At 70.2% G+C, this 102,965-nt stretch carries 86 protein-coding genes, 2 tRNA genes and 1 pseudogene (1 of these 89 running past the window's edge); 53 read left to right on the forward strand and 36 right to left on the reverse strand.

The annotated features are described in order from the left end of the window. From AB0N02_RS31990 to AB0N02_RS32015, 6 genes are all read right to left on the reverse strand, one after another. Positions 1-763: the 5' portion of a carbohydrate ABC transporter permease gene (locus AB0N02_RS31990; protein WP_363954009.1), read on the reverse strand. The gene continues 68 nt to the left of window position 1, outside the view; only the first 763 of its 831 coding nucleotides appear in the window; the start codon lies at positions 761-763; its stop codon lies off the left edge, out of view. A gap of 1 nt (position 764) precedes the next feature. Beyond that, positions 765-1,670, reverse strand: a complete 906-nt coding sequence (locus AB0N02_RS31995; RefSeq protein WP_363954011.1) for a sugar ABC transporter permease — start codon at positions 1,668-1,670, stop codon at positions 765-767. A 3-nt stretch (positions 1,671-1,673) separates the two neighbouring features. After that, the gene (gene ngcE / locus AB0N02_RS32000; protein ID WP_363954013.1) at positions 1,674-3,089 is read right to left on the reverse strand and encodes an N-acetylglucosamine/diacetylchitobiose ABC transporter substrate-binding protein; all 1,416 of its coding nucleotides are present in this window, start codon (positions 3,087-3,089) and stop codon (positions 1,674-1,676) included. A 133-nt stretch (positions 3,090-3,222) separates the two neighbouring features. Beyond that, positions 3,223-4,173, reverse strand: coding sequence for a BadF/BadG/BcrA/BcrD ATPase family protein (locus tag AB0N02_RS32005; RefSeq protein WP_363954015.1), 951 nt, complete (start codon positions 4,171-4,173; stop codon positions 3,223-3,225). Further along, positions 4,167-5,426, reverse strand: a complete 1,260-nt coding sequence (locus AB0N02_RS32010; RefSeq protein WP_363954017.1) for a 6-phospho-beta-glucosidase — start codon at positions 5,424-5,426, stop codon at positions 4,167-4,169. Before AB0N02_RS32010 ends, AB0N02_RS32005 begins: the two co-directional genes overlap by 7 nt. Before the next feature lie 544 nt (positions 5,427-5,970). Next, positions 5,971-7,620 (reverse strand): tetratricopeptide repeat-containing protein, encoded by a 1,650-nt coding sequence (locus AB0N02_RS32015; RefSeq protein ID WP_363954019.1) that lies wholly within the window; start codon positions 7,618-7,620, stop codon positions 5,971-5,973. Positions 7,621-8,933: 1,313 nt separating this feature from the next. On the opposite strand from AB0N02_RS32015, the gene AB0N02_RS32020 reads away from it, so the two are divergent. Further along, positions 8,934-9,857, forward strand: a complete 924-nt coding sequence (locus tag AB0N02_RS32020) for a hypothetical protein (RefSeq protein WP_363954021.1) — start codon at positions 8,934-8,936, stop codon at positions 9,855-9,857. A gap of 157 nt (positions 9,858-10,014) precedes the next feature. Here the strand turns inward: AB0N02_RS32020 and AB0N02_RS32025 are convergent, their stop codons facing one another. Continuing rightward, positions 10,015-10,800, reverse strand: coding sequence for an alpha/beta hydrolase (locus AB0N02_RS32025; protein WP_363954023.1), 786 nt, complete (start codon positions 10,798-10,800; stop codon positions 10,015-10,017). Between the two features lie 314 nt (positions 10,801-11,114). On the opposite strand from AB0N02_RS32025, the gene selD reads away from it, so the two are divergent. Beyond that, positions 11,115-12,104 carry a selenide, water dikinase SelD gene (gene selD / locus AB0N02_RS32030; protein ID WP_363954025.1) on the forward strand — a complete coding sequence of 330 codons (990 nt, stop codon included), beginning with the start codon at positions 11,115-11,117 and terminating at the stop codon, positions 12,102-12,104. Between the two features lie 89 nt (positions 12,105-12,193). On the opposite strand, the gene AB0N02_RS32035 is transcribed toward selD, so the two are convergent. Genes AB0N02_RS32035 through AB0N02_RS32045 form a run of 3 tightly spaced genes read right to left on the reverse strand, consistent with a single transcriptional unit; the run spans position 12,194 to position 13,922 of the window. Then, positions 12,194-12,481, reverse strand: coding sequence for a DUF2283 domain-containing protein (locus AB0N02_RS32035; RefSeq protein ID WP_363954027.1), 288 nt, complete (start codon positions 12,479-12,481; stop codon positions 12,194-12,196). 27 nt (positions 12,482-12,508) lie between these two features. Continuing rightward, positions 12,509-13,519 carry a hypothetical protein gene (locus AB0N02_RS32040; protein WP_363954029.1) on the reverse strand — a complete coding sequence of 337 codons (1,011 nt, stop codon included), beginning with the start codon at positions 13,517-13,519 and terminating at the stop codon, positions 12,509-12,511. A gap of 1 nt (position 13,520) precedes the next feature. After that, the gene (locus tag AB0N02_RS32045; protein WP_363954031.1) at positions 13,521-13,922 is read right to left on the reverse strand and encodes a hypothetical protein; all 402 of its coding nucleotides are present in this window, start codon (positions 13,920-13,922) and stop codon (positions 13,521-13,523) included. Between the two features lie 136 nt (positions 13,923-14,058). Here AB0N02_RS32045 and AB0N02_RS32050 point away from each other — a divergent pair, with 136 nt between their 5' ends. From AB0N02_RS32050 to AB0N02_RS32060, 3 genes are all read left to right on the forward strand, one after another. Beyond that, positions 14,059-14,451: a YbaB/EbfC family nucleoid-associated protein gene (locus AB0N02_RS32050; protein ID WP_363954033.1), complete on the forward strand. Its 393-nt coding sequence runs from the start codon at positions 14,059-14,061 to the stop codon at positions 14,449-14,451. Between the two features lie 12 nt (positions 14,452-14,463). Further along, positions 14,464-14,847, forward strand: a complete 384-nt coding sequence (locus AB0N02_RS32055; protein WP_363954035.1) for a YbaB/EbfC family nucleoid-associated protein — start codon at positions 14,464-14,466, stop codon at positions 14,845-14,847. 339 nt (positions 14,848-15,186) lie between these two features. Next, on the forward strand, positions 15,187-15,945 hold the full coding sequence (locus AB0N02_RS32060; protein WP_363954037.1) for a hypothetical protein: 759 nt from the start codon (positions 15,187-15,189) through the stop codon (positions 15,943-15,945). Between the two features lie 105 nt (positions 15,946-16,050). On the opposite strand, the gene AB0N02_RS32065 is transcribed toward AB0N02_RS32060, so the two are convergent. After that, entirely contained in the window at positions 16,051-16,362 is a 312-nt protein-coding gene (locus AB0N02_RS32065; protein WP_363954039.1) for a hypothetical protein, read from the reverse strand. Between the two features lie 211 nt (positions 16,363-16,573). Next, positions 16,574-17,215 (reverse strand): hemerythrin domain-containing protein, encoded by a 642-nt coding sequence (locus AB0N02_RS32070; protein WP_363954041.1) that lies wholly within the window; start codon positions 17,213-17,215, stop codon positions 16,574-16,576. A 498-nt stretch (positions 17,216-17,713) separates the two neighbouring features. Between AB0N02_RS32070 and AB0N02_RS32075 the strand changes: the two genes are divergently transcribed. From AB0N02_RS32075 to AB0N02_RS32115, 9 genes are all read left to right on the forward strand, one after another. After that, positions 17,714-17,786 (forward strand) — tRNA-Thr (locus AB0N02_RS32075). 200 nt (positions 17,787-17,986) lie between these two features. Then, positions 17,987-18,060, forward strand: a tRNA-Met gene (locus AB0N02_RS32080). 72 nt (positions 18,061-18,132) lie between these two features. Continuing rightward, positions 18,133-18,297, forward strand: a complete 165-nt coding sequence (gene rpmG, locus AB0N02_RS32085; RefSeq protein WP_036325591.1) for a 50S ribosomal protein L33 — start codon at positions 18,133-18,135, stop codon at positions 18,295-18,297. 260 nt (positions 18,298-18,557) lie between these two features. Beyond that, positions 18,558-19,004 carry a MaoC family dehydratase N-terminal domain-containing protein gene (locus AB0N02_RS32090; protein ID WP_363954043.1) on the forward strand — a complete coding sequence of 149 codons (447 nt, stop codon included), beginning with the start codon at positions 18,558-18,560 and terminating at the stop codon, positions 19,002-19,004. A 1-nt stretch (position 19,005) separates the two neighbouring features. Further along, complete coding sequence (locus AB0N02_RS32095) at positions 19,006-19,434, forward strand: MaoC family dehydratase (RefSeq protein ID WP_363954045.1); 429 nt, start codon at positions 19,006-19,008, stop codon at positions 19,432-19,434. A 200-nt stretch (positions 19,435-19,634) separates the two neighbouring features. After that, positions 19,635-19,781, forward strand: coding sequence for a hypothetical protein (locus tag AB0N02_RS32100; RefSeq protein WP_363954047.1), 147 nt, complete (start codon positions 19,635-19,637; stop codon positions 19,779-19,781). 200 nt (positions 19,782-19,981) lie between these two features. Then, the gene (locus tag AB0N02_RS32105; protein WP_363954048.1) at positions 19,982-21,562 is read left to right on the forward strand and encodes a hypothetical protein; all 1,581 of its coding nucleotides are present in this window, start codon (positions 19,982-19,984) and stop codon (positions 21,560-21,562) included. Positions 21,563-21,599: 37 nt separating this feature from the next. Next, entirely contained in the window at positions 21,600-22,637 is a 1,038-nt protein-coding gene (locus tag AB0N02_RS32110) for a UDP-N-acetylmuramate dehydrogenase (RefSeq protein ID WP_363954050.1), read from the forward strand. A 464-nt stretch (positions 22,638-23,101) separates the two neighbouring features. Continuing rightward, positions 23,102-23,671, forward strand: coding sequence for a TMEM165/GDT1 family protein (locus tag AB0N02_RS32115; RefSeq protein WP_363954052.1), 570 nt, complete (start codon positions 23,102-23,104; stop codon positions 23,669-23,671). A gap of 337 nt (positions 23,672-24,008) precedes the next feature. Here AB0N02_RS32115 and AB0N02_RS32120 read toward each other — a convergent pair whose 3' ends face one another. After that, entirely contained in the window at positions 24,009-24,245 is a 237-nt protein-coding gene (locus AB0N02_RS32120) for a glutaredoxin domain-containing protein (protein WP_363954054.1), read from the reverse strand. Between the two features lie 129 nt (positions 24,246-24,374). Here AB0N02_RS32120 and AB0N02_RS32125 point away from each other — a divergent pair, with 129 nt between their 5' ends. The 5 genes from AB0N02_RS32125 to AB0N02_RS32145 are packed head-to-tail and all read left to right on the forward strand — an operon-like array spanning position 24,375 to position 31,875. Continuing rightward, complete coding sequence (locus tag AB0N02_RS32125; RefSeq protein WP_363954056.1) at positions 24,375-26,021, forward strand: ABC transporter substrate-binding protein; 1,647 nt, start codon at positions 24,375-24,377, stop codon at positions 26,019-26,021. After that, complete coding sequence (locus AB0N02_RS32130) at positions 26,018-28,237, forward strand: S9 family peptidase (RefSeq protein WP_363954058.1); 2,220 nt, start codon at positions 26,018-26,020, stop codon at positions 28,235-28,237. Before AB0N02_RS32125 ends, AB0N02_RS32130 begins: the two co-directional genes overlap by 4 nt. After that, positions 28,237-29,199: an ABC transporter permease gene (locus tag AB0N02_RS32135; RefSeq protein WP_363954060.1), complete on the forward strand. Its 963-nt coding sequence runs from the start codon at positions 28,237-28,239 to the stop codon at positions 29,197-29,199. Before AB0N02_RS32130 ends, AB0N02_RS32135 begins: the two co-directional genes overlap by 1 nt. Continuing rightward, positions 29,196-30,041, forward strand: a complete 846-nt coding sequence (locus AB0N02_RS32140; RefSeq protein WP_363954062.1) for an ABC transporter permease — start codon at positions 29,196-29,198, stop codon at positions 30,039-30,041. Before AB0N02_RS32135 ends, AB0N02_RS32140 begins: the two co-directional genes overlap by 4 nt. Position 30,042: 1 nt before the next feature. Continuing rightward, the gene (locus AB0N02_RS32145; RefSeq protein WP_363954064.1) at positions 30,043-31,875 is read left to right on the forward strand and encodes an ABC transporter ATP-binding protein; all 1,833 of its coding nucleotides are present in this window, start codon (positions 30,043-30,045) and stop codon (positions 31,873-31,875) included. A gap of 569 nt (positions 31,876-32,444) precedes the next feature. On the opposite strand, the gene AB0N02_RS32150 is transcribed toward AB0N02_RS32145, so the two are convergent. Together AB0N02_RS32150 and AB0N02_RS32155 are read right to left on the reverse strand one after the other, a co-directional pair. Next, positions 32,445-32,831 (reverse strand): RNHCP domain-containing protein, encoded by a 387-nt coding sequence (locus AB0N02_RS32150; protein WP_363954174.1) that lies wholly within the window; start codon positions 32,829-32,831, stop codon positions 32,445-32,447. Positions 32,832-33,036: 205 nt separating this feature from the next. After that, positions 33,037-34,014 carry a helix-turn-helix domain-containing protein gene (locus tag AB0N02_RS32155; protein ID WP_363954066.1) on the reverse strand — a complete coding sequence of 326 codons (978 nt, stop codon included), beginning with the start codon at positions 34,012-34,014 and terminating at the stop codon, positions 33,037-33,039. Between the two features lie 71 nt (positions 34,015-34,085). Here AB0N02_RS32155 and AB0N02_RS32160 point away from each other — a divergent pair, with 71 nt between their 5' ends. After that, positions 34,086-35,366, forward strand: a complete 1,281-nt coding sequence (locus AB0N02_RS32160) for an MFS transporter (protein ID WP_363954068.1) — start codon at positions 34,086-34,088, stop codon at positions 35,364-35,366. An 18-nt stretch (positions 35,367-35,384) separates the two neighbouring features. On the opposite strand, the gene AB0N02_RS32165 is transcribed toward AB0N02_RS32160, so the two are convergent. Further along, positions 35,385-35,957 carry a hypothetical protein gene (locus tag AB0N02_RS32165; RefSeq protein ID WP_363954070.1) on the reverse strand — a complete coding sequence of 191 codons (573 nt, stop codon included), beginning with the start codon at positions 35,955-35,957 and terminating at the stop codon, positions 35,385-35,387. Positions 35,958-36,575: 618 nt separating this feature from the next. Between AB0N02_RS32165 and AB0N02_RS32170 the strand changes: the two genes are divergently transcribed. Then, the gene (locus AB0N02_RS32170; RefSeq protein WP_363954072.1) at positions 36,576-37,250 is read left to right on the forward strand and encodes a helix-turn-helix domain-containing protein; all 675 of its coding nucleotides are present in this window, start codon (positions 36,576-36,578) and stop codon (positions 37,248-37,250) included. Between the two features lie 88 nt (positions 37,251-37,338). Here AB0N02_RS32170 and AB0N02_RS32175 read toward each other — a convergent pair whose 3' ends face one another. The 3 genes from AB0N02_RS32175 to AB0N02_RS32185 all read right to left on the reverse strand — a co-directional run bounded on the left by AB0N02_RS32175 (position 37,339) and on the right by AB0N02_RS32185 (position 39,907). Then, on the reverse strand, positions 37,339-37,560 hold the full coding sequence (locus tag AB0N02_RS32175) for a helix-turn-helix transcriptional regulator (RefSeq protein ID WP_363954074.1): 222 nt from the start codon (positions 37,558-37,560) through the stop codon (positions 37,339-37,341). Continuing rightward, positions 37,560-38,051 carry a DUF2975 domain-containing protein gene (locus AB0N02_RS32180; RefSeq protein WP_363954076.1) on the reverse strand — a complete coding sequence of 164 codons (492 nt, stop codon included), beginning with the start codon at positions 38,049-38,051 and terminating at the stop codon, positions 37,560-37,562. The genes AB0N02_RS32175 and AB0N02_RS32180 overlap by 1 nt, the downstream gene beginning before the upstream one ends. Positions 38,052-38,359: 308 nt before the next feature. Beyond that, complete coding sequence (locus tag AB0N02_RS32185; protein WP_363954078.1) at positions 38,360-39,907, reverse strand: alpha/beta hydrolase; 1,548 nt, start codon at positions 39,905-39,907, stop codon at positions 38,360-38,362. A 1,511-nt stretch (positions 39,908-41,418) separates the two neighbouring features. On the opposite strand from AB0N02_RS32185, the gene AB0N02_RS32190 reads away from it, so the two are divergent. Further along, positions 41,419-41,823, forward strand: coding sequence for a RidA family protein (locus AB0N02_RS32190; RefSeq protein WP_363954080.1), 405 nt, complete (start codon positions 41,419-41,421; stop codon positions 41,821-41,823). A 93-nt stretch (positions 41,824-41,916) separates the two neighbouring features. On the opposite strand, the gene AB0N02_RS32195 is transcribed toward AB0N02_RS32190, so the two are convergent. Further along, on the reverse strand, positions 41,917-42,432 hold the full coding sequence (locus AB0N02_RS32195) for an SMI1/KNR4 family protein (protein WP_363954082.1): 516 nt from the start codon (positions 42,430-42,432) through the stop codon (positions 41,917-41,919). A 277-nt stretch (positions 42,433-42,709) separates the two neighbouring features. Between AB0N02_RS32195 and AB0N02_RS32200 the strand changes: the two genes are divergently transcribed. The 5 genes from AB0N02_RS32200 to AB0N02_RS32220 are packed head-to-tail and all read left to right on the forward strand — an operon-like array spanning position 42,710 to position 48,846. Then, positions 42,710-44,140: an amidase family protein gene (locus AB0N02_RS32200; protein WP_363954084.1), complete on the forward strand. Its 1,431-nt coding sequence runs from the start codon at positions 42,710-42,712 to the stop codon at positions 44,138-44,140. A 14-nt stretch (positions 44,141-44,154) separates the two neighbouring features. Then, a complete protein-coding gene (locus AB0N02_RS32205) occupies positions 44,155-46,602 on the forward strand; it encodes a molybdopterin cofactor-binding domain-containing protein (RefSeq protein ID WP_363954086.1) in 2,448 nt (815 codons plus the stop codon). Then, positions 46,599-47,531 (forward strand): FAD binding domain-containing protein, encoded by a 933-nt coding sequence (locus tag AB0N02_RS32210; RefSeq protein ID WP_363954088.1) that lies wholly within the window; start codon positions 46,599-46,601, stop codon positions 47,529-47,531. Before AB0N02_RS32205 ends, AB0N02_RS32210 begins: the two co-directional genes overlap by 4 nt. Beyond that, positions 47,528-48,031 (forward strand): (2Fe-2S)-binding protein, encoded by a 504-nt coding sequence (locus AB0N02_RS32215; protein ID WP_363954089.1) that lies wholly within the window; start codon positions 47,528-47,530, stop codon positions 48,029-48,031. Before AB0N02_RS32210 ends, AB0N02_RS32215 begins: the two co-directional genes overlap by 4 nt. Then, on the forward strand, positions 48,028-48,846 hold the full coding sequence (locus tag AB0N02_RS32220) for an SRPBCC family protein (RefSeq protein WP_363954091.1): 819 nt from the start codon (positions 48,028-48,030) through the stop codon (positions 48,844-48,846). The genes AB0N02_RS32215 and AB0N02_RS32220 overlap by 4 nt, the downstream gene beginning before the upstream one ends. Before the next feature lie 321 nt (positions 48,847-49,167). Here the strand turns inward: AB0N02_RS32220 and AB0N02_RS32225 are convergent, their stop codons facing one another. Both AB0N02_RS32225 and AB0N02_RS32230 read right to left on the reverse strand, forming a co-directional pair. After that, positions 49,168-49,644 (reverse strand): nuclear transport factor 2 family protein, encoded by a 477-nt coding sequence (locus tag AB0N02_RS32225; RefSeq protein ID WP_363954093.1) that lies wholly within the window; start codon positions 49,642-49,644, stop codon positions 49,168-49,170. A gap of 114 nt (positions 49,645-49,758) precedes the next feature. Further along, entirely contained in the window at positions 49,759-51,192 is a 1,434-nt protein-coding gene (locus AB0N02_RS32230) for a PLP-dependent aminotransferase family protein (protein ID WP_363954095.1), read from the reverse strand. A 173-nt stretch (positions 51,193-51,365) separates the two neighbouring features. Between AB0N02_RS32230 and AB0N02_RS32235 the strand changes: the two genes are divergently transcribed. Genes AB0N02_RS32235 through AB0N02_RS32245 form a run of 3 tightly spaced genes read left to right on the forward strand, consistent with a single transcriptional unit; the run spans position 51,366 to position 55,122 of the window. After that, a complete protein-coding gene (locus AB0N02_RS32235) occupies positions 51,366-52,403 on the forward strand; it encodes an LLM class flavin-dependent oxidoreductase (RefSeq protein ID WP_363954097.1) in 1,038 nt (345 codons plus the stop codon). Continuing rightward, positions 52,400-53,653 carry a CoA transferase gene (locus AB0N02_RS32240; RefSeq protein WP_363954099.1) on the forward strand — a complete coding sequence of 418 codons (1,254 nt, stop codon included), beginning with the start codon at positions 52,400-52,402 and terminating at the stop codon, positions 53,651-53,653. The genes AB0N02_RS32235 and AB0N02_RS32240 overlap by 4 nt, the downstream gene beginning before the upstream one ends. Further along, on the forward strand, positions 53,650-55,122 hold the full coding sequence (locus AB0N02_RS32245) for a carboxyl transferase domain-containing protein (RefSeq protein WP_363954101.1): 1,473 nt from the start codon (positions 53,650-53,652) through the stop codon (positions 55,120-55,122). Before AB0N02_RS32240 ends, AB0N02_RS32245 begins: the two co-directional genes overlap by 4 nt. A gap of 477 nt (positions 55,123-55,599) precedes the next feature. Here AB0N02_RS32245 and AB0N02_RS32250 read toward each other — a convergent pair whose 3' ends face one another. After that, positions 55,600-56,808, reverse strand: a complete 1,209-nt coding sequence (locus AB0N02_RS32250) for a TetR/AcrR family transcriptional regulator (protein ID WP_363954103.1) — start codon at positions 56,806-56,808, stop codon at positions 55,600-55,602. 201 nt (positions 56,809-57,009) lie between these two features. Here AB0N02_RS32250 and AB0N02_RS32255 point away from each other — a divergent pair, with 201 nt between their 5' ends. The 3 genes from AB0N02_RS32255 to AB0N02_RS32265 all read left to right on the forward strand — a co-directional run bounded on the left by AB0N02_RS32255 (position 57,010) and on the right by AB0N02_RS32265 (position 62,169). Further along, complete coding sequence (locus AB0N02_RS32255) at positions 57,010-58,149, forward strand: NAD(P)/FAD-dependent oxidoreductase (RefSeq protein ID WP_363954105.1); 1,140 nt, start codon at positions 57,010-57,012, stop codon at positions 58,147-58,149. A gap of 46 nt (positions 58,150-58,195) precedes the next feature. Beyond that, on the forward strand, positions 58,196-58,759 hold the full coding sequence (locus AB0N02_RS32260) for an NAD(P)H-dependent oxidoreductase (protein ID WP_363954107.1): 564 nt from the start codon (positions 58,196-58,198) through the stop codon (positions 58,757-58,759). Between the two features lie 446 nt (positions 58,760-59,205). Next, positions 59,206-62,169, forward strand: coding sequence for an FG-GAP-like repeat-containing protein (locus tag AB0N02_RS32265; protein WP_363954109.1), 2,964 nt, complete (start codon positions 59,206-59,208; stop codon positions 62,167-62,169). Between the two features lie 166 nt (positions 62,170-62,335). On the opposite strand, the gene AB0N02_RS32270 is transcribed toward AB0N02_RS32265, so the two are convergent. Continuing rightward, positions 62,336-62,515 (reverse strand): hypothetical protein, encoded by a 180-nt coding sequence (locus AB0N02_RS32270; protein WP_363954111.1) that lies wholly within the window; start codon positions 62,513-62,515, stop codon positions 62,336-62,338. Positions 62,516-62,900: 385 nt separating this feature from the next. Between AB0N02_RS32270 and AB0N02_RS32275 the strand changes: the two genes are divergently transcribed. The 5 genes and pseudogenes from AB0N02_RS32275 (at position 62,901) to AB0N02_RS32295 (ending at position 72,333) form a co-directional block, all read left to right on the forward strand. Beyond that, positions 62,901-65,810: a M36 family metallopeptidase gene (locus AB0N02_RS32275; RefSeq protein ID WP_363954113.1), complete on the forward strand. Its 2,910-nt coding sequence runs from the start codon at positions 62,901-62,903 to the stop codon at positions 65,808-65,810. Positions 65,811-67,170: 1,360 nt separating this feature from the next. Then, positions 67,171-70,221: pseudogene (locus AB0N02_RS32280) on the forward strand (SNF2-related protein); the annotation flags it as partial. A gap of 36 nt (positions 70,222-70,257) precedes the next feature. Beyond that, positions 70,258-70,821 carry a C-terminal helicase domain-containing protein gene (locus tag AB0N02_RS32285; protein ID WP_363954176.1) on the forward strand — a complete coding sequence of 188 codons (564 nt, stop codon included), beginning with the start codon at positions 70,258-70,260 and terminating at the stop codon, positions 70,819-70,821. Continuing rightward, a complete protein-coding gene (locus AB0N02_RS32290; protein WP_363954115.1) occupies positions 70,818-72,038 on the forward strand; it encodes a hypothetical protein in 1,221 nt (406 codons plus the stop codon). The genes AB0N02_RS32285 and AB0N02_RS32290 overlap by 4 nt, the downstream gene beginning before the upstream one ends. Then, positions 72,010-72,333: a zinc ribbon domain-containing protein gene (locus tag AB0N02_RS32295; RefSeq protein ID WP_363954178.1), complete on the forward strand. Its 324-nt coding sequence runs from the start codon at positions 72,010-72,012 to the stop codon at positions 72,331-72,333. Before AB0N02_RS32290 ends, AB0N02_RS32295 begins: the two co-directional genes overlap by 29 nt. A 266-nt stretch (positions 72,334-72,599) precedes the next feature. On the opposite strand, the gene AB0N02_RS32300 is transcribed toward AB0N02_RS32295, so the two are convergent. Beyond that, on the reverse strand, positions 72,600-72,824 hold the full coding sequence (locus tag AB0N02_RS32300; RefSeq protein ID WP_363954117.1) for a DUF397 domain-containing protein: 225 nt from the start codon (positions 72,822-72,824) through the stop codon (positions 72,600-72,602). Between the two features lie 28 nt (positions 72,825-72,852). Beyond that, on the reverse strand, positions 72,853-73,713 hold the full coding sequence (locus tag AB0N02_RS32305) for a helix-turn-helix transcriptional regulator (protein ID WP_363954119.1): 861 nt from the start codon (positions 73,711-73,713) through the stop codon (positions 72,853-72,855). A 269-nt stretch (positions 73,714-73,982) separates the two neighbouring features. On the opposite strand from AB0N02_RS32305, the gene AB0N02_RS32310 reads away from it, so the two are divergent. Both AB0N02_RS32310 and AB0N02_RS32315 read left to right on the forward strand, forming a co-directional pair. Further along, on the forward strand, positions 73,983-74,270 hold the full coding sequence (locus AB0N02_RS32310) for a hypothetical protein (RefSeq protein ID WP_363954121.1): 288 nt from the start codon (positions 73,983-73,985) through the stop codon (positions 74,268-74,270). A gap of 59 nt (positions 74,271-74,329) precedes the next feature. Further along, entirely contained in the window at positions 74,330-74,860 is a 531-nt protein-coding gene (locus tag AB0N02_RS32315; protein WP_363954123.1) for an ATP-binding protein, read from the forward strand. 770 nt (positions 74,861-75,630) lie between these two features. On the opposite strand, the gene AB0N02_RS32320 is transcribed toward AB0N02_RS32315, so the two are convergent. The 3 genes from AB0N02_RS32320 to AB0N02_RS32330 form a co-directional block, all read right to left on the reverse strand. Beyond that, the gene (locus AB0N02_RS32320) at positions 75,631-76,254 is read right to left on the reverse strand and encodes an XRE family transcriptional regulator (protein ID WP_363954125.1); all 624 of its coding nucleotides are present in this window, start codon (positions 76,252-76,254) and stop codon (positions 75,631-75,633) included. Positions 76,255-76,365: 111 nt separating this feature from the next. Continuing rightward, entirely contained in the window at positions 76,366-79,242 is a 2,877-nt protein-coding gene (locus AB0N02_RS32325) for an AAA family ATPase (RefSeq protein ID WP_363954127.1), read from the reverse strand. A gap of 185 nt (positions 79,243-79,427) precedes the next feature. Next, positions 79,428-79,604 (reverse strand): hypothetical protein, encoded by a 177-nt coding sequence (locus AB0N02_RS32330; RefSeq protein ID WP_363954129.1) that lies wholly within the window; start codon positions 79,602-79,604, stop codon positions 79,428-79,430. 430 nt (positions 79,605-80,034) lie between these two features. Here AB0N02_RS32330 and AB0N02_RS32335 point away from each other — a divergent pair, with 430 nt between their 5' ends. The 5 genes from AB0N02_RS32335 (at position 80,035) to AB0N02_RS32355 (ending at position 85,613) form a co-directional block, all read left to right on the forward strand. Beyond that, positions 80,035-81,687 carry a M4 family metallopeptidase gene (locus AB0N02_RS32335; RefSeq protein ID WP_363954131.1) on the forward strand — a complete coding sequence of 551 codons (1,653 nt, stop codon included), beginning with the start codon at positions 80,035-80,037 and terminating at the stop codon, positions 81,685-81,687. Between the two features lie 444 nt (positions 81,688-82,131). Further along, positions 82,132-83,082: a deoxyribose-phosphate aldolase gene (gene deoC, locus AB0N02_RS32340; protein WP_363954133.1), complete on the forward strand. Its 951-nt coding sequence runs from the start codon at positions 82,132-82,134 to the stop codon at positions 83,080-83,082. A 3-nt stretch (positions 83,083-83,085) separates the two neighbouring features. Further along, on the forward strand, positions 83,086-84,513 hold the full coding sequence (locus AB0N02_RS32345) for an aldehyde dehydrogenase family protein (RefSeq protein WP_363954135.1): 1,428 nt from the start codon (positions 83,086-83,088) through the stop codon (positions 84,511-84,513). Further along, positions 84,506-84,703 carry a hypothetical protein gene (locus tag AB0N02_RS32350; protein ID WP_363954137.1) on the forward strand — a complete coding sequence of 66 codons (198 nt, stop codon included), beginning with the start codon at positions 84,506-84,508 and terminating at the stop codon, positions 84,701-84,703. The genes AB0N02_RS32345 and AB0N02_RS32350 overlap by 8 nt, the downstream gene beginning before the upstream one ends. Further along, positions 84,696-85,613, forward strand: a complete 918-nt coding sequence (locus AB0N02_RS32355) for an aldehyde dehydrogenase family protein (RefSeq protein ID WP_363954139.1) — start codon at positions 84,696-84,698, stop codon at positions 85,611-85,613. The genes AB0N02_RS32350 and AB0N02_RS32355 overlap by 8 nt, the downstream gene beginning before the upstream one ends. 78 nt (positions 85,614-85,691) lie before the next feature. On the opposite strand, the gene AB0N02_RS32360 is transcribed toward AB0N02_RS32355, so the two are convergent. From AB0N02_RS32360 to AB0N02_RS32370, 3 genes are all read right to left on the reverse strand, one after another. Continuing rightward, positions 85,692-86,999, reverse strand: a complete 1,308-nt coding sequence (locus AB0N02_RS32360; protein ID WP_363954141.1) for an amidase family protein — start codon at positions 86,997-86,999, stop codon at positions 85,692-85,694. Between the two features lie 90 nt (positions 87,000-87,089). Next, entirely contained in the window at positions 87,090-87,287 is a 198-nt protein-coding gene (locus AB0N02_RS32365; protein ID WP_363954143.1) for a hypothetical protein, read from the reverse strand. Beyond that, a complete protein-coding gene (locus AB0N02_RS32370) occupies positions 87,280-88,131 on the reverse strand; it encodes an SPFH domain-containing protein (RefSeq protein ID WP_363954145.1) in 852 nt (283 codons plus the stop codon). Before AB0N02_RS32370 ends, AB0N02_RS32365 begins: the two co-directional genes overlap by 8 nt. Before the next feature lie 102 nt (positions 88,132-88,233). Here AB0N02_RS32370 and AB0N02_RS32375 point away from each other — a divergent pair, with 102 nt between their 5' ends. Further along, positions 88,234-89,022 carry a hypothetical protein gene (locus AB0N02_RS32375; RefSeq protein ID WP_363954147.1) on the forward strand — a complete coding sequence of 263 codons (789 nt, stop codon included), beginning with the start codon at positions 88,234-88,236 and terminating at the stop codon, positions 89,020-89,022. 327 nt (positions 89,023-89,349) lie between these two features. Here AB0N02_RS32375 and hrpB read toward each other — a convergent pair whose 3' ends face one another. Then, a complete protein-coding gene (hrpB, locus tag AB0N02_RS32380) occupies positions 89,350-91,998 on the reverse strand; it encodes an ATP-dependent helicase HrpB (protein WP_363954149.1) in 2,649 nt (882 codons plus the stop codon). Positions 91,999-92,277: 279 nt separating this feature from the next. On the opposite strand from hrpB, the gene AB0N02_RS32385 reads away from it, so the two are divergent. Continuing rightward, positions 92,278-92,463, forward strand: a complete 186-nt coding sequence (locus tag AB0N02_RS32385; RefSeq protein WP_363954151.1) for a hypothetical protein — start codon at positions 92,278-92,280, stop codon at positions 92,461-92,463. Between the two features lie 254 nt (positions 92,464-92,717). Here the strand turns inward: AB0N02_RS32385 and AB0N02_RS32390 are convergent, their stop codons facing one another. Then, complete coding sequence (locus AB0N02_RS32390; RefSeq protein ID WP_363954153.1) at positions 92,718-93,560, reverse strand: undecaprenyl-diphosphate phosphatase; 843 nt, start codon at positions 93,558-93,560, stop codon at positions 92,718-92,720. Between the two features lie 146 nt (positions 93,561-93,706). Between AB0N02_RS32390 and AB0N02_RS32395 the strand changes: the two genes are divergently transcribed. From AB0N02_RS32395 to lipB, 4 genes are all read left to right on the forward strand, one after another. Then, positions 93,707-94,198, forward strand: a complete 492-nt coding sequence (locus AB0N02_RS32395) for a SigE family RNA polymerase sigma factor (RefSeq protein ID WP_363954155.1) — start codon at positions 93,707-93,709, stop codon at positions 94,196-94,198. Then, entirely contained in the window at positions 94,195-95,367 is a 1,173-nt protein-coding gene (locus AB0N02_RS32400) for a hypothetical protein (protein ID WP_363954157.1), read from the forward strand. The genes AB0N02_RS32395 and AB0N02_RS32400 overlap by 4 nt, the downstream gene beginning before the upstream one ends. Before the next feature lie 167 nt (positions 95,368-95,534). After that, positions 95,535-95,720 (forward strand): PspC domain-containing protein, encoded by a 186-nt coding sequence (locus AB0N02_RS32405; RefSeq protein ID WP_363954159.1) that lies wholly within the window; start codon positions 95,535-95,537, stop codon positions 95,718-95,720. A 22-nt stretch (positions 95,721-95,742) separates the two neighbouring features. Then, positions 95,743-96,381, forward strand: a complete 639-nt coding sequence (gene lipB, locus AB0N02_RS32410) for a lipoyl(octanoyl) transferase LipB (protein WP_363954161.1) — start codon at positions 95,743-95,745, stop codon at positions 96,379-96,381. A gap of 189 nt (positions 96,382-96,570) precedes the next feature. Here the strand turns inward: lipB and AB0N02_RS32415 are convergent, their stop codons facing one another. After that, complete coding sequence (locus AB0N02_RS32415) at positions 96,571-98,112, reverse strand: amino acid permease (RefSeq protein ID WP_363954163.1); 1,542 nt, start codon at positions 98,110-98,112, stop codon at positions 96,571-96,573. Further along, positions 98,066-99,067: a phosphotransferase gene (locus AB0N02_RS32420; RefSeq protein ID WP_363954165.1), complete on the reverse strand. Its 1,002-nt coding sequence runs from the start codon at positions 99,065-99,067 to the stop codon at positions 98,066-98,068. Before AB0N02_RS32420 ends, AB0N02_RS32415 begins: the two co-directional genes overlap by 47 nt. A 76-nt stretch (positions 99,068-99,143) precedes the next feature. Between AB0N02_RS32420 and AB0N02_RS32425 the strand changes: the two genes are divergently transcribed. Both AB0N02_RS32425 and AB0N02_RS32430 read left to right on the forward strand, forming a co-directional pair. Then, positions 99,144-101,816 (forward strand): FAD-dependent oxidoreductase, encoded by a 2,673-nt coding sequence (locus tag AB0N02_RS32425; protein WP_363954167.1) that lies wholly within the window; start codon positions 99,144-99,146, stop codon positions 101,814-101,816. A 172-nt stretch (positions 101,817-101,988) separates the two neighbouring features. Further along, the coding region (locus AB0N02_RS32430) for a cation transporter (RefSeq protein WP_363954180.1) at positions 101,989-102,965 on the forward strand (977 nt) is incomplete at its 3' end.

Here is a 102,965-nt window from a genome sequence, read left to right on the forward strand (position 1 = left end):
CCGGCAGGACCGTCATGCTGAGCGCCGCGAACAACGCCGGCCAGTCCGCCTCATATCCGGCGATGGTTGAGATGTCGGCGATGCCCTGAGTGATGACCCACTTGCTCTTGTCTCCGGGCAGCAGTACCAGGGGCAGCAGGTACTGGTTCCACTGGCCGAGCACGTTGAAGATGGTCAGGCTGACCAGCCCGGGCTTGGCCATCGGCAGCATGACCTGGAAGAAGGTCCGTGTGTACGAGGCTCCGTCGATCATCGCCGCCTCGGCGACCGCGTCAGGCAACCCCCGGAAGAAGGAGGTGAGGAAGAAGACGGTGAAGGGCAGCGAGTAGGCGATGTAGACCAGGATCAGCCCGATGTGCGTGTTGAGCAGTCCGAGCCCGTCGACCACGAAGAAGAGCGGCACCAGGGCGAGGAAGACCGGGAAGGCCATGCCCGACACGAACAGGAAGTAGATCAGCCGGTTGCCGGGGAATTTGAAACGGGCCAGCACGTAGGCGGCCATGGAGCTGAGCAGCATGGTGCCCGCGACGCCGAAGAAGACGACGATCGTCGTGTTGAGCAGGTACCGGCCGACGTTGGCACGCTCCCAGGCCCGCACCCAGTTGTCCCAGCGCAACTCGCCCGGCAGTTGCAGGGCGTCGCCGAAGATCTCGCCGTTGCTCTTGAAGGAGGCCAGCAGCGTCCAGATCAGCGGGGCGATGATGAGCAGCGCCCATACGGCCAGGATGGCCTGGGAAAAGCCCCCGAAGACTTTGCGGCCCATGTCAGTAGACGATCCTCTCGCGCCTGGTGACCCGCATCGTCAGAGCGGCGAAGGTGAGGGTCAGGAAGAACAGCGCCACGCCGAGCGCCGAGGCGTAGCCGAACCGCGAGTAGCCGAAGGCGTTCTTGTAGATCTCCGTGGCCAGCACCGTGGTCGCGCCGTCGGGTCCGCCCTGTTCCATGGACAGCACGTTGACCAGGGCGAAGCCGTCGAAGGCCGCGATGCCGAGGTAGATCCAGCCGACCTGGACGGTGTCCCAGAGCAGCGGCAGGGTGACGGAGAAGAACATCCGCGCACGGCCCGCGCCGTCCAGGGAGGCCGCTTCGAAGACGTCCTTCGGGATGGCGGCCATTCCCGCGGAGAAGAGCACGACGTAGAAACCGACCGCCTGCCAGACCATGACGGCGATGATCGACCAGAGCGCGAGCCTCTGGTCGGTCAGCCACCCGACCGGTTCCATTCCCAGCTTGACGAGAGCGCCGTTGATCACGCCGCTGGCGTCGGGGCGGTAGACGGCTTTGAACAGCACGCCGACCACCGCCACCGCGAGCACCTGGGGCAGGAAGAAGACGACCCGGTAGAAGCCGGAGCCCTTGACCCCGGTCATTCTGCCGCCGCGTGAGCCGCCTGCCGCGTTCAGCAGATAGGCGAACAGCAGCGCGAGAGAGACGGTGACCAGCGGCATGGCGACGAGCAGGACAAGGTGGTTGCGGATCGCCTGCCAGAAGGTCTCGTTGCCGAACATCCGCCGGAAGTTGTCCAGCCCGACGAAGTCGAGCTTGGCCGAGACTCCGCGCCAGTCGGTCAGCGCGATCTGGAACGCCTGCACGTACGGGCTGATCACGAAGACGACGTAGAGGATGACGGGGAGAAGCAGGAACCCCGCGACGAAGCCGTGCCGCCTCACCGGTCAGACGCTCCGGGTCTGCTTGGCGATGGAGGAGTCGGCCTTGAGCTCGTCCGCCTTCTTCTGCATGTTCGCGCAGAACTGGTCGGGAGTGATGCGACCGGCCATGACCGAGTTGGTCTGGGTCTGCCCGTAGTCGAACAGCTCCTTGTACCAGGTCTCGAAGCGGGCGTCGGTGATGGTGTTCTTCCCGGCGGCCTCCTGGGCCTTGGCGGCGCTGTTGACCGCCGAGGTGAGCTTCAGGCCGTCCACCAGGCCGTTGACGACGGTGAGGTTCTTGGTCATCTCGGTGTAGCCGCGCGCGCCCTCCTTTGAGAGCATGATGCGCAGGTACTCCAGGCCACCCTGCGGGTTCTTGCCCTTGGCGGCGACGAAGAAGGCCTCGGAGACCCCGATCATGATCGCTTCGTACGGCAGGACGTCCGCGGAGGTGATGCTGGGCACCGGTGCGATGGCGTACTCGAAGGTGTCCGGCTTGTCCTTGGCCATCTCGTTCTCCAGCCAGGAGCCGCACGGGTAGAACAGGACCTTGTCCTGCAGGTGCTTGACCTGGGTCTGCGTGTGGTCGAGACCGAAGTAGGCCTTGTCTCCGTAGTCCTTCTGGATCTGCGCCCAGGCGGCGACGGCCTGCCGGACCGGCTCGGCGGTCCAGGCGCCGTCGGCCAGGTTGTCGATGTCGATGATGACCTTGTTGCCACCGACCTTGGCGGCGCTGTAGACGAGGTTCCACAACTGGTAGAACGGGCCGACCTGGCCGGGGTAGGCGAACAGGGCGATCCCCGCCTTCTTCGCCTCCTCGCCGAGGGCGTTGAACTCCGCCCAGGTCCTGGGGACCGACCAGCCCTTGGCCTCGAAGAGTTTGGCGTTGTACCAGAGGGCGCGATGGGCGACGGTGTACTGCAGGACCCGCGGCACGCCGTCGATCAACGAGTTCTCGTAGGCGCCGCCGACGAGGGTGTCCTTGACCTTCTTGTCGGGGAAGGCCAGGGAGGGCGCCTCGAAGAGCGGGGTGAGGTCGGCCAGGTGTCCCTCCTGGACCAGTGACTGCAGGTCGAGCGCCTCCGGCCCGGAGTTGTTGACCACGTCGGGCACGTCACCGGCGATGAAGCGGGGGCGCAGCTGGGTGCCGACCTTCTGCGTGGCGACGTGCTTGATCTCGGCCTTCGGGTAGGCCTTGCGGTAGGCGGCCTCGTGCAGGTCCACGGCGTACTTGTCGCCGTTGCCGCCGCTGAAGATGACGACCTCCAGCTGCCGGGCGGCGTCCACCCCGAGCGGGTTGTTCGCGGAGGTCGCGGCGGCGGAGGCCGTGGGGCCCGCGGCAGGGGCGGCGTCGCGGCCGGCGGTGGCACAGGCGGCGAGAGGGGTGGCGAGCGCGGCGAGACCGAGCCCGCGCAGGACGTCGCGGCGGGTAGGGGACATGCTTCCTCCTGGACGCTAACCGTCTGGATACGTTCCAGACGGTTAGCGGCCGACTATAGGTCGCGGTTCCGTTACCCGTCAAGGACGCGTCGGGCCAGGGATCGCCGGAGCTCAGAACCGTCCGCGCAGCAGCTCAGAACCGTCCGCGCAGCCGGGCTTTCGCGTCCTCGCCTGCGCCGATGTGGTCCAGGGCGCTCAGCGCCGCGCCCGCGATGGGCGGCAGTTCGGCGACGACTCGCTCGGCCAGCGGCGCGCGGGCCGCGAACCGCTCGTCGAGCAGTGCGGTCAGCAGCGGATCACGGGCCCGCAGAACGCCCCCGCCCAGAACCACCTCGGTCGGCGTGCCGAGCAGGTCGAGACGGGCGAGACAGACCTGGGCCATCGTGACGATCTCGTCGGCCATCCGCGAGACCAGCCCGAGCGCGATCTCATCGCCGCCGGCGGCCACCTTGAACAGCCCCGGCGTCAACTCCAGCAGCCGTTCCCGCTCCAGAGCGCCGAGATGCACATCGACCACCACCTGCTCGACCGTGTCCGCGCCGAAATGCGATTTGACCAGCTCGGCCAGCTCGGTCGGGGCGCCCCTGCCGTCCTCGGCGCGGACGGCGTACCAGAGCGTATCGGCCGACAGGCCGATACCGCCGCCCCAGTCGCCGCTGATCGCCCCCAGGGACAGGAAGCGAGCGATCCGCCCCGTCGGGGAGACGCCGACCGCGTTGATCCCCGCGCCGCAGACCACAGCGACGCCCCACGGGCCGGACGCCCCCGACCGGAGGAGAGCGAAGGTGTCGTTCCGCACCACGACGTCGCGGGCCAGCGCGCGTCCCGAGAGCTCGGCCTCGATCGCCTGTTCCTCCTCCGGCAGGTCCGCCCCGGCCAGAAAGGCGACCAGGTGATCGGCCTGGCCGGTGAAACCGACCGCCTGCCGCACCACGCTCTCGATGACGTCGGTGGCGGGCCCGACTCCCTCGCTCTGCGGCGCGAAGGGTCCGCCGCGGCCACGGGCGAGGATCTCTCCCAGCTCGTTCAGCAGCACCACGTCGGTCTTGCTGTTGCCTCCGTCGACGGCCAGCACGCTCACCACGACAGGTACCCGCTGTTCTTCTCCAGCAGAAGCGTGGTCAGCTCGGCGGCGATCGCCTCCTGGCCCACCAGCGGGTGCGCCAGGAGGGCGTTGCGCACCCGGTCCGCTCCGCCGTACAGCGCCGCCTGGAGGGCCAGCTCCTCGTAGGCGGAGACGCCCGCGATCAGGCCGGCGTAGAGCGGCTCGACCGGCTCGACCGGCAGCGGTGCGGCTCCCGCCTTGGTGATCTTCGAGGGCACCTCGATGACCGCGTCGTCGGCGAGGAAGGGCAGCGTGCCGTTGTTGCGGGTGTTGACCACCTGCACGTCACCACGGTCACCGAGCAGTGAGGCGATGAGCGCCACGGCCGCCTCGGAGTAGAACGCTCCACCGCGCTTGGACAGCTGCTCGGGTTTGGTGTCCACGCCGGGATCGGCGTACAGCTTGAGCAGTTGCTCCTCCAGCGCCGCGACCTCGGCGGCCCGGGAGGGCAGGGTCTTCTGCTCCTCGACCACGAGGTCGTGGGCGTAGAAGTAGCGCAGGTAGTAGGAGGGCACGACCTGGAGACGCTCGATCAGCTCCAGCGGCAGGTGCAGGTCGTCGGCGATGGCCCGCCCGTGCTCGGCGATCAGCTTGGGCAGCACGTTCTCGCCGTTCACGTAGGCCGCGCGCTCCCAGGTCAGGTGGTTGAGGCCGACGTGACCCAGTTGGAGCTGTTCGGGGGCCAGGCCGAGGTGGCCGGCGAACCGGCGCTGGAAACCGATCGCCACGTTGCACAGCCCGATGGCGCGGTGTCCGGCGTCCAGCAGTGCCCTGGTCACGATGCCGACGGGGTTGGTGAAGTCGACGATCCAGGCCTCGGGCGCGTGCTCCCTGACCTGGGCCGCCAGGTCGAGCACGAGCGGTACCGTGCGCAGGGCCTTGGCCAGGCCTCCGGCGCCGGTGGTCTCCTGTCCGACGCAGCCGCACGCCAGCGGGAACGTCTCGTCGACGTTACGTGCCGCCTGGCCGCCCACTCTGAGCTGGAAGAGCACCGCCTGCGCACCTTCGACGCCCTGCCGGACATCGGCGGTGGCGACGACCTTGGCCTGATGCCCGGCCCGGGCCAGCATGCGGCGGGAGACCCCCGCCACCAGCTCCAGGCGGGAGGCATCGGGATCGACGAGTGCGATCTCGGTCAGCGGGAGCTCGTCGCGCAGGCGGGCGAACCCGTCGATCAGCTCCGGTGTGTAGGTCGAACCGCCTCCGACAACGGCGAGTTTCACTCTGAACATCCTTCCTGCTTTGAAGTTAGGCCTGCTTTGAAGTTAGGAAACCTTCCTAACTTTTTCTTCAATTTAGGAAGATGGGGAGCAATCAGTCAACCCGGGACATCGGTGGCCGAGTGGTCCGGCGGAGGGTATGGGATGCGGAAGCTCGATCGCTCGGGTGGCCCTGAACCACCGGCCCGGGTCGCCGGGTCGCCGGGCATCCCGTTGACGGTGTCGTGGACCCAGCCCCTGGACGCGCCTGTCGAGAGGTCGCGGAAGCCGGGGACGTTTCCCGCCTGATCCACTCCAGGTGGTCGGCCGTACCGGCCGCCAAGGGGGCCGCGACGATCTGCGGGACCTCGGAGGAGTGCGGCTGCCGACGGCGACACGAACCTCCGTTCGATCCCTCCGCTCAATCCGAAGCGTTCTCGATCAGTCGTTTCGGTGTCACCGGTCGCGGATGGGTGAGCTCACCGGCCTGTTCCGTGCATGTCTGCCCTGTCGTGCGGATGCGGCGGCCCGAGCCGAACACGATCGGTGATCTGAGATTCCGCCCCCGGGCTCGGGATCAATGGGAGCCCCTTGCCGCGGCCAGATTGTCGCGTACGGTCGCGATAAGCGGATGACTGGCGCTCAGAACGCGAACACAGTCATTGAGAGTCTGCTCGTACAGGGGGATGGCGCGGGCGAGATCCCCGGCCGACGCATAGGCGTGGGCGAGTTTGTTGCAGCTGTGCAGGGTGTAAGGGTGATCGGCCCCCAGGATGCGGGTGCGGTCGGCGAGAGTCCGTTCGTACAGGGGGATGGCGCGGGCGAAGTCACCGGCCGACTCGTAGGCGTGGGCGAGATTGTTTCGTCCGGTCAAGGTGTCAGGATGGTAGGCCCCCAGGACACGGATGCTGTCGGCCAGGTTCTGTTCGTACCAGGAGATGGCGCGATCTAGATTTCCGCTCAGGTGGTAGGCGTTGGCGAGGTTGTTTCGTGTGGTCAAAGTGGCAGGATGGTCGGTTCCCAGGACACGGCTGCTGTCGGCGAGATTCCGCTCGTGCAGTGGGATGGCGCGAGTGAGATCTCCAAGTAACTCATAGGATCGGGCGAGATTGCCGACGCTGTCCAGGGTCAGAGGGTGATCTGGCCCCAGCACGCGAACGCGGCCGTCGAGAGTCTGTTTGCACAGAAGGGTTGACTGGAGGAAATTACCCGTGTCCTTATAGACGAAAGCTGTGCGTTCGCTGCTTTCCAAGGTGTCAGGATGATCGGCTCCCAGTATGCGGGCCCGATCGCTGAGAGTCCGCTCATGTAAAGCAAGTGCACGATCCAGATCTCCGGACTCCTGCAGATAATCTCCAGCGCGTTCTTGTAGATGCAAGACCTTCCGGATGGCCTCTATATCGGCGGTGGCGCCGTTCTTGACGGCTCGCCGATGCAGTGTGGCGGCCTGGTCGATGAAGGCGTCGCGGTCCGAGCGATCCAGGATCACCCGCTCCAGAGGAGGGCCGCACTGTTCCAGCCATCCGGTCATGGTGATCAACAAACTGTCCAGACGGCTCTTGCCGCTGATGGAATCACCGATGACCCGCTGGATGAAACGGTGCATGCCGACTGAGGATCCATCGGCGCTCACCACGATCAATGAGGCGTCGGCCAGCACACCGATCGCCGCGTCCACCCGGGTCGCGCCGTCCCCTTTGACTTTCCCCGCCAACTCGGGGTGGGCCGTGATCCGGTGCAGCCAGGAGCGCGGCACTCCCGCGGGAGACAACAGGGCAAGCACTTCAAGCAGAGATCGTTCCAGGCGTACTCTGCCGCCTGATCCGATTTGGGCCAATGACAACAACACCGCCTGCGCGGCTCCGTGTGGATACCCTTCGGCCGGGACCGGCGGCAACATCTCGGCAAGGGAGAGAGAACGCAGCCGGTGTAAATATGTTTGATAGTCGAGATGCTGGCGGCGAATCAGCCAGGCTGCCTGAGCGAGTGCCAGCGGTAACCGGCCGACCTCCTCGGCCAGTGACAGCGCCCCGGCTTCGTCCACCCGTCCCGACCGTTGCTGGAGGAACGCCACCGCCTCCTGCGGGGTGAACACCTCCACTTCGACTGTTTCCCCCAGGCTGTGCGCCTGCCGGTGATTGCTGGAGATGATCACCTGTGCCGCGCCGAACGCCGGTAGCCATACGGCCACCAGATCGGCGTCTATGACGTTGTCCAGAACCAGCAAACACCTTTCCTTCTGTGCGTTCAGCCATTCTTTGAGTCGCTGTGCTCCCCGCTCGGCCCCCTCTCCTGGCACGGCTATCCCCAGGGCTGTGGCGACAGCGTCCAACCCGGACAGGAGTCGGCCGTGACTCCCGGCGTTCACCCAGGCCACCAGCGGCCACCCTTCGTGCGCGCGCTGCCGGGAATAGGCTGCTGCGATTTGACTTTTGCCCACTCCGCGCGCTCCGACGAGCACACACGTCACAGCGATTTGGTCCGCATCCGCCGCCCGCCTCAGCGCCTCCATCACCTCTGCCCGAGGCTGAAACGCCCGAGGCCGTCGCGGTATGTTTCCCACCACCAGTGACGAGGAGGCTTCTCGTTCCGGAGGAGAGAGGGCGGGCGGTCTTTCCGCGGTGCCGGCGGGAGCGGTGGAGATCTCCGTCCGACCATGAGCGTCGGAGGGCATCTCCAGAGTGGCGAAAGGCAGCTCCCACGGGGAGACTTTGTGGAACAGCCGGGAACCGATCCCTATGCAGATCATCGCTGCTGCGAACCAGCACGCCTGGGCCCACAGCGGGCCGTCCACCCGATTGGTGGCCACTCCACCGGCCACTGTCGCGATCAAGCCTGTTCCCGTGAGGGTCCAACGCCTGCCTCGGTTGATCCTCATGCGTCCGGCCAACCCCACTCGCATCTCAACTGGCTTCAGGTTCGAGGTCACGGTTTGGGTGGATCTCGAAGGAAGGGGTATCGCTGGTTGGATGAAAAGTTCAGTTGTGCACAGATGGCCACAAACGGGTCGTAGTGGATCGCGCGCCTTGTGACCTGTATTAAATCGCGTAAAACAGATTAGGCCGATTGTATAGCCCGCGGCACTGGAGTGGCGGGGTGGAGGGTGACGATCATGAATGGGTTTCCGAAGGGGCCTATTCCTGGTTTCGATCTCGAGTGGACCGTCGATTCAAGGTGATCCAAATAGGCCGGACGGAGCGGTGGAGATAAGGATTATCAGTACGGCTTTGTCGATCTCGCAGCGCCATCGTGCATATATCGTCCTGCAGTCGACTCGCGGTGGATGATCGCGGTACAGGGCTGGGGGCGATCGACGGTCCGGGTTTCGTTCCCGAACTCCATCCCGGCGGGGTGACCGAGTGGCCGTGTGATCGGATCGCCGCGTTGGAGGCTCCGGCATGGTTGATTCGCCGGCCCGTACCTGTGCGAGCTCCGGGCTGTTCCGGTTGTCATTCGACGGACGAAAAGGGCCAATGGTGTCAACCGGATGCTTCTGTGCCTCGTCTCTCCTGTGCCCCATCCGCCACAACAGGAGTCGTCTTGCGCATCCGCTCGCTTTTCCCGGTCATCGCCCTGGTCGGCGGCCTCGCCCTGCTCTGCCAGCCGGCGCGCGCCGCCGTTCCCGACGCGCGGCAGGACGCGGTCGTTCTCACCGACATCGTCGAGTACCGATGCGGCGTGACAGGGGAGACCGGGGAGACCGAGAAACAGGACATCAGGGTCAAGGTCGAGCTGACGATGCCGGCCGACGCCGTGGTCGGCAGGCAGACGACCATCGGCTGGCACGGCGTCTATGCCGATGACACCGCAGTCCTGAGAGTGCCTGAAACGGGGCTGGCCGACGGCACCAAGCTGTACGCGTACGCTTCCATCAGCGGACTCTCAGGCCTGAACTCCGCCACCGGAGTGGGCGAACTCGCCGCACTCGATCCGGGTCAGGTCGTTTCCCTGCCGACGACCGCGGTCTCACTGAAGACCACCGCCTCCAAGGCGGCGGGCACCGCGACGGTACGGCCGGCCGCCATCAACTTCGGGACCGGGTCCACCGGACCGTCGATTCGCTGTGAGGTGCTGAACACCGGCGCCCTGACGACCTACGCCCTCACCGTCGCCTCCGCGGACGGACGGCCGATCGACTCGGCCCCGGTGACGCCGGTCCCACAGCCGACCTCCACCGTCACCGCGGCTCCCACCGTCACCGCGACCGCGACCGTCACCGCTCAGATGGCCGACGCCGGGGCGGTGACGCCGAGTTCGCAGCGGGCCCGGGCCCTCACGACGACCGTGGTCGGCTCCTCGACCGGCGGAAACGGCAAAGTGATCGAGACCCCGTCGGGAGGGGCCTCGACCGGAGGAGGCGGTGAGGCCGGTCCCGACGGCCGGATGTTCATATCGACCGGTTTCCTGCTGATCCTCGCCGCCGCCACCGGACTCTGGTTACGCCGTCGGGGTCTTCCCGGGTGACGAACGGCCGACGGTCGCCTTCGGTGTGCCGTACATGCCGGCGATCAGGGCCGCCGACGCGGAGGGAAACGCGGGGACAGGGAGCGCCGGTTCTTCGAGGAGTGACCGCTCCTCGAAGAACCGGCGTGATCAGGCAGGGGGCGCCGCGACGGTCGGCTCAGCGGAGGAACTCCAGGAGCACCGGCGCCAGGGCTTCGGGGGCGGGTCCGTGGCCCTGGCCCGGCAGGACGCGACGCGTCGCGCCGGGCAGGGCCGCCGCCACCGCGTCAGCGGCCTCGGGCATGCCGGGGAAGGTCTGGTCACCTGAGTACACGATCGCCGGGACGGTGATCGAGGCCCAACGGCCGGCCCAGTCGGGATCGACGTTGATCTCATGGACGGCCGCGAGGTCGTAGACGAGCGTCGGGGCGACGGCGACCATGTCGGCCCATCCGGGCCCCTGAGCCATCCCGTCGACGACCTCGGACGGGACCCCGATCACCGCCGTCAGGTTGTAACGCATCGCTTCGTCGTTCTTACCGGCGGCCGACAAGGAGCGCAGCGTGGCCAGGCGCTCGGCGTGATCGGCACCGGCGAACAGCGGCGGCTCGTAGAGCGCCAGCCCCGTGACACCGACGCCGGCGTCCGCGGCGGCCAGAGCCACCGTCGCCCCCGACGAACTGCTGTAGAGGGTCGTGGTCCCTCCGACGGCCTTGATCAGCGAGGCGAGGTCCTCGACCTCTCGCTCCAGAGCCCACGGCGCGGTGTCACCGGATCGCCCGCGGCCGCGCCGGTCGTAGTCGATCGCCGTGAAGCCCTCGGCGGCCAGTCGCCGCGCGATCTGCCCGGTGCTCTGGTCGATGGCGCGGTACTGGGTGGCGCCACCGATGAAGATGACGGCAGGCCCGTCACCGTAGCGGTCATAGTCGATGACCGTGCCGTCCTGCGAGGTGACTGTGCTCAAGATCCTGCCTCAATTCGTGGAGACGGTGGGGACCGCCGGGTATGAACAGCGGGACACACCCTGTCCGCACCCCGTGCGGCTGCCGTTACGGCTCACGGTATGGGCGGGGACCGACATTTTCCGGCCCGGGATTCGTCGGCTCGCAGGCGCCCGGCGTCGTCTCCTGGACCAGGGCGGCGTCGTCTCCCGGACCGGGGAGCGGGGCGGGGCTGTCTCCCGGACCGGGGCGGAACGAACGTCGCGGGGTTCCCGGCCGCGTCCGGGAGCCCGTTCGTACGGTCCGCACGTCACGTTTTCAACGAACGGGAGGAGGCATGATGCGACTGACGCAGTACGCCCAGGGAGGCGGGTGTGCCTGCAAGATCCCGCCGGGAGAACTGGAGGAGGTGCTCGCCGGGCTGGGCGCCCTCGCCCCCGAACGGGCGGCCGGTGAGCTGCTGGTGGGCATGGAGACCGGTGACGACGCGGCCGTGGTGCGGATCGAGAACGGCGCGGCCGTGGTGAGCACCGTCGACTTCTTCACCCCCGTGGTGGACGATCCCTACGACTGGGGGCGGATCGCGGCGGCCAACGCGCTGTCCGACGTGTACGCGATGGGCGGGCGGCCGTTGATCGGCGTCAACCTGCTCTGCTGGCCCAGGGACGTCCTGCCGTACGAGATCGCCCGTGAGGTCCTGCGCGGGGGTGCGGTGGTCGCGGCCGAGGCCGGGTGCCATGTGGCGGGCGGGCACAGTGTGAACGACCCCGAACCCAAGTACGGCATGGCCGTGACCGGGATCGCCGATCCGGAGCGGCTGCTGCGCAACGACCGGGGACGGGCCGGGCAGCCGCTGACGCTCACCAAGCCGCTCGGCCTGGGGGTGTTGAACAACCGGCACAAGGCGACGGGTGAGGTGTTCGAGGAGGCCGTCGAGGTGATGACCCGGCTGAACGCCGAGACGAGCCGGGCCGCCGTCGAGGCGGGTGTCCGGTGCGCGACCGACGTCACCGGGTTCGGGCTGCTCGGCCACCTGTACAAGATGGCGAGGGCGTCCGGGGTGTCGGCGGTGATCGACGTGGCGGCGGTGCCGTACCTGGCCGGGGCCCGCGAGGCCGTACGCGACGGGTATGTGCCGGGAGGCAGCCGGCGCAACCTCGAGTGGGTCGCGCCGTACGCCGACTTCGGCCGGGCGGGTGAGGAGGCCCGGTTGCTGCTCGCCGACGCGCAGACCTCGGGCGGGCTGCTGCTGGCGGGGGAGATCCCGGGGGCGCCCGTGATCGGAGAGCTCGTGCCGAAGGCGGACGGCGTGCTCCTCCTCCGCTGACGTTCACCGGCGGCGGACCGGTGGCGCCGGTTCGCCGCTCGGCCGGTCCGGGCGGTCAACCGGGGGCGTGCCCGCCGGTGCGGGCGGGTTCAGCGAGGTGGACGGTGGTACGGCGACGCGTCGTCCGCGTCGTCCTCCTCGTCGGGCTCTTCCTCGTCCAGGGACGCGGCGAGGGTCTCCGGGCGCAGCACGTCGGACGCGCCGATGATCTCGATGCCCAGCAGGGAACCCCGGTCGTCGAGGTCGAGGATCACCTCGCCGGGCATTTCCGGGGCCTCGACCAGAACCTGGGTTTTGGCCTCGCCGGAGGCGATCTCGTCCACCAGGTAGATGTACGCGACGTCGTTTTCCCTGTCGTATTCGATCCGCAAGGTCACCCTCTCGCGCTTTCGCGGGGACTTTTCCTACCTGCGCCACATGGCCGAGACCACTTTTCCGGCGCTGTTCACCACCACACGGACGCGCTGGCTTTCGTGGACTTTCGTGCCTTTGGTGTTGCCGGGTTTCCCGGGTGACCGCATGGCCTGTTCGATCATATCGTCGCTGATGCCGCGCTGAACCTGACGGATTTCGGCATGCCCCGACCTGGTCTCGTCACCGCTGTTCCGGCGACCACCGCCGCCACCGCCGCCGCCACCGCCGCCGCCACCGCCGCCGCCGCCACCGCTGCCGCTGCCGCCGCCACCGCGCCGGCCGCCGCCCCCTCCTCTGCGGCCGTTGCCGCCGGCTCTGGCGTTGTTGTTGCTGCGGCTCATCAGGGCGATGCCGTCGTGGGCCGGGCGGGAGCCGGACGCCGCCCTCGGTCCGACGGTGCGGATCGGGACGCGACCGCCGGGACCGGCGAGCGCGAGGGGCGGGCCGCCGGGGGGACGGAGATTGTCGAGGATGTGGCGGAACCGCTCGGTGACCCGGCGGTTGAGCGCCGGAGCCAGCACCCTGCCCGCGCCCTCGGCTCCCTCGCGCTGGATGCGGCCGATCACGGCGCGCGTGCGGTACATCTCCGCCGCGGCCGTGGCCCCGCCGAACGGGCCGCCCGCGAGGAACGCCCTGGCCACCCGCACGGTCGCGTAGACGGCGGCCGTCCCCACGGCGAGTTTCACGCCCGTGGTGAGCCAGGCGGTGTTGTCGAGGACCACCGGGGCCGATCTGGCGGCGACGGCGGCCTGGCTCAGGTACCCCCCGTTTCCGCCGGTCTCGCCCCAGTAGCTCGCCAGGGCGGTGGCGGAGTCGCCGTGATAGTTCTGCCGTGCCCGCCGGATCGTCGCGTCGGCCTCGGCCGCGGCGGGGTCGGCGTTCGCCAGTACGGTCCGCCAGGCGTCGGCGTCCTTGCGGATCTCGTCCTCGTCGACGTTCGGCCAGGGAACGCCGAGCAGGCCGAGCATCGTGTCGACCTGCGGCGGCACCGTCACGCCCATGTCAGGCCCGTCTCCCGTCGTACGGGCCGTACGGGTCCCGTGCGTCGCCGTACGGGTCCCGCGCGCCGTACAGGCCGTTCGACTGCTCGATGCTCGCGGCCTCGGCGGCGTCCGTGTTGGCGAGCACGGTGTTCATGGTCTCGCCGGTGCCGTCGATCACTCCGGAAAGGCCGGTCATGGCCTCCAGGCCGAGCGTGCTGGCCTCGGCGTACGGTCCGACGAGCATGGACAGCAGGCCGTCGTCTCCCCATGACGCGCCGCCGGATCCACGTTCCCTGAGCCGCCGCACCGCCGCGGCGTAGTCCTCGCCGTGAATCCGCATTCGCGAGGCTTCCTGCCCCATCGCCTCCCGGGCGATCTCAAACCCCGACCCCATGCCGAAGACCATAGCTCGAAGATCCACCTAATAAGCGATATTTGATGATCTGTGTCTCTATGGAGCTGTCGGTTACCTTATTCGCCGACTGTCGCCCGACTAGGGACATGCGGTTTTTGTTCTAGAGTTGATGGCTTATCAGCGCCTCACGGCTGGAGCCGACATGCCGACGACCCCCTCGCCCGACGACGACGTCGAGCGTCTGGAGCAGGTCCTGCTCCAGGGGCGCAGGATGATGGAGCGGCTCCAGGAGGCGCGGGCGGGGATCCGCGACCTGGCCGGACGGGCCGAGAGCGCCGACGGCCTGCTGAGGGCCGTGTCGAACGGGCAGGGCGACATCGTGGAGCTCCACTTCGACCCGCGCGTCATGCGCCTCGGCCACGAGGCCCTCGGCGGGCAGGTGACCAGGGTGCTCCAGGCGGCTCAGGACGACGCGGCGGAGCAGGCCCAGGTGATCGTCGACGACGCTCTCGCCGCCACCGCGGACCTGCCGGAACCGCTGGACGAGCACTTCATCCGAGACAGGGTCGACCAGGTGGCCCGCAATCTGCTCTGACCGGAGGCACGCGTGTACGGCTCCCGCATCAACCCTGCCGACATCCGGGAGGAAGATCTCGTCCGGGCCGACGCTCAGGCGGACAGGACACTGGCCTGGATCGAGGAGGCGCAGGCCGACCTCGACAAGGTCGTCGGTGTCGGCGAGGGGGCGTCCGGGCAGGTCAGGGTGGAGGTGACGGCCGACGGACGGGTGCTGGGCGTCGTGTTCGAGCCCCGTGCCATGCGGCTCGACAGCCGTACTCTGGCCGAAGAGGTGCTGTCGGCGGTCGCGCGGGCCAGGGGCGACGCGGCGGGTCAGGTGGACCGGCTGATGCGTGAAGGACTGCCCGGCTTCGATCCGGCCGAGGCCGCCGCGCAGTTCGAGCGCCTGCTGGACACCTCCTGGCGCCGGTAGGGCGTCGGCTCCCGGTGCCGCCGGACGCCGGGCGTCGGTGCCGTCGGTGCCGCCGGACGCCGGGCGTCGGTGCCGCCGGTACCGCCGGTACCGTCGGTGCCGCCGGTGCGGAGGGTCCCGGCATGGCCGTACGGAGAGCTGCCGGGCAACCTTGAAGATGGTTCATCGCCATATATCTTGATTTAAGCCATATTCCGCTTGTATTGGGCGCTGACGGGTTTCTCGTGTCCAATACGGGACAGCCAATCGGCGGACACGGGATTCATCGGGGCGGGGGCCCTTTTTGAATGTCATAGTCACGGCAGGTCCGAGGTGGAAAGCGGGTTTCACATGGACGATGTGACGCGGATCGTAGGGCAGGTCCGGGACGAGCTCTCGGTGGAGCTGCGGGAGCGGGTGCGGGCCCGGCTCCATGACCAGCCCGTCGACTGGCTGGTCGAACAGTTGCTGACGCTGGTCCTGCCGGAGGAGCGGAGGGCGATCCCCACGTCACGGTGGCGTTCCTCCCCGGTTCGGGCGGTTGAGGAGATCGGGGAGAACCGGGCCGCGAGAATGGCCCGTCTGCGCGAGCTGGATCTGGACGAGGATTCCCTGCCCTGTTTCATGGAGCGATACAGGTGTCTGAATCGTTCTGTTCTGGAGGCCGGTGGATATCTCGTCGATCCGCCGCTCAATGGAACCGGGCTCATTTCCGCGGAATGCCGCTCACCGCAGGGGGAGGCGTTGCTGTGCGAGGTCAAGGACGTGCTGTACGGCCTGCTGTTCGGCGGAGAGGAGGAGGGGGTCCTGCTGGGGCGGGTGAAGAGAGAGCTGCTCACGTTGACCGTTCCCCGCGCCAAGGCCCACACCCTCGCCTTCCTGTTCCGCGCGGCCACCGAGGTCGGCGCCGAGGGAACCTGGTGCGATCCCCGGCCGGCCGCCACCGACGACCGGGCGCCCAACACGATCTTCCAGATCGAGTACGGCGAGGTCGCGGGGGAGCTCGTCGGCGGCACCCTCTCCATGGCCCTCAAGCTGATCAACGATCTGGAGATCAACGAGCGGGTCCTCCACGGCCGGACGGAGAGCATCGAGGAGAGCACCCTGATCGACGGGTGAGACGGCGAGGCGGGCAGAGCGTCCCACACCCGGTGCCCGGTGCTTGGCGTCCGGCGGTTCGGCCTCCAGCGGTCCGGCGTCCGTGAGGAGGCCGAACGGAGGTCCTCATCCGTCGAGCGCGTTCCACAGGGAGAGGAACTCCTCGGCGGTCAGCCGGTGCAGGCCGAAGTCGTCGGGATAGAGCGGGCCCTCGGCGAGGAAGCCGTGCTCGTCCTCGATGTGATCCCACGAATACCGGCGGGCGAGACCGTCCGAGCCCAGCTCGGCGTGCCTGACGGCCCAGTGCTCACCGCCGTCGTCGATGACGGTCTCGAACAGCCAGATATGGCCGTCGCCGTCTTTTCCGTACCAGTACCAGTGCGGCCTGTCGCTCTCGTCGAGTGCCCGGATCGCTTCCTTGCGCCTGTCCTGAAGCATCGTGTTCCTTCGCGTCGCTCCGACGTCTCCACCGATCGTCCCCACCGATCGTTTCATCGACGACCTCCGCCGGGCGCGTCCCCACCCCGTCCCGGGGAGTCCCCCGCCTCGCCGGGCGCGTCCCCCGGCCGCCCGCGGACCGGTCGCGCGCGTCCTGGGCGTCTCCTGGAGGATCTCGCGGGCCTCCTCCGGCGGCGAGGACACGGGAGGGTCAGACGCCGGCGAGAGAGCCGAAGACGAGCCGCCGGCGGCGTCGGTGGCCGCCCCGGAGCAGGGGGAACAGCAGCGTCGGCACGGGGCCGGCCAGTTTGCGCAGCCGGGCGAACTCCTCGGGCCCGGCGTACTCCTCGATGCTCGGCAGATCGGCCTTGACGCCGCCGCCCCGGCAGGCGGCGCCCTCCGCCCTCTTCCAGTCGGAGAGGGAGACGTACTTCGAGATGATCGGGAAGAGCAGCCGCTCCTTCTTCTCGATGTGCTCGTCAAGCATGTCGGCGAGCCTGGTGAGCGACGTCGTGAGCGCGGAGGCGTCCCTGGTCAGGACGAACACGATCGCCTGGCCGTTGGTCTCGGCCAGCAGCGGGTCGAGCCTGTAGTGGTCGGCGCGCAGGTCGCGCAGGTTCGCCTTCACCCCGGCTGACCGCTCGATGACGGGCCAGAGCACCTCGTTCTCCGTCACGTGGTGATGGTGGATGCTCGTGCACATCTCCGTGACGAAGGTGGCGACCGCCCTCGCGCGGACCGCGTCGACGGCCTGCCGCCCGTCGGCCAGCTCGGCGGCCAGGACGGCCAGACGACGGACCTCGCCTCTCATGGCTCGGTGAACGATCTGGAGTCTCAGCAGTTCGGGAGTCATCTCGGGCGTCTCCTCGTTCAGGCAAGTGCCGCTTACCCGACCACGATGTGACGGCCCGCTTGTGGCGCACTTGGCGAGTACTTGGTGTCGAGGAGGCCCGGACTGAAGAACGTCGTGTGCCCGGCCTCTCCCGTCCCATCTGTTCCCTCCCGTTTCGCCTGCCCTCCTGTCCCGTCCACATCCGGCGGGTCCGGACGGCGTCGCCCGCCGGGGTAGGGCGGTGGAGCCCCGATCTCGGAGATCCTCCCTCCGCGGGAACGGCGGGCGAGGGCGTGGAATCGGGCATGGAATCGGGCGTGGAATCGCAGGTGGGGAAGGGGGTGCGCGCCGAGGCGAGGCCGTCGCCGCGGCACGGTAACCCCCTCCGGGGCGGGTGCCGTCCGTGCCGTCTCCGCCGGGAGAGGTGTGGTGATCCGGGTGGTCCTCGATTGATTTCGCATCGGGCTCCGGAGCCGTGTATGGTTACACCTGTCCGCAGCGCGAAGGCGAAGCAGACAGGCCCCTTTAGCTCAGTCGGCAGAGCGTCTCCATGGTAAGGAGAAGGTCTACGGTTCGATTCCGTAAAGGGGCTCGACAGCCTTGAAGCCTCAACCGTCTGGTTGAGGCTTTCGGTTTGGGTGGACTTTAATGGTCCCCCGGAAGCACTCAAGGTTCCCGGTGGACGGACGGGCATGTCGGGGAAACCCGAAAGATGGCCCTGAGCTGCGCAAGTACGCAGTCAGTCCGCGAGTCGGGTATCCTTACGGAGGCCGCCGAGTTTGTCGGCCCCAAGGCGGAGTAGCTCAGTCAGGCAGAGCAAACGGCTCATAATCGTTGTGTCGCCGGTTCAAGTCCGGCCTCCGCTACTACCCTCCCGGGTTCCCCACAGGGAACCGGTGTGGGTTGTCCTAGTCCCGAACGTAGAAAGGCACTCCCAAGTGGCTGCCACCGACGTTAGGCCGAAGATCACGCTGGCCTGCCAGGAGTGCAAGCACCGCAACTACATCACGCGGAAGAACCGGCGCAACGACCCGGATCGGCTTGAGCTGAAGAAGTACTGCCCCAACTGCAAGACGCACCGGGCGCACCGCGAGACCCGCTAAGTCTCCGCGAAGGCTCCCGCTTCCGTCCGGGAGACGGCTGTTTCGACAGCACCCGCATATTCAACGCAGACCGGCGTCCTCGCAGAGGGCGCCGGTTTGTTGTGTCCGCACAGCTTTCCCGTCCCGGTCTTGACCGCGCCCGACAGCCGTACGGGAAGCGAACCGGGCTACGGTTTCCTGGTGGCCGTTCGGGAGGCACATCCCGGAATCTTGTTCTGTTACTGTCGGCCTCACCAGCTCGGTATCCGCAAAGGAGCACGATGGCTCTGAACCGTGATTTCGTCGGGCGGGCGTCCGCGCCCTCTCCGCCCTACGAGGTCAGCCGCGTGAAGATCAGAGAGTTCGCGACGGCGCTCGGCGACAACAACCCGATCTACCGGGACAAGGAGGCCGCCCAGGCCGCCGGTCACCCGGACGTGATCGCGCCGCCGACCTTCCCCATCGTGTTCAGCCTGGCGGGCGGATCGATCCTGACCGACCCCGAACTCGGCCTCAACTTCGCCATGGTCGTCCACGGCGAGCAGCGCTTCGAGTACCGCAGGCCGATCCACGTCGGTGACGAGCTGGTCACCGTCTCGACGGTGACCGACATCCGCAGTGTCGGTCGCAACGAGCTCATCACCGTCAGGAGCGACGTCAGCACCACCGAGGGCGAGCTCGTCTGCACGACCTACAACACCATCGTCGAGCGTGGAGGGGCGGGCTGAGATGGCCGCGACTGTCAAATACGACGATGTCGAGACCGGCCAGGAGATCCCGGCGGTCGAATACCCCGTCCGCCGCGTCAACCTGGTCATGTACGCCGGGGCCTCCGGCGACTTCAACCCCATCCACTGGAACGAGCGCTTCGCCAAGACCGTCGGACTTCCCGACGTCATCGCGCACGGCATGTTCACCATGGCCCAGGGGGGCCGGTTCGTCACTGACTGGGCGGGCGATCCGGGCGCGGTCGTCGACTACGGCGTGCGCTTCTCGTCCATGGTCGTCGTTCCGGACGACGACCAGGGGGCGATCATCACGGTGAGCGGCATCGTCGAGGAGAAGCTCGAGGACAAGCGCGTGGTGATCGCGCTCACGGCCCGCTCCGGTGACTCCCGGGTGCTCTCCAAGGCCCGAGCCGTGGTCCAGCTGTCCTGACAGGGAACCATCTGTCCTGACAGGGGGCCGGCCGCCCGCCTGACGGGGCACCGCCTGTCCTGCCCCGACCTGGCCGGTCGCGCCGACCGGACCGGGCAGGTCGGCGACGCGGCCGGTGGGGGAACGGCCTCCCGGCGCGCGGTGTGACCGCACACCTTCACCGCGCCCATGGTCGTCACCGCCTTACCGTGCCCGGCCTGGTGAACGTTCACGGGTGTGGTGCCGATGGGGAGCCGTTCGCCGGTTTCGCGCCGTTGATCGGCGCCGACCGGGTCCGTGTCACCGCTCGCCGTACCGGCGCGGTGGAAGCCGTCGAAGACGGGGGCGACGAGGACGACGGGGGATGACAGGTGGCTACGAGGAAGCCGGAGACGGGGGCTGAGAAGAAGCCGGAGACGGGGGCTGAGAAGAAGCCGGAGACGGGTGGGGGCTGTGAAGAAGAGGAAGGTCTGGGGCGGGCGACCGTGGTTGAGACGGGAGGTCGCCGTGGGTTTCGCTTCCGGACCGAAGACTGATTCTTCCTTCGATGCGTGGGTAGCGTCCAGGAATGGACGAAGTACCACCTCACGTGACCTCTCTCGCCGAGCAGCGGGCCAGGGCCCGGACCGACCGGGACCACGCCAGGGCCGACGCGCTCCGCGACAAGATCGAAGCCGAGGGCTGGCTCGTACGCGACACCGGTGACGGGTTCGAACTCGTCCCCAGGCCGCCCTTCGAGGTGTGGCCCACGGTGAGTTCCGTCCCCCTGCCGGGGGCACCCTGGCAGGCCAGGCGGACCGAGTGGCCGGAGCGGGCCGCACCGGCCGATTCCACGGGTTCCGTGAGCTCCGTGAGTTCCGAGGGTTCCGCGACCGCCGTCCATGAGACCGCCGCTTCTGAGAGTGCTGTTTCCGAGGCCGGCGCCTCCCGCGCCACCGTTCGTGAGAGCGGGGCCCGCAACGGCGCGACCGTCCGCGAAACCGCTCCCGCTCCCGCTCCCGCGACCGCGGCCGGGGAGACCGCGGGGGAGAGCGTCGGCGCCTTCCGGGGAGACTCCCGGAAGCCCGCCGAAGCCGCCGGAAGGTCCGCCGCCTCGGAAGGGTCCTCCGCCGCGAAGGAGTCCGCCTCAGGAAGACCCTCCGCCGCGCAGGAACCCCCCGCGGGGCGGGAACCCGGTGCGGGAGCCCGGCGGAGTGCCTCACCGGACGCCGGCCGGCTCGACGAGGTCTCAGAGCCCGCCGCCCATCCCGGACGGCTCGATGACCTGGACGCCGGGCGGGTCGCGGACACCGAGGTCGCGCCGGACCAGAAACCCGAAGGCTCCGAGCTCGTCGGCCGGGTGGGCGAGCACGAGGGCAGGCCCGAGCGGATGCTCTTCTCCCAGCTGCTGTGGGACGCGAGCCTGTCGGTTTCCCGGCTCGACGAGGAGGTCACCCCGATCGAGGACGAGGAACCGGTTCCACCGACGACCGTGACGGTCGGGCTCGTGGTCGACGGCTGGCCGGAGGACCTGCGGGAGTGCGTCCGGGCACTGGTCGCCCGTACCGACGCGAAGATCATCGCCCTGGACCTGGGCAACGTCGACGGCGCGGGGGGCGTCCTGGAGGAGCTGGCCGAGGAGTATCCCCGCCGGATCGAGACGTGGCACGTGGCCGAGACCCCGCACTGGCGGGGCGGTTCGGCGGGATGGGGCGAGAGCCGTACGAAGCTGTTGAAGCTCGACGCCTCCGAGGTGCACGTCGTGATGGAGACCTCCACGATCCTGGACGGTGACGCGATCACCCCGCTGGTCAGGGAGCTGAAGGACGACGTGGTCGCGGCGGGCTGGAAGGGCGTGAACCCCGGCGAGGACACCCACCAGTGGCACGAGGCGGGGCCGGGTGAGGTCAAGGGGGTGCTCGGCCACCTGTTCGCCGTCAGACGGGACGCCGCGCTCGAAGCGGGCGGGTTCTCCAGGGACGCCCGCTACTACCGCAACGCCGACCTGGAGTTCTCTCTCCTGCTTCCCGGTACCGTCGTCGCCCTCGGCAGCGATCTTCCGGTCCACCAGGAGCGGCACCGCGGCTATCACGACGTCGACCCCGGCTACCGCGACAAGGAGTCCCGCAGGACCTACGACCGCGTGCTCGGGCTGCTCCGTGCCACGTAGGCTGGTCGCCGGATTTCGCACCGGCGTGGGGAAGCGCATGACTGAGCGGGTTGCAGGGGTACGGCTGGCGCCGTACACGACGTTGGGGCTGGGCGGTCCGGCCGGGGCGTTCGTGGAGGCCGGAACGGCGGAGGAGATCGTCGAGCTGGTGGCCGAGGCGGACAGGGCGGGTGAACCCGTGCTCGTGCTCGGCGGGGGCAGCAACCTGGTCGTGTCGGACGAGGGGTTCGACGGCCTGGTCGTGCGGGTCGCCTCGCGGGGGATCGAGGTCGAGGGGGAGCGGGTCACCGCGCAGGCGGGTGAGGACTGGGACGCGCTGGTAGCCCTCGCGGTCGCGGAGGGATGGTCGGGGGTCGAGTGCCTGTCGGGGATCCCGGGGCTGGTCGGATCGACGCCGATCCAGAACGTCGGAGCCTACGGGCAGGACGTGTCGCAGACGATCACCGGAGTGCGGGTCTACGACCGGGGGACCGGCGAGGTGCGGGACCTGTCCGCGGAGGAGTGCGGGTTCGCCTACCGGCACAGCGCGTTCAAGCAGGAGCCGGGCCGGCACGTCGTCCTGGCGGTCACCTACGAGCTGGCCGGGAACACGATGTCGGGGCCTGTCGCCTACCGGGAGCTGGCCGTCAGGCTGGGCGTCGAGCTCGGGGAGCGGGTGCCGCTGGCCCGTGCCCGCGAGGCCGTGCTCGGGTTGCGCAGGGGGAAGGGGATGGTGCTCGACGCGGCGGATCCGGACACCCGGAGCGCGGGCTCGTTCTTCACCAATCCGATCCTCGACGCGGAGCAGGCGGCCGAGCTCGAACTGCGCGTCCCGGGCTTCCCCCGCTGGGACATGCCCGGCGGTGCGGTCAAGGTTCCGGCGGCGTGGCTGATCGAGAACGCCGGTTTCCCGAAGGGCTACCGGCGCGGCCCGGCGCGCATCTCCACCAAACACACCCTCGCCCTGACCAACCCCGAGTCGTCGGCGACGACGGCCGACCTGCTCGACCTGGCCAGGGAGGTTCGGGACGGGGTGCTGGAGAAGTTCGGCGTCACGCTCGTCAACGAGCCCGTGATGGTCGGCACGGGACTCTGACCTGCCACGGGGCTCTGACCTGCCCGGCCGCCACGGCCGGGGATCCACGGGGCGCGGCCGGCGCGGGACACCGGGGCGGTGATCGCCCGCCTTCGCCGGGTTCGTAACCGTCCGGGCGCCGGTACGGCGGTTGGTGAAGCGGGGCGGATCGGCGCCGACGGGCGGTGCCCGGCCCGGTGAACGTCCCCGGTCACAGCGTCGTCAGGGCGTCGGGGGGCCAGGGTGCCGGGGAATCAGGAAGTGGACTCGGCCTGTTAGAGTCAGATGGAAACACCCGAAGGGGAGTAGTCCCAATCGCGTGATCGACATACTGGCGCCCCGGCGCCCGGTCGCGCGGGCCTCACATCGAGGCGGACGAGACCTTCGGCCTGGCAGGCATACATCGATGCCGCCGGGCCGAAGACGTGCCCGAAACTCCCCGGGTGCACCTTCCGGCCCGGTCGCGCGCGCGGAAGGGCAGCTCGTTGGAAGCGTTCTGGATCAGTCTCGCTGTGATCTTCGTCGCCGAGCTCGGCGACAAGAGCCAGCTCATGGCGATGACCTTCGCGACCCGGTTCAAGCCGTGGCCGGTCCTGGCCGGGATCACCCTGGCCACCGCGGTCGTCCACCTCGTCAGCGTCGGCCTGGGCACTCTGGCCGGTGACCTGATCCCCACCACCGCGATCACGATCGTCGCGGGCCTCGCGTTCCTCGGCTTCGCCGTGTGGACGCTGCGCGGGGACGAGTTGACCGAGGAGGAGGAGCAGAAGGCCAAGCGCACCACCCGGTCGGCGCTCATCGCCGTGACCGTGGCCTTCTTCCTCGCCGAACTCGGTGACAAGACCATGCTGGCCACCATCACGCTGGCCACGCAGTACGGCTGGTTCGGCACCTGGCTCGGCTCGACGGTCGGCATGGTCGCGGCCGACGCGCTGGCCATCCTGGTCGGCCGGATGCTCGGCAAGCACCTCCCCGAGAAGGTGATCCGGTACGGCGCCGCCGCCGCGTTCGCCGTCTTCGGCGTCCTGCTGCTGATCGAACCGCTGTTCGCCTGACCTGGGCTCCGCGGGACGCCCCAGACCCGCCTGGCCTGGGGCGCCCCTCCCGGTGCCGAGATCGTGACTTCCGTGAACGTTCGCCGGGCTGGGCGTCGTTCACGGGCGCCGGTCCGCTTCGTTCCGCCGCTCGCCGTACCGGCGCCTTGGATCACCACGGCATGACCGGCGTGGAGGCGGCGGTTTCGACGTGGTGGGGGTGGTGGCTTCGGCGTGGTGGCTTCGGCGTGATGGTGGAGCTTCGGCGTGGTGGGGGGTGAAGTGGCGGAGGTGAGGGGCGGGGCGTGATGTGAGGGGCGTGTTGGGAGGGGCGCGGTGGCGGAGATGGGGGCGGCTGTCAGGTGAGGCGGTCGCGGATCTCCTGGAGGCTGGGGTTGACCAGGCCCGATCCGTCGGGCAGGACCACGGTCGGGATGAGCCAGGTGCCGCCGCCGATCTCGGTGATGAGGTCGATCGCGCCCGGGGTCTGGTCGACGTTCACCTCGACGTAGGGAATCTCCGCACGGGTGAGGGCGGCCTTCAGCCGGTGGCAGTGGCCGCACCAGGGGGCGCTGTAAACGGTGATGGAGGTCATGTATTCCCCATTCGGAAAGTGGGTTTGACCCGGGTGCTATGAAGCGAATACTCTCCTGAGCCAAGTGGATAGTAATGGTAGACGCAGCAGCTAGACAGACTGGCTGACCGCACGAAAGTAGGGTCCCCCGTGGCCGATCTCCCCAACGTCGCCCTCACCCGGCGTTCCCTCCTGAGGTCCATCGCCATCGTGGGTGGCCTGGCGGCGGTTCCCGGCCTCGTCGCCGCGTGCGGCTCGACCGCCCCGGCCGGTTCCACGAAGGACGCCGGCGGCACGGCCAAGTCCCTCGACCTCCTCAGGGTCGCGCTGCCCTCCTCGATCGGCTCGCTGGACGCGAGCAAGGAGGCGGGCATCATGAACTACGTGGTCGCCCTCCTGTGCCAGGAGGCGCTCGTCGGGGTCGGCCAGGACGGAAGCCTCCAGCCCTCCCTCGCCGAGTCGTGGGAGCGGAAGGACCCGAAGACCTACGTCTACAAGATCCGCTCCGGGGTGACCTTCGCCGACGGGACGCCGCTGACCGCCGACGACGTCGTGGCCAGCCTCGACCTGCACGCGAAGAAGGGCTCGACCTCGGCCTTCGCCTACGCGTACGCCAACGTGGACAAGATCGAGGCCAGTGGCCCCGCCGAGGTCACGATCACGCTGAAGGAGCCGGACGCGTCCTTCGCCTGGACGCCCTCGCCGGGCACCCTGCTGGTCACCAGCAGGAAGTTCATCGAGGCCACCGGCAAGGACATCGGCACCCCCGCCGGGAAGATCCTGGGCACCGGACCGTACAAGGTGACCGAGTTCGCGCCCGACTCGCACGTGACGATGGAGCGCAACGACGCGTGGTGGGGCGGCAAGGCGCCGTACCGACAGATCAGGCTGGACTTCATCCCCGAGGAGTCCACCCGGCTGCTCGCCATGCGCGGCGGCTCGGTCGACGTCGCGCTGAACGTCCCCGCCGAGCAGATCGACCAGTGGAAGGCGATCTCCGGCGTCGACCTGAAGACGGCCAGCGACCGCTCCCTGGTCACGCTCGCCTTCAACACCGCCAAGAAGCCGTGGAACGACATCCACGTCCGCAAGGCGGTCGCCCACGCGGTCGACCGCGAGGGCATCGTGCGCAGCATCCTGCGCGGCCACGGCCAGGTCGCCACGACCATCCCCGACCCCGCGCAGTGGGGCGGCGTGCTCGACGAGGCCGGGGTCAAGAGCCTGTACGACGGCATCCCGCAGTACGGCTTCGACCTCGCCAAGGCCAAGGCCGAGCTCGCCCAGTCGTCGGTCCCGAACGGGTTCAGCGACGTGCTGACCTACCCGGGCAGCGGTCCCCAGCTCGGCAAGGCGGCGCTCACCCTCGCGGAGAACCTCAAGACCATCGGGATCACCCTGGAGGTCAAGGAGATCCCGCTGGAGCAGTGGATCGCCGAGCTCGGCAAGCACTCCTCCGGCATCTACCTCGGCTGGTACTTCGCCACCACGGGTGACCCGTCCGAGTACATCCAGCAGCTGCTCAACGGCGCCTACGTCGGCGAGAACGGCTCCAACATCGCCGAGTACGCCAACGCCGAGGTGACCGGCCTGCTCGACGACGCCAAGAAGGGCACCGACGACGCGACCAGGGGCAAGCTGCTCGGCGACGCGCTGGTCAAGGCCGCCGCCGACGTCCCCTACCAGCCGCTGTGGTGGGGCGAGGCGGCGACCGCGTTCGGTCCGAAGATCGGCGCCGGGGAGTTCGGCCCCTACTTCTTCGTCGGCCCCTGGGCCGCCAAGCTCTCAGCCCGCTCGTGACCACCTCACCGCGGGCGCGGGCCGCTTCCCCGGACACCGCGCCGCTTGACCCCGCGCCGCTTGACCCCGCGCCGCTTGACCCCGCGCCGCTTGACCCCGCGCCGCCGGGCCTCGTCTCTCCCGGCACCGGTCCGGCACCGGCCCGGGAGACGGGAACAGGGACGAAGACGGAGACGGCGGCGGGGCTGCGGGCGCACGCGGCACTGGCGACCCTGCGCGTGCCCGACGCCGTCGCGCTGCACCCCGAGGGCGGCCGTGTCGCCTGCCTCCTGCCGCTGTCCGACGCCGGACCCGTCGCGCACGTGCTCGACCTGGCGAAGGGCGACCTGACGAGGAGCGGCACGGAGACAGGGCCGGAGACAGGGCCGGAGACGGGGCCGGAGACGGGCGGGGGCGGCGTGCCGGTCCCCGTGCCGGAGATCCCCGGGCGCTGGCACGCGTTCACGCGCTGGCTGCCCGACGGGCGGCTGCTCCTCGCCTCCGGGGAGGGGCAGGATCTCGACCACGTCGAGGTCCGCTCCGGTGACGACCTTCTCCCGATCTGGCGGGTCAGGGCGGACGGGGAGATCGAGGACCTGGTCGCGGGCGACGACGGCACCGTTCTCGTACGGCTCGCCGACCCCGGCAGCGAACGCGACGGCAGCCACCTCGGCCTCCGGGTCGTCGACCGCTCCGACCCCTTCGTCAGGACGCCCGGCGGGCACCTCCGGCGGCTCGCGTGGGCCGAGATCGGCGACGACTCCCTGCGCCCCATCCCGCTGACGGGCCTGACCGTGTGGGACGCCGACTGGCGTGACGGCGTCGCGCTGGCCGTGACCTCGGCGGACGAGACGCCCGCCGGATACTACCGGCCGGCCCTCGACCTGATCGACCGCGAGAGCGGCGAGACCAGGACGCTCCTGCGCACCTCCTGGCAGCTCAGCCGCCCCCGGCTGGCCCCGGGAGGACGCGCGGCCGTCGTGGTCGAGGGGCTGTCCATCGTCTCCGGCCGGATCCTCCACGTCGACCTGGACGGCGGCGAGGTGACACGGCTGAGCGCCGTCGACGACGTCACCGACCTGGGCTGGCTGGACGAGCACACCCTGTGGTTCACCGGCTGGTCGGGCACCGGCACGCACGGCGGCACACTGACCGCCGACGGCCGGGTGCTGAGCCGCTGGACGGCCTGGGGCACCCTGGGCGGGCGCGACGGGCAGCCGTCGCTGTCGGCCGACCGCACGGGCACGCTCGCCGCGGCCGTCTGGGAGACGGCGGAACGGCCGCCGGAGATCGCGGTGGCCGGGGTCGCCGAGGGCGGGTGGCGTCAGGTCACCGGGCTCAACGAGGGGCTCGCGGGGCTGGCCGTACACCAGGAGGAGGTGACCTGGACCGGGCCCGGCGGGCTCGTCGTCCAGGGCCTGCTGCTGACGCCGGTGGGACGCGGTGCCGGTACTCGCGGTGGCGCGTCCGGCGGTGCCCGTGGAAGCGCTTCGGGCGGCGGTGCCGTACCGGACGACGGCCGGGGGCGGGCGTTGCCGCTCGTCGTCATCGCGCACGGCGGGCCGACCTGGCTGTGGTCCAGTTCCTTCGCGCCCGCCGAGTCCGACCAGCTGGCGGTACCGCTGGTGCACGCGGGCGCGGCCGTACTGCTGCCCAACCCCAGGGGCAGCAGCGGGCGCGGCCAGGACTACGCGCGCCGCGTCATCGGGCACGTCGGCGAGGAGGACCTCGGAGACGTCCTGGCGGGGGTGGACCACCTCGTCGCGAGCGGGGTCGCCGACCCGGACCGCGTGGCCGTGCTCGGGCTGAGCTACGGCGGCTACCTCAGCGCGTGGGCGGTGACCCGCACCGACCGGTTCCGGGCCGCGGTGGTGATGTCCGGTGTCACCGACTGGCTCAGCTTCGCCACCGCCAGCAACCTCGCCGGTGGCTACGATCCGCTCTACCACCGGGGCGCCGACATCGCCACGCCCGAGGGCAGGGAGTTCCTCGCCGCTCGCTCGCCGGTCTGCCACGCCGCGGCCGTCACCACCCCGACGCTGATCCTGCACGGCGCCGAGGACCGCACGACCCCCGTCGGACAGGCCGAGCAGCTCTATCGTGCCTGGTCGACGGCCGGCGTCAGGACTCAGCTCGTCGTCTACCCTCGGGAGGGCCACGAGCTGACCGAACCGGAGCACCGCCGTGACGCGGCGGAGCGGACGGTCGCCTGGCTGGCGGAGAACGGGGTGCTGTGATGGACCGGCGGAGCTGGGGCGCGTTCCTGCTGCGCAGGCTCGGAGGCACCGCCGTCGTCGTGCTGCTGCTGTCGATCGGCGTGTTCGGCCTGCTCTACCTCGCTCCGGGATCGGTGCAGCAGACCCTGCTCGGCACCCGTCCCGCCACACCGGAGACCATCGCCGCGATCCAGGCCCGCTACCACCTCAACGATCCGCTGCCGGTGCAGTACCTGAGCTGGCTCGGCGGCGTCCTGCGCGGCGACCTCGGCACCTCCATCAGGACCGGGGCCCCGGTCGCCGACATGATCGGCGAACGGCTCCCGCTCACCCTGGCGCTCACCGGGTACGGCACGCTGCTGTCACTGCTGGCCGGGATCCCGCTCGGCGTGGCGGGCGCCCTGCGGCGGGGCCGGGCGACCGACCGGCTCGTGGTCACCGCCGGGGTGGTCGGGCTGAGCGCCCCGCCGTTCGCCGTCGGACTGCTGTTGCTCGTGGTCTTCGCCGCCTGGCTCGGCTGGTTCCCCGTCTACGGCACCGGTGAGAGTCTCGTCGACCAGATCTGGCACCTGACGCTGCCCGCGGCCGCGCTGGCCGTCGGCGCCGTCGGCATGCTCGTCCGCTTCAGCAGAGCCGCGCTCATCCGCGAGCTGGACCAGGACTACGTGGTGTTCGCCAGGGCGCGCGGCCTCGGCGCCGCCACCGTCCTCGGCTACGCGCTGCGCAACTCGCTCGTCCCGATCCTCACCGCGTCCGGGCTCATCGTGACCGGCATGCTGGCCGGGACCGTGCTGGTCGAGGTGACGTTCGCGCTGCCCGGTCTCGGGTCCCTGCTCGTCGACTCGGTCACCTTCAAGGACGTCCCGGCCGTCCAGGCGCTCGCGCTGCTGCTCACCCTGCTCATCGCCGCCGTCAACCTCCTGGTCGACGTCGGCTACTCGGCCGTCGACCCGAGGGTCAGGCTCGGCGGGAGGACATCGTGACGCGTTCGTCCACGGGCCTGAGAAGAGTGTCGTCGCGCCCGCCGATCAGCGTGGCCGTCGCGCTGGCCGTCCTCGTCGCGGTGGCCGTCGCCGCGGCCTTCGCGCCCTGGATCGTGCCGGAGGCGACCGCACAGGACCTCATGCTGGGCATCAGCGGTCCGGGCTCCGGCCACCCGCTCGGCACCGACGACCTCGGCCGCGACGTGCTGGAACTGCTGGTCGCCGGTGCCCGTACGGCGGTGCCCGGCGCCCTGTGCGTCGCCGCCGGGTCGATGCTCATCGGCAACCTCGTCGGCCTGCCCGCCGGATACCTCGGCGGCTGGACAGACGCGCTGGCCATGCGCTGGGCGGACCTGATGTTCTCGCTGCCCGCGCTCCTGGTCGCGATCGTCGTGGCCGGAGTGCTGGGCGGCGGGTACGGCCTGGCCATCGCCGTACTGGTGGTGCTGTTCGCGCCGACCGACACCCGGGTGGTGCGGGGGGCCGTGCTCGAACAGCGGCACCGGCCGTACGTGGAGGCGGCGCAGATGAAGAACCTCTCCGCGTGGCGGATCATGACGAGGCACGTCTGGCCGAACATCGCCCCGGTGGCGCTGGCCAACGCCTTCCTCAACTTCGCCTACGCGCTGGTCTCGCTGGCGTCGCTGTCCTTCCTCGGCCTGGGCGTGCCCGCGGGCTCACCCGACTGGGGGCGAACGCTGTCGGACAACCGCACCCAGTTCCTCGCCAACCCCTGGACGGTGATCGCCCCCGGTCTGGCCATCATCGCCACGGCCGCCGCGCTCAACATCGTGGGCGACTGGCTGTACGAGCGCGTCGACCGGCGCGGAAGGGCACGCTGAGATGGCATCGACAGCCGGGGGAACCGCGGGGATCGGGGGAGCCCGGGAAATCGGGAGTGCCGGGAAGGCCGGGGGCGTCGGGGGCATCGGGGTCGAGGGACTCACGGTGCGGCAGCCCGCCACCGGGCGGACCCTGCTGTCCGACGTCTCCTTCACGGTCGCGCCCGGCGAGTCCGTCGCGATCGTCGGCGAGTCCGGCTCGGGTAAGTCGCTCACGGTCAGGGCCATGCTCGGGCTGCTGCCCCGGGGCCTGGAGGCCGACGGGCGGGTGGACATCGACGGCGTGCGGGTCGACGACGACCCGCGCACCCGCGCCCGGCAGCGCGGCGGAGTGGTCTCCCTCCTCATGCAGGACCCGTTCACCCTGCTCAACCCGTTGCGCAGGGTCGGGCGGCAGATCGCGGACGGGCTGCCGAAGGGGGCGGACCCGAAGGTCGAGGTGCCCCGGCTGCTGGCCGAGGTCGGCCTGCCCGGGGACGTGGCCGGGCGCTACCCCTTCCAGCTGTCCGGCGGCATGCGGCAGCGCGTCGGGCTGGCCGCCGCGCTCGCGGGCGGCCCCCGGGTGCTGGTCGCCGACGAGCCGACGACCGCGCTCGACGCCACCACCCAGCGGGAGGTGCTCGCCCTCGTCCGGCGCGTCCAGCGCGAGCGGGACATGGCGTTCGTGCTCATCACCCACGACCTGCGCCTGGCGTTCTCCACCTGCGACCGGGTCGTGGTGATGTACGCGGGGCGGATCATGGAGGTCGGCGGGGCGGCGGCCGTACGGGACGAGCAGCTCCACCCCTACACCCGGGCCCTGCTGGCGGCCGAGCCACCCGCCGACCGGAGGCTGGCCGTGATCCCGGCCGTTCCCGGCTCCGTGCCCGCCCACGACGCCGTGGCCGGCCGGTGCGCCTTCGCCGACCGCTGCTCCCTCGCGGTGGCCGAGTGCCGGGCCGCGCGGCCGGTGCCCGTGGCCGTACGGCCGGCCCGCGAGTCGGCCTGCCTGCGGGCCGCCGACCTGCCCGCCCAGGCCGCGCCCGCGCCGGGTGTCACGCCGCCCGCGCCGGTCGAGGCCGACCCCGTGCTTGAGGTGCGTGACCTGCGCAGGACGTTCGCCGGAGCCGTCCGTCCGGCTCTCGACGGGGTGAGCATCTCCATCGCCCCGGGGGAGGTGGTCGGCGTGGTCGGCGAGTCCGGATCGGGCAAGACCACACTCGCCCGCTGCGTCGCCGGGCTGGAGCGCCCCGACACGGGCACGATCCTGCTCGGCGGAGCCGACTGCTCCGACTACGGCACACTGAGCCGTACGGCGGTGCGCCAGGCCCGGCGCACCGCGCAGATGATCTTCCAGGATCCCTACTCGACGCTCAACCCGGCCCGCACCATCGGAGCGGCCCTGGCCGAGGCACTGCGCGCGGACGGCCGCCCGGCCGCCTCCGGCGACGTCACCCGGCTGCTGGAGTCGGTCGGTCTGAGCCGCGACATGGCCGGGATGCGTCCCGCCGGTCTGTCAGGAGGGGAACGTCAGCGGGTCGCCATCGCCCGCGCCATCGCGGGCGAGCCCCGTCTGCTGATCTGCGACGAGCCCGTTTCGGCGTTGGATGTCTCGGTGCAGGCGCAGATCCTCGGTCTCCTGGCCGAGCTGCGGGAACGGCTGTCCATGGCGATGCTGTTCATCACCCACGACCTGGCCGTGGTCCGTCAGATCGCGGACCGGCTGTACGTGCTGGAGGCCGGTCGGTGCGTGGAGACCGGGTCCGCCGACCGGGTCCTCGACGCGCCCGCTCATGCCTACACCCGGACCTTGCTGGCCAGTGTCCCTGATGGCTCTCCGGGGTGGCTTGGTTAGGTCTGGTCCGGTCCGGGGTGCGCTGCGGTGGGTGGTTCGGTCCGGGGTGCGCTGCGGTGGGTGGTTCGGCTGGGGGCGCGCGGGGGTGGGTGGGGGTCCGGTTTTCCGGGTTCGCGCGGAGGTGGGTGGGTGGTCCGGCCGGCCGTCGTTGGTTGCGGTCTGGTGCTTCAGGCCTTCGGCCTGGCGGGCGCGGTGGTTTCGGTCCTTTTATACGCCGTCCGGACCACCCACCCACCTCCGCGCACGCCCTGCCTCGCCGTACGGCCTGCGGACCGTAGTCGCTCCCTTTCCCGCTGCCCAGGGTGCTCGGGGAGGCTGAAGCGATCGGGAGGGGTTTGTTCAGCGGGATCGCCGCAGCTGAAGCCTCACTTTCGAAAGGAGCGCAGGGCTGAGGTGGAAAGCTGCGCCCCCTTAAGAAGGGCCTTCCCGCCCGTGGGGCGGCAGCTTCGGTGGGACGGCTGTTGCCCACCCGGTCCGGTGGGGAGGTTTCGAGGTGTGGCGGGGCGGGCTGGGAGGGCCGTGGAGCCGCGGCCCAGCCTGCCCCGTTCGGCGGGCTCTGGGAAGCCGTCTCAGAGCTGGGCGAAGTAGTCCAGCGGGAACGGCGGGCGTGCCAGTGGCGCGACGGCCAGCCGCATCAAAGTGAGCGGATTGTCGTCACCGGCGACGCGGTTGGCGTTGAGCGTGCCGCACGCCGTACAGCGGTGGATGATCGCCCACTCGCCGTCCTGGCGCGCATGGATGGCGATCGGCGCCATGCCTGAGGCGCAGTCGGCGGCTCTGTCGCCTGGAGTGTTGTCCAGGTGCCTGGACCACAGGCAGGTGGGACAGTGGTTGCGGTGCGCGGTGCCCGGCGCGTCGGTGGGCACGTCGAGGCGGCAGTTGACACAGCGGAAGGAACTGACGCGGGCGCGATGGCGTGGCAGATGGCGTGACAATGGAGGAGCTCCAGACGAAATGGGTGGCGAGTCGGCTGACCGTGCCGTCGCAACCCACGCGGGATCACCCCCGCCGGAGCCTCCGGTGGGGACGTCGACCCGCTCGAGGGCGCACGACGGCGTCCTCGGTGCCCACGGCCATCAACATCCCCCCTTGTCTGCTCGGAATCAGTCAAACAATCCCCCGCGCCAGAAGCAATCGGTTTAACTCGACCGCCCGTGACCTTCAGCGGAAGGAGCGGCGGTAGGCGGCCGGGGTGGTGCGCAGGGCGGTGTGGAAGCGGCGGCGGAGGTTGACCGCCGAGGAGAGGCCGACACGGGTGGCGATGGTCTCGACGGGCAGGTCGGTCTCCTCCAGCAGGGCGCGGGTGGCGGCCAGGCGGCGTTCCAGCAGCCAGCGGGCGGGTGGGACGCCGAGCTGGTCGGCGAACTGGCGGGTGAGGGTGCGGGGGGAGACGCCCGAGTAGGCGGCCATGTCCTCGACGGTGATCTGGTCGGGCAGGCGCGAGAGGAGCCATTCGAGCAGGGGGGCCAGGGAGTCCGGCATGGGGCCGGTGGTGGGGAGGGGAGGGTACTGGCGCTGGCAGCCCTCGCGGTGCGGACCGGCGGCGAGCTGGCGGCCGATGCGCATGGCATGGGCCGCGCCGTACTCCTGGAAGACCTGGTGAAGGCAGAGGTCGAGGGTGGCGGCCGAGGCTCCGGCGGTGGCGACGTCGCCGTGATCGACGTAGATGACGGTGTCGTCGGGGATGACGCGGGGGTGGCGGGCGGCGAGTTCGCCGGAGAGTTCCCAGTGGACGGAGGCGCGGCGACCGTCCAGGAGGCCCAGGGCGGCCGGGATGAAGATTCCGGCGCAGACGGCAACGATGCGGACGCCTCGGGCATGGGCTTGGGACACGGAGTGGAGTACGGCGGGCGAGGGAGCGAGGGTCCAGCTCCAGCCCGCGATGACCACGGTGTCGGCGTCGTCGATGGCTTCGAGGCCGTTGTCCACCTGGATGGGGACGCCGAGGGTGGTGGGGAGGGAACCGGGGTGTTCGGCGCACAGGCTGAAGCTGTAATGCTGGGGGATGTCGGAGCCGTGGTAGCCGAAGACGGCTGAGGCGGAGGTGACCGGGTAGAGCTCCTGTTTCGGGGCGACCAGGGCGACCACGCGATGCGGGCTGGGGGGCGTCGGGGGCGTTTCCGGGCAATCCAGGGGCATGGCGCAAATGTACCCAATGATGTCATTTGGGACACCGGTGCTCTGATCTGGAAAAATCCAGAATTGGGCTCATGTGGACGAGGAACTTCACCCTCTACTTCGGGGCCCGTACGATCTCGCTGCTCGGTGACGCGATGATGCCCGTCGCCTCGGCGCTGGCGATCGGGAAAGTCTACGGGATCGCGGGCGTCGGCTACGTGCTCGCGATCTGGACCGCGTCGGCTGTGCTGGTCATGTTGTTCGGCGGGGTCGTCGCCGACCGGATCGGCGCCCGGCGCTTGATGATCGGCGCGGACGCGCTCAGGGTCGTCACCCAGGGGTGCGTGGCTGTCGCCTTCCTGGACGGTGCTCCGCCGCTCGCCCTGTTGCTGGCGATGGCGTTCCTGTCAGGCATAGGCGCCGGGACGTTCGAACCGTGCGTCAACGGCATGGTCCCCCTGGTCGCCAAAGATCCGCAGCGGGCCAACGCGACGCTGAAGATCGCTGAGGCGGTCACCCAGCTGGCGGGTCCCGCGCTGGCCGGAGTCCTCATCGTCGTCGCCGGGCCGGTCTTCGTCTACACGACGGACGCCGCGACGTTCCTGGTCAGCGGGGTGTGCCTGCTGCTGGTCCGGGTCGCCGTACCCAGGCCGGAGCCCTCCAACGTGCTGAGTGACCTGCGCAGGGGCTGGGAGGAGTTCAAGGCCAGGAGCTGGATGTGGTCGGTCATCCTGGTCTGGGTGTTCTGGGGCGTTCTGGTGGTCGGGCCGTACGTGCCGCTGTCGTCGCAGGTCATCGGGGCCGACTACGGCTGGGTGATGGCGGCGCTCGGCTTCGGCACCGTGCTGGGCGGGCTGGTGGCGATCAGGCTCAGGCCGCACAGGCCGCTGGTGGCCGGGGCGACGGCGCTGAGCGGGTACGTGGCGGTTCCGCTGACGGTCGCGCTCGGGCTGCCGCTGCCGCTGCTGATGGCCGGGCACCTGCTCGGGGGGTGCGCGCTGGCGTTCTGGTCGGTGATGTGGTCGACCAGCGTGCAGACGCAGGTCACGCCGGACGTGATGAACCGGGTCAACGCCTACCAGGTGGCCGGGTCGGTCGCGGGCATGGCGGTCGGGCAGGCGCTGGCCGGTCCGGTCACCGTGCTGGTCGAACCGCGCGCCTTCATGCTGGGGTCGGCCCTGGTGACGGTCGGCGTGGTGACGGCACTGCTGTTGATCAGGCCGGTCAGGCAACTGGGCCGGGAACCTCTCGTACCGCCGCACCTCTCGCCGCTCCAGAGTCTGGGAGAAGACCAGGTGGGGGGAGTGATGGGTGGGGAGGAGCACGAGCATGTGATCGTGCCCCTGCCGGCGCGGCACCTTACATGCCGGTAGATACCGGTGCTGCTCCGGTCAGGCGCACTGCCACAGGAAGCGGCCTTCCTGCTCGTCGGCGCTGAGGAACCCGTAGCCCACGCCGGCGTCGCCGAAGTTCAGGTGGTTGCACCACTCGCTGCACGAGTCCAACTGGAAGAAGAACGACCAGGGGCCGCCGGGAGGGTACTCCTCGTCCTGCAACCAGGCCGGTTCCCCGTACATACGGGACTCGAGGTTCTCCAGGTCACCGGGACCTTCCGGCTCCAGGTCGGCCACCACCCCGCCAGGTCCGGAGTCCCAGAGGGGAACCATCGTCGTGATGAACGACGGGACCCGGCCGGGCTGGACGATCAGCGCGTTCTTGCCCGCTTCTGGATCATAGGTCTCCGCGCACCTGTCGCACATGAACAGGTAGGCCATGCGAAACTCGTCGCCTGCCAGCCGGAACTGCCCGACGAACTCCATCGGGTTGTCCCACCGGGCACAGAGCGGCCACTGCGCTTCCCCGACCCAGTCGGGATCGCCGCCGATCCTGGTCGTGAACCTCTCTTCGGGGGCATCGGAGTCCCTGAAGAACATGACATACGAGGGGTTGTCATCCGTGATCACGCGGACACCGTATTAGCCGCCGGTGACACATTCGAGGCATGTCGAGCTCGCGCTGCGGTGGGTGGGTGGTTCGGCTGTTTCCAGGTTCGCGCTGTGGTGGGTGGGTGGTCCGGCCAGCCGTCGTTGGTTGCTTTCTGGTGGGTTCTGGCCTCCGGCCTGGCGGGCGCGGTGGTTTCCGTCCTTTTATACGCCGACCGGACCACCCACCCCCCTCCGCGCACTACCCGCCCCGCCGTACGGCCCGGCCGCCGTAGTCGCTCTCTTTCCCGCCGCTCAGCGTCCTGGAGGAGGCTGAAGCAATCGGGGAGGGGCCGGTTCAGGCCTGGTCGTCGTAGCTGAAGCCTCACTTTCGAAAGGAGCGCAGGGCTGAGGTCGAAAGCTGCCCCCTTAAGAAGGGCCTCCCCACCCGTGGGGCGCCGGCTTCGGTGGACCGCCTGTTGCCCACCCGGTGCAGCGGTCCGGGCGATGTTGGTGCGGGGTCCGGGGATGTCGATGAGTGGCTCGCCTTCAACAGATATTGTACTGATACCAGTATTGGCATCAGTCTAAATATGTTACGGTGCCAATATGGGTATCAGCGTAGACGGCACTGACCAACCACGGCCGCAGGAAGAGACCGTGCGGTCCCGGCATGAGCGGCGGCGGCGGCAGACCAGGGAGCGGATCGCCAACACCGCGTTGGCCCTGTTCAGTGAGCGGGGGTACGACGCCGTGACCATCGCCGAGATCGCCGAGGCCGCGGACGTCGCGAAACAGACCGTTGTCAACCACTTCCCGGCCAAGGAAGACCTTCTCCTCGCCTGGCACCGTCCGGTCGAGGCCGACGTGATCGACATGATCGACCAGCTCCCCCTGGGCGTCTCGCTCCCGGAGTTCCTCAAGGAGGAGCTGCCGCGTCTGTTCGCTCACCTGCCGGAGACACCGGAGGCGCCGGATGGCGGAGATCCGAGAACCGCGGGCGATGAGCGACTCGCCAGTGTTTTCACCGTCATCCAGAACAGTCCCGCACTGCAGGACGCGTTGCGGCTGCGTGGCTCCCGTTACCAGGACGACCTGGCGGCGATCCTGTCCGACCGGGTGCCCGCGCATCTGGGGCCCGTCGCGGCGCGGGCGATCGCCGCCTTCATCCTGACCACCGTCACCGCCATGATCGCCGAGGCGGCGCGGCTACAGAGCGAAGGCCGGTTGCCGGAGCAGATCACCGCAGCTCTGAACGGCACGGTCGGCCGGGCACTCGACATCCTGCACACCGGCATCGGAGACGTCGGCGGATCGGCGGCGCCGCCCGAGTAAGAGTCGCCGGTACGATGGGCCGCCGCACTCCGGTGGCCCATCGGGGGCGTTGGATTCCGCGCCATTACTACCGGGCCCCCGGGGCACGTCATCCGCCCGCGGTGTCCTCGGTCTCCCAGCGCAGCAGGTCGCCCGGCTGGCACTTGAGTACCTCGCAGAGCGCGGCGAGAGTCGAGAAGCGCACCGCCTTGGCGCGGCCGTTCTTGAGTACCGCCAGGTTGGCGGGCGTGATCCCTACGCGGTCCGCGAGGTCGCCCACGGACATCTTCCGCCTGGCCAGCATCACGTCGATGTCGACGACGATCGGCATCAGATCACCTCGTCCAACTCGGCCTGCATCTGCGTCGCTTCGACGTCGCGCGCGACGGCCTGGACGAGCAGCATCCGCAGTACGAGCACGATGAGCGCGACCCCCAGGATGGCCAGGCCAATCCCGCCCATGATGACGGTGACGCCCGGGTCGTCCCGCTGGTCCGGCGCATTGAGGGCCGTGACCGCGAACCACAGGAGGGCAGCCGCCACGATCGCGCCGATCACGGCGTCCACGTACCGGAAGGCGGCGTGGGAGAACACGGTTCCGCGTCGCACCATCGTCACCAGCCTCCATACGCTGACCATGGCGACCTGGGCCGACACCATGCCCAGGATCGTGATCACGCGCAGCGGGGTCAGCGGGAGCGACCCGTCCTCCGGATCGCTCCCGCTGACCAACGCCCACACCATCGATGCCTGTACGAACACGGTGCCGGCGAGCACCACCACGAGCACGGCGCGAAGCGCCCGCACTGTCAGCTTTCCCATGACCCACCCTTCTATCGAGTTACGATGAAAATCTATCGAGTTTCGATAGATGGGGCAAGGGTTGGGGCGGAGGGGAGCGGCGGTTTCGCACCGTGGCCGAGGGTCGCTTGGATCTGGGCGCCGTTGGCGCCGCCTTCGCGCGGGCGGGTGGCGAGGGTGTGCCGCAGGGTGTGGGGGCGCAGGCCGGGAAGTCCGGCGTTTTCCCTGACGGCGAGGACGACCTGGGGTAGGTGCGGCCGGTCGGGTCGCCCCGGACTGAAACGTCCGGGGCGACCCGACCGATGGCGCCCCTACGGCACGCGCCGGGGTCAGAACAGGGACGGCCAACCGGGGAGGATGGGCGTCGGGATGTGGGCGGGAGGCGGTTGTGGCAGCCTGGCGGTGAGGCCGGAGGCGGGTGAGACGGCCTCGCAGCGCTTTCCGCGCGGCGGCAGCGTTCGGGAGATCAGGTAGGCGTCGAAGGTTCCGGTGGTGCAGTCGCTCCAGCCGTAGACGCCGTGGCCCCAGCCCTCATAGGTGAGCACCCTGGCGTACGGGCCGAGCTGACGGGCGAGGCCGGCGGTCCACTCATAGGGCGTGGCGGGGTCGTGCAGCGCGGTGCCCAGCAGGAGCGGGAAGCTGTCACGGACCCGCGTGGGACGCTGGGGATTGGGGATCGGCGTGGGCTGGGCCAGGCAGATGGGCGCCAGCGTGGCGGCGAGCGGACCGTACCTCATGTCGGGCGCGAGCCTGGCCGAGCGGCGCAGGTGGCCGGCGTACTCGCTGTAGCCACGGGCCCGCAGGTCGAAGTCCTGGCACAGGATCGGGAAGGGGAAGGCGGCCACCTCACCGTTCTGGTAGGGGGCGAGAACGCCGGGAGGCAGGGCGGCGCCGTTGTCGAGGTCGACCAGGAGTTGCGCGAGGAATTCCCACTGCGGGCCGTAGAACCGCAGGTGCGCCTCGCTGATCAGTGAGAGAGCCGTCACCGGGATGTCGGGGAACTCCGGGTTCCGCAGCTCGCCACGGTCGGCCTTGGCGAGCAGCCGGGTCCAGACCGCGCGTACGCCCTGCTCGTGCAACGCGCAGCTCTGCGACCGCGCGCACCAGTTCGCGAACTCGTTGAAGGAGTCCTGAGCGGCGACGGCCTCGGTGTCGAAGAACTCCTTCATGTCCAGGCTGTGATCGACGTTGCTGTCCAGCGCGAGCGCGCGCACCCGGCGTGGGTACATCTCCGCGTACTGCTGACCGAGCAGCGTGCCGTAGGACACGCCGTAGAAGGTCAGCTTCTCCTCGCCCAGGGCCGCCCTGATGGCGTCCAGGTCACGTACCACGTTGAGGGTGTTCACCTGGTCGTAGAGCGGACCGGTACGGGCCCGGCAGTCGGCGCGCAGATCGGTGATGGCCACGCGCAGCGCCTCGAACTGGGCCGCGTTCGCCGGGACCAGGTACGGCGTCCGGTTCAGCGCCTCGCCGGAGCAGACGATGGGATGGCTACGGGCCACACCACGCGGATCGAAGCCGACGATGTCGAAGCGGCGGTGGAGCTCATCGCTCAGCCAGTTGGGCCTCGCCATGACGAAGTCGACCCCGGAACCACCCGGCCCGCCGGGATTGATCAGCAGAGAGCCGACCCTGGCGGCGGGGTCGGTGGCTTTGTGCCGAGCCAGCGCCAGGTCGATCCTCGGCCCGTTCCGCCTGTTCCAGTCGATCGGTACGGACACCGTCCCGCAGTCGAAGCCGGGATTGTCCTGGCAGGGCGACCAGGCGATGGCCGAGGCGGCGGGCGGGGTCGCCGAGGCGGCGACCCCGGTGGGGATGGGGAGCAGTAAGGCGATGATGGCGAGCGCGAGGCCCAGCAGGGGAATTCTTCGTTGCACGTGTTCCTCCGAGCGGTGGGGGTTCCCGGGGGGTGTGCCAGCGCCCGGCGGAGCCCCCAAGGGCCGGACGATGGAGGTGATGCAGACCCGACCTGATGGGGACGAGTTACGTGGATCTTCCGTTAAAGGTGCCCGGGTGACAAATCTTGCTTTAGGAGGAAATATCGCGTTCTGCCGCATCGGGGTGGGGAGGCTGACCCGGTAGTCTGGCTGGGCGGTTTTCGGCTTTTTATCAGCCTCGAGACCGGATACATCCGGTCTCGGGGAGCAACACTCATAACCGCAGCTCAGCCCTATATTCGTTGGATTTTCGCCGTTTGCTACGGGAACCTCCTTAAGTCCCAATCGTGTGCGCGTGCTGCCGCCACGATCCCCTTGCTCGACAATGGCGGCGCCCCTGCTTCCGGACGCGACCGGTTCGGACGCTGGGCAGTCCGGGACGATCGCCGACTGGCGAAGAGAGCCCAAGATCTGCGGGAAGGGGCGAACTTCGTGGGGGAATACGCTCGCTCAGTTCAGGTCAGCCGCGCTGGGCACGGCCATGCACAGTCGAAACCCCGGCTTCTAGGACACCTTCGTTAGCGCAGGTCAAACGGTACTTCGTTGGAAATTTCTTCATTGCTACCGGGACCCCTGACGGCGGGCGGGGCCTGTTCATGGTCGAGCTGCTCTCGACCCGCTGGGGTGTTCACCATGACGCCGAGGCGGGCAACGCGGTGTGGTTCCACCTGGCGGACACCGCAGCCGGAAACGACCGGTGACGTGGTGCGGGAACCGCATGCCGGGTTGCTCGCCGTCCATCGGCGCCGGTCGGGTCCGCGTCACCGCTCGCCGTACCGGCGTCATGGGAGGTCACGCATGAGGTCGTGCGGGTGGGGGGTTGTGAGAGGTGCGGGTGTGGTCGTGTGGGTGGAGGGCGTCGTGGGGGGCACGCATGTGGTTGTGCGGGTGGGAGCACGTGTGTGGTCGTGCGGGTGAGGCGGAGTAATGGGTGGGCATCAGCCGTCCCAGCGAAGCTGGCGCCTCACGGGTGGGTGGGCCCTTCTTAAGGGGGCGCAGCTTTCCACCTCAGCCCTGCGCTCCTCTCGAAAGTGAGGCTTCAGCTGCGGTGATCAGCATTCGACGAACCCTTGGCGGATTGCTTCAGCCTCCATGAGGGCGATGGGCGGTGGGAGAGGGAGCGGCTACGGCGGCCGGGCCGTACGGTGCGACAGCAGTGCGCGGAGGTGGGTGGGTGGTCCGGACGGCGTATAAAGGGACCGAAACCACCGCGCCCGCCAGGCCGGAGGCCTGAATCCTCAGACCGCAACCAACGACGGCCGGCCGGACCACCCGCCCACCGCAGCGCGAACCCGGAAGCAACCAGACCCCCGCCCACCGCAGCGCGAATCCAGAAGCAACCAGACCCCCGCCCACCGCAGCGCGAATCCGGAAGCAGCCGGACCACCCGCCACAACGTGAACACACCGAACCACCCGCATCCGAACGACACAGCACAAGGAACGGATCCCATGACGTCCATCGAGTTCGGCACGCCTTCGACCCTGCCGCCCACCAACGGTTACAGCCATGTCGCGAGCATCGCTCCGGGCAGCAGGCTCGTCTGGACTTCAGGGCAGGTCCCGATCGCCGCCGACGGTACGGTGGCCGCCGCAGGGGATTGGGAGGCACAGACGCGCCAGGTCATGCACAACGTCGGGGCCGCGCTCGAAGCGGGTGGGGCGACCTGGGACGACGTGTTCAAGCTCACGATCTTCGTCGTGGACACCTCGGCGCTGGCGACCGTGCGGACCGTACGCGATGAGTTCGTCAACCTGGAGCGTCCGCCGACGAGCTCTCTCGTGCAGGTCGCGGGCCTGTTCCGTCCCGACATCCTCATCGAGATCGAAGCCGTCGCCGCCGTCCCGGTGGAATAGGACTCCTGGAGACCGTCCTATCTCTTTGCTCTGAAGGCGTTCCGGAGACTGCCCGTCATCTCCGGAACGGTGGGGGCGATGAGGGGCGCCGCGTCAGTAGCGGCAGAGGTCGTTGATGGTCTGCTCGAAGTCGGGGAACTCCTCGGCGGCGGCGGTGATCACGGCCGCCGGGGAACGGTCGCGGCCTGGAGCGAAGCGTTCCGCCAGGGGAAGCAGCGTGGGGTTCGGCCGGGCAGGGTACTCGGAGTGGTTGGCCACCTCGCTGGGCCCGATGCCGTTGGCCAGGAGCCACAGGTAGTCGGCGAGGTTCCGGGCCACGACGGCGATCTCTCCTTCGGAGCCCAGGAAGACGACGGGCTGGTCGGGGAGAGGGGCGCCGGGGCGGACGAGCCAGAAGGCGGTGTAGCCACCGGTGCCGTCCTGGCCGAAGACGCGGAAGTCGTCGCCGCTGAGGTCGTCGTTGCCGGTCCAGGCGCGGATCCAGGATGCCGTCTCCTCCGGGGAGAGGAAAGCGTCGCGGGGATCGTAGTCGATGGTGCCGTGGCTGAAGTCGATCTGGGCGATCGCGGTCAGCGCCGGAGGAAACTCGTCGTGAGGGGCGGCGGGCATGTGCGTAGGTTAGTGCCGTACGTGGATCAGCGCCGTACGTGTCAATGCCATAAGTGGATCAGCGCCGCGCGACTTGAAGCCGTACGTGGATCAGCGCCGTGTGAACCCGGGACCAATCGGACGCCATTGGCTATGGCCGCCCATCGGCCGGACGTGACAACTTCGTGAAGGCCGGAGACCCGGCGTCGCGCCCGAAGAATCGACCGCGAACGACGCCCCTGGCGGTCCGGACTCGACCAACGCACACGATTCGACCAACGCACACGTCTGGAGAAGAGTGGACACCGAAGTCTCTCGGCTTTCCGCCACGGAGGTAGCCGGACTCATCCGCACGGGCGGCCTGTCCTGCACGGAGGCCGTCAGCTCGATTCTGGACCAGGTCAGCCGGACGGACCCGGTCGTCCACGCTCTGCACACCCTCGACGCGGAGGGCGCGCTGGCACAGGCCGCGCACCTGGACCGCATCCTGCGGGACCACGGCCCGGTCGGGCCCCTGCACGGTGTGCCCGTCACCGTGAAGGACGTCGTGGCGACGCGGGGGCTTCGCACCACCTACGGTTCCGCCGCCTACCGGGATCTGGTGCCGAACCACGACGCGCCGTCGGTCACCCTCCTGCGGGACGCGGGTGTCGTCATCATCGGGAAGACGACGACACCCGAGTTCGGGCACAAGGCCGTGACCGACGGACCGCTCGGCCCCGCGACGGTGAATCCCTGGGACACCTCCAGGACCGCGGGCGGTTCCTCCGGAGGGGCCGCGGCGGCCGTCGCGTGCGGCATGGGGCCGATCGCGGTCGGCACCGACGGAGGCGGTTCGATCCGGGTGCCCGCGGCGCTGTGCGGGGTCGTCGGCATCAAGCCGACGACCGGGACCGTGCCGACGTACCCGCCCAGTGTCATCGGCCCGCTCGGGCACACCGGCCCGATCGCCCGGACGGTGCGGGACGTCGCGGTCGCGCTGGCCGTACTGCAGGGAGCCGGCCCGGCCGTGGCACCCCTGCTGGCGTCGCTGGAGCGGGCGCGCACCGAGGGGCTGCCCGGCGTACGCGTCGGTCTCTTCACCACCGTCAACGGGATCTTCGTCGAACCCGAGCTCGTACGGGCCGTCGAGGTCGCGGCGGCCGCGTTCGAGGCGCTGGGCGCGCGAGTGGAACCGGTGGAGCTGTCGGTCAGCGGGTTCGAGCAGATCTGGGACATGCTGTTCTCCGCGGGCATGGCCGCCCAGGCCCAGATCCTTCCGCCGGACTCGTGGCCCCTCCTGAGCGACAGCTTCAGGACGGTCGTCGAGTGGGCACGCGAGCAGCCGGAAGGGGAGGCGCAGCTGGCCGAGGCGCGGCGGATCCGTCTCGCACGCGAGGTATCCGCCCTGTTCGGGGGCTTCGACGTCCTGCTCGGTCCCTCGGTCTCGGTCCCGGCCTTCGAGGTCGGAATCGACGGGCCCGAGGTTCTGAACGGCACGCCCGCGGACTCGCGGGCCTGGTGGCGGCTGACGCAACTGTGGAACCTGTGCGGCCAGCCGGCGTGCTCGCTTCCGTTCGGGCGGACGGCGACCGGCCTGCCGATCGGGGTCCAGCTGATCGCCCGCGTGGGGCAGGACTTCGAGCTGCTGCGGTACGCCGCGGCGCTCGAACTGCCCTGGCCGGTCCCACCGGTCGTGTCCGGGGAGACCCGGCTACCTGCGAGTACGGGTCCGGACCCGACTCGCTAGCGTTGGGAGTCACCATGCGCAATTCGGACATGTCCGCGAAGACCGGAGACAACCACCCCCCGAACACCGTGTCAGCGTCCGGCGGGCACGGGCACGGGCACGTCGGCCGGAGTACGGTCCGCGCGGAGGACATCCTGCTGGTCAACGGCCGGGGCGGATATCTCGCGGACCTGCCGCACGAGGGGGCCTACGAGATCGCGTTCGTCCGCTCCAGTTTCGCCCACGCCAGGATCCTCGGAATCTCGGCGCGCGACGCCCTGAAAGTCCCCGGTGTGCTGTGCGTCGTCACCGGACAGGACCTCGCCGACCTCGCGCCGATGCCGGTGATCTGGAGGCAGGAGGGCCTGCGGATCCCCGCCTACCGCGCGCTGGCCCACGACACCGTGCACCACGTCGGCCAGCCGGTCGCCGCGGTCGTCGCGCGCACCAGGGAACTGGCCGAGGACGCCGCGGAGCTCGTGGACGTCGACTACGACGACCTGCGGATCGTGACCGACCCGGCCGCGGCCCTCGCACCGGACGCGCCGATCCTGCACCCCGAGTTCGGCGGCAACGAGGCCTACCGCCGCCGTACGGTCACCGGCGACGTGGACGCGTGCTTCGCCGAGGCCGACCTGGTCGTCGAGGAGACGCTGGAGGTGCAGCGGCAGACGGCCCTGCCGATGGAGGGCCGCGGGATCCTGGTCCGGCCCCGCGACGAACGCGGTGGGATCACCATCTCGGCGACCCTCCAGCATCCGCACCTGTTCCGCGACCACATCGCGGAGATGTTCGGTCTCGCGCCCGACACCGTCCGCGTCCACGTCCCGGACCTGGGCGGGGCCTTCGGCGCCTACTACGAGGTCTACCCGGAGGAGGTAACGGCGATCTGGGTGGCCCTGCGGTACGGGGTCGGGGTCCGCTGGCTGGAGGACCGGCAGGAGTCGTTCCTGAGCACGGTGCACGCACGGCAGCAGCGCCACCGCGTCTCCCTGGCCCTGCGCGGGGACGGGCGGATCCTCGCGCTGCGAGACGAGATCCTCACCGACATCGGCGCGTACGTCGACTACTCGGGCGTCGGACCCTCGTATCTCACCTCGCTGTTCATGACCGGCCCCTACGACATCCGGAACGTGGACGTCGGCCTGGTGTGCGCCTTCACCAACAAGGTCCGCTCCGGCGCCTACCGCGGGTTCGGGCAGCCCGAGGCCACGTTCGTGCTCGAACGCGTCATCGACATCGCCGCCGCCCGGCTGGGCATGGACCCGGTCGATCTCCGCGCGGCCAACCTCATCGGGCCGGAGCGGTTCCCCTACGTGCTGGCGACCGGTCCCACCATGGACAGCGCCGACCTTCCGAAGCTGCTGAGCACACTCGTGGAGGCGGTGGACTACCACGAGGTCCGTACCGGACAGGCGGCCCGCGCCGGACGGAAGGACGCCGGCGGAGCCGGCGGCGCGAAGCGGCTAGGCGTCGGGATCGCGCTCTACACCGAGTTCACCGGGTCGAGTCCCTCGGCCTCCCTGGGCAAACGTGGATACGACGCACCCGGCTGGGAGTGCGTGACGATCGAGGTACGGCGCGACGGCGGCATCCGGGCGCTGAGCGGGGTCTCCCACTTCGGCCAGGGGGCGCGGACCGCGCTGTCCCAGATCGCCGCGGACCGCCTGGGCGTCACACCCGCGGACGTGACCGTGGTCTCCGGGGACACGGAGCGGGTCCGCCACGGCAATCGAGGGTCGGTCGGCAGCCGCAGCGCGGTGATCGCGGGCCAGGCGATGAACAAGGCCGCCACCGAGCTGGCCGGGAGGATCCGGCTGGCGGCCGCTGACCTGCTGGAGGCCGATCCGGAGGACATCCGGCTCGCGGACCGTCGCGCCTTCGTCGCCGGCAGCCCCTCGCAGGCCATCTCCTTCGCCGACCTCAGCGCCGAGGTGTACAAGCGGCACCGGACGAACCTCGACGCCGATCCGGTACTGGAGGCCACAGCGTTCTACGACCCGGCCGACACGCCGTTCGGCAGCGGCGCGCACGCGGCGGTCGTCGAGGTCGACACCGAGACCGGGCGCGTCGACGTCCTCCGGTACGTGATCGTCCACGACTGCGGCACCGTCATCAACCCGGCGATCGTCGAGGGGCAGGTCCTGGGCGGCGCCGCGCAGGGAGTGGGCGGCGCTCTGCTGGAGGAGCTCGTCTACGAGGAGACCGGCCAGCTGCGAAGCGGAACGATGATGGACTACCTCATCCCCACGGCCAGTGAGATGCCGCCGGTCCGGATCCTGCACCGGTCCACCCCCTCACCCCTGAACCCGCTGGGGGTGAAGGGCGCGGGAGAGGCGGGGACCGTCGGACCGGGTGCGGCGCTCGCCAACGCGGTCTCCGACGCGCTGGGCGCGCAGGTGCGCGCGCTGCCGCTGTCCCCGCTCCGGGTCTGGGAGCTGGCGCACGCGGACGCCGCAGGGTCGGAGAGGTCCCGCCGATGAGAGCCCATGACTTCGACTACCGGCGGGTCACCGACCTCGAACACGCCCTGGATCTCCTGGCCGAGTTCGGCGGCGACGCGAAGGTCCTCGCCGGGGGACAGAGTCTGCTGCCGATCCTCACCATGCGGCTGGCCAGACCGGCGATCCTGATCGACATCGGCAGGCTCAAGGAGCTGAGGTACGTCGAGGCGACTCACGACGAGGTACGTCTTGGCGCGGGGGTGCGGCACTGGGACGTCGAGGCCGGTGCCCTCGGCGCCCCGGCCCGAGCACGGCTGCCCGTCCTGGGAGAGGGGGCCGCGCTCATCGGGCACCATCCGATTCGCACCCGCGGCACGGTCGGCGGGTCGCTGGCCCACGCGGACCCGGCCGCCGAATGGTGCCTGCTCGCCCGGCTGCTGGACGCGCGGATCACGGTACGGTCCCGGACGGAGCGGCGCGTACTACCGGCCGCCGACTTCCTCCGGGGGTTCTTCACCACCGCGCTGCGCCCCGACGAGATCGTGACCGAGGTCGGCTTCGGTTTCGTGCCCACCGTCGCCCGGATCATGGAGTTCAACCGTCGGCACGGCGACTTTCCGATCGTGTCCGTCGCGGTGGCCCTGCGGCGGGCGCCGGGCGGGGACCTCGACGCCCGGGTGGCGTTCGGCGCCGTCGGCGAGGTCCCCGTCCGCGTGCCCGAGGCCGAGGACCTGCTGCGCGAGGGCCTGTCCGACGCGGCGATCGAGGAGGCCGCGGCCGTGGCGTGCGAGCGGGTCGACCCTCCGGCCGACATTCACGCGTCCGCGGAGTACCGCCGCCGGCTCGTGGCCGTGCTGACCAGGCGGTCGCTGCTGGCCGTCCGTGACGAACTCCGTGAGAGCACCGCCCGTGACGAGCTCGGCGAGAAGGCCGTTCGTGACGAGCGCGGCGAGAAGGAGGAGACGTGAGCGAGGAGCATCTCATCCGGACCACGGTGAACGGTGAGGAGCGGGAACTGCTCGTGTCACCGCGCGAGACCCTGGCCGAGGTCCTGCGGGAACGGCTGCGGCTGACTGGGACGCACGTGTCCTGCCAGTCGGGGATCTGCGGGGTGTGCACGGTCGTCGTCGACGGGGACGCGGTCCGGGCCTGCCTGACGCTCGCCGTACAGGCGGACGGCTGTGAGGTCCGGACCGTCGAGTCGCTGGGATCTGTGGACGAACCGTCCGAGCTCCAGCGCGCCTTCATCGAGGAGCGGGCGCTCCAGTGCGGTTTCTGCACCCCGGGGTTCCTGATGCTGGCCTCGTGGTTCCTGCGGGTCAGGCCGCGGGCCACCGACGAGGAGCTGCTGGAGGCGATGTCGTCGAACCTCTGCCGGTGCACCGGCTACCGCGGAATCGTCAACGCAGTGCGCAAGGTCAGGGACACCGCCGCCGCACGAGCACAGACCCAGGAGGAGTCCTCGTGATCATCACGAAGCACATCGAGATCGCCAGACCCGCGCACGAGGCCTTCCGGCTGATGACGGCCCTGGACAAGGTCGCGCGGTGCCTGCCGGGGGCGACCGTGACGGGGGTCGAGGACGGCACCTACCACGGGCTGCTGTCCGCCAGGGTCGGGCCGATCACCATGACCTACACCGGTACGGCCAAGCTGGTCGAGGTCGACGAGGAGGCCCTGCGTCTCGTGCTCCGCGCGTCCGGGAAGGACCGCGGCGGCAAGGGAGGCGCGGACGCGACCTTCGACATCGCGGTGACTCCGTCGGGTCCCGACGCCTGCACGATGGCGGTGAGCGCCGACATCAGGCTGCGCGGCCTGGCGGCCCAGTTCGGCCGCGGTGCCCTGGACGGCATCATCGACGCCCTGATCGAGCAGTTCACCACCAACATCGCCCAACTGGAGGCCGCTCCGGTCGCGCGGACCACCGCCGGGGCCGGAGCCGGGACCGGCGCCGACGCGACCGGGGCGGCCGTGCCGAACCAGGGCGGAGTGACGTCCGGCGTTCAGGCCTTCCACGCCGGGCAGGACGTCCAGGGCCGGTCACAGTCCACGGCTGGTGGGCAGCTCGACGTCGTCGCGCTCGCGGCGGCCGCGATCCGTCCCCAGCTCCCCGGTCTGATCGCCGGTGCCGTCCTCGGGGGAGTGGGCGCCTGGCTGCTCGCCTCGCGCCGCTCCAGGTCCGCCGCCGGGGCGCGGCCGTACGGCGACGGCGCGGTTCCGGTCGAGGACCTGCTGCGTCTCGTACGGCTGCTGCAACACGGGCTGACGCCCCCTCCCGCCTGAGGGGGAGAACGAGACGGTGCCGCGGGCCTCGAAGGCCCGCGGCACCGTCGCTTTCTCGGGGGATGTGTCCTGGCCGTCGTGGGGCCCGGCGCTCGATCCTGTGACCGGAAACGCTCACCGGGCTGGGCGCCGCCCACCGGCGCCGATCCACCCCGCTTCACCGCCCGCCGTACCGGCGCCCGGAAGGTCACGGATACGGCGAGGGCGGGGCGGTCACGGCCGCGGTGAGGGTGGTCGCGGGCGTGGCGAGGGTGGGACGGTCGTGGTGGGTGGTCACGGCCGTGGTGAGGGTGGGGTGGTCGTGGCCGTCACCCGGTGGGTTCAGCGGTCGGCGAGGTCCGGCCGCTCACCCTCGCCCTGGACCGAGAAGTGGGCGTGGACGACCTTCCAGCCGTCGGCGGACCGTACGGCCACCTGGGTGGCGCGGTAGTACGGCGGGTTGTGCACCTCGCCGTCGCCGACCCACGCCTTGTCGCGGGAGACGTAGTCGGCGCTCAGGCAGGCCATGTCACCGCGGATGATGATGTGCAGCCTTCCGGGTGAATAGGGCCCCAGGAGCTTGAACTTCGGCCGGTAGAAGTTCCAGATGTTCTCCCAGTCCGCGAGGTTCTCGTAGGTGAACCCGTTGGTGTTGAAGCTGCGGTTGGTGGGCGTGTCGTCCCACGCCTGCGTCAGCGCCTCGTAGTCCAGGTGGTCGTTCGCCCGCAGGAAACGGTGGTGCAGCTCGACCAGGGCCTCGCGGGCCTCGTCGTCGCCGCCGTCGAACGTCACGGAGACGGTTTCGTCGGTTGTCGTCATCAGGATCTCCTGGTTGTGCGCTTGTTCGCCTGCTGAGGCGAACCTAGGCGTGGCCGACAGGGCGGTCCATGCCCAATGCTCCCTGATTGGCCTTCTGGTGACCGGCTCCGGTTCTCACGCCTTCCGCCACGCACGTGCCAGCCGCCCGAGGCCCTCGACGGTCTCGGCGGGTGAGCGGGTCAGCGAGACGCGCAGGTTCGGGCAGGGGGAGTCCTCCCAGGAGAAGATCGAGCCCGGGAGGACCTCGACCCCTTCCCGCATCGCCAGGTGCGCGAACGGCCGCGAGTCACCCCTCGGCATGGTCACCCACAGTGACTGCCCGCCGTCGGGCGCCCGGTAGCTCCAGTCGGGAAGCAACTCCTGGAGCGCCGACTCGGCGGCGGCCAGGTTCCGCGCGGTCGTCTCCCGGCGGGAGGCGGCGATGTCGGCCCAGCTCTCCAGGAGCCGTGCGGCCACGATCTGCGGCAGCAGGCTGCTCCCGCTGTCCCACACCGTCTTCTGACGGGCGATCTGCCGGACGATGCTCTCCGGCGCCCGTAGCCAGGCCAGCCGGAGCACCGGTGAGAGCAGTTTCGACAGCGACCCCACGGTGATGACCGGTCCGGTCGGCGCGTAGTGCGCGACCGTCAACGGCGCGTTGCCGGGCCGCAGCCCCAGCTCGCGCAGCGTGGCGTTCTCGATGATCGGGGTGCGGGTCTCCTCGGCGAGCCGGGCGGCCTCGTGGACGCGCTCCCGGGCGACCTCGACGCCGGTGGGGTTGTGGTAGCCCGAGGTCATCCAGATGGCGCGCAGGTTCGAGGTCTGCGCCAGGCGGGATATCTCACCCAGGACGGCACCGCGGTCGTCCACCGGCAGCGGGATGACCACGCCGCCGAGCATGCGGAGGATGTCGAGGATGCAGTTCCACGTCGGGGACTCCACGGCCACCGGGTGCCCGGTCGGGGCGTACACCGACAGGATGATCTGGGCCGCCTGCTGCACACCCGTGGTGATCACCACCTGGTTGAGCGTGGTGGGGACGCCGCGCTGGGAGAGGAACGTCGCCACCGCGCTGCGCAGTTCGGGGATCCCCAGCGGGTGGTAGCCGCCCAGCTCGCCGTACACGGCGAGGTCCTCGGGGAGCAGCGACGCCAGGACGTCGTGGACGTGGTGGGCGTCCTTGTAGGCCGCGGTGGCGAGGTCGATGACGCCGGGAGCGGGCTGTACGGCGGCGTTGAGCACCCGGGTGATGGCGTACGACGTCGCGCCGACCGGTGAGTTCAGCGCCTTCCTGGAGTCCTCGACCGGGCGGGTCACCCAGGTGCCGGCTCCCTGACGGCGTTCGAGCCAGCCCAGTTCCTGCAACTTGGCGTAGGCGCTGATGATCGTGGTCCTGCTCACCGCCAGCGCCTTGGCGAAGTCGCGTTCGGGCGGAAGCCGGGTGCCCACGACGATGTCGCCGCTCTCGATGAGCCGGATGATGCCGAGGGCCAGCTGGTCGTAGAGGGGGCCGGTGCCCGACGCCCAGAGCCCGAGCAGCCCCGCCACGTCCGTCATGTCGTTCGTCATGTCGCTCCCCGCTGTTTTGATGAGGGTACGTCGCGGGGGCCGGTGTGCGGGTTCGGGGTCGGGGCGAGGTCACGCACCGGATACCAATCCGGCGGATCTGGCCCTTGGGATCCACCGCCCGCGGCTGAAAGCCTGGTCGGGCACGTCGGCGAATCTTGGAGGTGCATAGCCCGATGGCGCTGCGGATCAGTGCGGTCGTGCCGGCTCAGCTCTCGATGTCGGAGAGTCTTGAAGCGGCCAAGACGTTCGAGGGCGCCGGTCTCCACCGCGTCTGGATCACCGAGAACCTCTTCACCCGCGGCGCCTTCGCGCTGGCCGGTGCGGTCGCGGCCCAGACCTCGCGGATTCGGATCGGCATCGGGACCGTGAGCCCCTACCTGCGGCATCCGGCGATTCTCGCCATGGAGGCGCTGACGGTCCAGGAGTTGTCCGGCGGCCGGTTCGGCCTCGGTCTCGGACCGGGCGCGCTCGCCCGGCTGGCGTCGGTCGGCCAGGATGTCCGTTCTCCCCTGGGGGACACCCGGGAGGCCTTCGCCCTGCTGAGGAGCCTGCTCGACGGACAGGGGCCGAGCTCGGCGGAGGGCCGGTTCACCGCACGCGGCGTGGCCCTCGAACCGCCCGACACCGCCCGCCACGTTACGCCTCTCTACGCCGCGGCGAGCGGGCCCAAGATGCTGCGGCTGGCCGGCGCGGTCGCCGACGGGCTGCTGCTCTCGCTGCTGGCGCCGCGACCGTTGATCGCCGAGGCGGTCGAGGCGGCTCGCGCCGGAGCGGCGGAGGCGGGGCGCGACCCGGACGCCCTTGAGGTGATCGCGTACGTACCGGTCAGCGGCAGCCGGAGCGAGCCCGAGGCGGCGCGCGCCAGGGCGTGTGACTTCCTGGCCGAGAACGTCGCCCGTTTCGTCGGCAACAGCACGATAGAGGCGATGCTGCAGCGCAGCGACAAGATGAGCGCCGACGACATGCACCGCATCGCCGAGGCGAAGCGGAACGGCGAGCCGCTCGGCGAGGACGTCATCAACGACGACCTGCTGCGCGAGTTCGTCGTCGCGGGCGACCCCGAGGAGTGCGCGGCGGCCGTCGCCGAGTGGGCCGCGCTCGGCATCACCGAGATCGCGCTGGCTCACTGCGGCGGCGCGGCCGAAGTGCCGGCGAGCGCGGAGATCGCCGGTCATCTCGCCCGCGTCACCGGTTCGGAGGAACCCGCGTGATCCCGCACCGGGACGACGGCACGCGCGCGCCGGTGACCGGCGGGCCGCTCTCGGGGATCGTGGTCGCAGACCTGACCAGGGCGCTCGCCGGCCCGCACGCCGCCATGATGCTCGGAGACCTGGGCGCCACCGTCATCAAGGTGGAGAGCCCGGACACCGGCGACGACACCCGAGGCTGGGGCCCGCCCTTCGTGGCGGGGGAGTCGACGTACTTCCTGTCCGCCAACCGCAACAAGCGGTCGATGACGCTCGACCTCAAGTCCGACGACGGCAGACGCACCCTGGAAGCGCTCGTCCGCAGGGCGGACGTGCTTCTGGAGAACTTCCGCGTCGGCGTGCTCGACCGGCTCGGTTTCCCCGCCGAGCGCCTGGCCGAACTCAACCCCCGGCTCGTCGTGCTCAGCATCAGCGGCTTCGGCCACGACGGCCCCGAGGGCGCGCGGCCGGGCTACGACCAGATCGCCCAGGGCGAGGCCGGGCTGATGTCGCTGACCGGAGCCGGCCCGGACGACCCGCAACGCGTCGGCGTCCCCATCGCCGACCTCCTCGCCGGCATACACGGCGCGTACGGCGTGCTCGCCGCGCTGCTGGAACGAGAGCGCACGGGACGCGGGCAGATCGTGCGCACCTCCCTGCTGGCGGGGATCGTGGGAGTGCACGCCTTCCAGGGCACCAAGTGGACGGTGGCGGGCCAGGTGGGGCGGGCCCAGGGCAACCATCACCCGTCGATCTGCCCGTACGGACTGTTCCGGACGCGGGACGGGGCCGTGCAGATGGCGATCGGCAGCGAGGGGCTGTGGGGACGCTTCTGCTCCGCCTTCGGCATCGACCCGGTCACCGACGGCATGGCCGTGAACTCCGACCGGGTCGCCAACCGGGAGAAGGTCATCGCGCTCGTGGAGGGCGTCTTCGCCGGTCACGACAGCGAGCCTCTGCTGGCGTCGCTCGCCGAGGCGGGGATACCGGCGGGCAGGGTACGCGACCTCCGCGAGGTCTACGAGTGGGAACAGACCCGCAGCCAGGGCCTGCTGCTCGACGTCCACCACGAGACCCTGGGAGACGTCACGCTGCCGGGGCCGCCCCTGCGGTTCTTCGACTTCGGCGGTACCGAGACCACCTTCACCGGGCACACCGCGCCGCCCGTGCTGGGCGCCGACTCCGAGGCGGTCCGCGCCTGGCTCGCCGCGGCCTCCGGGAACACCGCAGCCCTTGAGAACGTCGTGGCTCCCGAGAATCCGGCGGCCTCATGACCGTGAGACCGAACGCCCGGGACCTGCTGCGGACGGTACTCGACGAGAACACCTTCGTCTCATGGGACGCGCCGCCCGTGGACGTGCGCCCGGACCCCGGTTACGCCGAGGCCCTGGCCAGGGCACGGGAGCGAACCGGATCCGACGAGTCCGTGATCACCGGGGCGGGGCTCCTGCGCGGGCGCCGGGTGGCCGTGGTCGCCGGCGAGTTCGGCTTCCTAGGGGGATCCATCGGCGTGGCCGCCGCGGAGCGGCTGGTGGCGGCGGTCGAAAGGGCCACCGACGAGCGGCTGCCGTTGCTCGTCGCGCCCGCTTCGGGCGGTACCCGCATGCAGGAGGGCACGCCCGCCTTCCTGCAGATGCTGAAGATCACGCAGGCCGTCGTGGCCCACAGGTCCGCGAGGCTGCCCTATCTCGTCTACCTTCGCCATCCCACCACGGGAGGGGTGCTCGCCTCCTGGGGTTCGCTGGGACACCTCACCCTCGCCGAACCCGGAGCGCTCATCGGCTTCCTCGGGCCACGCGTGTACGAGGCCCTGCACGGCACCGCCTTCCCCGGAGACGTGCAGACCGCCGAGAACCTCCACACGCACGGCCTCGTCGACATGGTGGTCGCCCCCGAATCGCTGGCCGAGGTCGTAGCCCGCACCCTCACCCTGCTCACCCCCACCCCCACCGGCACCGAGCCCCGGCCACCCGCCGAACCACCGGACATCCGCGATGCCCCCGCGTGGCCGGCGGTGCTCGCCACCAGGACCCCCACGCGTCCCGGCGCGCGGGACTTACTACGCGTCGCCGCGACGGACACGGTCCCGCTCGGCGACCCGGATTCCGGGCTCGTCCTGGCGCTCGCCCGTTTCGGCAGGACGCCGTGCGTGTTCCTGGGCCAGGAGAGGACCGGGCCGCCGATCGGCCCTGCCGCACTCCGCCGGGCCCGCAGAGGCATGCGCCTGGCCGCCGACCTGCGGCTGCCCCTGGTCACCGTGGTCGACACGGCGGGGGCCGAACTGTCCAGGGCGGCGGAGGAGGGAGGACTGGCCCGCGAGATCGCCCAGTGCCTGGCCGAACTCATCACCCTGCCGTCGCCGACGGTGTCCCTGCTGATGGGCCAGGGCACGGGCGGCGCCGCGCTGGCCGTCATCCCCGCCGACCGAGTCCTGGCCGCCCAGCACGGCTGGCTGGCGCCACTGCCCCTCGAAGGCGCGAGCGCCATCATGTACCGCACCGCCGACCGGGCCGCCGACCTCGCCGACACCCAGCGAATCCGGGCCGGGGACCTGGCCGAGGCCGGTCTGGTGGACGCCGTCATCGCCGAACACGGCGGTCCTGAGGCTTTCTGCCGGAGAGCGGCTGAGGTTCTGAGACACGAACTCGTACGGCTCAGCGCGATGGATCCGGCTGTCCGCTTGGAGGAGCGGCGGCACCGCTATCGCACGATCGGGTCCCGTCACGTCTTCGTGAGCGGGTAAGAACACATCGAACGTCCCTGTGGTGGGTGGTTCGGTTGTTTCCAGGTTCGCGCTGCGGGGGGTGGGTGTTCCGGTCGGCCGTCGTTGGTTTCGGTCTGGTGGGGTCAGGCCTTCGGCCTGGCGGGCGCGAGGGTTTCCGTCCTTTTATACGCCGACCGGACCACCCACCCCCCTCCGCGCACTACCCGCCCCGCCGTACGGCCTGGCCGCCGTAGTCGCTCTCTTTCCCGCCGCTCAGCGTTCTGGAGGAGGCTGAAGCAATCAGGGAGGGTCCGGTTCAGAGCCGGTCGTCGTAGCTGAAGCCTCACTTTCGAAAGGAGCGCAGGGCTGAGGTGAAAAGCCGCCCCCCTAAGAAGGGCCTTCCCACCCGTGGCTTGCCCGCGTCCTCGTCGGCACCTGCGGCCAGCGGCTCTGCACCGCCCAGCCGGGCGGCCCCAGCATCGTGCTCGGGCGGGCTGCCAGCACCGCGGCGGGCGGTTACTTGGTGAGGCAGGCGGGCCAGCCGAGTTCGAGGAGAGCGGTGACGACGTCCAGGGTGTGGCGGGCGTCGGCGTTGATGGAGTTGGCCAGGTCGGGGATCTGCAGGACGTAGTGAGCCAGGAGCCGGGCGGCGAGGTCGTCGGCCGGAAGCGCGGCCTGGTGGGTGATGGCCGCGGCGAGCGGCTCCTGGGCCACGGTCCAGGAGCGCAGGATGTAGTCGCGCAGCTCCGGGGTGGCCTGGATGAGGTCGAGCGCGCGTCGCTGGGCGGGGGCGGGGTCGGGGTCGAACGGGCCGCGCCCGGCCATGTGGTCGTGAAGTGCCTCCAGGACGCTCTGGCCGGGTGAGCGGAGGTGGACGGTGTCGACCAGGATGGCGATGTTCCTGCCGCGGTCACCGGGGAAGACCAGGCTGGCCTTGCCGTCGGGGAAGTAGGCGAACAGGGTCGCGATCGAGGTGCCGGCCGCGTCGGCGATCTCGCGGACGCCGACGTTGTCGTAGCCGCGCGCGGTGAACAGCTCCAGTGCGGCGCCGGTGATGGCCTGCCGGGTGGCGGCCTTCTTGCGTTCGCGTAGTCCCGGCGAGCGGGACGCTGACGCGGCCTGCGGTGGGTGGTGCGGCGGGATCTGCCGTTCGGGTGCGGGCCAGCCGTGGGCGAGCAGGGTGAAGGCGGTGTCGATCTCGGCGCGTGGCTCGTCGCGGTGCCAGGGCTGGGCGCGGTCCAGGACGAACCGGGCCACCGCGCGGGCGGCGACGTCGGCGCCGGGGGCCTGCGGACCGGCCTGGCGGATCGCCTTGGCCAGCTCTTCCTCGTGCCGCAGCCACATGCGGCGGGCGTAGTCGCCCAGCGCCGGGGTGCGGGCGACGAGGTCGAGGAACGCGGCGGCCTCCTGGTCGGCGGTCGCCCCGCAGGCGTGGGCCAGCAGTCGGCTTCGCAGAGCCTCCAGGACCGATGTGCCCTCCGCGCGGTCGCGAACCGCGGAGACCAGATCGGCCAGGACGTCGTCTTCTTCGTCGAAGACGAGGGATTCCTTGGTCGGGAAGTGCTTGAACAGCCCGCTCATCGACACGTCCGCGGCTTCGGCCACATCCTTGACGGTGACCTGGTCGAAGCCGTGCTCCAGGAACAGCTCCAGCGCGGCGTCGGCGATCGCCTGCCTGGTGCGGGCCTTCTTGCGTTCCCTGCGTCCTGTGGTGGCCTCCGTCATGTCGGCAGTCTACGGCATTGACCAAAACAACTCCCCGAGTAGAGTTGTTATAGTTTTTGAGCGACAGCACGAATGTGCTTGTTCTTGCTTTTTGATCGGGGGGGTGACCGGCCATGGCCGACACCTAGGCCCTGACCGGCCTCCTGCAAGCCTCGCCCCTGCGACCTGCACACTCCGCACTCTCACCAGGGAGGCACCACCGTGACCACCCCGCACCACCCCATCGCGATCATCGGCGCCGGGCTCAGCGGCCTGACCCTGGCACGCGTCCTGCACACCCACGGCATCCCGACGACCGTGTTCGACCTGGAGAGCGGCCGGCACGTCCGCACCCAGGGCGGCATGCTCGACATTCACCACGACTCCGGGCAGATCGCGCTGCGCGCCGCCGGTCTGTACGAGCCGTTCCGCACGATCACCCACCCGGGCGGACAGGCGCTACGCCTGTTGCGCCGTGACGCGAGTGTCGCCCTGCAACAGGAGGACGACGGCACCGGCGACCGCCCCGAGGTCGATCGCGGCCGGTTGCGCGACCTGCTCCTGGACGCCCTTCTCGACGGCACGATCCGCTGGGGCGCCAAGGCCACCGGCGCCCGCCCTCTGGGCGAGGGCCGCCACGAGGTGAGCTTCACCGACGGCAGCACCATCACCACCGACCTGCTCGTCGGCGCCGACGGCGCCTGGTCCCGCGTCCGGCCGCTGCTGTCACCCGCCACCCCCGTCTACACCGGCATCTCCTTCGTCGAACTCGACCTGCTCGATGCCGACGTCCGCCACCCGGACAGCGCCGTCCTCGTCGGCGGCGGCTTCCTCATCGCCCTGGACGGTGAGCGTGGCCTCCTCGCCCACCGCGAGGACGACGGCAGCCTGCACGTCTACACCGCCCTGCGGGCCGACGAGGGCTGGCTGGACGGCATCGACTTCACCGCCCCGACCGCCAAGGCCACGCTGCTGGCGCACTTCACCGGCTGGGACGGCGCCTTCCACACCCTGATCGCCGACGCCGACGGCCCGCTGGTGCCACGCCACATCCACGCCCTGCCCACCGGCCACCGGTGGGAACGCGTGCCCGGCGTCACACTGCTGGGCGACGCCGCGCACCTGATGTCCCCGTTCGCCGGAGAGGGCGCCAACCTCGCCATGCTCGACGGCGCCGAACTCGGCCAGGCCGTCGCCGACCACCCCGGCGACATCGAGAGCGCACTGGCGGCGTACGAGAAGGCGCTCTTCCCGCGCAGCGAGGCCTCGGCCGGCGAGTCGGCCGCCTCACTGGAGCTGATGTTCGGCCCCGATCCGATCACCCGCCTGGCCGGCCGGTTCGCCTCCCGCCCACAGACCTGACCATCGACCGGCTACCCCGTCCCGCCCATCAGAAAGGACCATCCCCGTGATCACCATCGCCGTCGTTCTGGTCAGCACCCGTCCCGGCCGCCGCGGTGCGGCCGTCGCCGACTGGGTGATGAAACACGCCGCCGAGCGTGACGACGCCCGCTTCGAACTGGTCGATCTCGCCGAGTTCGACCTGCCCGACCTGGACGAGCCGCTGCCGCCCGCCAGCGGCCGCTACACCCACGACCACACCCGCTCATGGGCCCGGACCGTCGCCGGCTACGACGGATTCCTGTTCGTCACCCCCGAGTACAACCACTCCGCCCCCGGCAAGCTCAAGAACGCCCTCGACCGCGTCCACGCCGAATGGCACAACAAGGCGGCCGGCTTCGTCTCCTACGGCTTCGACGGCGGCGTGCGCGCCGTCGAGACGCTGCGTCCCGTGCTGGGCGCCCTGCAGATCGCCGACATCTCCGCCCAGGTCGCCCTCAGCATGCACCACGACTTCACCGACTTCACCGACTTCACCCCCGGTGAGCACCGGACGGCCACACTGACCACCACCCTCGACCAGCTCATCGCCTGGTCCACCGTCCTGGCCCCGCTGCGCACCCCCGCCTGAACCGTTCTTCCTTCGCCCCGGGGGCTCCGGCTTCCGAAGGGCGGCAGAACCCGATCCCGACCTCGACCAGGACTGACGCGGCCGACGCCGTCAGCGTGACCCGTCGGCGACGCTGAGGCCGAGTGCCGGCGCCCGTGCCGCTCCAATCAGACAAAGACCCGGGTAGTCCAAGATCGACGTGATCACGTTCTGCCGGGAGTACTCCATGCCCCCGTCCGGTGGACGGAAGAGGTTTCGACAGGGCCGCTTTCCCCAAAAGCTTCGCCGACCTGGGGCGACGCAATCGTGTGCACCACGTGACGCCAGCCCCGCCGACCGGCCGGGTGACTGGCACGCCATTTTGGGAGAATACGTTGAGAAGATCGTTATATGCCGCGTCGCGGACGCGGGGCCGTTCGCCGGGTTCGCCTGCGGGCTCACGCCTGTGGGGACTCATCGTCGCGACGGTGCTGGTCGTCGCCCCCTCCATCGTGGCCGGCACGCCGGTCGCCCCGCCCGCGCTGGCGGCCTTCACTGCGATGGCACCCACGTTCAGGATCGTCGATTCCTACAACATGCGCGGACAGAGCCAGACCGAGCCGGGCTCCAGAGTGCCGGAGAGTCGCTGGCAGACGGCGCTTCAGCGGATGGTCGACAGCGGTTCGGAGGCACTGGCCCTCCAGGAGGCGGGTAGCGCTCCTCCGGAGCGAGCGGAATGGACGCATCGGACCTTCCCCAGCGGGGCCGGCGTCACCGAACACAGGTACGCCGTCGGCAGCGAGTCTCGCCCGCAATACCACTACATCTACTGGGCGGACACGGGGCAGCAGCGCAACGGCCTGGCGATCGCGGTCAGAGGCGAGGTTCACGTGAGTGACGCGGTGATGCTTCCCGTGCACAGCGACTGGAACTCCCGGCCGATGATGGGTGTGCTCATCGGTGATTACTGGTACTTCACCGCGCACGCCCATGCGAACGGCAGGGACAACCCCAACGACGCCGAAGACATCATCACGACCGCCCAGCGGTTCATGGCGAACCGGCCGCCCAATGAGGAGATGGGAATATTCGGCGACCTCAACCAACGCCCCGAGAACCTGCGAGCCCAATTCCAGAACCACATCGTCGCTTCGGACCAGCCCACCCACGAAGGCGGCGGCACACTCGACATGGCCTACCTCGCCAACGACACCACCGCCAACGCCGTAGGCGAGCGCCAATTCGTCAACTCCGATCATTACGCGGTGCGCTATTTCATCAGGACGGACTGCGGCCTCCCGGGCGCCCCTCAGCTCGCCAGGGCCACGGCCAGGACCGCGCTCGCGGCCGCAGCCGAGCCCTCGGCGGAATGCAACGGCTCCCTCGTACCCGGTGTGATGTACCGCATGTTCCTTGAGGGTGTCAGAGACGGCGTCCTGGCCAACACGGGCGGGGAGCCGACGATCGTCCAGGGAACCGGCTCACCCAGAGAGGGGATCATGCCTCTCTACAGCTCCCGGCCACACTGGTTCCTCCTCTCCTCCCCCACGGCCGACAAGTGCCTGGAAAGGGCGTCCGACGACATCGACGCGGCTGTGTCCCTCGCCGGGTGCGACCCCCGCAACGAGAGACAGCAGTGGAACAGGGCGGGACGGAGGGTCTTCGCCGTGAACTTCACCAGGGAGCTGCGCGCCGAGGCGGACTTCATCGGTTCACGGGTGCGCATCAAGGCGGACAGCAGCAACACGAACGGGTGGAGGTTCGAACTCTGGCCGGCTTTGCGCCCCATGGCGCTGGGCTCCTCCACCACCTACGGCCAGGGCAGCTCGGACGGGAACGGCTACCGGGACAGCGCCGACGCGGGGTTCGGTGAGCTCACTCGCCGCAGCGCCGCCTCGAGCGGTCTCGCGGTCACTGGCAAGGGCAAGGCGAAGGTCATGAGTGACGACGACGCCACGCCCCGTGTGGACTGGGTCGGCTCCATCCGGGTGGGGACGATGTCGGACCGGGAGACCGAGGGCTGGAAGGGGTACCGGATCCATGAGATCGCCGGCAAGGCGCAGTGCGCCGTCGACCTCTTCCAGCCCAACCTCATCACGCTCATCGCCGGCGGCAACGACGTGATCCAGAACTACGAGATGGGCGGGGCGATCGGACGGCTGGAAGCCCTGGTGGAACAGGTCAGCGCCGACTCCCACGGAGTCGCCGTCCTGGTCGCGGGCGTGCAGCCTTTCCGCGACGGAGCCGTCGACGCGCGGGGAGAGGCGTTCACCGCCCAGGTTCCCGCCATGGTGGACCGCCTCGTGGAGCGCGGTCTCCACGTGGTGTACACCGACATCAGCGGGCTGGACCAATCCGATATCGGCCCCGACGGCATCCATCCCAACGATCAGGGCTATGACAAGATCGGCGCGGCGTTCGTGAAGGCCGCCGGTCAGGCCAGGGATCGAGGGTGGATCTGGGAGCCGAATCCTCAGGCAGAGGACAAGGCGTCCGACGCCTGCGGGATCCAGGACGACGGCCCGGGTGATTCCCCCGGTGAGGAAGAGGTCAGCAAGCTGGGCCGGTACTGGGAGGACCGCGGCGTCATCCAGGCCCAGCAGTTCCCCTCCGACAGCCGGTTCTGGATGGTCGACATCAACAAGGACCGCAAGGCCGAGTTCGTGGTGGTCGACAAGGACCAGAACTTCCGGTTCTGGTGGAACAGCGGGCCCTCCGGCAAGAACTGGATGCCCTTCGTCGAAGGCCAGAACTCCTACCAACCCGGCGCCGGGGCGGTGGGTAACATGCTGCGTTTCGGTGACGTGGACGGTGACGGGTTCCCCGACTGCATGGTCGTCCACCTGAACGGAGTGATCAACCTGTACACCTGGAAGGCTGAGAACCCCTCCGGGGCGCGTATGTGCACCAACCGCTACAACGGTGTCGCCAGCGTCTTCGCCAACGGCTCGGACAACGGCGACAAGCCGCCCCTGAACATCGACCCGAACACCAAGATCCGCATCGCCGACGTCACCGGGGGAGGCCGGGACGACTATCTGCTGATCGAACCGGACGGGACCACGACCGCCTGGTACAACAAGGGCTTCCAGGTCAAACGGACCTTCCAGTACCTGGAGTGGGAGGTCCCGCAGAAGATCAGCGGCGCGCTGCAACTGCCCCGGGAGATCCGCTACGCCGACATCAACGGCGACAAACGCGCCGACCGCATCCTGATCACCGCCAAGGGCGGCGCCCGCGCCTGGATCAACGAAGGCGCCACAGGTGCAGGCGGAACCTACCGTGACATCGGCAGGATCGCCGGGGACGGTGACCTGCCGCCCAAAGACATCCAGTTCGCCGACCTCGACGGCGACGGCAAGGCCGACTTCCTGCGCATCGGCTGGACCGGCGTCGCCCACGCCTGGCTCAACAAGCTCCCGCCCGACTACTTCAATACCTTCCACCCGTAAACCACACGCCATCGACGACGGCAGGCCGTGACGTCACGGCATGACCTGATTGACGGACGACGAGATCCCCGGTGCCCGGTCAACCGACCGGGAAAGCGCCGGGGACCTCGTCCCGGGGCAGCGGGACGATCCGGCCGAATATTAGCGCTAAGGGCTGAGTGGCAAGTCAGGCGTCTGGATTGTGGATGATGCGGTGGATGGTGGAGCGGCCGGCGCTGTACTCGGTGGCCAGGTCGGTCAGGGACACCTTGCCCGCGGCGTAACGGCGGCGGATGGAGCATCGGGCGGGTTCGGGCAGTTTGGGGTGCTTACCCATGAGCTTGCCGTTCTTCTTCGCCAGCGCCATGAGTTACTCGGTCTGGATGATCACGTCTTGCTCGTCGGCGGAACAGCGGGCGTAGCCGGCACGGGTTCCGTTCACGGCTCCAAGCGTTCCGGATAGGGGGTCTTCACCGGAACACTTCGCGGAACACCCTGACCCGGGGCGGTTTTCCAGACGTTGGTGTTCCGATGGGGTATCCCATTTTTTCACGCCTATCAAATCCCATCTCAATCATTATGTGATGGGCATTGAAGCGGCACCGTGCAGGGCAATTCGTGATGCCCGCAAAACCCGAACCCGTTTACCTCCATACGCCGATTTTCGCGAATTGAATAGATATTGTAGGTGTTTTCGGCGCGTGATATCTCTGGCGCAGACGCGAAATGATCTGCGCTTTCAGGAGGGACATGTGTTGACCAGGATTCGATTACGCGCCGCAGCCGCAGCCGTCGGTTTCGCGACGCTGCTTCTCCCCCTCGCGACGATCGCCGGGGTGGCTCAGGGCTCCGAGGCCGCGAAGGGCGCGCCCGGCGCCAAGACCTCCCCGATCCCCAGATCTCAGGCCAAGGGGCACGGTAAGCCCGACCTGGACAACCGGCAGGGCAGAGTCCCGCCGCCGTCGGGCCTGAGCGCGCGAAGCTCCGGGCCGGGCGCCGAGGTGCGCTGGAACGCGCTCGGCACCCCGGCCGTCGTCACCGGGTCCGCGCCGCTGGCGGAGCACCTGGGCGCCGACCCGGTACAGGCCGCCCGCGCGTACCTCAAGAGCCACGAGGACCTTTTCGGCCTGTCGGCCGCCCAGGTGGACGCGCTGGAGCGGGTCGGGGTCAATCCGATCGGCCCCGGTCACGCCGTCCTGCTGCGGCAGCGCTTCGGCGGCCTGCCCTCGGGGGTGGACGGCCTGGTCGTGGTCGCCGTCGCGGGCGGGAGGGTGGAGTACGTCGCCTCCTCCCTCTCGCGTGACACGGCCGCGCCTCCGGCCGCCGTGATCGGCGAGAAACAGGCCGTGGAGATCGCGGCGAGGGATGGCGGCGTCGATCTCGCGGCGGTCACGACCAAGCGGGTGACGCCGGTGGCCGTACCGGCGCCCGACGGGGTGCACCGCGCTTACCAGGTTGTGCTGATCGCGTCCGGCCAGGGCGGCGACGTCGCCGGGTACACCACGCATGTGGACGCGGTCAGCGGCGAGGTCCTGGTCCGCGACAACCTGGTGGACACCATCGCCGACGCCACCCCCGACAACCCGTCCTGGACGGTCTTCCCCGCCAACCCGCCGAGCGACTACTCCTCGGCCGACACCCGGCGGCGCTGGTGCTTCGCGGCCGGCCCCGGCTGCGACCTGGTGACCGGCGGCGACCCGGCGACCGGACTGGCCTGGGACGTGGACCCCGCCACGAACACCCCGACCCACACCAGTTCGGGAAACGCCGCGCGGACCTACGAGAAGCGGGAAAGGTACGAGGTGGAGCTGCCCGGCACCCGCAGCAACGCGCCGTCGCCGGGCCGCGACTACGCCTACCCCTGGAAGAACACCTGGAACGAGTCCAAGTGCGACCCGGCGACGCTGAGCCGGCCCGGTGAGGCCGACCTGGAGACGTCGATCGCCCACCTGCACGCGGGGATCAACCGCATGCACGACTGGTCCTACCGGCTCGGCTTCACCGAGACCGCGTGGAACATGCAGGCCGACAACCGCGACCGCGGCGGGCTCGGCAACGACGCCGCGATTGGGAGCGCTCAGGTGGGTGCCCTGATCGGCGTCCGCGATTTCGGCGGTCAGGTCAACACCCCTGACGGGATCTCGCCGGGCACGTTCACGGCGCTGTCGATGCCGAGCGGCGGTGGATGGTATGGCCCCTGCGTTGACACCTCCTACGACATGACGCTTATCGCGCATGAATACGGCCACGCGATAACGAGTCGCATGATCGGCGGACCGGACGGCGGATGGATCAGCTGGCAGGGCGGAATGCTGGCCGAGTCCACCTCCGACCTGTTCGCCATGGAGTACCTCTACGAGCACGGCTTGCGCCCGTCCGGCGACACGCCGTACGTCATCGGCGGCTACCTCACCGGCGCCGCCGAGCGCGGTATCAGGAACTACGACATGTCGAAGTCGCCGCTCAACTACAGCGACATCGGCTACGACATGAGGGAACCGCAGACTCACGAGGACGGTGAGATCTGGGCGGCGACCCAGTTCGACGTGCGCGAGGCCTTCCTCAAGCGGTACGGCAAGGGCACCCTCGCCCAGCAGCGGGCCTGCGCCGACGGCGGGCGACCCGTCGACCGGTGCCCGGGGAACCGGCGCTGGGCCCAGCTCACCTTCGACGCCCTGCTTCTGACGACGGGCGCGGGCAGCCTCGCCGACGAGCGCGACGCCCTGCTCGCCGCCGACCAGGACATCATCTGGCGCGCGTTCGCCGAGCGCGGCCTGGGCGCGGGCGCGGACGGCGACAACGGGAACGCTTACAACCCGACGCCGAGCTTCGTGAACCCCAAGGGCGACAACGGCTTCCTGCGCCTGACCTCCGACGGCGCCGCCGAGGGCGCGGTGCTGCGGCTCTACGTCGGCGACTACGAGGCCCGCGTGGTTCCCGTCGCCGACACCGACCCGGCCACCCCGCTCGGCGACACGGTCGAGATGACGCCCGGCGCCTACCGCCTCCTGCTCGTCGGCAAGGGTTACGGCCACACCCGGCTCACCTCCGTCGTCTCAGCCGGCCGCACCCACCTGGTCCGGGCGCCGCTGTCACGCAACCTCGCCTCGGCCTCCACCGGCGCGACGGCCTCCGGTGACGGCGTCAACCAGGCCCAGCTGATCGACGAGACCGAGGCGACCAACTGGGCCTCGCTGACCGGCCCGCCCGCCGGCAAGTCGGTCGTCGTGGACCTGGCGGGCGACCGGCCGGTCACCGTCCGCAGAGTCCAGGTCAGCGCCGCGCTCCGGGTTGACTACCTCGACGAGGCCGATCCGAGCTGGCAGACCCGCTTCTCGTCCCTGCGCTCCTTCGAGGTGCTCGCGTGCCGCGCGGACTGCGCCGACACGGCGAACTTCCACTCGATCTACACCAGCCGGCCGGACGCGTTCCCCTCGGTCCGTCCCTGGCCCATCGCCCCCCATATGACCATCAGATCGTTCCGCGTGCCGGCGACCGACGCCACGCACCTGATGCTGCGCGTGCTCGGCTCGCAGTGCACCGGCAACCCGCTGTACGCGGGTGAGCAGGAGAACGACCCGGACTCCGCGACGGACTGCGCCACGACCAGTCCCACACCCGATCAGGTGCGCGCGGCCGAGTTCCAGGCGTTCTCCCACTGACGCCATGGACAGGGCGGCGCCGATGACGCCGCCCTGTTCCGCTTCTCAACCTCGGCGTATGGTCCCAAGGAGACCGGTCGAACTCGTGGCCTGACCCGTCCCACGCTTTCTCCCGGTCTCCATCTGCGCGCACACCTTCGACATGACCCGCCGGTCCCAGCCCGGGGCGGCCACGGTGCCGTCCTCGCGCACGAGGTTGACCATCAGGTGGTTTGCGTCTCTGTCGCCCAGATGCGTGCTGAAGCCGTGCTCGCCCAGGGATTGGGGCGATGGCATGCGCTGTAGGTGTGTCCTCGGTTACGGTGATCGGCCTGGGCTGCCCACCCGCGCGATCCGGTTGGCGTTGCCGGACCTGGTGATGCGCCGCGCCTGGCTCGCTTCGAGCGTTGACGGCCCCGTGCGGCTCATCCAGTTCCCCGGAGGTTTCGCCAAAGTGACAACCCGGCCTACTCCGCTGACGATCGGCGATTTTCTCAACAAGCGCATCCAGGACAAGGAGCATCGGGAACTTCACGGCGGCGACGCGGCCGTGTTTCGGCGGCTGGACAACCGGGGGTTCAGCCGCTTGTTGTCCAGAGCGTGCGCGGATGGCCTGTGGCCGGAGGCGTTCACCGCTGAGGTCACCCGGCGAGCCGAGACGGGCCGGTTGCGGACGCGGGACCTGCGGGCTCTTCTGCTGGACAGCAGAGTTTCGCACGTGGAAGTGCAGCGGGCCCGGTCGGTCGCGTGGACGGCGCTGGCTTCGGCTCCGGAGCGGGCGACCGCTGTTCTCACCTCGCAGGCCCAGGCGGTGGAGGCGGTGTTCGTGCTGCGCAAGGTGCCGGCCAGGGACGGGCTGGGCCGCTTCGGGGTGCAGGCCGGGTGGCGTACGCCTGATGGATTCGCCCACGGTATCGCCGCTTACGCCGACCAGCGCACCGCGGCCCGGCACCGGGCCGCGGTGAGCCTGCTTGGGCATCTGTGCGGGGTTCAGCCGGTGGTGCAGGAGTCGGGCGACGGCGCGGAATGGGAACCGGTCACAGCCGACGACAACGCGCCTGTGGCGCTGGCGGCTCCGCTGCCCGCGGACGGCTTCCGGGGGCAGCTTCAGCGGGCGTGTTCGCAGGCCGCCGTGGCACCGGCCTTGGTGGCGGAGATCACGGCCCGGGCCAAGGCTGGCATGTTGGAGCCGCCCGAGCTGTACCTCGTCCTCTTCCAGGCACCGGCACCGCAATGGGAACCGGCTCGCCGGGCGATCATGGACTCAATCGCCGCCGACGGAGGGTCCGCGTCAGCGATCCTCAACCTTCACGCGGGCGCTGCCGAGCAGCCCGCCCCGGTCTACGAGGACACCATCATCCCCGGAGCCGCCCAGAGGACGATGCGGTTCCAGACGAGTGTGACCTACGACCCCGGCACCGGTCTCCTCCATGCGGACAGCGGGCCGAAGCGTTCGAAGAAGCACTCCCGGAACTCGGCCGCGGTCGCCGTCCTGGCCCAGCTGACCGGGCTGCCGCTGCCGGAACCCGCACATGCGCTGGAACCGGGGATCTCGGCGGGACCGCCTCCGCCCGGCAAGGACCCGCTCAGCGCGTTGAACGAGCTCGCGCAGATCGAGCTGATCACCAGCCTGGTCTTCGAGGTCTCACCCGGCTTCAGCGGCAAGCAGCCACTGTTCACCTGCCAGGCCACCTGCCGTTCGAAGAGCCGCACTCTCAAGACGGAAGGAAGCGGGCTGAGTAAGGGGGCGGCCCGCGAACAGGCAGCCCACGCGTTGCTGGCCCTGATCGTCGCCGACGATGAGCCCCGTCCTGCCGCGCCGGTCCAGGCGGTGTCCGCGATCAAACCATTGGCTCCGGGCAAGGACCCCTTCGGCGCGCTGAACTCCTTACGGCAGACGGGCGTCATCACCGATGTCGAGCCGGACTACTCAACCACCGGCCCAACACATCGGCTGGTGTTCCTGTGCACCCTGTCGTGCCGCTACCAGGGCCAGACGGTTCAGGCACAGGGGCGCGCGCCGAGCAAGCGCGCCTCCCATCAGGACGCCGTACGGGCGCTACTGGCCCGCCTCGCGCTGATACCCGCCGGCCCGGCCGCGCACGCCGAGGACACAGCACCGGAACCGGCCACGCCCGCATTCGTGCCATACCCGCACACACCCACTGCGGGAACACCCGCCCAGACGTTGCTGGCCGTGCGGCTGCTGAACTCCGTCTTTTGGGCAGGTGCCGCGGTGACCGCGGACCTGAGCGGCAGTACCGCCCGGCTGGTGGTCTACCACCCTGACGGCAGCCCTCTACCGGACACCGACCCGTCCGCGCCGCTGCGGGCGGAGAACGTCGAACTGGTGCTGCCCGGGGTGGGTGTCGGAGTACGCGCCTTCCCGGTCCCAGCGTGGCCGGTGCCGCTGAGGCTGCTGTCCGGAGTGCTGGCCCAACTGGCCGATGACGACCTGCACCCCAGCACGAAGACCTGGCGGGCCGTCATCCGCCTGGGCCTTGAGGCCATCGCCGAGGAGCGCGTGTACCCGGGCACCGACTCCACCGGCCGCGACGCCTGGCATCTGGGCCCCCTCACCCTAGGGCAGCAGGCCACCGCCGCCGATCTTGCCGAGATGATGCCCCCATACGCGCACTGCGTTCCTGCCGCCCGTAACCCGTACCGCCTGTGGGCGCCGCGCATCGTGGTGCGCCACATCCTGGACGCCTTGGCCGACGCGGTCGTGCGCGGCCCGGGAACCGCGTACGCGCTCGGCTCAGCCCCATACACAGCCTTTTCTCCGCGCCCCCAGAGCCTGGGCTTGATGGCGTGGACGGACCAGATCGACACGATCCTCGACTCCCGCCCGCCGCTGGGCCTGGTCGTGACCATCAAACCGCCGCCTGCCAACAGTCCCGACGACACCGAATTGCTGTGGGCGACACTGCGTATCAGTACCGCTTCGCCCGGCGGCGAACCCCGGCTTGTCAACGCCGCCGAATACCTGCCCGAGCACGGCGCCGACCCGGGCCGGCTGGAGCGCGTCCGCCGATCCCTGCGTGCCGCTGCCCACCTCTGGCCTCCGCTGCAGCGCCTCCTGGAGCAGGACCGCCCGGCCAGGTTCACCTTACGCGCCGCCGAAGCCGCGCTCTTGCTCGGCGAGATGGGCCATGACCTGGCCCGGTCCGGCATCGAGATCACCTGGCCCGAGCAGTGGGCTCGCGCCCTGAGCGTGCGCGCGCTGCTTGGCACCCGCTCCACCCCCGGCGCCCGCGAGCCCGCCTTCGGCCTGGACAACGTCCTGGACTTCCGCTGGCAGCTGACCGTCAACGGCGACGGCCTGACAGATGCCGAGATGGACGCCCTCGCCGCCGCCGGCCGCGCCCTGGTCCACATGCGAGGCCGCTGGCTGTTGGTCACCACGGAAACCGTTCGCCGAGCAGCCAATCGCGCCCTTGGTACGCTCCCCGCAGCCGAAGCACTGACCGCAGCCTTGACCGGCAGCCTCACCGTCGATGGCGACCTGGTGGCCTGCGAACCGACCGGCGCGCTGGCCGACCTGGTGGAGTTCCTGCGTGTCGGCTCCCACCAGCCCATCGCGGTGCCCGCCGCGCTGAAGGCGACGCTGCGCGACTACCAGATGCGGGGATTGACCTGGCTTGCCAACACCACCCGCCTCGGGTTCGGCGCGTGCCTGGCCGACGACATGGGCACCGGCAAAAGCATCACCGCCATCGCCCTGCACCTGCACCGCCGCGAGCAGGCTGAACACGCCGCACCGACCTTGATCATCTGCCCGGCGTCCATGCTCGCCACCTGGGAACGCGAGATCGCCCGATTCGCCCCGGCCACCCCCACCCGCCGCTACCACGGCGAAAGCCGCACCCTCGACGGCCTGACCCCCGACGAGGTCGTCATCACCACCTAGGCCACCCTGCGACGCGACGCCGACACCCTCGCCGCGCAGCCGTACGACCTGGTCGTCGCCGACGAAGCCCAGCAGGTCAAAAACCACCGTTCACTGACCGCCCAGCATCTGCGCCGGCTGACCACCAAGGCCCGAGTCGCGTTGACCGGCACCCCTGTCGAGAACAGCATCATGGAGGCCTGGTCGGTCCTGGACTGGACGAACCCCGGCCTGTTCGGCACCCACCGCACCTTCAACGACCGCTACGCCCGCCCCATCGAGCATGACCCCGACGGCGAAGACGCCCGCCGTCTGGCCCGCGTGCTGGCCCCCTTCATGCTCCGGCGCCGCAAGAGCGACCCGCACATCCTCAAAGAACTACCCGCGAAGGTCACCACCCGCCGCTACGTGACCCTCACCCGCGAGCAGGTCGGCCTCTACGAGGCGGTGGTGCGCGACACCATGGAACAGATCCGCGCCGCCAAACCCGGCGAGCGCCGCGCCCTGATCCTCACTCTGCTCACGCAACTGCGCCAGATCTGCAACACCCCAGCCCACTACCTGCGCCAGACCCCGGACCTGCATCACTACGACCCAGACGCCGAGCGGCGGCGCTCAGGCAAACTCACCGCGCTCGACGAACTCCTCTCCCAGATCGCCGCGGCGGGCGAGTCGGCGCTGGTGTTCACCAACTACGCCACCATGGGCCGACTGTTGGTGACCCACCTTCGCGCCCAGGGCATCCAGCCGTTGTTCCTCCACGGCCAGATCCCGCCCGGGCAGGCCCGCCAAGACCTCGTCGACGCCTTCCAAACCCGCCGCAGCCCGGTCATGATCCTCACGGTGAAAGCAGGCGGCACCGGCCTGACCCTGACCGAAGCCGGCCACGTCATCATGTTCGACCGGCCCTGGAATCCCGCCGTGGAGACCCAGGCCATCGACCGAGCCCACCGCATCGGCCAAACCCGCACCCTGGAAGTCCACCTGATGCAGACCGAGTTGACGATCGAGGACCGCATCGACGCCCTCCTGGAACGCAAGCGCGCCGTGGCCGACGCCGTCCTGGCAAACGGAGAGACCGCGCTCGCCGACCTGTCGGACGCCGAACTCGCCGAACTCGTCGCCCTGGGAGCACGCCCGTGACCGACACCACCTCACCGTGGGCTCTGGCCTGGGAACTGGCCCACAAGCAGGCCACCGGAAGCCCCGCCACCCTCGCCCAGGGCCACAACATCTACCTCGCCGGCGGCGTCCCCGCCCGCCTGGACTCCCAACCCGGACAGATCAGCGCCGTCGTCACCCCCCGCCACGGCGAACCCGCCCGAGCCACCATCCGCATCGCCCCGCTCAGCCGGGAAGAACAGCAGGCACTCGCTGCGGCCCTGACTCGCAGCCACCATAAGGGCGCCCTCCTGAAGGGCCAACTCCCCGCCGAACTCGCCGACCCCGCTCACACCGGCGACGTCCCCATCGTCCCCAGCGCCGCCCAGGTGACGTTCACCTGCGACTGCCGGCAAGCACCATGTCAGCACACCGCCGCCCTCGGACACGCCCTCACCCAGCGCCTGCATGCGAACCCCTCTCTGCTGACGGTCTTGCGCGGCCTTCCCCACCGGTACCTGACCGACCTCCTGCACGCCCCGGCCCCCACTGCCGTGGCAGCACCTGAAAAACATAACCGGCCCCGCACACCGCCACGCCTGGCAGGCTCCTATATCGCCGCCCACCAGGCCTACCAAAACTGGCACAACAGCACACCACCCCCACTTACCCGCGAAGCCGCCGACGGCGACGCGCCCACGACACGCTTCCCGGACATGGTGCTGCCTGAACCGCCCGCGCCCGCCCCCTCACTACAGCTGCTTCGCCACCTCGCGACCGAAGCCGCCCACCAAGCCCAGCGACTCCTGACCGACGACACCCCGCTTGAGACGGACCCGGTCGCCGACGCCGTGCGCCTGACCACTTCCCTCCCGGCCGGGAGGCGGACCGAGGACGTGGCCCACCGGCTCGACATGGAGCCGCAGGTCTTCCGTCGGCTCCTGAAAACCTACGCACTGGCCGGCTCCCCCGGCATCCGCGTCACCCGCCACCCCTACCCGGACGCCCCCCAGACCCTCCAGCAGGCCGCCACCGTCATCGACCCGCTGCGCCCGGACCCGACCACACCGCTGACCACCGTCGACAACCGCGTCACCGACCCCACCGCCGACATTGAGATCCGCCACGGACACGACGGCAGGTGGTACCCCTTCGCGGCCGCCGGCCACGACTGGCAGCTGATCGCCCCTCCCAGCGACGACCCGGCCGACGCCTACCAGAACGCGCTCACTGTCCTGTACGCCCGCAGCCACCCATGAGGAGCACAAGGCGCCCGGCCGGGTCCGGAGGGGCGATCCGCGTTACACGTCGCAGGCCTGCAACGCCTGCGGGCACCGCGCGGCCGAGTCGAGAGAGAGCCAATCTCGGTTCCGCTGCGTCGCCTGCGGGCATCGGGACAACGCCGACGTCAACGCGGCCAGGAACGTCAGGGACAACGTCAGGGACAACGTCAGGGACACTGCCGCGGGGCATGCGGTGGATGCGCGGGGAGGCGACCGGGTTGCCGGGCCTGTGAACCGCGAACCTCAACGCGACCTCCTCCTGGTGGGGTAGTCGCCGTTGGAATCCCCCGCCCTCGGGCGGGGGAGGATGTCAAAGTCCGTAGTTGCCAGGTGGAGTGATCAACGCTCTCGCGGTGCTCAAACCCATCGACATTCTTGGCATTCGAGATCGCTGAACGGTGCTCGCTTTCGCACGCACGTGGTGCTCCCAGGCACTGTCATAGCCACCTGCTTCCCTCTCAGGCACGGGGACGGCGAGAAGCGCAGCGGATTCCTCCCTTTTGGAGGGACGGATAAAAAGTGTTCGCCGTGGAACGCTCAGCTCACGCCGTCGAACTCGCCGCCCCTGACGCCTGTGACGAAGGCCCGCCAGCCATCGGGGGAGAACGACAGAACCGGGCCGTGAGGATCTTTGCTGTCCCGTACCACAACGGTATTGGGAAGGTTGCGTGCTACTTCTACGCACGCGCCTCCGTTTCCGTTGCTGCGCGAACTCTTCCGCCACTCCGCCAGCGACAGGTCTACGGGGTCGTTCTCCGCCATCCGGCACCTCTTTCCGCCTGCTCGATCACTACGTCGCGAGCTCACTTGCCATGCGCGCGATGATTGCCTTCGAGGCCTCGGTGGGCAGAGCTGCGGCGCGCAAGTGGTCGAATATCAGCTTATATCGCTCTACTTCTGGCTGCTTCTCCAGATAAATCGTCCCTGTTGGATACTCGATGTAGACCACATCGGTCTCAAGAGACCCGAACCCAAGCATGTGGAACCCTCCGCCCATCGCAGGGTGCGCGCCAACGGCGAAGGGGAGCACCTGGAGTGTCACGTTCGGCAGGTCCGCCGCCTCGATCATCTTCGCGAGCTGGTCGCGCATTACATCGGCACCGCCGACCGTGCGCCGGATGACCGCTTCATTGACGATCATCCACAGGTGCGGCGAGCCCTCTCCTCTGAGAAGCTTCTGCCGCGCAACTCGTACGGCCACTCGCTGATCTATCTCCTCCTCCGAAGCTCCGATCTGCGCGGCTCTATGTACCGCCCGTATGTAGCCTTCGGTCTGGATCAGCCCGGGAACGAACTCGCATTCGTAGATGTGAAGAGACGACGCTTCGGACTCCAGGCCTACATAGACCTCGAACCATTCGGGTACGGCCTGTCCGTAGGCGTGCCACCAGCCGCGTTGCCGAGCTTCGCGTGCCAGGACGAGCAACGCCTCACGCTCTTCTGGCTTGACCTCATATACGGCAAGTAGTGCTCGTACGTCGCTCGGCTGTATGGCGCGACGGCCGGTTTCGAAGCGACTGAGCTTGGTCGCGTGCCAGTCCAACTGCTCCGCAACCTGATCTATGGTCTGCTTTCTTTCCTCACGGATGCGCCGTAGCTCGGCGGCCAGTCGACGCCGCCTGACGGTCGGACTCTTCCCGCTTCGGTTCACCCTTTTTATCTCCCTTGCTACCAATATCCCTTTTGGGGATCACTAAAAGGAAAATTCAGGCACTTGCTTTCTGGCAGTTGCCAAGTGGCAACCTCAAGAGCACACTGACGATAGTCACACAGAGTGGCGTCTCGCACACTCGATTTTCATTACCCGGAGCAACGGTTTCGTTACGGGACGCTGACGGGTTTGCTGCGCTTGCCAGTAAACGCACGGAAGACCGGCAAAGACGTGGCTATGTCCCACGGCTGGGAAAGGAAGTCCGGCGAATGGCGGAAAACTGCTCGCAAGAGCAATTCGAGCATTTGGTGCGGTTGGGGCGGGATCTGTATCGGATCGGGGTGGGGAGCACGCTGGTGCTGCCGGTGGCCGGTCAGCCGGTGCTGGAGGTCATCTCGATGGGGCGGACGCGGATTCGGGTGGTGGTGGTTCGCCGGGCGCGGGAGTGGGTGTTCATCTGGCGGCCGTGGTGGGCGCGGATCTGGATGCCGGGATCATGGGTGTGGGCCGAGGCCGACAACGCCGCCGACGTCATCGCCATGGCGGCCGCCGCATGAGGCCCCCATCCTCGCCTCTTCCCCCGTCCCCGCCTCCGCCTTCGTCCATCCCGTCGGCGGTGGCCCCGAATCCGGCCTGCCGCTACGAGCGGCACCGTACGGCCTCGCCGCGCTGGTCCGTACTGCGTCCGCTCGGCCACGCCGACTTCCCCGGCACCCCGGCCTCGGTCCCCACCGCCCGTCAGTGGGCCCGCGACCTGCTGTCGGGCAGGGTCGCCGACTCCACTCTCGATGACGTGCTTCTCCTGCTCAGCGAGCTGGTCACAAACGCGGTCGTGCACTCTGACTCGGGCCGCAGGTCGTACGGCTCGGTGACGGTGTGCGTAGCCATGTCGAACGGCCACGGTGGCTACGGCGCTCAAGGGGGTCACGACGATCATGGTGCGGATGTGATCCATGTCGAGGTGATCGACGATGGCTCGGCCGCGAGCCTTCCCTTCGTGCGGGCCGCGACGCTCGACGGCGACGGCGGGCGGGGCCTGTTCATGGTCGAGCTGCTCTCAACTCGCTGGGGTGTTCACCATGACGCCGAGGCGGGCAACGCGGTGTGGTTCCACCTGGCGGACACCGCAGCCGGAAACGACCGGTGACGTGGTGCGGGAACCGCATGCCGGGTTGCTCGCCGTCCATCGGCGCCGGTCGGGTCCGCGTCACCGCCCGCCGTACCGGCGCCATGGGAGGTCACGCATGAGGGCACGCATGGGGGGCGGAGGAAGGGGGCGGGGGTGGGTGGCGTCGTGGGAGGTCGTGTACGTGGTCGTGCGGTGTGCGAGTGGAGCGGGGTGATGGGTGTGGGCATCAGCCGCTCCACCGAAGCTGCCGCCCCACGGGGTGGGTAGAAGGTGCCTGGGTGTTTCCGTCTCGCCCCAGGATGGGGTGGGCAACGGGTGGCCCACCGAAGCTGGCGCCCCACGGGCGGGAAGGCCCTTCTTAAGGGGGCAGCTTTCGACCTCAGCCCTGCGCTCCTTTCGAAAGTGAGGCTTCAGCTACGGTGACCAGCCCTGAACCGGCCCTTTCCTGATTGCTTCAGCCTCCTCCAGAACGCTGAGCGGCGGGAAAGAGAGCGGCTACGGCGGCTAGGCCGTACGGCGGGGCGGGTAGTGCGCGGAGGGGGGTGGGTGGTCCGGTCGGCGTATAAAAGGACGGAAACCCCCGCGCCCGCCAGGCCGCAGGCCTGACCCCACCAGAGCGAAACCAACGACGGCCGACCGGACCACCCACCCCCCGCAGCGCGAACCCCCGTAACCCGAACGCTCACCGAATCACGCGCTGCTCATCAACGCAGGTCAGCGCAGCCCCACCACTCGTCGCTCCGGTGTCGTAAAGGACCCCGATCCGCTGGGACGAGCCCGGTGGAACGTCAGTCCTCGGAGAAGGAGATCAGGGTCAGGACCCGGCAAGGGACGGAACCGGTGGCGTAGACGTGGTCGGACTCGGAGGCGAAACGCAGGGCGTCGCCTGCGGCGAGGGTGACCGACCACTCGTCGGTCTCCACGGTCACCTCGCCGGAGACCACGTAGGCGTGCTCGACCGAGCCCCGGCCGTGTGAGCTCTTGGCGCTGCGGGTCCCGGCCGGGATGTCGCCCTCGGCCAGTTCGAAGCGGCGCCGGTCGGGGGCGGCGAACAGGGTCCGGATCGCGCTGTCGCCGACCAGCAGCGGGACGCTCTCACTGCGGCGGATGACCTCCGGTCCCACCAGGTTGATGCGGGTCAGCTCGCCGAAGGTCAGCTCAAGGGCGGTCGCCAGCCGCGACAGTACCTCGACCGTGGGGTTGGCGACGCCGCGCTCCACCTGGGAGACGAGTGCCTTGCTCACCCCGGTCAGCTCGGCCAGTTCGCGGACGCTGAGCCCCCGGGCCAGGCGGGTGCGGCGGAGGTTGGCGGCGATGGCGTCGCGCACCCCGGTCGCCTCGGAGGTCTCGCGCGTTCCCGTCCCGGCGGGGGACGAGGTCATGCCGAAGACGACGCCGTTCTCGCTCCGCATGTGCTTCCCCTCTCCCCGCGCTTTCCCGCCCCGCGCTTTCCCGCCCCGAGCTTTCCCGCCCCGAGCTTTCCCGCCCCGAGCTTTCCCGCCCCGAGCCCATGATGCAGGAAATCAGCCGATGAGGGCGAGGCGGTGGGCCGCGGCCGCGGCTTCGCCCCTGGTCGAGACGCTGAGCTTGCCCAGGATGTTCGAGACGTGGACGCTCACGGTCTTGACCGAGATGAACAGTTCGGCGGCGATGTCGCGGTTCGACCGTCCCTGGGCGACCAGCCGCAGGACCTCCTGCTCGCGCGGTGTGAGCTGCGAGACCGGGGAGGAGGCCGCCGGGGCCGTCGGTGGACCCGCGGTCGGGGCGCCCTCCTCGGTGAGGGACGCCCCGATTCTGCGGGCCAGTGCCTCGATCTCCGTGATCAGAGGCCGGGCCGACAGTGCCAGGGCGATCGGGTAGGCCGTGCGCAGCCGTACCGCGGCGCCCTCGCGGTCACCCGCACCCGCCGCCGCTCGCCCCGCGCGGAGCAGTGACTTGGCACGCATGAACGGACGGTCGAGCCGCTCCCAGGCGGTGGCGGCGGCGTCGTGGTGGCGGTCGACGGAGAGCTGGTAGGCATCGGCGACCGGGCTGTGCGCGCCCATCGCCGCCCCGGTCTCCTCCACCTGGGAGCGCAGCGCCGCCGCGCGTTCGGGTGCGAGCGTCTCGGTGATCTCGCAGACCTCGGCCAGCAGGGCGAGCACCCGCCAGCCCAGCATGGGCTTGTTCGTGAGCAGGGCCTCGTGGATGACCTGTTCGGCCAGTTCCAGCGCGGCCGTCGGCTTACCGTCGAGCAGGTGCAGGCCGATCTTGAACCGGGTGTTGGCCGACCGTTCCTGGGTGAACTCCTCCTGGATGTTGAAGGCGTCCACCTCGCTCAGCACGGATCTGACCACGTCGGTCTCGCCGCGCGCGATCGCCACGTCCGCGCGGATCCGGCGCAGGTGGTGGCGGGTGCGCAGGATCGGGTCCATGGTGAGCGCCTGCTCGGCCAGCTGGGCCGCCTCCTCGAAGCGGCCCAGTGCCTCCAGTGCCTCGGCCCGGTTGTTGGCGATGAACGTCCCCGACAGGCGGTAGCGGCCGTACTTCCTGGCCAGCCGCTCGCCTTCGAGTGCCATCTCGATCGCCTCGGCGGAGCGGCCCATGTTGTTGAGCGCGTCCACGTTGTTGCTGATGGCCCGCAGGATGATGCGGCCCGAGCCCTTGCGTTCGCCGATGGCCTGGGCGGTCGAGTTGACGGCGATCGTCTCGTCGAGGCGTCCCTCGATCGAGTGGCCCAGGGCCAGGTTGAGCAGCAGGTCGGCCTCCAGACACTCGTCGCCGTGCTCGCGGGCGATCCGCAGTGCCTCCTCGGTGAGCGCGGTGCCTTCGGCCACCTCGCCCCTGAAGATCAGGAAGGAGCCCAGCTTGGACAGTACGTGGGCGCGCACCGGCCCGGGTTCGGGGACCAGCCGTTCGGCGTAGCGCAGGTTGTCGAGCGCCCCGGGCTTACGCTTGGACGACTGGAACTGCGACAGCTGTACGACGAGTTCGGCCACCCGCTCGGGCTCGGCCTTCTCGTCGAGCTCGTCCAGTGCGGCCTTGACGAACTTCATGCCCCGGTCGATCTCGCCGCAGGCGTGGGCGGCCTCGGAGGCCTGCTCCAGGACCGTGGTGTGGTCGACGCCGATGCGCTCCGCGGCGTCGGGGACCTTGTTCCACAGCGTGAGCACCCGTTCGAGCAGCTGCATCTTCTCGTTGTAGGCGAAGGTCCTGGCGGCCTTGTCCGCCGCCTCCCAGGCGGAGATGAGGGCCCACAGGTCGTCACGGGCGGAGTACCAGTGGTGGGCGATCTCTATGGCGGCCCGGCCGGGCGGGACCAGGGTGCGGTCCCTGCCGATCTCCTCGGCGAAGCGGGCGTGCAGCCGCGCGTGCTCGCCGGGCAGCAGCTCGTCGTGTACGGCTTCGCGGATCAGGGAGTGCCGGAAGGCGTAGGCCCGGCCGTCGGCGACCTGGAGCACGTTGACGGCGATGGCGGGCCGCAGCGCGTCCTCCAGATCAACGTCGGACAGCCCGCTGACCGCGGCGAGCAGGTCGTGGCCGACCCGTATCCCGCCGGCGGCGGCGACGCGCAGGATCCGCTGGGTCTCGTCGGGGAGCTGCTCGACGGCGCCGATCATCAGGTCGTGGAGGGAGTCGGGGAAGGTGCAGTCGTCGCCGCACTCGACCAGCGCCTCGACGAACAGGGGGATGCCCTCGCTGCGTTCGAAGACCTGGCCGACCCGCGCGAACTCGGGCGTCGTGCCGAGGATTCCGGCCATCTGGGCGGCGACCTCGTCCCGGGTGAGCCGGGGCAGGTCCAGCCGGACGACCCCCTCGACCCGGCCGAGCTCGGCGAGCACGGGGCGGAGCGGGTGCTGGCGGTGCAGGTCGTCCGAGCGGTAGGTGAGGATCATCAGGACCGGTGCGGCGCGCAGGTTCCGGCTGAGGAAGGCGATCAGATCCCGGCTCGACCGGTCGGCCCAGTGGATGTCCTCGATGATCAGGACCATCGGGCGGTGCTCGGCCAGCCGTTCCAGCAGGGTGAGGATCTGTTCGAAGAGGCGGGCCCTGGCGGTGTCGGTCTCCAGGTCGCCGCTCGGTTCGCCGAACTCGGGGAGCAGTCTGGCCAGGTCGCGTGCCGCGCCCCCAGGCAGCAGGGCGGCGACCTGCTCGGCACCGCATTCGCGCACGAGCTGGCGGATCGCCGCGGTGAACGGCGCGTAGGCCAGGCCCTCGGTCGACAGTTCGACGCAGCCGCCGATGAGCACGTGCGCGCCGTCGCCCGCGACGCGCTCGGCGAAGCATCCGATCAGGCGCGACTTGCCGACTCCGGCCTCGCCTCCCAGGAGCACCGCCGTCGCCGCGTTGTCGCGTGCCTGCGCGAAGGCCTCGGTCAGGTCAGAGAGCTCCGCCTCCCGCCCCACGAAAACGGGGCTCACCGCCCGACCCATCATGTCTTCCAGCATGTCACGCCTTATATGAAATCTTCTTCCCATTTATCCCTGGGCGAAGGGGGCATCTCCAGGCGAAGGGTGAAGGGGGCGCGCCTCGGATGGCGGAGTCCGTTACGGAGGCTGGGAGGCCCGGCCGGCAGGGAGGAGACGGCCGGGCTCTCGTGACGGGGTCATGCCGGAGTGGTCTTGCCGAACAGGCCCCGGCGGCGCTCGCCCGAGGAGCGGTCGTTCCCGGCCGGTTGGGACTGGGAGCGCTGGACCTGGCGGGCGCGGCGGTACTCGGCTGCCTCCTTGCGGAGTTGGGAGGCCCGCTGGCCGCTCATCTGGAGGTGAAACTCGGGAGCCATCTCTGGTTCCTCCTCACGGGACCGCGGTCCCGGTGGTGCGACTTCCTTACACACTCAAGAGTCGTTCTAAGGTCCCCGCCGTCACATCGGGCGGATGCCCTATCTCCCGGCGGCCCCGGCGGCCGGGTATACCTAGGGCGTCGCGCTCCGCCTTAGGCACCCCCGGGCGGTCGCCCGAACGGGTCCTCCGGGCATGCCCTCCGGATGGGATGTTCTGACGAGGCCCGGAGGCCGGGCGGCGGGTCCATGACCGAATACGCGTTCCCGGCTGCTTTTCGGATTTCAAATATTTGTTTCCCGATAAAAGGTCATACGGCGAAGGTATGGATATTTGTGGGGTTCTTTTCTTTCGCTGTCGATGTCATGTTTGGTGCAGCCCGGCCGGCTGCGGCTCCTGACCCAAAAGGAGTCATCGAGTATGAATCCCGGAATGAAGTTGGGAGCCATCGCCGCCGTGGCGGTGGCCGCGATGGGGGCACCCGCGTTGACGAGCGGCGCGGACGCCATCACCACCCTGGCCGACCCAGGGGCGCAAACAGCACCTCCCGGCGGGCAGACCGGCGCGGAGGCGAAGGCCGTACTTCTCGGCGGGCCGACCGACGAGGGGACGCTTCCCGCCTTCGCTCCGCCCGGTCCCGCAGAGCGCGAACGCGCGGTCGTCAGCGCGGACAGGGCGCTGTCGTCGCGAGCCGACGCCCTCCATCTGGGGGCGCGGGAGAGGCTCGGGCGCCCCGTGGCGACCTCGGGAACCCGCGGCCTGCAGTACCTCACCTACCCGCGGACCTACCAGGGTCTACCGGTGTACGGCGGTGACGTGATCGTTCTCGCAGACCGGACCGGTGGCGTGGTCCACGCCGTGACCACCGGCCAGCAGACCGCCCTGGACGCCGTCGGCACCGAGGCGCGGGTGAGCGCCGTCGCCGCGTCCTCGGCCGCCCGCGCCGAGCTGCCCGTCGTGGAACGGGCGAGCACGCCCAGACTGCTGGTCCACGCGACAACCGAGCGTCCCCGGCTGGCCTGGGAGGTGATCGTCACCGGCCAGACGCGGGAGCGGAGTCCGAGCGTGCTCCATGTCTTCGTGGACGCGCTCGACGGAACCGTCTTCGACTCCTACGACCAGGTCCGGTTCGGTACCGGCAACAGCCGCTTCAACGGCAGCGCGGTGACCATCCAGACCTCCGGCTCCCCGGGCTCGTACGCGATGCGGGACCTCACCCGGCCGGAGCTCCGCTGCGGGGGCCAGAACGGCAGCGTCTACACCAAGGCGGTCGACACCTGGGGCAACGGGTCGGGCACCAACCTGGAGACCGCCTGTGTCGACGTCCTGTTCGCCGCGCAGAAGCAGTGGGACATGCTGCGCAACTGGCTGGGGCGCAACGGCATCGACAGCGCGGGCCACAGCTTCCCGGCGCGCGTCGGCCTGAACGACGTCAACAACGTGTGGAACGGCTCGGCGCTCTCCTTCGGCCACAACTCCGCCAACACCAAGCAGCTCACCTCGCTCGACATGGTCGGGCACGAGTACGGCCATGCGGTCTTCGAGTACTCCGGTTCCAGCGGGGGGCCCGCGAGCGGTCCGGAGGGCGCGGGCCTGGCCGAGTCGGCCGGTGACATCCTCGGCACTCTGACCGAGCACTACGCCAACGAGCCGCCCGGCTTGGACGTGCCCGACTACCTGATCGGCGAGGAGGTGGACATGTGGGGGAGCGGGCCGATCCGCAACATGTACAACCCCGCCCTGCTCGGCGGCCAGAACTGCTACCGGACCGGGGTCTCCGACCCCGGTCCGCAGAACCACTGGTTCTACCTGCTCGCCGAGGGCACCAACCCGCCGGGCGGGCCCGTCAGCCCTGTCTGCTCGGGTCCCGGCTCGCTGACCGGCGTCGGCATCCGCAAGGCCGGGCAGATCTTCTACGGCGGGCTCCAGCTCAAAACCAGCTCCCCGACGCACGGCCGGGCGCGGGTGGCCACCCTCCAGGCCACGAAGGCCCTGTTCGTCGGTTGTACCGAGTTCAACGCGACCAAGGCCGCCTGGAGCGCCGTCAACGTTCCCGCGCAGGCCGGCGAGCCGACCTGCCCCTGAAGCCGACCCGCACCTGAAGACGATCTGCGACTGAGACGGGAACCGGGGCCCGGGTCCGGATGGGGCCCGGCCCGGAGCACGGTTCCGGACGAGGCCCCGTCCGGGACACGGCCCGTGACGGGGGTCTCCTGCGGGGAGGCCGCGCGGTATTCCCCCTGGGCGGGAGCACTTCGCGGTGCTCCCTGACGGCGGCGGGTACCGGCCAGGCACATCCCGCCGCCGTCCCCACTCCCGTCGCCGTCCCCGGTCCCGGTCCCTCTCGCCCCGGCTCCGGCGGCGGATCACGGCCACGCCCGAATACGGACAAGCGAGGCTGGGGTGGCCGGAACCTTGCCGTGTCCCACTCCCGCAGTCGGCGAATGTTGACGAAAAGCAGTGGAGGGACTGGGCAGCGTCCGGTTTGGAACAATACTCACCAGTCGGCATCCTGGAGAGGTGTCAACTATGACTACTTCGCTCGCCGACGTGGCGGGGTCCACCCCCGCGTCCAACGTCGCGTTGCGGAACTTCCTCCACGGCCTGCCCGGTGTCGACCGTGTGGGCGCCGACCAGCGAGCCGCGATGCTCGGCACCCGATCGATCAAGACGACCGCCAAGGCGAAGGCGATCGACCTGGCCATCCGCATGGTGGACCTGACCACCCTCGAAGGCGCCGACACGCCCGGCAAGGTTCGCGCGATGTGCGCGAAGGCGGTCCGTCCCGACCCGAGTGACCCCTCCGTGCCGAAGGTGGCCGCCGTCTGCGTCTACCCCGACATGGTCGCCGGGGCGGTGGCCGCGCTCGGCGGCTCCGGCGTGAAGGTCGCCAGCGTCGCGACCGCCTTCCCCAGCGGCCGCTCGTCACTGGACGTCAAGGTCGCCGACACCTCGTTCGCGGTCGCGGCCGGAGCCGACGAGATCGACATGGTGATCGACAGAGGTGCCTTCCTGTCCGGCGACTACCTCAAGGTCTTCGAGGAGATCGTCGCGGTCAAGGCCGCCTGCGGCGAGGCCCACCTGAAGGTCATCCTGGAGACCGGCGAACTGGCCACCTACGACAACGTACGGCGCGCGTCCTGGCTGGCCATGCTGGCCGGGGGAGACTTCATCAAGACCTCGACGGGCAAGGTACAGCCCGCCGCGACCCTCCCTGTGACGCTGGTCATGCTGGAGGCGGTCCGCGACTTCCTGGCTGAGACGGGCCGCAAGGTCGGGGTGAAGCCCGCGGGCGGCATCCGGACCACCAAGGACGCGATCAAGATGCTGGTCCTGGTCAACGAGACCGTCGGCGACGGCTGGCTGGACCCGGACTGGTTCCGCCTCGGCGCCTCCAGCGTGCTCAACGACCTGCTGATGCAGCGCCAGAAGATGGCCACCGGCCGGTACGCGGGCCCCGACTACTTCACCCTGGACTGATCGATGTTCGAATACGCACCGGCCCCCGAGTCCCGCGACGTCGTCGACATCAAACCCTCCTACCGGCTGTTCATCGGCGGTGAGTGGGTCGACTCCCAGGGCGAGAACCACAACAAGACCATCAACCCCGCCTCCGAGGAGGTCCTGGCCGAGGTCGTCTGGGCGACCGAGGCGGACGTCGACAGGGCGGTCAAGGCCGCCAGGAAGGCGTTCGGCCCCTGGTCGGCCATGCCCGGCTCCGAGCGGGCCAAGTATCTGTTCAGGATCGCCCGCATCATCCAGGAACGCTCGCGCGAGCTGGCCGTACTGGAGTCCCTGGACAACGGAAAGCCGATCCGCGAGTCCCGTGACGTGGACCTGCCGCTGGTCGCGGCGCACTTCTTCTACTACGCGGGCTGGGCCGACAAGCTGGGCTACGCCGGGTACGGCCCCGACCCCCGGCCGCTGGGCGTCGCCGGTCAGGTCATCCCGTGGAACTTCCCGCTGCTCATGCTGGCGTGGAAGATCGCCCCCGCGCTGGCCTGCGGCAACACCGTCGTCCTCAAGCCCGCCGAGACCACCCCGCTGACCGCGCTGCTGTTCGCGGAGATCTGCGAGCAGGCCGACCTGCCGCCCGGCGTGGTCAACATTGTGACCGGCGCCGGCCAGACCGGCGCGGCGCTGGTGAACCACCCGGACGTCGACAAGGTCGCCTTCACCGGCTCGACGGAGGTCGGCCGCCTGATCGCCAGGTCCGTCGCCGGGTCGGGCAAGAAGGTCACCCTGGAGCTCGGCGGCAAGGCCGCCAACATCGTGTTCGACGACGCCGCGCTCGACCAGGCCGTCGAGGGCGTCGTCAACGGGATCTTCTTCAACCAGGGGCATGTCTGCTGCGCGGGCTCGCGCCTGCTGGTCCAGGAGTCGATCGCCGAGGAGCTGCTGGACGCGCTGAAGCGGCGTCTGGCCACGCTCCGCCTGGGCGACCCGCTGGACAAGAACACCGACATCGGCGCGATCAACTCCGCGGCCCAGCTCGCCAGGATCCGGGAGCTGTCCGACCTCGGGGAGGCCGAGGGCGCCGAGCGCTGGTCCCCGGCGTGCCCGCTGCCCGACAGGGGCTTCTGGTTCCCGCCGACGATCTTCACCGGGGTGGCCCAGTCGCACCGGATCGCCAGGGAGGAGGTCTTCGGGCCCGTGCTGTCCGTGCTGACCTTCCGCACCCCGGCCGAAGCCGTCGAGAAGGCCAACAACACCCCGTACGGCCTGTCGGCGGGCGTGTGGACGGAGAAGGGCTCGCGCATCCTGTGGATGGCGGACCGGCTCCGTGCCGGTGTGGTGTGGGCCAACACCTTCAACCGGTTCGACCCCGCGTCGCCGTTCGGCGGCTACAAGGAGTCGGGCTACGGCAGAGAGGGCGGACGACACGGTCTGGAGGCGTATCTCGATGTGTGACCATCACGGGTCCCGGCGCCGCCCCCGCCGCGCCCAGGCCACCAGGAACCACGGCTTCGCCCGCGCGGGACGTCCGGTGTTGCGCGGCTGGTTCGCCCACCGGTGCGGGGTGAGCCGCTGCGGTCAGATCTTCGTGCCGGCCAGGCTGGCGCAGCAGGAGAGCAGCTGGAGAGGGCGGGGAGATGAGTAAGGCCGAGTCCGTACGGCTGGCCGTGCGCAAGACGTACAAGCTGTACATCGGCGGGGCGTTCCCGCGGTCGGAGAGCGGAAGGTCCTACGCCGTGACCTCCTCGAAGGGCGACTTCCTGGCCAACGCGTCCAAGGCGTCCCGCAAGGACGCCCGTGACGCGGTCACCGCCGCGCGCAAGGCCTTCTCCGGCTGGTCGGGCGCGACGGCCTACAACCGGGGACAGATCCTCTACCGCGTGGCCGAGATGCTGGAGGGCCGCAGGGCGCAGTTCGTCGCCGAACTGGCCGACGCGGGCACCGGGAAGGCCGAGGCGGGCAGGGTCGTGGACGCGGCCGTCGACCGGCTCGTCTGGTACGCGGGCTGGTCGGACAAGATCACCGCGGTGGCCGGGGCGGCCAACCCGGTGGCGGGGCCGTACTTCAACCTCTCCTCGCCCGAGCCGACCGGGGTGGTCGCGCTGGTCGCCCCGGACGACCCGCTGCTCGGGCTCGTCTCGGTGGTCGCGCCGGTGATCGTCACGGGCAACACCTGCGTCGTGGTGGCCAGCGAGCGGGCCCCGCTGCCGTCCATCACCCTGGCCGAGGTGCTCGCCACCTCCGACCTGCCGGGCGGCGTGGTCAACGTTCTCACCGGCTCGGTGGCGGAGATCGCCCCCTGGCTGGCGGCGCACATGGACGTCAACGCCCTCGACCTCACCGGCGTCGCCGACCGGGACCTGGCGGTCGCGTGCGAGGCGGCGGCGGCGGAGAACCTCAAGCGGGTCCTGCGCCCGGCCACGGGTGCCGCGGGGACCGCGGGAGCCTCGGGGGTTCGCGGCGGCGACGGGACCGACTGGTTCGCCGACCCCGGCACCAGGCGGATGACGGCGTTCCTGGAGACCAAGACGGTCTGGCACCCGACCGGCGTCTGAGCCCGTACCGGTCCGCGGCGGATGCCCGCCGGTCCGGCCGGGCCCCGCCGGGTTCGCCGGGCCGCCGGGATCCGCCGCTCAGCCGAGCGGGGCGTGGCGGAGCCAGGGGTGGGCGCTCTCCAGCTGGAGCGCCAGGGCCATCAGCAGGGACTCGCCTCCGGGCGGGGCGACGAGCTGGACGCCGATCGGCATGCCGGTGGAGTGCCAGCCGTACGGAATGCTCATGGCGGGCCAGCCCGCGATGTTCCAGCAGGCGGTCGCGGGGGCGTACGTCACGTTGACGCGCATGTTCTTCAGCAGCCCGCGGCGGCCCCAGCGTTCCGCGGCGGGCGGGACGGTGGCGAGCGTCGGGGTGACGAGCACGTCCACGTCGCCGAACCACTGCCTCGCCCCGTGGGCGCGCCAGCGTTCGCGGCCTGCCGTGCCGGTCATCCCGATCCTGGCGAGCAGCCCGCCCGCCCTCGCCAGAGACCGGGTACGGCGCTCCAGCCTGCGCGGGTCGAGTCCCCGCACGTCCGTCCGGGCGCACGCCAGCCAGGTGGTGATCGCGGCGCTGCCCAGCCAGCCGGGCAGCCGCGTCTCGTGCTCGACCACGGTGTGTCCCGCGGCGCCGAGGGTGTGGGCGGCCTCGACCACCGCCCGCTGGAGCTCCGGGTCGATGGTGAATCCCGGTGGCAGCGGGACGCGGGCCACCCCGATCCGCAGCCCCTCCGGCGCCGCGAGGCCGGGGGGCGACAGGGACATGTCGTCCGCCATCACCGCCAGGGCCAGGGCGAGGTCGGTCACGGTGGTGGCCAGCGGGCCGTTCTCCGACATCCCGTACCAGTCGTGCTCGGGCGGCGGGACCGTCCTGCGCCCCGGTTTGACGGCGACGATCCCGCAGCAGGCGGCGGGGATGCGCAGCGAGCCGAGCCCGTCGGTGCCGTGGGCCAGCGGGACCATCCCCGCGGCCACCGCCGCCGCGCTCCCGCCGGAGGAACCGCCCGGGGTGCGCTTGGGATCCCACGGGTTGCGGGTCAAGGCGTACACGCTGTCGCAGAACCCGGCCAGGGACAGCTCGGGCACGTTGGTGATCCCGACGACCACCGCGCCCGCCGCCCGAAGGCGGGCCACCACCGGGTGGTCCTCGATCGCGGCGGCCGACGGCGTCGCCACCGACCCGTTGCGCGCCGCCTCGCCCCTGATCGCCACGTTGTCCTTGACGGCGACCGGCACGCCCGCGAGCGGCAGGCCGGCCAGATCCCCCCGCTCCTGCACGGCCCGCGCCTCGGCGAGCGCCCGCTCGGCGCGGACCTTCCGGAAGGCCCCGATCCGCCCGTCACGTTCGGCGATCGCCTGGAGGTGCTCCTCGACGACCGACGGCGCGGTGGTCTTCCCCCGTCGCACGGCCTCTGCTATTTCGGCTGCGGACTTTCCCACCCACGACATAAGACCGAGTTTTGTCCGGCGAGTGCGCCAGGGGAAGCGTCTCACATCTCAATCAGATGACTTGTCCGGCTCATCGGCGTTATCCCGCTCGCCCCGCCTGAGGTCGCGGCCCGCCCCCCTGAGCGCCAGGCGCAGCGCGTACTCCAGTTGGGCGTTGATGCTTCGCAGGTCGTCGGCCGCCCACTTGGCGATCGCCTCGTAGACGGCCGGATCGAGCCTGAGCAGGATCTTTTTCCGCTCAGGCATACAGGCTGCCGGCGTTGACCACCGGCTGGGTCGCCCGGTCGCCGCACAGGACGACCAGGAGGTTGGACACCATCTGCGCCTTGCGCTCCTCGTCGAGCTCCACGACCCCCTCCTCGGCCAGCCTGGTCAGTGCCAGCTGGACCATACCAACCGCGCCGGCGACGATCTGGGTACGCGCCGCGACCACCTGGGTGGCCTGCTGGCGGACCAGCATCGCCTGGGCGATCTCGGGCGCGTAGGCGAGGTGGGTGATGCGCGCCTCCAGGACCTCGACCCCCGCCAGTTCGGTGCGGTCGACCAGCTCGGTGGTGAGCTCGGCGGCCACCTCGGCGCCGTCGCGCAGGCTGGTCTGGCCCTCCTCGTGGGCGTCGTAGGGGTGGCTGGTGGCCAGGTGCCGCACGGCGGCCTCGGACTGGATCGCGACGTACTCCTCGTAGTCGTCCACGGCGAAGGCGGCCTTGGCGGTGTCGGTCACCCGGTAGACGACGACGGCCGCGATCTCGACGGGGTTGCCGTCGGCGTCGTTCACCTTGAGCTTGGTCGTCTCGAAGTTGCGCACCCGCAGCGTGATCCGCTGCTTGGTGGTGAACGGCAGCACCCACTGGAAGCCCGCGTCGCTCACCGATCCGACGTAGCGGCCGAGGAACTGCACGACCTTCGCCTCGTTCGGGTTGATCACCACGAAGCCGCTGAGGACGACGACCGCGATGACTCCCCACAGGATCGCGGCCCCGATGAGGACCGGGATCCCCAGTGTCAGCGCCACCCCGGCCATGACGGCGCCGAGCAGCAGCAGCCCGATCAGAACGACGAAACCGTTGACCCGGAAGGCATGACGCTCCATGTCTCCACCTTTGCTATCGAAGTGATATCACTACGATAGCGCGTAATGGGGTGGCATGTGAATCGCAAGCCACCCCCAAGCGCATTCGCGGACACTCGGGGCATGTGGTTCCTCGATCGCACGGCCCGGCAGTTACGCCTCAATCCCGCCCTGCTCACCTACCGCCCGACCGATCCGGCCAGGCTGGAGAGCCTGCTCCGCCAGTACGACCCCGGCCTGACCGTGACGGGAGACTGGTTCACCACGTGGGACACCAGGCTGCGCCGCGCCGAGATCACCGAGGAGCAGGCCGCGCTCGCCCGAGTCCCGGCCGACCGGCGCGGGGCGATCATCGCCTGCGGCGGGGAGCGGACCGTGAGCCGCCACCTCCTCGCGGGCCTGGCGTGCCGCCTCGGCGGCACGCTGCACCCGCCCGGAGCGTGGGAGGAGCGCGTGCGCCTCGAGGTGCACATGGACGGGCACCTGCGTCTGGGCTGCGAGAGGGTGGCCGGGCTGGTGCGCCCCATCCTCGGGGAGCGGACCGTCCACCACGGTCACGACCTGCGCCTCTGCCACATCGAGGGCAGGAGGGGCGACCCCATCCTCGTCACCTACGAGTACCCGCCCGCGTGTTCCTCCGGGCACCGGCTCGGGCAGGGGCTCGGACAGCGCCTCGGGCACGCTCTCGGGTACCGCTCCGCCCTTTCGCCGTCCGGCGGCACGGTGCGGGACTCCGGCCACGTGGTCGGCCTGAGCATCGAGACCCGCGACCCGCACCGCTCGGACATGGAGGTCCTCTACCGGGCGGCCCTGGCGGTCTCCTCCGCGACCGGCGGCGGCATCTACTCCATGGACTTCCTCGTCACCCGCTTTGAGGACGTCCTCCCCGTCAAGGACCACCCGGTACGGTGACCCTCCGGGGGCCGCCCGATCAACGCCCCCGCGTTTCCGTGTGCCTTCGGATTCGGTCCTCGCAGGGGATGCCCGGTGTGGTGCCCCGTGCCCCCGCATGCCTTCGCCGGGTCCGGAACTCTCCCGGCCCCCGTGGCCGGCATCATCCGGGCCGGTACGGCGGGCGGCGACTGACCGCCCTTGCGCCTGCCGGTCAGCCGGACCACCAATCATCCGCGCCGGTACGGCGGGCGGCGGCACGGACCCGATCGGCGCCGACGAGCGGCGCGTGACCCGGAGAACGCCGAAGGGGGAGCCATGCCGGATCTCCGGCGGTCCCGGACCCGTTCAGCGGCGGGGGTTGGTACGGCGGGTGGCCACGGCCGACAGCGGATCCTCGGGCCAGGGGTGCTTGGGGTAGCGGCCGCGTAGCTCCGCCCTGACCGAGCGGTAGCCGTCGCCGCGCCAGAAGGAGGCGAGATCGGCGGTGACCGCCGCGGGCCGTCCCGCGGGGGAGAGCAGGTGGATCACCAGCGGCACCCCCGCCACGCACGGCGCCTCGTCCCAGCCGAACAACTCCTGCAGCTTGGCGGCCAGAACGGGCCGCTCGCCGGAGTAGTCGACCCTGATCCGCGACCCGCTCGGCACCTCGATCCGCTCTGGGGCTGTGTCCTCCAGGCGCGCGCTCCAGGGAACCAGGCGGCCGAGCGCCGAGGCCACGTCGAGACGCTCCAGGTCGGCTCTGCGGCGGGCACGAGACAGCTCGGGCTCCAGCCACAGGTCGGCCGCCTCGACTAGGGCGTCGTCGTCCGTCGCGGGCCAGGGGGCGCCGAGCGTCCGGTGACAGAAGGCCAGGCGTTCGCGCAGGGCGACGGCCTCGGGCGTCCACCGCAGGATCGACAGGCCCTCGGTGCGCAGGCCGTACAGCAGGGCGGGCCTGACGTCGGCGTCGCGCAGCGGAGCCGAGGCCAGCTCGACGGCCCCGAGCCGCTCCACCCGGCGCGCCGAGACGTCACCGCGCCGCTCGCCCGGAGGAACCCGCCAGCCGATCTCCTCCCCTGAGGAGTACAGCGGGGCGGCGGCGAGCCGGGCCGTCTCCTCGTCGATCACGACGGCCTGCCTGATCCGGGCCGCCGCCGATCCCGCGGGCCGGTCGGCCACCGCGATCGCCAGCCACCGCGCGTCGCCCAGCCGCGACGCCGGGGGCAGCTCGGCCGCCGTCCCGGACACCATCAGGTAGGAGTCGCCCCGCCGTCCGGCCACCCGCTCGGGGTAGGCCAGCGCCACGACCAGCCCGGCCAGGGCGTCGTCGCCCGGCCGCGAGTCCGCGGCGGGACCGGTCCGGGGCGATCGGTCCCGCCTGTCGGCGGCCCGGGCCAGGCGTTTCGCCTCCTGACGCCAGCGGGCGGCGAATCCGTCACCGCCCCGGCGGGCCGCGCGCCAGACCGCGACCAGGTCGTCGTCCGCGTCCCGGGGAAGCTGCTCGGACAGCAGCGCGATCACCTCGGCCGCCTCGGCCCCGACGTCGAGCAGGGCCCGGGCCAGCCGCGGGTGAACTCCCACCTCCGCCATCCGGCGGCCTCTGGCCGTGACCCGTCCGCCGGGCGCGTCCAGGGCGCCCAGGGCGTGCAGGGTCCGCCGGGCGGCCTCCAGCGCGGCGGGCGGGGGCGGATCGAGCAGGGCCAGCCCGGTGGCCGCGGGGTCGCCCCAGCAGGCCGCCTGGAGGGCGAAACCGGTCAGGTCGGCGAGGGCGATCTCGGGCTGGGAGTGGTCGGGGAGCCGGTCGTGCTCGGCCGGGGACCAGCACCGGTACACGAACCCCGGGGCCTCCCGCCCCGCCCGGCCCGCGCGCTGGGTGGCGGAGGCCCTGGACACCCGGACCGTGGTCAGCGAGCCGAGCCCCCTGGCGTGGTCGGTGCGCGGCTCGCGGGCGAGGCCGGAGTCGACCACGATCCGGACGCCGGGAACGGTCAGGCTCGACTCGGCGACGGAGGTGGCGAGCACGACCCGCCGGTGCGCGCCCGGCGACAGCACGGCGTCCTGGACGCGGGCCGGGGCCTGGCCGTGCACCTGGAGCACCTCCACCCCCCGGAGCTCTCCGGTGCCCTGGAGCGCCGCGGCCACCCTGCCGATCTCGCCGACCCCGGGCAGGAAGCACAGCACGTCCCCCTCCTGCTCGCCCAGCGCGCGCCGTACGACGTCGGCCACATGGGAGAGGAAGGCGGGATCCACCCGCAGGCCGCGCGGGGGCGTCACCGGCCTGGGCGCGGGGGCCCAGACGGGGGTGACGGGATGGGCGGTGCCGGAGGCGTGCACGATCGGCGCGGGCGGGGGCGTGTCCGGTCCAGGGGCGGCGGTGCCGGAGCCGAGCAGCCGGGCCCAGGGGGCGGCGTCGGCGGTCGCCGAGGCCGCGACGACGCGAAGGTCGGGACGGAGGGCGGACCGGACGTCGAGGAGGAAGGCCAGGGCGGTGTCCGCGTCCAGGTGGCGCTCGTGACACTCGTCCAGCAGGACCATGTCCACGCCGCCGAGTTCGGGGTCGCGCTGGAGTCGCTGGAGGAGCACCCCCGTGGTGACGACCTCGACGAGCGTCTCCGCGCCGGCCCGGCGTTCGCCGCGGACCGAGAAGCCGACCTCGGCGCCCACCTCCGACTCCAGCAGCCACGCCATCCGCCGTGCCGCGGCCCGTACCGCCATGCGGCGGGGTTCGGCCACGACCACCCGCTTCGGTGGCGAGCCCCTGCCCGGCCCGCCCGGCCGCTTCGGCCCGCCCGGCTCCTGTGGTCCGCCCGGCCTGTTCGGTGCGGCGTCACCGCCTGGCCTGCTCGGCCCGTCCGGTGCGACGTCGCCGATCAGCCCTGCCAGGGCGAGAGGGACGAGCGTGGTCTTGCCGGTGCCGGGCGGCGCGGTGAGCACGGCGACGCCCCGCTCGTCCAGGGCCGCGAACAGCTCGGGCAGGACGTGACGGACGGGAAGGGCGGACCACTCTGAACGCACCAGGCCAGTCTGTCCGACCCGGGCCGTCCCCGGGACGCCCCCCCGGGACGGCCCCTTCGCCGCCGTGGCCGCCATGATCGTTCAGTGGTCGAAATCACCCGGACGGTATTTCCCTAAAAAAATGTATATCCGGTATTTCGTTTCTCATTACAGCGCGAATGGTCTATCGGAAATCGGGCCCGATGTAACCCGGCGGTCATATTCCTTTGTTTTCCCGTGTGCAATATATGGATCGGGTCGCGTTCCACGATTCCGGTCGGTAGAAAGGCAGTGAGTCAGATGAGTGAAGCTCAGGCCATCAGCAAGGAAAGCCTCGCCGCAGCTCCCAAGATCTGGAGGTACGTCCTCCAGCCCAACCCCGCGGCCGCCGTCGCTTTCGTCAACAGGGCTCCGGCCCAGGTGGCGGGAGAGGCGGTTTTCACCAACCGTGCCGACGGCCAGGTCGACGTCTACTACTTCCTCTGACCGACAGATCCATGTAAGACACGCCGTATTGGACCGCTCCAGGCACGGTCGATGAGGTTGTGAACGGCGTGTCTCGACGGGCAGGGCCATCTCCGGAAGGGGGTGGCCCTGCCCCCGTTGACGCCCCCGTTGACGCCCTCGCTGCCGGCCCGCGAACCGTTTTCCGGCGACGGTCCCGCCGCCGGTCCCGCTCCCTCACCGCCCACGGGCGACCGCGTTCAGGCCGTGGCTCGGATCGTGGTTCAGGCCGTGGTTCAGGCCATGGGGTTGAGGACGCGGGTGCTCACCAGGGTGATGATGAGGATGCCCAGCAGGATCCGGTAGATCACGAATCCGGTGAAGCGGTGCGTGCTGATGTACTTCAGGAACCACGCGACCGCGGCGTAGCCGACGATGAACGAGATCGCGGTGGCCAGGAGCGTCGGGCCCCAGGCCGGGGTCTCGGCGTCGCCGCCGATCTTGAAAAGCTCCAGCACGCCCGCGCCCAGCACCGCCGGGATGGCCAGCAGGAAGGAGTACTTCGCGGCCTCCTCCCTGCGGTAGTCCAGCAGCAGGCCCGCGCTGACCGTGCCGCCCGAGCGGGAGACACCGGGGATCAGGGCGAGTGCCTGGGCGAAGCCGTAGATCAGGGCGTGCGGGAAGCTGAGGTGCCGCTCCAGCGTGAGCTTGTTGCGGGCCGTACGGTCGGCGAGCCAGAGGATCGCACCGAAGACGATCAGGGTGGTGCCGATCAGGCGCAGGTCGCGGAAGACGGTCTCGATGCTGTCCTTGAACAGCAGGCCGAGCACGACGATCGGCAGGGTGCCGACGATGATGTACCAGCCCATCCGGGCGGCGTGGTGCTTGCGCAGCTCAGGAGTCCACAGTGCCCTGACCCAGGTGGAGATGATCTCCCAGATCTCCTTGCGGAAGTAGATCACCACCGCGGCCTCGGTGCCGATCTGGATCACCGCGGTGAACGCGGCACCCGGATCCGGCCAGCCGAACAGGGCCGACACGACTCTGATGTGGGCGCTGGAGGAGATCGGCAGAAACTCTGTCAACCCCTGAACGAGCCCGAGGACCACCGCTTCGAACCAGCCGATCAACTTGGGCACCTTCCGTCCCAGCGCGTGTGTGACGTAGGCGAGGCTAGCGGAGCCGGGGACCTTACGTGACCCGGTCATTCGGTTGAGATCGGGTGTCATCCGGATACGCGGTCCGGACGGTAGTCATCCTCGAAGGCGTCAGGCTGGAGGCAAGGATGACTGAGTTCGCGGAGTACGTCGCGCAACGCCACGAACGACTGCGAAGAACGGCGTATCTACTGGTCAGGGATTGGGCGGCCGCCGAGGACCTGGTGCAGACGGCGCTGGCCAGGGCCTGGCTCGCCTGGCGCCGGATCGACGGCGATCCCGATCCCTACGTCTACCGGATCATCGCCAACACGCACGCCTCCTGGTGGCGGCGGCGCTGGCGCGGGGAGATCCCGACGGGGGAGTTGCCGGACCGGGCGGACGGGCGGGACTTCACCCGGGAGGTAGGCGACAGGGACGCGCTGTGGACGGCGATCGGCACGCTGTCGAACCGTCAGCGGGCGGTGGTCGTCCTGCACTACTTCGAGGAGATGACCCTGACCCAGGTGGCCGACGTGCTCGGCTGCTCGGTCGGGGCGGTCAAGAGCCAGCTCGGCAGGGCTCTGACCCGGTTGCGGGTCGACCAGGGGATTCGGACGATGACGGGAGCGGAGCGATGAGCCACACCGAGCACGATCTGAGGGAACTGCTCGCCTCGCGCGGTCAGGAGGGCGGCGGCGGGGGCTCCGCCCGGCTTGACGAGATCATCGCGCGGGGCCGGAGAATCCGGCGGCGCAGATGGACCGCCGCGGCGGCGCTCGCCGTGGCCGTGACGGCCGGCGCGGTCATGGCGCCGCCCCTGCTGTCCGGCGGCCGTGACGCGAAGTCCGTGACCGCCGCCCAGGTCGGAAGGGCCGAGGGAGCGGCGCGGGGGGAGGGGGTACGGCTGGCCGGCGCGCGCTCGGAGAGCACGGGCAAGGTGGAGCGGCTCTCGTTCACGCCGAAGAGCGACAGGACCCTCTACCGGGTGGACTGCGCGGCCGACAGCCGGGTGTTCCTGCGGTTCGGCGACCGGGTGGACGCCGGAAGATGCGGGACGGACAGCAAGGGGAGTCACTGGAACACGGCCGGCGACCTCAAGGGGACGAGCCCCGGCGTCCCCGTCACGGTCGAGGTGTTCACCGTCCCCGCCTCGCAGGTGCCCCGCGATCTCAGGGACCGGGGCGACGACGGCTTCTCCTCCGCGGACTTCGACCGGGTGCTCGCAGCCTCCGAGCCGGGGGCGGCGCTGTGGGAGGTCGCGATCCACGACGGGGGCGTCTCCACCAGGTCCTGCTCGCCGGACATCTGCCTGAGCAGCGGCACGAGGTTCGCCACGCAGGGTGAGCGCAACCTCGCCGGTCTGCCCAACGGGCACCAGGTCGAGGGCGGTCACCTCACCCGGATCAACGAGAGGTTCACCTTCCGGGCCGAGCTGAACGGCGGGGCGCGGGTGTACGTCAGGTGCGCGCGGGAGGACCTGCACGCCTTCATCTGGGCGGGAAGGGCCGACGGAGACGGGGTCCTCGCCAAGTCGCTGCCGTGCGGGGCGAAGCCCGCGCGCTGGGAGTTCCACGCCAACGGCCCCACCGAGGTCACGGTCGCCGTCGTACGGCGCGACCGGGTGCCGGGCGGAGCCGACTTCACCTCGGACCTGCAGGCCGCCTCCAAGAGCGCCAGGCGGCTCCTGGGAACGCTCAGGCCCGAGGCGGGGAACTGGGACGTCTCCATCCAGCAGTGGGACGAACCGGCGGACAAGGTCTCCGTCTCCGAGGGACCCGACGGGCCGGTGTACACGTTCAAGGACTGAGGTTCAAAGACTGAGGTTCAAGGACTGAGGCCGGGAACCGGGGCGCCTATCGGGCGGGGCGTCCCGGAGCCGACCCTGACAGGGTTTTCTCAGGGACGTCTCGGGAACGGGGGTGTTCCCTCACTCCGTTGAACCGGGTGAGAGAAACAACGACTCGGGAGGCATACGTGCACCGTTCGAGAAACCACAAGATCCTCGCCGGCGTCTGCGGCGGGATCGCGGAGAGCCTCGGCTGGTCGCCCACGGTCGTCAGGGTGCTGTGGCTGCTGCTGTCCCTCATCCCGGGACCGCTGTGGATCGTCTACGTCGCGCTGTGGATCCTCGTCCCCAAGGCTCCGGCGGTTCGTTACTGATTGGGCTGGTTAGGCTGGGGGCATGAGGGAACGGCCGCTGGCACTGTTGCAGGACGACCTGGTGGACTACGAGAAGGCGATGGAGCGGATGACCGACCTGGTCGGTCAGCGGCAGCGCGACGAGCGTCCCGACACGCTCTGGCTCCTCAGTCATCCGCAGGTCTACACCGTCGGCAGGCGCACGCAGCCGGAACACCTGCCCGACCCCTCTCACGGCATCCCGGTCGTGAACACGGGCCGGGGCGGCCAGCTCACCTACCACGGCCCGGGCCAGCTGGTCGGCTACCTGATCGTCAAGCTCGGCGAGAACGAGGGGATCGTCGACTACGTCCGCGAGGTCGAGCTCAGGCTGGTGCGCGCGCTCGGCGCGCTGGGGGTCCCGGCGGAGCGCCGCGACACCCCGCCCGGCTCCGAGCTCCTCACCGGCGTGTGGACGACGGACACGGGCCGGAAGATCGTCTCGATCGGCATGCGGCAGAGCCGCAGCGTCACCAGCCACGGGTTCGCCCTCAACGTCGAGGGCGACCTGACGCCGTGGAGCTGGGCGGTCGCCTGCGGCATGCCCCAGGTCGACATGACCTCGCTGAACCGTGAGGCCTCCGCCGCCGGAGCCATGGACCGGGTCAGGACCGCGGTGGCGGAGGCCTTCGAGGCGCGCTGACCGGCCGATCTCCACCCGCGGGGGGCGGGGCGGAACGGGCGGTCAGCCGTTCTCGGGTGCTCCGGCGGACCTTCCGCCGGAGAGCCGGGCGAGTCGGGCAAGCCTGGATGGACCGGGCAAGCCGGGACGGGCCGGGGTGAGCCTGAGGAGTCGGAGTGAGCCTGGGAGCGGGTCAGTCTGGGAGCGGGGTCAGCCGACCGGCTGGCCCTCGTCGATCGTGTCCTCGTCGATCGTGCGGCGCGGTCCGGTGAACCAGTGCCGGGCCGACAGCGCCCACCACAGTCCGACGCCCAGGATCATCACGCCCACCACGATGGGCGCGTAGTTCACCGCCGTCCAGGTGAAGCCCTCACTGAACGGCACGGCCGCCGGGACCAGCGGCATGATGAAGTAGATCGAGACGACGACGATCTCGATGATCGCGATCCAGCCCAGGACCCGGTACTTCGAACCGAGGGTCCACGGTCCCGGCTGGAACCGGTCGCCCATCCGCAGCCTCAGCCAGATCGGGATCGCGAAGGCGATGTAGAGGCCGATGACGGCCACCGAGACGACCGCGTAGAAGGCCAGCGGCAACCCGCCGGGGGCCTCGTAGAGGGCGGGAAGGGTCAGGACGAGCGCGGCGACGCAGCCGAAGACGATCGCGTTGACCGGGGTCCGGTTGGCGTCGACCTTGGACCACAGCCGCCAGCCGGGGACCGCGCCGTCCCTGGAGAAGGCGTAGGTCATCCGGGACATCGAGGTCACGCAGCTCATGCCGCAGAAGAACTGGCCGATGGTGGAGATCGCGAAGATCGCCGTGGCCAGGTTGCCGGGGAGCGCGGTGTCGAAGATGGCGCCGACGAAGCCGCCCGCCTTGTTGACCGCGTCCACGTCGGTGGCCGCGAACAGGAAGGCCAGCAGCAGGATCCAGCCGCCGATCGCCGAGTAGAAGATCGACTGCCACAGTCCCCGCGCGGCGGCGGTCGAGGCGCCCTGGGTCTCCTCGGAGACGTGCGCGCAGGCGTCGAAGCCGGTGATCGTGTACTGGGTCAGCAGGAAACCGAGCGGCAGGACGTAGAACCAGTAGGAGGAGTCGGAGAACCCGGAGTTGTTGATCGTCTCGGTGAAGACGAACGACATCGACTGGTGCGAATCGGGGCCGAAGATCAGAATGAGCACGACCACCGCCGCGCCGAACACGTGCCACCACACCGAGACGTTCTGCAGTACGGCGATCAGCCGGTGGGAGAAAATGTTGATCAAAGCGTGCAGGACGAGGATCACCGCGAACAGCGCGAACGCGTTGGTCAGGGTGGGGGTCCAGCCCGAGATGAACCGGCTGAGGGTGATGTTCATGAAGGTCGCGCAGCCGTAGTCGACCGAGGCCGTCACCGCGATCAGGCCGATCAGGTTGAACCACCCGGTGAACCAGCCGTGGACCGGCTTGCCCATCTTCGCCGCCCACCAGTAGATGCCGCCCGCGGTCGGGTAGGCGGACACCAGTTCCGACATGCACAGACCGATGATCAAGATGAAGATCGAGATCAGTGGCCAGCCCCACGAGATGGCGATCGGGCCGCCGTTGTTCCACGCCTGGCCGAAGGTGGTGAAGCATCCGGCCAGGATCGAGATGATGGAGAAGGAGATGGCGAAGTTGGAGAAGCCGCTCCAGGTGCGGGAGAGCTCCTGCTTGTAGCCGAGTTCAGCGAGTCTCTTCGCGTCCTCGTCCTGCTGGGCTGGCTTGGTCATTCAAGCCTCCTTGCGTCTTGCGTGTGTTGCGGGGGGTGGAGGATCCGGGGTGCGAGCCCCGGACGTCATCGACGAGCCGCCCGAACCCCGGATCGTCCAGGTCCCGTACGGCTCGCGCGAACTTGTCCGCGGCCTCCGCCTCGTAGTCGAAGTCGGCCGCGGCGGCCTGTTCCCCCAGCAGGCCGTGGTGCACGGCGAACCAGAGGGTCCAGGTCAGGTTGGACATGATCAGGTTGAGCCGGACCCTGGCGGTCAGCCGGGGGTCGTCCTCGCCGAAGTAGGCGCGGGCCAGTCCGCGGGTGAGGTCGGGGTCGTAGTCCGCCTCGGCGGCGATGTCGCCCAGTTCGAAGGCCGGGTCGTTGTTCCCGGACAGCTGGTAGTCCACGATCCTGATCTCGGCGCCGCAGCGGATGAAGTTCGCGGGCAGCAGGTCGTTGTGGCAGGGCACCGCGGGCAGCGGGTCGGCGGCCAGCGCGTGCTCGATCTCCGTCGCGGTCCCCAGCAGGTCCTCGTAGCCGTCGGGGGGCCGCAGTTCGTGGGTATGGCACAGGTCGAGGAATCGCTCGAGCTTGCGGAAGATGGAGAAGTCGTTGACGAACCGGGGCCCGGCGTGCAGCCTGCGACAGGCCGCCGCGATCGGTCCGGGGAGTGCCCGTACGGCGTCCGCGTCCAGGGTGACGCCGTCCAGATACTCCAGCAGCAGGGCGCCGGGCATCCGGCGCAGCACGCGCGGGCCGACGCCGGACTCGGCGGCCAGCAACGTGTTGGTGATCTCCAGGTCGAGGGGGATGCCGAGTTCGGCCTCGGAGACCCGGGGGTCGAGCACCCGCAGCAGCCAGCGCTGCCCGTCGGCCGCGTCGAGCCGGGCGACCCGATGACTGAGCCCACCCTTGATCGGCGTTTCGGTGACGGGCTGGCCCGCCCATTCCCGGACGTCTGCGAGAGCATCTGGCATGCCGAACTCCTTTGGCCTACCTTCATACCATTGATCCGATTGTGCGGACAGAGTTGTTACAGAGGGGTTGCCGACCTTGAACCTTCCCAACTCCGCGCGGGCCGTCGTGATCGGCGGTGGGGTGGCCGGATGCAGCGTCGCCTACCATCTGGCCAGGCTCGGCTGGAGCGAGGTGATCCTGGTCGAGCAGCACGAGCTGACCGAGGGGACCACCTGGCACTCGGCCGGATTCGTCGGCCAGCTCCGCTCGACCGTCACCCAGACCAAGATGATCATGTATTCGGCGGGGCTCTATCCCGAGCTGGCCGAACTGACCGGCATGGACCCCGGTTGGCGCGGGGTCGGGGGGCTGCGCCTGGCGACCACGCCCGAGCGGGTCGAGGAGTCGCTGCGGCTCGCCGGGGCCGCGGAGACCTACGGCCTGGACATCTCCGTCCTGTCCGGCGCCGAGGCGAAGGAGATGCTGCCGCTGCTGGAGGTGGGCGACGTGCGCGCCGCGCTCTGGCTGCCCGGGGACGGCTGGCTGGACCCGGCGCTGCTGGCCAGGGCGCTGGCGGCCGGGGCGGAGAAACTGGGAGTGCGGATCTTCACCGGCACCCGGGTGACGGGGATCGAGAAGGCGGGCGGGCGGGTCACCGGGGTCCGGCTGGCCTCCCGCGCGGAACCGGGCACGTGGACGGCGACCGTACGGGACGCCGGGCCGGGTGACGGACCGCAGGCCGGGGTGGGTGCCGGGAGGGAGCTCGACGGGAGCGCCGGAGCGGACCTCGAAGGGGGTGCGGCCTGGGAGGAGTGGTCGGTCCAGGCCGACACCGTGGTCATCGCGGCGGGGGCCGCCAGCGGGTGGCTCGGGCGGCTGGCCGGGGTGGACATCCCGATCGTGCCGATCAAGCACCAGTACGTCGTCACCGAGCCCTTCGGGGTTTCCTCCTCGGCGCCCACGGTCCGCGACCCCGACAACATCGTCTACTTCCGGGAGGAGGACGGCGGGATCCTGGTGGGGGGCTACATCCGGACCCCGGAGATCTGGGACACCGACCGCCCGCTGGTGGAGCCCCGGACCCTCTTCTCCCCTGACATGCCGAAATTTCAGGAATCGTGGGAGTCGGCGGGGCGGCGGGTTCCCGCGCTGGGCCGTACCTCGATCGTGAAGGTCGTCCACGGCCCCGAGGCCTTCACCCCGGACGGGGAGTTCCTGCTGGGGGAGACGCCGGTCAGGGGACTGTGGACGGCGGCCGGGTTCTGCGTCCACGGCCTGGCCGCGGCGGGCGGCGTCGGGAAGGTCATGGCCGAGTGGATCGTGGACGGCTCGCCCGAGTACGACGTGTTCGGCATGGACCTGCGCAGGTTCGGAGCCCACGCCCGGTCCGCCCGGTGGGCGCGTGCCAAGGCGCTGGACTCCTACTCCAAGTACTACGACATCGTCTACCCGGGCGAGGAGCGCACCGCCGCCCGTCCGCTGCGCCGCTCCCCGGCGTGGGTACGGCACGCGGAGCTGGGCGCGGTGTTCGGCGAGAAGGCGGGCTGGGAACGGGTCAACTGGTTCGAGTCCAACGCCGCCCCCGTCCCCGCTCCTGTCCCCACCCCCGTCTCCGCCCCCGTTGACGTCGACGCCGTCGACGCCACTCCCGTCGACGCCGCCCCCGCCCCGGCCGGCGCCGCCCCCTCCGAGGCGGGCAGGATCGGAGGGAAGGCGGCGTGGCCGGGGCGTCCGGCGGGCTGGGCGGGCCGCGTCTGGTCCCCGGCGATCCGCGCGGAGTGCCTGGCCACGCGCGACGCCGCCGGGCTGTTCGACCAGACCTCGTTCTCGAAGCTGGAGGTGTCCGGCCCCGGGGCGCTGACGGGGCTGCAGCGCGTGTGCGCCGGGCAGCTCGACCGGCCCCCCGGCACGGTCGTCTACACCCAGCTCCTCAACGAGCGCGGCGGCGTCGAGGCCGACCTGACCGTCACCCGCCTCGCCGAGGACCGCTTCCGCCTGGTCACCGGCACCGCCTTCGGCGTCCACGACGCGGCCTGGCTGCGCGGGCACGGCCTCGACGTCCGGGACGTCACCTCGGCCCACGCCTGCTACTGCCTGTGGGGGCCGCGGGCGCTGGACATCCTCGGCTCGCTCTCCGACGACGACCTGACCTTCGGATACATGAAGGCCAGGGAGATCAGCGTCGGGAACGTCCCCGTACTGGCCCAGCGGGTGACGTTCGTCGGCGAGTTCGGCTGGGAGCTGTACTGCCCGTCGGAGTACGGGCTCACGCTGTGGGAGGCGCTCATGGAGGCGGGCACCCCGTACGGCATGCGCCCCGCGGGCTACCGCGCGATCGACTCGATGCGCCTGGAGAAGGGCTACCGGGTCTGGGGGGCGGACATCACCCCGGAGACCACCCCGCTCGAAGCGGGCCTGGACTTCGCGGTCGCCAAGGACAAGGACTTCCTCGGCAGGGCCGCAACGGAGGCGGGCGGTGCGGACGGCGACGCCGCCCGGCGGCTGTGCTGCCTCGTCCTGGACGACCCGGCCCAGGTCTGTCTCGGCGGTGAGCCGGTCCGGCTCGGCGGCGAGCCCGCCTCCCGCGTGACCAGCGGCGGGTACGGCCACCGCGTCGACCGCTCCATCGCCTACGCCTACCTGCCTGAGGGGACCGCGCCCGGCACCCGTGTCGAGGTCGGCGTCACCGGCACGTGGGCCGGCGCGGAGGTCGTCGCGGAACCCCTCTACGATCCGGCCTCCGAGCGGGTCAGGCGTCTGCCGGCCTGAGTCCGTCCGGGCCGGGCGGAGGTGCCGGGGCGCCACCGGGGGCGCCCCGATTACCGCCCGCCGCGGCGGATCACGCACGATGGTGGTGGAAGCACAAGGAGTAACCGTGACGTCCACGACCACCACCGGGCCGCCCGCGGGCGCCGGCGAGATCGAACTCTCGATCGGCGGCATGACCTGCGCGTCCTGCGCGAACCGCATCGAGCGCAAGCTGAACAGGCTCGACGGCGTGACCGCGACCGTCAACTACGCCACCGAGAAGGCGAAGGTCGTCTTCCCCGAGGACGTCGACCCGCTGACGCTGGTCGCCGAGGTGGAGAGGGCGGGCTACAGCGCCGGACTGCCCGAAGCGGAGGAGGCGCACGAGGAACGGGAGCACGACGACCTCGCTCCGCTCCGGCGGCGTCTGGTCGTCGCGATCGCGCTGTCGGCGCCGGTCGTCGCGACGGCGATGATCCCGGCGCTGCAGTTCGACGCCTGGCAGTGGCTGTCGCTCGTCCTCACCGTGCCGGTCGTGGTCTACGCCGGCTGGCCCTTCCACCGGGCCGCCTGGACCAACCTGCGTCACGGCGCCGCCACCATGGACACCCTCGTCTCCGTCGGCACGCTCGCCGCCTTCGGCTGGTCGCTGTGGGCGCTGTTCCTCGGCGGTGCGGGCGCCCCCGGGCTGCGGCACGGGTTCGAGCACGCGCTCGCTGGGGGAGACGGCTCGGGCAACATCTACTTCGAGACCGCCGCGGTCGTGACGACGTTCATCCTGGCGGGGCGTTACTTCGAGGCCCGCTCCAAGCGCCGCGCGGGCGCGGCACTGCGGGCCCTGCTGGAACTGGGCGCCAAGGACGTCACCCTGGCCTCGGGGAAGGTCGTCCCCGTCGAGTCGCTGCGGGCCGGTGACCTGTTCGTGGTACGGCCCGGCGAGAAGATCGCCACCGACGGCGTGGTCGAGGAGGGCACCTCCGCCGTCGACGCCTCCATGCTCACCGGCGAGTCCGTCCCTGTCGAAGTCGGCCCCGGCGACCCCGTGACCGGCGCGACCGTCAACGCCGGCGGCCGTCTGACGATCCGCGCCACCCGCGTCGGCGCCGACACCCGGCTGGCCCAGATGGCCCGCCTCGTCGAGGAGGCCCAGACCGGTAAGGCCCAGGTCCA

Source organism: Streptosporangium sp. NPDC051022, from assembly GCF_040683035.1.
GTDB lineage: Bacteria > Actinomycetota > Actinomycetes > Streptosporangiales > Streptosporangiaceae > Streptosporangium.

Excerpts from the sequence above, each read along its gene's own strand:
- AB0N02_RS32135 (WP_363954060.1), top strand. The coding sequence starts at position 28,237 with ATGGACCGGCGGAGCTGGGGCGCGTTCCTGCTGCGCAGGCTCGGAGGC.
- AB0N02_RS32230 (WP_363954095.1), bottom strand. The coding sequence starts at position 51,192 with ATGACGAACGACATGACGGACGTGGCGGGGCTGCTCGGGCTCTGGGCG.
- AB0N02_RS32330 (WP_363954129.1), bottom strand. The coding sequence starts at position 79,604 with ATGGCTCCCGAGTTTCACCTCCAGATGAGCGGCCAGCGGGCCTCCCAA.
- AB0N02_RS32210 (WP_363954088.1), top strand. The coding sequence starts at position 46,599 with ATGAGAGCCCATGACTTCGACTACCGGCGGGTCACCGACCTCGAACAC.
- AB0N02_RS32180 (WP_363954076.1), bottom strand. The coding sequence starts at position 38,051 with ATGGGAAAGCTGACAGTGCGGGCGCTTCGCGCCGTGCTCGTGGTGGTG.
- AB0N02_RS32065 (WP_363954039.1), bottom strand. The coding sequence starts at position 16,362 with ATGCTTCAGGACAGGCGCAAGGAAGCGATCCGGGCACTCGACGAGAGC.
- AB0N02_RS32375 (WP_363954147.1), top strand. The coding sequence starts at position 88,234 with ATGTGGTTCCTCGATCGCACGGCCCGGCAGTTACGCCTCAATCCCGCC.
- AB0N02_RS32090 (WP_363954043.1), top strand. The coding sequence starts at position 18,558 with ATGGCTCTGAACCGTGATTTCGTCGGGCGGGCGTCCGCGCCCTCTCCG.
- AB0N02_RS32155 (WP_363954066.1), bottom strand. The coding sequence starts at position 34,014 with ATGCCCCTGGATTGCCCGGAAACGCCCCCGACGCCCCCCAGCCCGCAT.
- AB0N02_RS32335 (WP_363954131.1), top strand. The coding sequence starts at position 80,035 with ATGAAGTTGGGAGCCATCGCCGCCGTGGCGGTGGCCGCGATGGGGGCA.
- AB0N02_RS32250 (WP_363954103.1), bottom strand. The coding sequence starts at position 56,808 with ATGACGGAGGCCACCACAGGACGCAGGGAACGCAAGAAGGCCCGCACC.
- AB0N02_RS32105 (WP_363954048.1), top strand. The coding sequence starts at position 19,982 with ATGGACGAAGTACCACCTCACGTGACCTCTCTCGCCGAGCAGCGGGCC.
- AB0N02_RS32350 (WP_363954137.1), top strand. The coding sequence starts at position 84,506 with ATGTGTGACCATCACGGGTCCCGGCGCCGCCCCCGCCGCGCCCAGGCC.
- AB0N02_RS32145 (WP_363954064.1), top strand. The coding sequence starts at position 30,043 with ATGGCATCGACAGCCGGGGGAACCGCGGGGATCGGGGGAGCCCGGGAA.
- AB0N02_RS32400 (WP_363954157.1), top strand. The coding sequence starts at position 94,195 with ATGAGCCACACCGAGCACGATCTGAGGGAACTGCTCGCCTCGCGCGGT.
- AB0N02_RS32040 (WP_363954029.1), bottom strand. The coding sequence starts at position 13,519 with ATGGGCGTGACGGTGCCGCCGCAGGTCGACACGATGCTCGGCCTGCTC.
- AB0N02_RS32365 (WP_363954143.1), bottom strand. The coding sequence starts at position 87,287 with ATGCCTGAGCGGAAAAAGATCCTGCTCAGGCTCGATCCGGCCGTCTAC.
- AB0N02_RS32235 (WP_363954097.1), top strand. The coding sequence starts at position 51,366 with ATGGCGCTGCGGATCAGTGCGGTCGTGCCGGCTCAGCTCTCGATGTCG.
- AB0N02_RS32050 (WP_363954033.1), top strand. The coding sequence starts at position 14,059 with ATGCCGACGACCCCCTCGCCCGACGACGACGTCGAGCGTCTGGAGCAG.
- deoC (WP_363954133.1), top strand. The coding sequence starts at position 82,132 with ATGACTACTTCGCTCGCCGACGTGGCGGGGTCCACCCCCGCGTCCAAC.
- AB0N02_RS32370 (WP_363954145.1), bottom strand. The coding sequence starts at position 88,131 with ATGGAGCGTCATGCCTTCCGGGTCAACGGTTTCGTCGTTCTGATCGGG.
- AB0N02_RS32415 (WP_363954163.1), bottom strand. The coding sequence starts at position 98,112 with ATGACCAAGCCAGCCCAGCAGGACGAGGACGCGAAGAGACTCGCTGAA.
- AB0N02_RS32420 (WP_363954165.1), bottom strand. The coding sequence starts at position 99,067 with ATGCCAGATGCTCTCGCAGACGTCCGGGAATGGGCGGGCCAGCCCGTC.
- selD (WP_363954025.1), top strand. The coding sequence starts at position 11,115 with ATGATGCGACTGACGCAGTACGCCCAGGGAGGCGGGTGTGCCTGCAAG.
- AB0N02_RS32120 (WP_363954054.1), bottom strand. The coding sequence starts at position 24,245 with ATGACCTCCATCACCGTTTACAGCGCCCCCTGGTGCGGCCACTGCCAC.
- AB0N02_RS32160 (WP_363954068.1), top strand. The coding sequence starts at position 34,086 with ATGTGGACGAGGAACTTCACCCTCTACTTCGGGGCCCGTACGATCTCG.
- AB0N02_RS32070 (WP_363954041.1), bottom strand. The coding sequence starts at position 17,215 with ATGACTCCCGAACTGCTGAGACTCCAGATCGTTCACCGAGCCATGAGA.
- AB0N02_RS32345 (WP_363954135.1), top strand. The coding sequence starts at position 83,086 with ATGTTCGAATACGCACCGGCCCCCGAGTCCCGCGACGTCGTCGACATC.
- AB0N02_RS32225 (WP_363954093.1), bottom strand. The coding sequence starts at position 49,644 with ATGACGACAACCGACGAAACCGTCTCCGTGACGTTCGACGGCGGCGAC.
- AB0N02_RS32195 (WP_363954082.1), bottom strand. The coding sequence starts at position 42,432 with ATGCCCGCCGCCCCTCACGACGAGTTTCCTCCGGCGCTGACCGCGATC.
- AB0N02_RS32270 (WP_363954111.1), bottom strand. The coding sequence starts at position 62,515 with ATGGCGCTGGCGAAGAAGAACGGCAAGCTCATGGGTAAGCACCCCAAA.
- AB0N02_RS32310 (WP_363954121.1), top strand. The coding sequence starts at position 73,983 with ATGGCGGAAAACTGCTCGCAAGAGCAATTCGAGCATTTGGTGCGGTTG.
- AB0N02_RS32205 (WP_363954086.1), top strand. The coding sequence starts at position 44,155 with ATGCGCAATTCGGACATGTCCGCGAAGACCGGAGACAACCACCCCCCG.
- lipB (WP_363954161.1), top strand. The coding sequence starts at position 95,743 with ATGAGGGAACGGCCGCTGGCACTGTTGCAGGACGACCTGGTGGACTAC.
- AB0N02_RS32300 (WP_363954117.1), bottom strand. The coding sequence starts at position 72,824 with ATGGCGGAGAACGACCCCGTAGACCTGTCGCTGGCGGAGTGGCGGAAG.
- AB0N02_RS32395 (WP_363954155.1), top strand. The coding sequence starts at position 93,707 with ATGACTGAGTTCGCGGAGTACGTCGCGCAACGCCACGAACGACTGCGA.
- AB0N02_RS32245 (WP_363954101.1), top strand. The coding sequence starts at position 53,650 with ATGACCGTGAGACCGAACGCCCGGGACCTGCTGCGGACGGTACTCGAC.
- AB0N02_RS32175 (WP_363954074.1), bottom strand. The coding sequence starts at position 37,560 with ATGCCGATCGTCGTCGACATCGACGTGATGCTGGCCAGGCGGAAGATG.
- AB0N02_RS32355 (WP_363954139.1), top strand. The coding sequence starts at position 84,696 with ATGAGTAAGGCCGAGTCCGTACGGCTGGCCGTGCGCAAGACGTACAAG.
- ngcE (WP_363954013.1), bottom strand. The coding sequence starts at position 3,089 with ATGTCCCCTACCCGCCGCGACGTCCTGCGCGGGCTCGGTCTCGCCGCG.
- AB0N02_RS32190 (WP_363954080.1), top strand. The coding sequence starts at position 41,419 with ATGACGTCCATCGAGTTCGGCACGCCTTCGACCCTGCCGCCCACCAAC.
- AB0N02_RS32320 (WP_363954125.1), bottom strand. The coding sequence starts at position 76,254 with ATGCGGAGCGAGAACGGCGTCGTCTTCGGCATGACCTCGTCCCCCGCC.
- AB0N02_RS32110 (WP_363954050.1), top strand. The coding sequence starts at position 21,600 with ATGACTGAGCGGGTTGCAGGGGTACGGCTGGCGCCGTACACGACGTTG.
- AB0N02_RS32095 (WP_363954045.1), top strand. The coding sequence starts at position 19,006 with ATGGCCGCGACTGTCAAATACGACGATGTCGAGACCGGCCAGGAGATC.
- AB0N02_RS32010 (WP_363954017.1), bottom strand. The coding sequence starts at position 5,426 with ATGTTCAGAGTGAAACTCGCCGTTGTCGGAGGCGGTTCGACCTACACA.
- AB0N02_RS32385 (WP_363954151.1), top strand. The coding sequence starts at position 92,278 with ATGAGTGAAGCTCAGGCCATCAGCAAGGAAAGCCTCGCCGCAGCTCCC.